The organism is Methylobacterium sp. UNCCL125, from assembly GCF_900116795.1.
GTDB classification, from domain to species: domain Bacteria; phylum Pseudomonadota; class Alphaproteobacteria; order Rhizobiales; family Beijerinckiaceae; genus Methylobacterium; species Methylobacterium fujisawaense.
In genome coordinates this window covers 57,672-169,044 of the sequence record NZ_FPBW01000002.1, presented here as the reverse complement: position 1 = coordinate 169,044, position 111,373 = coordinate 57,672, and the positions used below count along the sequence as shown (strand labels likewise).

Sequence of the window (111,373 nt, the reverse complement as noted above, 5' to 3'; positions counted from 1 at the left end):
CGCGCGGCCGAGACGGCACGCCGCGCCGCGGAGGACCGGGCCCGCCACGCTGAATCGCTGCTGCGGGCGGCACTCGAGCGGGCCGAGCAGGCCGAGGCGCAGGCCCGTGCGGCGGCCGAACGGGCCGAACGGGCCGAGGCCGAGCGGACGGAAGCGCGGGGGTGGCTGCGCCGGATGCACGAGTGCATGGTCAGCGAATTCGGCGCCCTGTCCGAGGCCGCGGATCAGCCGTGAGCCGGCGCGCAGCGGCCCCCCCGGCGTCCCCGGCGGGCTCGACAGGCGCGGGCCGGACGACGCGGTTGCCGGCAGGGCCGTGACACCGACCGCAGGCTGCGCCCAGCCCTAGGCACCATCCGGCCGTGAGACACGGCGATGTCCGGTTGCAGATCTCGGACGCAGGCGTCGGACAGGCGCGGCGACAGGCCGTCTCCGGCGCGATCCACGACGGGTGAGATCTCGGGGAGAGGCCGCCCCGCGACGGAGCGCGCGAACGTGGCCTGCCCGGCTTGGGGATCGCGTCGGCCTGGGGATCGCGTCGGCCTGGGGATCGCGCGGGTTGATGCAGTCGTGAGCCGGCCTCCGGTCCGTCGCTCCGCGGATCCGTCCTCGAACAGCCGTGCGACATCCCGATGCGGAGCGCCACGGCCGCAGATTCCGCCCGGACGGGGAGGCCCGACCGCGCAGTCGGTGACTGGAGCGGTGCAGCGCATGCAGATTTTGGCGCGGCCTCTTCAATATGACCGGCAACCTTAAGCTCACGAAAACAACTTTCGGACCAAAAGAGCCTGACCTCGTCGTCTCGACCTCGTCCGCCTGGCAGGATCGCCGTGACCCTCAGCCTCGTCCTCAGCACGTCCCTTCCGCTTCTCACCGGGGCGGTGCCCCTGTTGTGGGCCGGGTTCGTCGCCCCGGAGCGGGAGGAGCGTCCCGACGGGCCCGGCGCCCGCGACCTGCGCACGTGGTGAGCGGCGGGCGCCGGCCGAACACCGCCTGAGAGGCCCGCGGCCCCGTCCCGGATCGCTTCCGCGGGGGGCGTCCGGCGGGCTATGACGCGGCGGATGCCCTCGCGGCGAGGGCCGGTCACGGAGGCTCCCCATGGATCTCGGCTTGAGCGGGCGCCGGGCGCTCGTCTGCGCGGCGAGCAAGGGACTGGGCAGGGGCTGCGCCCTGGCGCTGGCCCGCGAGGGCGTCGCGGTGACGATCACGGCCCGCAACGCGGAGCTCCTGGAGCGGACCGCCGGGGAGATCCGCAGCGAGACCGGGGTCACCGTCACCGCCGTCGCGGGCGACATCGCCACCGAGGCCGGCCGGGCCGCGGCGCTCGCCGCCTGCCCCGAGCCCGACATCCTGATCAACAATGCCGGCGGGCCGCCCCCCGGCGACTTCCGCGACTGGGACCGCGACGCCTGGATCCGGGCGCTCGACGCCAACATGCTGGCGCCGATCGCCCTGATCCAGGCGACCGTCGACGGGATGATCGCCCGCAAGTTCGGCCGGATCGTCAACATCACATCCGGCGCCGTGAAGGCGCCGATCGAGCATCTCGGCCTGTCGAACGGCGCCCGATCGGGGCTGACGGGCTTCGTGGCCGGCCTCGCCCGGCAGACGGTGCGGCACGGGGTGACCATCAACAACCTGCTGCCCGGCCCCTTCGACACGGACCGGATCCGCAGCAACGCCGCAGCCGGCGCCGCCAAGGCGGGCACCACCGTGGAGGCGTTCCTGGAGGCGCGGGCGCGCGCCAACCCCGCCGGCCGGTTCGGGCACCCCGACGAGTTCGGCGCCGCCTGCGCGTTCCTGTGCAGCCGGCAGGCGGGGTTCATCACCGGCCAGAACCTGCTGATGGACGGCGGCGCCTATCCCGGCACGTTCTGACGGGCGGGGGCCCGACCGGGCCCTCCGCTTGCATCGACGGCCCGCAACATCGCGCGGTGAGGATCATGAGCGTACGCGAGACCGTCGAGGCGCGGCTGGCCCGCATCGGGGAGGGGGACGAGGCGGTCTTCACCCGGCTCTACGCCGCCGAGGCCCGCGCGGCGGCGGACGCCGCCGACGCCCGCCGCCGGGACGGGATCTCCCTCGGCCCCCTCGACGGCGCGATGGTCTCGATCAAGGACCTGTTCGACGTGGCGGGCGAGACGACGCGCGCCGGCTCGATCCTGCTGGCCGACGCGGCGCCGGCGCGGGCCGATGCCCCGGTGGTCGCCCGCCTGCGCCGGGCCGGCGCGGTGATCCTGGGCAAGACCAACATGTCCGAGTTCGCCTTCTCGGGGCTCGGGCTCAACCCGCATTACGGGACCCCCGGCAACGCCGCCGATCCGGCGCGCATCCCGGGGGGCTCGTCCTCGGGCGCCGGGGTCTCGGTGGGGCAGGGGACCAGCGACATCGCGATCGGGTCGGATACGGGGGGCTCCGTCCGGATCCCCGCCGCGCTGAACGGCGTCGTGGGCTTCAAGCCGACCGCCTGCCGCGTGCCGCTGGACGGGGCCTTCCCGCTCTCCTACGCCCTCGATTCGCTGGGTCCGCTCGCCCGGACGGTGGCGGAATGCGCGGCCGCCGACGCCGTGATGGCGGGCGCGGAGCCCGTGCCGCTGGAGGCGTTCCCCGTCGCGGGCCTGCGCGTCGGCGTGCCGCGGGGCCTGCTGTTCACCGAGACGGAGCCGCTCGTGGCCGAGGCCTTCGAGCGCGCGCTGGCCTGCCTGTCCCGGGCTGGCGCCCGAATCGTCGACCACCCGATCGACGATCTCCTCGCCGCGATGGACGCGGCCATGCCGGACGGCTCTATCGCGGCGATCGAGGCCGCGGCGATCCATGCCGACTGGCTGGACAGCGCGGCGTCCCGCTACGACCCGCGGGTCCACCGCCGCATCCTGGCCGGCCGGACCGCGACGGCGGCGCGCTACGTCCGGACGATGCGCCGGCGGGCCGAACTGATCACCACCTTCGACCGGGTTCTCGCCCCCCTCGACGTGCTGGCCCTCCCGGCGACCGCCACCACGGCGCCGCTCACCGCCCCGCTGGAGGCGGACGACGCGGCGTTCCTGAACGCCAATCGCCTGATGCTGCGCAACACGGCCTTCGGCAATTTCTTCGATCTGACCGGGCTGTCGCTGCCGATGCCGGATCTCGCCCGGCCGGCGGGGCTGATGCTGCTCGCCCGCCACGGGCAGGACCGCCGCCTCCTGGCCCTCGGCGCCGGCATCGAGGCGGCGCTGGCGGGGTAGGGCGCTCCGCGCCGCTCCCGTCATCGCGAGCGCAGCGAAGCGACCCAGGGCAGCGTGACCCCGGTGGACGTGGCGCGACCCTGGATTGCTTCGCTGCGCTCGCAAAGACGGCCACCGTCCATCGGGAGCGCCCCCGCATCCGGACACACTATCGCGGCCCCGCGCGCTGCGCCGCCGGGGGCATGGCCCAAACCTCACGCCGCCGGGGTGACGCGGGACGCCGCGAAGCCCGAACGCAACGTTGCTAAAGCCGGCTTCCCGGCGGCTGAACCGGACCGACGCCCCGAGGCGCGTCACGGTGCATCGCGGCGGGCGTGGGTAGGAGCGGGCCCCGAACACCTCGAGCCGCGGTGCCGGCCGGCCCGGTCCCGCGCATTGCCGGATGGCGTCCCATCGTGCACCCTGGCGGCGATCCCGGCCCGAACCGCGTCCTCCGGGGCTCGACCGCGCCGGGAGACCGGGACCGCCCGCGCCGGGGGTGATCCCGATCAGGCCGACCGGCAGGGAGCCGTCGCATGAGCGCAGCCACGCCGTCGATCGTCGCGGACCGGGACGCCGGGTCCGGCGGAGGGATTCAGGAGGCGGTCCGGGCGATGCGCGTCGATCTGGCGGCCGCCTACCGGCTGATCCATCGGCTGGGCCTCGACGACAGCATCTACACCCACATCTCGGCGCGGCTGCCGGGGGACGGGCACCGGTTCCTGATCAATCCCTACGGGATGCGCTTCGAGGAGGTAACGCCGGAGAACCTCGTCACCGTCGATATCGACGGTCACGTGCTCGCGGACCCGATGGGGCTCGGCATCAATCCGGCCGGGTTCACGATCCACAGCGCCATCCACGCCGCCCGCGCCGACGCGATCTGCGTGCTGCACACCCACACGGTGGCGGGGGTCGCGGTCTCCTGTCAGGAGGAGGGGCTGCTGCCCCTGAACCAGTGGTCGATGCAGTTCACGGGGCGCGTCGCCTACCACGCCTACGAGGGCATCGCCCTCGATCTCGACGAGCGGCAGCGGCTGGTGGCCGATCTCGGCGACAAGCCCGTGATGGTGCTGCGCAACCACGGCCTGCTGACCTGCGGGCGCACGGTCGGCGAGGCGTTCCGGCTGATGCACAACATGGAGCGCTCGTGCCGGGCGCAGTTAGCGATCCAGGCGGCCGGCGCGCCGGTGATCCGGCCCTCCGCCGCCATCGCAACCAAGACCGCCGGGCAATACGCCGCCGGCTACGACCGCGTCGTCGTCCAGGGAGCGCCCGACAACGAATGGGCGGCGTTCAAGCGGATGCTGGCGCGGACCGATCCCGATGTCTTCGCGGCAGGGTGAGGCGCGACGTCGATCGGGTGGGATCCGCGCCCCCGCTTCCGGGCGGGCGGTTTCACCCGTCTTCCGCCGGCCATCAAAGTCGTGAGCGACGAGTGCCTGTCCCCTCTCCCTCGTGAGGCGAAGCGCGCGGCGCCGGCCGTGTGACGTCGGTCGCCTCTGCGGGGGAGGGGGACGCGTCGTCCCTCGGCCCGCCCCTCACCCCTCCGTCCAGGCCCCGCTCGACCGGTAGGTCTGCTTCAGGAACGCGATGAAGGCCCGGGTCTTGGCGGGCACGAAGGCGCGGCTCGGATAGACCGCGAAGATGCCCGCCGAGGCCGCGGCCGTGTAGGCGGGCAGCACCACCTCCAAGAGCCCGCCGCGCAGCTCCGCGTGCACGTCCCAGGTGGAGCGGAGCGCGATTCCGAGGCCGCCGATCACCGCCTCGCGCACCACCTCGTTGGAATGGGTGCGCAGAGGGCCCGACGCGGTGACCGTGCAGGGTCCCTCCGGTCCGATGAGCCGCCAGGGGTTCTGGTTCTCGGTGGCGAGGCACACATGGCCGCGCAGATCGTCCAAGGTCTGCGGTCGCCCCGCCGCATCGAGGTAGCTCGGCCGCGCGCACAGAACCCGCCGCACCGGCGCGAGGCGCACCGCCGTCAGTCCGGAACTCTCCAGCGCGCCCACCCGGATGGCGAGGTCGTAGCCGCGCTCGATGATGGACTCGAAATCGTCGCTCAGCTCCAGGTTCAGCACGAGGTCGGGGTGGAGGGCGAAGAAGGCCCCCAGATGCGGGACGATGTGCAGGCGCCCGAAGGAACTCGGCGCCGTCACCCGGAGCGTTCCCCGCGCCCGCGTGGCGTTCTGCGAGACGAGGCTTTCGGCCTCCGCGATGGCGTCGACGATCGGGGCGATCCGCTCGAAGAACGCCGCGCCGATATCGGTCGGTGCCAGCCTCCGCGTGGTGCGGTGCAGCAGGCGCACGGCGAGCCGCTCCTCCAGCCGCTTCAGCCGCTTCGAGACCACCGCCACCGACAGGCCGAGTTCCGACCCGGCCCGGGTCAGGCTGCCGGTTCGCACCACCCGGGCGAAGATCTCCAGGTCGCTCTGGTCGTTCATTCTCAACGCTGCGGAAAAAATCAAATCCCTTTTGCCGCCTTTTCGGCGGGTGCCAAGCGGTCTATCGCTGTGAGATCAAAAAAATTTCACGGGCCGTTCGACTTTTTCTGACGCACGGCGCCCCATTTCTCAGAGGATCGCATGTCGAATCTCGTCGTCGCCGAGGATCTCCGCACCTTCCTGTCCGAGGAGGCGCTGCCTGGAACCGGCCTCTCGGCCGACCGGTTCTGGTCGGGCTTCGCGGCGATCGTCCGCGACCTCGCACCGCACAATCGGGCGCTGCTCGACCGGCGCGACGGCCTCCAGGCCGACATCGATTCCTGGCACCGCGACCATCGCGGCCTGCCGCACGATCCGGCCGCCTACGCGGCCTACCTCACGCAGATCGGCTACCTGCAGCCGGAGCCCGACGCTGTGCGGGTGACCACCGAGAACGTGGACGCGGAGATCGCGCAGATCGCCGGGCCCCAGCTCGTCGTGCCGATCTCGAACGCCCGCTACGCGCTCAACGCCGCCAATGCCCGCTGGGGCAGCCTCTACGACGCCCTCTACGGCACCGACGCGATCCCGCAGGACGGCGACCTCGCCCCAGGCACCGGGTTCAACCCGGCCCGGGGCGCCGCCGTGGTGGCCAAGACCAAGGCCCTCCTCGACGCGACCGCCCCGCTGAGCGTCGGCTCCTGGGCGGATGCGGTGGGCTTCTCGGTGACGGGCGGCCGCCTCGCCGTCGCTCTCGGCGCCGGACGGAGCGCCGGCCTGACCGGCACGGCGGACCTCGCGGGCTATACCGGCGCCCCCGAGGCGCCGACCGCGCTCCTGCTGCGCCACAACGGCCTGCACGTCGAGATCGTCATCGACCGGACGAGCCCGATCGGCCGCACCGACCCCGCCGGCATCGCCGACGTGGTGCTGGAATCCGCCCTCTCGACCATCATGGACATGGAGGATTCGGTCGCCGCCGTGGACGCGGCCGACAAGGTCGCGGTCTATCGCAGCTGGCTCGGCCTGATGCGCGGCGACCTCGCGGCCACCCTGTCCAAGGGCGGCCGCACCGTCGAGCGGCGGCTTGCCGCGGACCGCACCTACACGGCGCCCGACGGGGGAAGCCTGACCCTGCCGGGGCGGTCGCTGATGCTGGTCCGGCATGTCGGCCATCACATGTACACCGACGCCGTGACCCTCGACGGCGCCGAGATCCCCGAGACGCTCCTCGACGCGGCGGTGACCGCGCTGATCGCCCTGCACGACCTGAACGGGACCGGCTCCTTGCGCAACAGCCGGACGGGCTCGGTCTACATGGTCAAGCCGAAGCTGCACGGCCCCGACGAGGTCGCCTTCGCGGTGGAGCTGTTCGGGCGGGTCGAGGCCCTCGTCGGGCTCGCGCCGCGGACGCTCAAGATCGGCGTGATGGACGAGGAGCGGCGCACGACGCTCAATCTGAAGGCGGCGATCGCCGCCGCGGCGGACCGGCTGTTCTTCATCAACACCGGCTTCCTCGACCGGACCGGGGACGAGATCCACACCTCCCTGGAGGCCGGTCCGGTGGTCCGCAAGGACGCGATGAAGGCGACCGCCTGGATCAAGGCCTACGAGGACGGGAACGTCGATGCCGGCCTCGCCTGCGGCCTGCCGGGCCACGCGCAGATCGGCAAGGGCATGTGGGCCGCCCCCGACCAGATGGCGGCGATGCTGGAGGCGAAGGGCGCCCACCCGGAAGCCGGCGCCAACACCGCCTGGGTGCCGTCCCCGACGGCGGCCACGCTCCACGCGCTGCACTACCACCGGACGGATGTCCGCGCCCGCCAGGCGGATCTGGCCGGCCGGGCGCCCGCCACCCGGGACGCCATGCTGACCCTGCCCCTCGCCGAGGGCGCCTTTGCGCCGGAGGTGATCCGGGAGGAGCTCGACAACAACTGCCAGGGGATCCTGGGCTACGTGGTCCGCTGGATCGACCAGGGCGTCGGCTGCTCGAAGGTGCCGGACATCCACGAGGTCGGCCTGATGGAGGACCGCGCCACCCTGCGGATCTCCAGCCAGCACATCGCCAACTGGCTGCGCCACGGGATCGTGGACCGGGCGCAGGTCGACGCGGCGTTGCGGCGGATGGCGGCGGTGGTCGACCGCCAGAACGCGGGCGATCCGGCCTACCGGCCGATGGCTCCGGGCTTCGACGGCCCGGCCTTCCGGGCCGCGGAGGCCCTGGTGTTCGAGGGCGCGCGCCAGCCCAACGGCTACACCGAGTTCGTGCTGCACCGGTTCCGCCGGGAGGCGAAGCGCCGGCAGGCCGACGGTCGGGCGGCCTGAGGCCGTCTCGCGGCCTGCGATCCGCCCGAGCGCGACCCGATCCCGAGGCGCCGGAGCGCAGCGGGGGCCTCGCAGGAGGACTCGCAGGAGGCCTTCGGGGATCACCGCGTTTCCCCGCATCCGCCTTCGAGGCCGGGGAACGCGGGCGCCAGGATCAGGGGCCGGGTTCGACAAGCGATCGTCGCCCCGCGGCGCGCCCTCCCGCATTTCTGAGGGCCGGCGCCCGCCGGGGGGGGGCGCCGGCCGGCCAGGCCGGGTTCCCCGATCCGCGGGCCGGTCACCCGCGGCCGCTCAGCGGCGCTTGCGCGTCATCACGTAGACGAGGAGATTCGCCACCGCCCGGTAGAATTCCGCCGGGATTGCCTGATTGATCTCCACGTGGTCGTACATCGCCCGGGTCAGGGCCTTGTCGACGACCACCTCGATCCGGTTCCTCTCGGCGATCTCGCGGATGCGCAGGGCGATCAGGTCCGCCCCCTTGGCCAGCACCACCGGGGCGTCGCTCTCGCTCTGATCGTAGCGCAGCGCGATGGCGTAGTGCGTCGGGTTCGCCAGGATCATCGTGGCGCGGGGCACCGCCGCCATCATCTGCTTGCGCAGCCGGTCCTGCGCCAGCGAGCGCAGCCTGGCCTTCACAAGCGGGTCGCCCTCGAGCTGCTTGAACTCGTCCTTCAGCTCCTGTCGCGACATCCGCAGGTCACGCTGCCAGCGCAGGCGGGACCAGACCAGATCGCCCGCCACCAGCGCGATGGTCGCCACGCTGACGGCCGAGATCAGGCGGACCGACAGGGTCAGCAGGAACTCGGGCAGGCCGATCGGATCCACAAACATGGCGTCCACGATCTCGTACCGGTCTGCGCGCAGAACCATGAAGGACATGCCGCCGATCGCCAGAAACTTGAAGAGGCTCTTTCCGAACTCGACGAACCCCTGTGTACTGAAGATCCGCTTCCAGCCGCTCGCGGGCGAGATGCGAGACCATTGGGGCTGGATGCGATCAAACACGATGCGGGGCGCGTTCTGAAAGATCGAGGCGGCGATCCCGGCGACGAGCAGGATCACCAGAACCGGCAACAGGAACCGGCCCATTTCCAGGGCCAGGGCGTGAACGAGGCGCTTGGCGTCCGGGCTGGTCTCCACGCTGAAGTTGCGCGGCTGCTCGAGGAGCAGGGTGAGCCGCCGCACGAATGCAGCCCCCTGATCCCGCACCACGAACACGAGGAAGACCAGCAGGCCCATGATCGAGGCGAAGACCGGGGCCTCGCGCGAGAAGGGGGTATTGCCCTGCGCGACCGCGTCGCTGATCTTCTTCTCGCTGGCCGCCTCGGTTTTGCTCTCCTTGTCATCCGACATCGCGGCAGTCCCGCTCAGCGGATGTAGGTCTCATCCGAATCCGCCGAGCTGAGTTCGATCTCGCCTCGGGCGGCCATCTCGAGCGCCTGATCGGTGATCGCGCGGCGGGCCTCGTGCACATCCCGCTGCGAGGCGGGCTCGCCACCCTCGAGTTCGTGCTCCACCAGGCGCCGCGCGCGGGCCGTCAGGGCACTGAGCACGACGTTGCGCAGCTGTCCGCTCGTGCCCTTGAGCGCCAGGATGACCTTCTCGTGGGGGATCTGGTCGAACAGGGTCGTGCGGGCCCGCGGTGTCAGGTTGATGATGTCGTCGAAGGTGAAGAGCAGGCTCTTCAGGATCTCCGCCGATTTCGGGCGCGACTGCGTGAGGTTGTCCAGGACCTCCTCCATGCTCTGGCGCTCCATCTTGTTGATGATGTCGGCCATGCGCGAATGGGTATCCGCCGCGGCGTTGCGCGCCAGATTGATCATGAAGTCCTCGTGGATGGTCTGTTCGATCATCTTCATCGTGGTCTCGACGATCGGCTTGAACGTCAGCATGCGCCGCATGACCGCGTTGCGCATCGGCGCCGGGAGCTGGGCCATCACCTTGGCGGCACAGGCCGGCTTGACCTTCGACAGGATCAGGGCCGCGGTCTGCGGATGTTCCTTGATCAGGTAGGCGGCAAGAGCCGTCTCCGAGCCGTTCGAGATCCGGTCCCAGATCGACCGCTCCCCCCCGCCGAGCACATCGGCCATGATCTCGGCGATCTGCTCCGGAGGCAGGACCCCCTCCAGCAGCTTCTCCATCTCGCGGGCCGTCCCGATCAGGTTCGCCCCGTCGGCGAAGAAGGCCGCCAGCTGCTCGACGATCGTCTCGAGTTGCGGCTTGGGGACGGGTCCGAGCTGCGAGACGGCGCGCGTGATCTGCTTCAGTTCGGCCTGGTCGAAATACTTGACGAGCCGGCTGGCCGTCGTCTTCTTCATCGCGATGAGGACGGCCGCGACCTCCTCGGCAGGGGTCAGCACTCTTCGACCGACTTTGGTCATGGAACCTGCGGCCATGGCGCTGCTTCCTCTCAGCCGTTGGAATCGGCCGCTGCGGGACCGACGATTTCGGTGAGGGACACGCCGAAGCGGGAATTGTCATCCTCGACCACGACGACTTCGCCCCGGGCGATGACGCGGCCGTTCACGACGACGTCGACCGGTTCGCCCACGCGATGGTCCAGGGGAACGATCGCTCCTCGGCCCAGCTTCATCAGGTTGGCGACCGGCATCGTGGCCGATCCGAGGACCACCTGCATCAAGACCGGAATCCGGAGGATGGAATCGAGATTCCGGCCATGGCCCAAGCGCTCGTCCTGCGCCCGCTGGCCGTCGGCATGCGCCTCGATCTTGGCGAACAGGCTGTCGCTATGCCCACTCCCGGTCCCGGACTCGACATTCACGTGGTCTGCGGGGGATGACATCAAACGCTCCTCAAGGATGGGACGATTCGCGGCCGAGCCGCACCGGGACCGGCGGTCGCGGGGGAGGGTGGCCACGTCGGCTGAGCCGGCATCAGGCGCTCGTCAGGTTGCCGCCGACGGCAGGTTCAGGGCTCGCACTGCCGGGCTGTGCCGCGTTCGCCAGCCTGATCCGCTCCGCCTTCAGCTCGGCCAGGGCCACCTTGGCGCACTCGATCTCGCGGCTCAGATCTTCGAGGACGACACGCCCGTCCTGGGCGAAGGACTGGACGGCGTTGCTCGCGCCGACGAGGGCGGACGCGCTCCAATCGACCATGTCGCGGTACTGGGCATGATACCGGTCGAGCCGCTTCAGTCGCATGTACATCGGTACGAGGCAGGCGGTCGTCGCGACCAGGGCCGCGAACAGCAGGGCCTCAGCGAGAGAGAACATCATCGATAAATTCCTGATCCTGATCGATGAAGCGGTCCACGCGCAGGACGACGCCGCCCTCCTCCTGCCCGACATCGCACCAGAACAGATCGCGGTCGTTGCCGACCAGCTTGACACGGCTGCGCGGGGTCGCCCGCAGTTCTAGCACCTGTCCCACGCTGAGCTCGGCGATCTCGCCGAGCGTCAGCTGCTTCTCCTCCAGGATCGCCTTGAGGGTCACCGGCGTCTTCTGCACCTCGCCGGCGATCTGCTTCGTCCACCGGGAGTCCCGGGCGGAGGTCTCACCCACCAGGATCCGCGCCAGGCTCTGCCGCATCGGATTCAGGACGGATTGCGGGATGACGATGAACATCTCTCCGCCGCGATTGAGCGCCTGCAGGACGAACTTCGCCGCCACCGCTTGGTTGTTCCGGCGGCCGATGACGGCGAAATCCATTCGCAGCTCCGTCCGCTCGAGCTTGAACGGCGTGTCCGCCACCAGCGCGAATGCGGACTGCATCGCCTTGCCGATCTGCTCGAAGAGGCGCTGCGCGATCCGCATCTCGATATTCGAGAAGGATCGTTCCTCGTCGAGCGGCGGTTCGGAGCCGTCGGCACCGAGGAGCGCCTCCACCATCGTGAAGATGAAGTCGCGGTCGAAACCGACCAGGATGTGACTGTCCCATTCGGGCGCCTTGAAGATGCCGGCGACCGCGTTCGCCTCGTAGGGCTCCAGGATGTCTCCGAACCGCTGGCTCTCGACATTGCTCAGCGAGAAGTAGACCGGGGAGGCCGCGAGGTGGCGGAGCTGCTCCGCGCAGAACGTCGCGGCCCGGTCGAGGATCACGTGCAGCATCGGGAGGCGATCGAGGGAGAGCCCTGCGGCGTCCAGGAGCCGATCCCGGATGTCGTTGGCGACCGGTTGTTTGTCCATGATCAAGCCGCCTCACGCAGGGCGCTCTCGCTGCGCGGCGCGCCCGTGATCGTCGCGTTCTCCACCTCGTCGATCGTCGGCCGGTAGGCCGCCGTGATGGCCTTGCGGCCATGCTCAACGGCGATCTGCGGCAGCGCGCCGTTCATGAAGGCCAGCAGAGTCTGCTTGACGATGATGAAGACCCGGGCCTGTGCCTCGCGGGTCGTCTTCACCTTGTTGGCGAGCGGCGCCACGACGCTGTAGGAGACGAGAATGCCGGTGAAGGTGCCCACCAGAGCGGACCCGATCAGGCTTCCCAGCAGGGCGGGGGATTGGTCGAGCGCCCCCATCGCCTTCACGATACCGAGGATCGCCGCCACGATCCCCAGGGCTGGCAAGCCGTCGGCCATGTTCATCAGCGCGAAGTAGACCTTCAGCTTGTCGCCGCGGTGCGTCGCGATCTCCTCCTCCATCAGCGCCTCGATCTCGTAGGGCCGCGCATTGCCGACCAGAAGGAGACGGACATAGTCGCAGATGAACAGCGTCAGTTCCTGGTCGCGGGCCACGCGCGGATAGGCTTTGAAGATCTCGGACTCATCCGGTCTGTCCAAGTGACTTTCGACCTCGTTGCGCGGCTTTGACCGGAGTTCCCGTGTCAGCGCGAACAAAAGGCCGAGCAAGGAAAGGTAATCCTCCTGTCTCGGCTCCCGTGCGAACAGAGCATCCCGGACCGCACCGGCGGTGTCCATCACCACCCGCGCCGGGTTGGCGACGATGAACGCACCGATCGCGGCGCCCCCGACAATGATGAATTCGAAAGGCTGCCAGACCACCATGAGGTGGCCGCCCATGGCCCAGAAGCCGCCCGCGACACAGACCATCGCGGTCAGCAAGCCGATGATAACACCCACGTAGCGCCTCGACGTCGTATGGATCGCTACACCGGGCCGTAGACGGTCATGCTTGCGTCGGGCTGGAGCCTGCGTGGGGCGCCCGATGCCGTTGCCGGGGAGATTGCCCGTCCGAGACGGGCACTCGCCCTTGCCCTTGCGACGCCGACGATCCCGAAGCCGCAGCCCGTCGCGGCAGGGCGCCTATCTCAGAGGACACCGCAGCAAACCTCGAACGGGATCCCGGTCGAGATCGCTCGGTCGTCCCTCGGCAGAGGGACGGATGTCGGGTGCGGCACCGACAGAAGCCGGGCGCTGTCAATCACGGCCCATCAGAGGACAGCGAACGCCATAAGGTTATTCCGGATACGCGCCCCATCTCCGCTGCGCACGACGGCCTCGGCGGCGACCCAGGCAAGGTCCGGACAAGCTCCACCACCTAAAAAGAGTCTGGCCCCGGCCTGCGAGATTGGCAAACTCTCATCGATGTTGTGGCTGAATCATTGTCGCAATACGCCGAACTTCATACAAAACCTGGAGACGACGCATGTCTTCGACGGCCGCACAATATCAGATCATCTCGAGAGATATTTCCAAATCATTGAGCAACAAGGCCGCAGAAAGATCTGTGGCCCTCGAAACAAAATATTTTACTGACCACATCGGCAGCGTTAAATCCGTCGATGATTTCATCGGCAATGCGCGCTTGTTCGCGTTCGCGATGCGGGCTTTTGGCCTTGAAGACATGACCTACGCCAAGGGATTCATGAAGAAGGTTCTTCTGGGAGAGCCCGATGCGAACGGGCACGTTCTGGTCAACCGGCTTCAGGATTCCCGATACAGGGATTTTGCAAACGCCTTCAACTTCAGGTCTTACGGCGAGGATCCCAGTAAGCCGAAGACATTTGACAATCCCGAAATCGCGGCCATGATGGAGGCCATCGGATCAAACAAACCGATTGAACAGCGCCGCTCCCAATACGACAACCAGACAGAACGCGACGCACAATACATCCTGGACATTGCAGAGCACGTCAAATCCGCAAGCGACATCGCCGCGGATCGCAAACTGTCCTCCATTATCCGGACGGCGGTCGGGCTGCCGCCGGCCTCCGAGAAGGACGACATCGCAACACAGGCCTTACAGATCGAGAGCAAATTTGACGCTGCGACCTTCGGGAATCCGACGGCTTTGAACCAGCTCGTCGATCAGTTTGTCGAGGCCCGCAAGGACGGTCGCAGAGCGATCGTCGATTCTTATTTCCGGCCCGCGGGAGTCTATGCAGGATCCGACGCGGAAACGGAGAAATTGGTCACTTATTTCAAGGCTAAGGCGGGCACCCTTTACTCCGCTGCGGATATCGTTGCCGATGGCGTGCTCACAGACATTGTCTGGACCACCCTGGGCCTTCCCGCCACCACGGCATCGAAAGAATCCGACGCCCAGGCCGCTCTGATCGCGAAGAAACTCGACGTCCTGACACTGCGAGATCCCAGGACTCTCAGCCAGTTTCTTGATCGATTCAAGGATGCGCGCAACGCGGCTCGCACGGCGACGATCGACGCCTATGTCCAGCAGACCCTGGAGAGCGATGTCGGCGCAGAGGATCAGGGCACGCGGCTGGCCCTCTACTTCCGGCGCCAGGCCGGAAACGTCAAATCCGCGTATGGCATCCTGGCTGACAAGGCGCTGGCCGAAGTCGTTCGGACAGTGCTCGGCCTCTCTCCGGAGACAGCAAGGTCAAACCTTGATTCTCAGGCGGCGATGATCAACAGAAAAATCGATATATCGAGTTTCAAAGATCCGGAAAAACTCGACAAATTCATTAAGCGCTTCACGATCATGTGGGATCAGAAGAACGATACGGCGTCGACGCCGACGCTGTCGCTCTTCGGCGGGTCCGATTCGGGCTTCGACACCGGGCTCCTGCTCAAGCTGCAATCCATCCGGCTGGGGGGGCACTGACATGCAGGCGTCGCTTTACGTCACGCTGTCCGCCCAGATGGCGCTCGAACAGCGCCTGAACACCGTGGCGACCAACGTCGCCAATCTCGGGACCGCCGGCTACCGTGCGGAGGAGGTCAAGTTCGAGACGATCCTGTCCGAGGCGGGCGGGCGCGAGGTCGCGTTCACGACGCCGGGCGAGACCTTCCTGTCGCGCAAGGCCGGACCGCTCATCAAGACGGATTCGCCCCTCGACGTCGGCGTGCAGGGGGACGGCTGGCTGGCCGTGCGGGGTCCAGGAGGTCCGGTCTATACCCGCGACGGCCGGATGCAGGTCACGGCGGCCGGCGACCTGCAAGATCTGAGCGGGCGCCCGATCCTGGACCCCGGCGGTTCGCCCCTGACCGTCGATCCGGAAGGGCCCCCGATCACGATCGGACAGGACGCGATCATATCCCAGGGCACCAATCAGATCGGCGCACTCGGCGTGTTCCGTCTGGACCCGGCCGCGAAACTCACCCGTGTCGCCGGCGGTGCCGTCGCGTCGGACAGGCCGGGCCAGCCGATCCTGGACTTCAATCAGCGCGACGCGACCACGGTCCGGGTCCAGCAGGGATTTCAGGAGGGGGCCAACGTCAATCCGGTCATGGAGATGTCCCGGCTCATCGAGATCACGCGCACCTTCCAGAATGCGGCCGCCGCGGTGGCCGAAACCGAATCCTCGCTGCAGGACGCGATCCGCGGCCTCGGCCCCAGCGCGTAAGCGACCGCCATCGTGGACTCCACAAGGCTGCCGCGTGCTGAGATGAGCATGAACGCCCTCGACCGGCTCGCCCGCGCGCTGGAGGACCGGGACGATCATCCCCTCGTCAGAGTCGGGGGAGTCGTCCGGGAGATCGGGTTCGGCCATTGCCGCATCCGCATCAACACCCCCCTACTGAGGCTCGGCGATCGGATGCAGATCGAGACCGGCGGGCGGAATCTCGACGGCGAGGTCGTGCGGATCGACGAAGACGGGGCGATCCTCAAGCCGTTCGAGAGCCGGATCGGCGCCGGCCTCGGATCGCCCGCCTATCGCGTGCCGACCTCGGATCCCCGACCCTGCGAGGACTGGAAGGATCGCGTCATCAACGCCCTGGGGCAGCCCATCGACGGAAAGGGGCCGTTGGCCAAGGGCGCGCGGGCGATGCCGCTGGATGCCGATCCTCCGCCCGCGATGCTGCGGTCCCGGGTGAACCGGCCGCTTCCGACCGGCGTGCGGGCCATGGACCTGTTCACGCCGCTCTGCGCGGCGCAGCGCATCGGCATCTTCGCGGGCTCCGGGGTCGGGAAGACCACGCTGCTGTCCATGCTGGCCCGCTGCTCCGGATTCGACGCCGTGGTCGTCGCCCTGGTCGGCGAGCGCGGGCGCGAGGTTCGGGAGTTCCTCGAGGGCCCTGTACAGGACAGTCGGTCCCGGTCGGTGGTCGTGGTCGCCACGGGCGACGAGAGCCCGATGATGCGCCGGCAGGCGCCGAAGCTCGCGTTCGCCGTCGCCGAGTATTTTCGCGATCAGGGCCAATCGGTCCTGCTCATCCTCGATTCGGTCACGCGCTTTGCCCATGCCGCCCGGGAGGTGGCCCTCGCGGCCGGCGAACCGCCAGTGGCACGGGGCTATCCGCCGAGCGTGTTCGGCGATCTGCCGCGTCTGCTGGAACGGGCCGGGCCGGGGACCGAGGGCGGCGGCACGATCACCGGCATCTTCTCGGTCCTGATCGACGGAGACGACCACAACGACCCGGTGGCCGACAGCATCCGCGGCACCCTCGACGGCCATATCGTCCTCGACCGGGCGATCGCCGATCAGGGCCGCTATCCGGCGATCAACCTGCTCGGCTCGATCTCACGCCTGGCCGACGTCGTGTGGACCCCGCAGCAGCGCGAACTCGTCCGCATGCTCAAGAGCCTGGTCGCGCGTTTCGAGGATTCCCGGGACCTGCGCCAGATGGGGGGATACCAGGCCGGAGCGGATCCGGAACTCGACCAAGCCGTCGTCTTGGTCCCGAAGATCTATGCGGCCCTCCGGCAGGATCCCACCGAGCCGCGCAGCCTCGACGCCTTCCTGGACCTCGCGAACGCGTTGCGAACCTGATCAACGGAGGCACGGGGCGGACCCGGATCCGAGGGGGGAGGGTCGATCGCCCGTGCCGATGGCAGGGCGTCACGAGGAACCGCGTCGCTCGCCGGCGCGGGTTCAGAGAAGCCGCTCGGAAAGCTTCGCGCAAGCGATCTCTGATCAGAGTCGGCCGAACATGATCAAACAACGGGGACGTTCGTCATGGGACTTTATGGTGTGCTGAACAGCGGCGTCTCCGGAATGAACGCCCAAACCAATCGACTTGGAACGGTTGCTGACAATATCCAGAATCAGAATACAACCGGGTACAAGCGCGCATCAACCGAGTTCTCGTCGCTCCTGATCGACCCGAACCCGGGATCCTACGAGTCCGGATCGGTCGATACGATCGTGCGACACGCGATCACGAGCCCGGGCACGAGATCCGCGACGACGTCCGCCACCGACCTCGCCGTCAACGGCAACGGATTCTTCGTCGTCAAGGATCCCGGCGGCAGGACTTACCTGACCCGAGCCGGGAATTTCATCGAAGACGCGACAACCAAGGATCTCGTGAATGCAGCCGGCATGCACCTGATGGGCTACAGCCTGGCCTCGGGCGATCCGAAGGTCTCGCTGAACAGCTATGACGGGCTCGTGCCCGTCAACACGGCCAGCCTGTCCATGCAGGCCCGCCCCTCCACCATCGGAACGATCAGCGGCAACCTTCCTGCCGACGCGGCGATCGTCACGGGCGGGGCGAATTTCACGAAGGCGACCAGCATAACCACCTATGACAATCTCGGCCACGCCGTTGTCGTCGATCTGTACTTCTCGAAGACGGCATCCAACACGTGGCAGGTCTCGGCCTACGATTCCAGCAAACCCGCGAACTTTCCCGGATCACCGCTCGGCCAGACAAATCTGACTTTCGACAGCAATGGCAAAATTCAAGGCCTGCCGAAACTGAACTTTACCGTTCCAAAGGGCCAGCCCATGTCTATCGACATGGCCAACATGACGGCTCTGGCAGGCGAATACACGATCACGGGGGGCGCCAACGGAAGCGCCCCGATGAGCGTCGTGGGAACGGACATCGACAGAGACGGGACGGTGTACGCCGTCTATCAGGACGGCAAGAAGGCGGCGGCCTTCAAGGTCCCGCTCGCCACTGTCGAGAGCCCGGACAATCTGAGTCCGCAGGCCGGCAATGTCTTCGATACCACCCCCAGTTCGGGCACGCCCCAGATCGGCTTCGCCACCGTCGGCGGCCGCGGGCAGATCCTGAAGGGCATGCTCGAAGAATCGAACGTCGATCTCGGAACCGAGCTGGCAACGATGATCCAATCGCAGACCAGCTACGGCGCCAATTCCAAAGTGTTTCAGACCGGCGCCGAAATGCTCGAACTCCTCGTGAACCTGAAGCGCTGAGCTGGAATAGAGGACGTTCCACATGGGCCTTTCCGTTGCACTGAACGCCGCGCGCGGATCCCTGCTCGCCAACGCGACCCAGACCGACGTCGTGTCGCGGAACATCGCCGGGGCCGACGATCCGGCCTATTCGCGAAAGATCGCATCGCTCGTCACGACGGACGGGCCGGTCCGGGTCGTCATCAACCGCGCCAGCAACACGGCGTTGTTCGATCGGATGATGAGCAGCACGTCGGAACTCGCCGGCTATGAGGCGATCCTGACCGGGCTCACCACGCTGGAGGGTACGGTCGGCGATACGGACGCGCAGCGCTCCATCGCCGCAAAGGTCGGTATCCTGAACTCGGCACTGGGCGATGCCGCCAACCAGCCGAACGACGTGAATCTGGCGAAGGCCGCCGTTGCGGCCGCGCGGGACCTCGCGCGCGCGCTGAACCAAGCGAGCGACACGGTGCAGGCCGCCCGGCTGAGCGCCGACCAGGAGATCGCCGAGTCCGTCGCCACGATCAACGACCTGCTCGGAAAGTTCGACGCGGCCAATAAGGCCGTCGTCCTCGGGACGGCGCGCGGGGACGATATCAGCGATGCGCTCGACAACAGGGACAAGATCCTCACCCAGTTGTCCCAGGAGATCGGCATCAGCACGGTCGTCCGTGAGAACAACGACATGGCGATCTACGCCGATAACGGCTCGCCCCTGTTCGAAAGGCAGCCTCGGACGGTCACCTTCGAACCGACATCCGCCTTCGCGGCCGGGACGACCGGCAAGGCGGTGTTCATCGACGGGATGCGCGTGACCGGCAACGGCTCCCTGATGCCGCTGCAATCCGGCCGGATCGTGGGACAGATGACGATCCGCGACGAAGTCACGGTCACGTATCAGAAGCAGCTCGACGCCATCGCCGCCGGATTGATCAACGCCCTGTCGGAGACGGACAAGACGTCCGCGATCGGTGCGGCCCGGGCCGGCCTGTTCACCTATCCCGGCGGCCCGGCGCTTCCCGGGGCAGGCATTACGGGGCTCGCCCACACCATCCGCGTCAACGCCGCAGCCGATCCCGAGCAGGGCGGCAACCCGTTCACGCTGCGCGACGGCGGCATGAATGCGGGGGCGCAATATCTGTACAACGACACGCAGGCCGCCGCCTTCTCCGATCACTTGAACGCCTTGCGCGCCGCCCTCGGCGCGGAGCGGCCCTTTGCGGCGGCCTCGGAACTGCCGGCCTCGGCATCCCTGCAAACCGCCGCGGCGGCGTCGGCGAGCTGGCTCGAAGCCGCCCGCAAGGCTGCGTCCCTCCAGGTCGACAAAGAATCAGCGGTGCTGGACAGCGCATCGACCGCGCTCTCGAACACGACCGGCGTGAACCGCGACGAGGAAGTCGCCTCGATGCTGCAGCTCGAGAAATCCTACGCGGCGTCCGCCAAGCTTATCGCGACCGTCAATGCAATGATCCAGTCTCTCCTTGATGCCGTGAGGTAGCGTCATGAAAACGAGCTACATCTCTACCGCCACGCTCTGGAACTCGCCCCGCGCCGGCGCCGCCCGGCTGGAGGCGGAGATCGCGAAGGCGAATGCCGAAATGGTGCAGGGCGGCCGATACGCCGATGTCGGCCTTGAGCTCGGCCACAGGACCGGAACAGACATCAATCTGAGACAGGAGGTCGACGACCTCAAGGCGCAACAGAGCCGCAACAACATAACCGGGCTCCGGGTCAGCGGCACCTACGATGCGCTGACCCAGATCCGGACGGACAGCGAGTCCTTCCTCGCCCTCGTCACCCCTGGAAAGCTGTTCAGCAGCAACGGGGCCGAGACGGTGAAGGAGGCGTCATCGCGACTCTCGGCGCTGATCGCGCATCTGAACTCCGCCGTCGCGGGCCAATTCCTGTTCTCCGGAATCGATACCGACCGACGCCCGATCGCGGATACGCAATCCGTGCCGCCGGCGGCTGCCAAGCTAGCCTTCGCGCAGGCGTTCCAAGCCGCCTTCGGCTTCGCGCCCGGAACGCTGCCGGCCGCGACCAACATCACGGCGACACAGATGCAGGCCTTCCTCGACGGCCCCGCATCCGCGCTTTTCGCCGACCCTCAATGGGGTGCGACATGGTCCGGTGCGTCGAACGTCAACATCCGCAGTGAACTCGCTGGCGGCGAAACGGCGGAGACATCCGTCAATGCCAACGTTCAGGCCGTTCGACAGCTCGCAATGCTGTATACGGTCGGTTCCGAAATCGGGCTGACCAGCCTCGCCCCGTCGACGCAGTCGATCGTGTACGACAAGATGCGGGACTTGGCGAGCCATGCCGCGTTCAACCTGACGCAGATCCAAGCCAGCGTCGGCATCGTTCAATCCAGAATGAAAGCCGCCGACAACCTGCTCGATTCCAAGATAAAGTTCCTGACCCTCGGATACAGCAATCTCGAGAGCGTCGATCTCGCAGAACTCAGGACACGCCAGGAAAACCTGAAAGCCGACCTTCAGGTCTCGTACAGTCTGACGAGCGAGATGAGACGGATCAGTCTGATCGATTACGTCTGACAGTTTCGGATACGGTTTTGACCGCCGGGCGACACGCCAAGCGACGGCACATCACTGCGGCAACGCTTCAATTCGATAGGCAGATCGGCAATGTACGGCGCGTCCTACGCGGAAGCCTACACGGAAGTCTTGGACGATTCACCCACCCTCGCCCGGGAGCGGGAACGGGCGGCCTTCGATCGGGCCATCGCTCTGATGAAGGAGGCCGAGGCCGCCCCTGCATCGGCGGAACTGCGTCAGGAGGCCATCAGCTTCCTGCAGCGCCTCTGGAGCATGCTCATCGATGATCTCGCCAATCCCGAGAACGCGCTGCCGGCGCAATTACGGGCGGACCTGATCTCCATCGGATTGTGGAACTTGAGCCAGACCGACCAGATCCTCCGCGGCGATGCGACGGGGTTCGAGGCTCTCATCTACGTCAATACGCTGATCCGCGATGGTCTCCAATGAGCCGCTCGATCAATCTCAGCCTGCGAGGCCAGGAGCGCATCTTCATCAACGGGGCCGTTCTCAGAGTGGACCGCAAGGTCACGATCGAGCTGCTCAACGACGCGACCTTTCTTCTCGAAGCCCATGTGCTGCAGGTCGAGCAGGCGAAGACGCCGCTGCGCCAGCTCTACTTCATCGCCCAGGCCATGTTGATCGATCCCAGCAATGCCGGCCAAGTCCGACAGGCTTACGATAAAGTCGAGCAGACGATCCTGGCTCAGACTCCTGATCGCGCCGTCGTTGCGGCGCTCGCAGCGGCGCGCGACCTCCTCAACAGGGGTCGGCCGTTCGAGGTCCTGCGGATGCTGCGCGGAGTCTTCGAACCGGAAGACGCGCCATCTCGACCGAACTCGAACAGTCTCACTCATCAGGTCGCCTGACGAACCGTCAGGGAATAGGCGCCGAAACCAGACGGAGGTCGAGCCATGTCCATACCGGCAACCCAATCTACGAACCCGTCAACCGCGAATGTCGCGGCCCGAACGGCCCCGGCCGCGAAGCCGTCGACTCTGAACTACGACACCTTCCTCAGGCTCCTCATGGCGCAGATGAAGAACCAGGATCCCACGGCGCCGATGAAATCGACCGATTACATGGGCCAGCTCGCGACATTCTCGCAGGTTGAGCAGAGCGTGAACATGAATAGCAAGCTCGACGCCTTGCTCACCTCCTCGAGTCTGTCCCAGGCCAGCAATCTCATCGGGCACACCGTCACCTCTGCGGACGGATCGGTCACGGGAACAGTCACGTCCGCGCGGGTGACGAAGGACGGCCTGATCGTACATCTCGATAGCGGCCAGGATGTCCCCTACGAATCCGGACTGACCGTGTCCTAGAACCGTCCCCGGCCTGACGGCAGCCGGTCGGCGGCCGTAATGCCACGGCATGCGCGATCGTTCGACGAGCCGGCATCCGCGTCATCGCAACGTCCGCGGCGATCGCAGTCGACACGCCGGCCTGAACCGCCAGCCGCGGCCCAGCAGGGCGCGGCTTGGACGGGAATCGATGGGGCGCGCGGGCCGCTGCGATCCCGGCAGGCCTCCGATCCGACATCCGCAAGGGCTCGCGGAGGCGATGACGCCGGACCGTCGGCGCAGACCGCACTCACCCCATCAGACCGAGTCGAGCCCGTCTGCCGGCCAGACGGTTTCCGGTGAACGTCCTCCTCTCTCGAATGCCCCTGTGAGAATCCCCGTCCGGCCCCATGAACGAGATCGACGCCCTTGAACTCGTCCGCGCCGCCATCTGGACGATCATCGTCGCCTCGGGGCCGGCGGTCGGGGCCGCCATGGTGGTGGGGATCCTGATCGCCCTGTTCCAGGCGCTGACCCAGATTCAGGAGGTCACCCTCACCTTCGTCCCGAAGATCGTGGTCGTCCTGCTGGTGATGATCGTCAGCGGCTCCTTCGTGGGCGGCCAGATCTACGCCTTCACCGAGATGGTCTACGGCCGGATCGTGACGGGCTTCCGCGCGGTGTCGGAATGAGCGGCGTCGAAGGCGGAGGGGGGTCTGCGCGCGGCATGTCGGACGCGGCGGCGCGCAAGGCGCGCCGCCCGGGCATCGGAGCCGGGTGCGCGGACCGACGCCATGCAGGCGCAAGCTTGATGATCCAGAAGTCCCATCACGACACGAGGGGGTGAGAGCGTGGCATCGGCCGTACAAGCGCTCGCGCCGGACAGACGAATCCGGCGGGATGTCTGGTTCGCGATCGGCATCATCGCGATCCTCGCGATCCTGTTCCTACCCGTTCCGGCCGTGCTGATCGATATCGGGCTGGCGCTCTCCATCGCCATCTCGGTGCTGATCCTCATGGTCGCGCTCTGGATCCACAAACCGCTGGAATTCTCGTCCTTTCCCACGATCCTGCTGATCGCGACGCTGCTGCGTCTGGCCCTCGGGATCGCGACGACGCGGCTGATCCTGTCCAACGGGGATGCGGGCGTCGACGCGGCCGGCCACGTCATCCAGGGCTTCTCGCAGTTCGTGATGAGCGGCGACTTCGTGATCGGGCTCGTGGTGTTCGCCATTCTGATCACGGTCAACTTCCTCGTGATCACCAAGGGCGCCACACGCATCGCGGAGGTCGGCGCACGCTTCACCCTGGACGCGATCCCCGGCAAGCAGATGGCGATCGACGCCGATCTCTCAGCCGGCCTCATCGACGACAAGGAGGCGCAGCGGCGTCGGCGCGAGCTGGAGGAGGAGAGCGCGTTCTTCGGATCCATGGACGGCGCCTCGAAGTTCGTGCGCGGCGAAGCCATCGCCAGCCTGATCGTCATCGCGGTCAACATCTTCGGCGGCATCATCATCGGCGTCACCCGTCACAGCCTGCCGCTGGGCAAGGCCGCCGACGTCTTCACCAAGCTCTCGGTCGGTGACGGACTCGTCTCGCAGATTCCGGCCCTCATCGTGTCCCTGGCCGCGGGCCTTCTCGTGTCCAAGGGGGGGACGCGCGGAACCGCCGAGCAGGCCGTCCTCGGCCAGCTCGGCGCCTATCCGCGGGCGCTGTTCGTCGCCTCGGGTCTGATGCTGGTCTTCGCGATCCTGCCCGGGATGCCGTTCCTGCCCTTCGCCGTCCTGAGCGTCTTGATGGGCACCATCGCCTATCTGATCCCGCGCCGCCTCGCGGAGGCGCAATCGAAGGTCGATGCCGCGGTGAAGGCCAAGGAGCAGCAGCGTCTCCTGGAGCACCAGGAGAGCGAGGCCGTGAAGGACTCGCTGAAAACCGCCGAGATCGAGTTGCGGCTGGGCAAGCACCTCGCGGTGCAGATGCAGGGCGCGCAGAACGAACTGGCCCACCGGGTCGGCCGGATGCGCCGGAAGTTCGCGCAGCAATACGGATTCGTGGTTCCGGACATCAAGCTGGTCGAATCCCTGACGGTCCCGAGCAAGAGCTATGAGATCGCGATCCACGGAACCGTCATCGCCGCCCAGCAGATGCGCCCCGGCGAGACCATGATCGTCGTAGGTGACGGTCCGCTGCCCAGCATCGCCGGCGAGGAGGTGCGCGAGCCGGCCTTCGGCATGCGGGCCGTCTGGGTTCCGGATGCCTACGCCCAGGAGGCCCGGCGCGAGGGCTTCAGTCCGATCGACTGGCACTCCGTGATGCTGACCCATGTCAGCGAGGTGATCCGCAACAACCTGCCCCAGCTCCTTTCCTACAAAGACTTGAGGATGCTGATCGAGCGGCTCGATTCGGAATACAAGCGGCTGGTCGACGACATCTGTCCGTCGCAAATATCGTACTCAGGCCTGCAGGCCGTGCTCAAGCTGCTCCTCGCCGAGCGGGTCTCGATCCGGAACCTGCACCTGATCATCGAGGCCATCGCCGAGATCGTCCCCCATGCCCGCCGGGCGGAGCAGATCGCCGAGCATGTCCGGCTGCGGATCGCGCAGCAGATCTGCGGCGATCTTGCCGAGAACGGCGCCCTCAACGTCCTGCGACTCGGCAGCCGCTGGGATCTCACCTTCCATCAAGGCCTCAAGCGCGACGCCAAGGGCGATGTGGTCGAGGTCGATCTCGATCCGCGGCTGATCGAGCAATTCGGCGTCGAGGCCTCCGAGGCCATCCGCGCCCATTTGAAGACGTCGCACAAATTCGCCCTGGTCACGGCGCCGGAGGTGCGCAGCTACGTGCGGATGATCATCGAGCGCCTGTTTCCGACGGTCCCCGTGCTGTCGCATGTCGAGATCGCCCGCGGCGTTGAGATCAAGTCCCTCGGCACGATCTCCTGACCCCCGATGATCCCGGATACGATCCTCGGCGTCTTCGTGATCTTCTGCCGTGTCGGCGGGTGCCTGCTGGTGGCGCCGGGCCTGTCCAGTGCGCGGGTGGCCCCGCACATCCGCCTGTTCATCGCCCTGACCGTGACCTTGGCGGTGGCCCCCATGCTTCTGCCGAAACTCGGTTTGGGCCTGAGGGGTGCAGGGCCGGCCGACATTCTCTGGTGGGTCGGATGCGAGACGCTCACCGGGCTCGCCATCGGCTTCTTCGGCCGATCCTTCTATTTCGCGCTCGAAACCATGGGCAGCGCCCTGGCGACGATGATCGGTCTGGGAGGCATCCCGGGGAATCCCGTCGCCGAACACGAGGCGGCCTCCCTCGCCGGCTCGCTGATCATGATGGCGGCGACGGTGCTGGTGTTCAGCATGGACCTGCACTGGGAACTGTTCCGCGGATTGGTCGCCTCCTACGACCGCATCCCGGCCGGGAACCCGTTCGGCGCGCGGCCCATGCTGGCCGGCTACGTCGACCGGATCACGGCGGCCTTCGTCATGGCCGTTCGTGTGACGAGCCCGTTCATCATTTACTCCCTGCTGGTCAATCTCGCCCTGGGGCTCGCCAACAAGCTCACACCACAGATTCCGGTGTTCTTCATCGCGACACCGTTCATCCTGTTCGGCGGCCTCCTGCTGCTGATGGTCCTGTCCACGGATCTGCTCGGGCAGTTCGCCCTCGAGTACGGGCATTGGCTGAAGAGAGGCTGACATGCGGACACGCCTGAGCCGGGCGATGCGGCTGCTGCGCCTGCAGGACCGCATGCACCAGCTCGCCGAGCGGGACCTTGCCGCCCTGGACCGCCGGGTTCAGGCGGCCGACATGGCCCAGGCGGATCTGATTCGCGCCCTCAACGAAGCGTCTGCGTTTCACGAGCCGCTGCGCGCCACGGCGGTCGGGCGGCTGAGGCGCCTGGCGGTTGAGGCCCAGGAGCTGCGCGCGGAACGCGACATCTCTGCACTGAGGCTGATGGAACGCTCCACGCAGCACAAGCGGACCGAGCTGTGGGTCGGACGCCTGGAGACCGCCCAGCGCCAGCACGCGGAGAAGCGGGATTGGGCGGAGCGGCTCGACCATCTCGGCCTCACCAAGGAGGCAAGCCTCCGGTCAGCCAAGCCGGTTAACCTGCAGGACGAGCCAAGGTCTCCCGTGGGCCCGGCGGATGTGTCCGGCCTTGACGGCTGGGCTCGTCGCGATCGCAACAATCCGGATACGAGTACGCCGTGAGCGTCCAGCCTCCCTCCGATATCGTCCTCGACGTTGCGCGCGCGGCGGATCCCGCCCGCTATCAGGCCGCGGTCACCAAGCTCACCCAAGGCGCGCCCGGAACCTTCGCGGACGCCCTGGGAACGGCCTCGGGCAACCGGACCGGGTTCGCCGTAGCGCCGCAGCCGAGCGCCGATTCCGTGCTGACGCGGTTCCGCACGGCCGCAACCCTGCCGTCGCCCCGGACGAAGGGAACCCCCGCCCAGCAATTCGAGGCCTTCGTCCTTCAGACCTTCGTCGAATCGATGCTCCCGCAGGGCGCATCGGCGGTCTACGGCAAGGGCAATGCCGGGGCGATCTGGAAGTCGATGCTGGCCGAGCAGCTCGGCGCCCAGCTGGCCAAGGCCGGCGGCATCGGCATCGCCCGGATGATCGAGGCGTCACACCCGGACACCAGAGCCCCGGCCCCCGCGTCCCGGATCCCGGCGGTCTGACGCAACCCCGCTCCGCCCCACCGACACCCCGGACACGGATCATGCTGCTATCATCCCTGGCCCGCCTCGAAGCGACCATCGACGCCGAGACCACCTCTCTGACGGTGCACGACCTGCGGGATCAGGACGATTTCAACCGTCGCAAGAGTCAGAGCCTCGTAGAACTGGCTCGTCTCGGACGGACGATCAGCGCGGACCGGCTGAGCCCGCCCGAGATCGAGGGGCTGGAGCGGGTCCGCGCCAAGCTGCGACGCAACCACGAACTCCTGGGCATCCACTTGCGTGCCATGCAGGAGGTCTCGGATCTCGTCTCCACCATGATCCAGAGCGCGGAATCCGACGGCACCTACTCGGCCGTCCTGCGCTACCAGGAGTGACCGCGTGACTCGCATCGTCATCACCGGATTGTGGATCTGCGCCATCACGGTGCTGTCCAGCTACGCGGTGATCTCCTGGATGCCGGCTTTGCCGAAACCCAAAGCCGAGGAGTATCTGGAGGGGCTGACCTATCAGAAGCTGCGCCCCCTCAACATTCCGATCATCGCGGATGGGAACGTCCAGGGCTACATCCTGGCCACGATCATCTTCACGGCCGACTCGCACCTGATCAAGGGCCTGGGCGTGACCCCGGAGCCGTTCGTGATGGACGAGTCGTTCCGCCAGATCTACAGCGACGGCGACCTCGATTTCCGCAATCTCAAGAAGTACGACATCAACAGGCGCCTGGACGAGATCAAACGACGTGTCAACGAGCGTCTTGGCTCCGAGATCGTCAAGGATGTGATGGTTGAGAACTTCAACTTCATCACCAAGAAGGACATCCGGAGCTGAGGCCCGGCGTCACGGGATTCAGCCGCAAGCCGCGGCGAGGCGGCGGAAGCCGGTGAGGCGGCCGGCGGTTTTCTCGCAGCGTGGGGCCTCCGCCCGTACCGGCATGAAGCGCGCCGGAGCCGCTCGACCCCGCTGCGGCCATGGGCGTTTCACGCGGGGCAGAGGGCGGGCTGTTCGCCGCGCCCGTCTTCGGGCTCGCCGGCCGGGCCGCCGTCCTCCTGATCGGCTTGCGGAGGCCCGGTCCGAAGAACCGCGGCCGCCACCGCACGCCCGGGACTCGATCGATCGAGGGGAGCGCGCGCGGCAGCGCACGACCCTGTCCTGGCGCGATGCGGCGGGCGACGGCACGGCCGCGCGCCTCGGCAGCCGCCTGCATCCGGCTCTTGCGAGCCTACGACGGATCCCGAAGGTCCGTTCGACGCCTCCGTCCCGGGCCGAGGGGGCGCTTCGTCGGGATGCCGCGGGCATCGGCGTCGGGGAGCCGGCCGAACCCACCTGTCAGGACGCCTCGGGCGACCGCAGGGACCCGGGGACGGACCCGGCCCTGCCGGCGCACGATCCTCATTCCGTGAGGCGACGCCGGAGCCCCGCCGCCTCGACGGCGCGCATCAGCCGCGCGATGCCGGCCGAGGCGCCGGCGATGAGAAGGCCGCCGGCCACGCATCGCACGCCCGATAGCGTGTAGCGGAGGCAGGGACCGGGCCGGGCCCGGTGATGCGCGCGCGGATGCGGAACCGGCGCCGGCGGTTCCGCCCATGGGCGATGCACCCCGATATCGTCGATCCGGCCGGCGAGGCCGTGGGGTACGATGTGCAGCCGTCGCTCGCCCCGAAGGCCGAAGATCCGATGCGATGGATCCAGGGCGACCACCACGCTGGGGTCGAAGTGCAGGAACCCTTCGACCGAGAGGGGACGGTCGCCCGTCAGGAACCGGTCGAAGACGGCCATCCCGGCGAGGTCGTTCAGCAGCACGAAGGCCCGGACATGGCGGTAGTCCGGCCCGTGGACGCTCGTCTCGATGAGATGCACGGCGGCCTCGCCGAGGGTGAGGGTCGCCCGGGCCGTTCCGACGCCCGCACCCGGCTCGCGGCCCTCCGGGATGGCGATGTTGTGGGCGCGCGCCGCCGCCGGATGCAGGCCGCGCGGACCGAAGGGCTCGGCCTGCGAGCCGCCCCGTTCCGTGATCCACCGCAGACCGCCCGTGGCGAACGTGAAGGAGGTGCAGTCCCGGTGATCCTGCGGGTGGATCTGCTCGGAGAAATCCGCCGTGAAGGCGGACCAGCCTGCGGCGGCGTCCGTCCGGCGCAGGAGAATGGTTCCGGACGGAATCGGGGCGCCGGGGAGGGGCCATCCGCCGCTCGTCGGCCCCACCGCCGGACCGGTCATCCAGGGGTGACGATGGGCGGCCGCAACGCGCCCCATCCAGCGATACCGGTCCGTATGCCCAGGCGCATCGTCGAAAGGCGGCAGGGCGCCGTCCGGCTCGAGCAGCGCGATCAGCCCGCCCCAGGCCCTCGCGAGGCGGAGGTCGAGGATATCCGCCAGGGGGGCCAGATCCGGCCGGCCCTTCAGGACCGGCATCAGGACCAGGGCGAGCGTGAGGATCTCGAGTCTGCGGTGGTAGGATGGCTCCGTGACCGCCCCCTCTGGATCGATCATCGCCTCGAAGCCGCTGCGCAGGGCGATCATCGCGAGGTCAGTCCAGTGCCGCGCCATCGGAAAGGCCGGCAGGGTGACGCCGGCCGCCATCAGGGACGCCGCCACCTGCGCCTCCAGCAACGACCCCGCCACCGTGTGCTGGGCCAAGATCTCCGCCAGGGCCGCGGCATGCCGGACGATCTCGGCACCCAGACGCTCGACGGCAGAACGGTCCGCCGCATCGCCATCCCGCATCGCAGCGCCCAGCAGGCACAGCATCGCCTCCAGGCGCATCGCCATGCAGGCGGGATGCAGGCTCAGCGTGTCGGCCGGCCGGCCCCAGGGATTCGCGCGGGACCAGGCCAGGGCGACAGCGACCGCCCGGTCCCGAACCGCGCGCTCAGGATTTCCAGCGGCCGCACAGGTCCAGGAGAGGGACTGGAACGCAAGGCGCCACGCATGCGACCGGAACGGATCGCTCCCCCAGTCCGGCACCTCCGGGAGCGCCCAGGCCGGGCAAGACGCGAGACTGACGGAACCGTCAGCCCAGGCCGCGGCGTCCGGCCCGTCCCGCAGGAGCGCGACGCTGCGCAACGGCGACGGCGCTTCCTCCAGAAGGGCGGGGTCGAGATAGGGCAGGATCGACCCCGCGGCGGCGCCCTGGGTTGGCCGCGGGGCGCCGAGGCGGCCGAGCAGATGCGCCAGGACGGCTTCGGCGTCCGGGCCGGCTTCCTCCGCAAGATTGGCCAAGCGCAACTCGTCGTCCAGGAACACGTCCGGTGCGGCGGCCAGTGCAAGGCGCGCATCCGGATCCCAGGTGGCGAAGCCGATCTCCACCGTCGCCGCCTGGGGGGGCGGCGAGACCTTCAGGGTGAAGCGGTAGGCCTCCCGGTGGACCGGGATGTCGAGGAAGGCGGGGATCGACAGGGTGGCCAGGGTACCGGGGTAGGGCGGCGGGATCGGGTTGCCCCGCGCGTCGCGGAAGGACACCTGAGCCAGGGCACCGTCCGACTGGCCCTGCGCGATGACCTGCCCCTTGAACACGAGGGCACGCCCGGGAACCAGCCCGTGCCGCAACCAGGCGGGCCGGGGACCGAGGACGATCCGGCTGTCCTGGCCGAACCAGCCCCGCGCCGATTCGGGGCCCCCGTCCTCAGGGTGGGCCGCGTCCGGAACGGCCTGCCGGATCTCCGGCTGCACGATCCGGAACGGGTGCGTGTTGCGCCAGCTCCTGATGGTCACGCCGACTTGGGAGGCGGGCGCCGGGAGATAGAAGCGGCAGCGGATGGGAGCGCCGATCGACCCCGCGCCGCCCTCCGACATCGGTCCGGCGATCCAGTCTCCGTGCGCGTCGATCGAGGTCCGCGCCAATCCCGGGATGCGGCCGAAATCGATCTCGGACTGATCCTGCGCGCGGAATGCGACACCGATCGCCGCGAAGTCCCGGACGCCCGGACATCCCTCGGCAGCAGCGCAGATCATGTATGCGTTGAACTCATACCAGCGGTCGCCGATCAAACGCTCGAACGCGAAGACGACCCGCGACCAGCGATTCCTGTTGCCAACCGCATGGCTCGCATCGGGCGCCTGTGCAGCGCCCGCGTCCGGTCGCGCCGAGTCGGGCGTGAAGGTGTGTCGTTCGGACATCGGCTCAGGCAGATCTCGCAGGATCGAAGCGTCGCTGGGCGCGTGCGATCATCTTGGCGGATCCCGCAATATGGGACGCACCATTCCGCAAACGCCATAAAATTCGATAAACTTTGCGATGATTCCTTTATTCTTGGATATCGCGCCTCAATTTTCGCTACAATTCTCTACGAATTTTCTTTGATAGAATCTCATAACAAGATGTTGACGCTGTCTCACGTTTGATCCATTGAGAAAATCAGGGAATCAAAGACGAAGAAAAGACAATTTTTGATCTTTCACGCAAGAATGTCGACGGAGACTTATGGCAATGTACGTCATTGTCGATGAGCGGCCGATGGTTACCGATGGTTACGTGGCCAACTTCAATCGCGAGGGCGTGACATCGGTTGGATTAGTGGCCGATGATTTTGAAGGCTGGATTCAGTCCGCCCCCGAGACGGATCTGGACGCCGTCCAGGGCTTCCTCCTGGGCAATTGTGAGCAGCGGCCCGATCTGCCGGAGATGATTCAGAAGCGGTCCCGCGCACCCATCATCGCGATGATCGAGACCCGCTGCCTGACCGAGACGCTGGATCTGTTCAGGGCCGGCATCGACGACGTCGTCCGCAAACCGGTCCATGTCCGCGAGATCCTCGCCCGGACCGAGGCCGTATGGCGGCGCTCGCAGCGCGAGAGGGCCAGCGACAGCGTCGTGGCGGACCGGACCGCGCGGCTGAGGGTGTACTTCGACGGCCGCGACCCCGACGTCGATGGGGAAAAAATGCCCCTGCCGCGCCGCGAACGCCAGATCCTCGAATTTCTGGTCCGCAATCGCGGGCGCCGGATGACCAAGGAGCAGGTGTTCAATGCGGTCTACGGCGCCTTCACGAGCGACGTGGACGAAAGCGTGATCGAGGGTCACATCAGTAAACTTCGCAAGAAACTTCGGCAAAAGCTGAGTTTCGATCCTATCGAAGTTCGGCGTTATCTCGGGTACGCCTTTGTAAATTGACCTCTCTATCCGAGTTCTGCGGGAATCCGCTCATCACAAGGGCCGGTCTCCTGGCCGGCCCGTCGCGGACAGGCGGCCGGACGTCCATCGTCCGGTGGCCCGCATGTCCGGCATGAGAAGCAGCGCGGAGATGATCCGGCCGCAGCCTGGGCGTGCCGGACGCCGGCTCCGCGCCTCCCAGACCGCACGGGGATCAACCCGCGGAACGGCCGGACCGGACACGCGCCCCCCCGAGAGCGCGGCGGGAGGCCGCCACAAGCTTCGGACAAGACAGATCGAGGAAAGATCCGCCTGCAGAACAATGTTTCGCCGTACAACGAACGTTGCGGCCCAGGATACGCCCTTCGCCAGCGGGATTTTCCCGCCTCCTGACTTATCCCGTCAGAAAGCCGACAGGTCATGAACCCGATCTTTCTGTTCAACATCGCATCCCGTCAGCTGCAACATCTTGCGGCACGCCAAGCCGTGATCGCTGGCAATATCGCGAATGCCAACACGCCTGGCTATCGCGCCCGGGACCTGACCCCGTTCCGGGACCTGATGGACAAGACGGCTCTGACGATGGCGGCGACCCATACGGGCCACCTTGAGGTCAACGGTGCCGGCACGCGACCGGCGCGCGCGACGTCATCGGCCGGCTGGGACGTCGTCCATTCCGGCAACTCGGTCAGCATCGAGGAACAGATGATGAAGTCCGGCGAAGTCAGCCGCGACCAAGCCCTCAACAGCGGCGTGGTGAAGGCGTTCAACCGGATGCTGGCCCTGAGCGTGAAGGCCGGCCAATGATCGATCCGCTCGCCGCCTCATCGCGGATCGCCGGCTCCGGCATGGAAGCGCAGTCCGAGCGCATGCGCGTCATCTCGGAGAACATCGCGAACGCGCAATCCACGGGCCTCACCGCGGGAGCCGATCCCTATACGCGCAAGACGATCACGTTCCGGACGGCCCTCGACCGGGCCTCTGGGACGGCGGCCGTCGCGGTCCGACAGGTCGGGCAGGACACGGCGCCGTTCCGGGTCGAGTACGATCCCGGGAACCCGGCGGCAGACGCGAACGGGAACGTCAAGCTGCCGAACGTGAACATGCTGATTGAGATGGCCGACATGGGGGAGGCCAACCGCTCCTACGAGGCCAACCTTCAGATGATCAAGCAGACCCGCTCGATGATCGCCAGCATCATCGAACTCCTGAGGCCGTGATGATCCAGTCCCTCGCCGCCTTCACAAGCGTCACCGACACGAACGCCGTCTTCGGCGCGGCCGACCTCGGCCTCACGACGCCCGGGATCCGGCAGGCGGCCCCTGCGGGACCCGCATCGAATTTCGGCGACCTCCTGACCCAGATCGCGGGTCAGATGCGCGACACGGTGAAGACCGGCGAGGCGGCCGCCATCTCCGGGATTCAGGGCAAGACATCCACCCAGGCCGTGGTGGAGGCGGTGATGTCCGCCGAGCAGACCCTCCAGACGGCGGTCGCCATCCGGGACAAGGTCGTCGCCGCCTACCTGGAAATCGTCCGCATGGCGATCTGACGCGTCCGCCCGCCACGACGGCGCCGCCCCGGGGCGGCGCTCGGCCCCTACCCGAACACCGTCACCCATTCCTCCCGCGCAAGGATCCGGTCATGAGAGCGCTCGCCATCGCGGCCACGGGCATGAATGCCCAGCAATTGAACGTGGAAGTCATCGCCAACAACATCGCGAACCTGAACACGACAGCGTTCAAGGCGGCCCGCGCGGAATTCAAGGACCTCATCTATCAGGCCGAACGGCCGGCGGGCGTCCCGATCCAGGCCGGCGAGTCGGCGATCCCCGAAGGCGCCATGCTCGGCCTCGGCGTGCGCAACACCGCGATCCGGAACCTGCACCGGCAGGGCCCGCTCAACAACACGACCAATCCCCTCGATCTCGCGCTCAACGGCCGGGGCTGGTTCCAGGTGACGATGCCCAACGGCGAGATCAACTACACCCGCGCCGGCTCCTTCAACAAGAACGCCGACGGGCGCCTGGTCACCGCGGAGGGCTACAGCGTCGATCCGGCGATCATCATCCCGCAGAACGCCGTCGACGTGGTGATCAACGAGACCGGCCAAGTGATGGTCAAGGTCGACGGACAGCAATTGCCGCAGACGATCGGCCAGCTCCAGATCGCCAACTTCACCAACGATGCCGGGCTCGAGCCCCTGGGCAACGGCCTGTACCGCGAGACCGCTGCCTCGGGACTTCCGGTCACCGGATTCGCCGGCGATCCCGGCTTCGGCAAGATCCACCAGGGCTATCTGGAGACCTCCAACGTCGACCCGGTCCGGGAGATCACCAGTCTGATCTCGGCGCAGCGGGCCTTCGAGATGAACTCGAAGGTGATCCAGGCCGCGGACGAGATGGCCGGCACGATCTCGAAGGGCATCCGCTAAAACCATGGCCCATGCAGCTCGCCCCGTCGGGATCGTGGCACGGATAGCGCTGGGCGCGGCCTGCACGCTCGGCCTCGCGTCCGTGCCGGCCGTCGCCGCGGAACAGGTCCTGCCGGTGCCGGTCGCCACGATCTACGCGGGCGACGTGATCAAGCCGACGATGCTGCGCGAGCAGGCCTATCCGGAAAGCTACCGGCCGCGTCTGCCGGTCGTCGACTCGGTGGCGCATGCGGTCGGACGGATCGCCCGGCGGACCCTCCTGCCCGGCGAGACGATCCCGTCGACCGCCCTCGAAGAGGCAAAGCTCGTGACCCGGGGCACCCCGACCGTGATCGTCTTCGAGGAGCACGGGGTGGTGATCACCACCGTCGGCCAGGCCCTGGCGAACGCCGCCGTGAACGAGGCGGTCAGCGTGCGGAACTTGGCGACGGGACGGGTCGTCCAGGGCATCGTCCAGCCCGATGGCCACGTCCGGACGGGGCAGCCGTGATGCGCCGGCTGCTGTCCCTTCTCCTGACCGCCCTCGCTCTCTGGCCGGCGCCTGCAGCGGCGACGCGGATCAAGGACATCGCGTCGCTCCAGGGCGTGCGCGACAATCAGATCGTCGGCTACGGGCTCGTCACCGGCCTGCAGAGCACCGGCGATACCCTGCGCAACGCGCAGTTCACGGAACAATCCCTGCAATCGATGCTCGATCGCCTGGGCATCAACGTGCGCGACCAGCGGCTGCGAACCCGCAACGTCGCGGCGGTCATGGTCACCGCCAACCTTCCGGCCTACGTGGAGCCGGGCTCGCGCGTCGACGTCTCCGTGAACTCCATGGGCGACGCCACCTCCCTGCGCGGCGGCACCCTGCTGATGACACCGCTCTCGGGCGGAGACGGGCAAGTCTATGCGGTCGCCCAGGGCGCCCTCGTCGTCTCCGGGTTCAGCGCCACCGGGCAGGCGGAGTCCCTGGTCTCCGGGGTGGCGACGGCCGCCCGGATCCCCAACGGCGCGCTGGTGGAGCGCGCCGTCGCCGGCACGTTCAACGAGTTGCCGGGCATGGCGCTCGAACTGAAGAACCCGGATTTCCGCACGGCCGTCCTGATCTCCGACGCCATCAACGCCTACACGCTCCAGAAGTACGGGAAGCGTGCTGCGAGCCCGCGCGACTACCGAACCGTCGTCCTGTCCCGGCCCGGCCATGTGGGTCGGACCCGATTCATGGCCGAGATCGGCGAATTGCAGGTCCAGCCGGATATTCCCGCGAAGGTGGTGATCGACCAGCGGACCGGCACCGTCGTGATCGGCCGGAACGTCCAGGTCTCCACCGTGGCGGTGACGCACGGCGACCTCACCGTGCGCATCACCGAGACCCCGCAGGTGTCCCAGCCCGCTCCGTTCTCCGACGGGCAGACGACCGTCGTGCCGCGGACCGACATCGAGGCGGGCGAGCGGATGGCACGCCTCGCGATCGTCTCGGGGCCCGACCTGCAGACCCTGATCCGGGGCCTGAACAATGTCGGGATGAAGCCGACGGACGTGATCGCCATCCTCCAGGCCGTGAAGACGGCGGGGGCCCTTCAGGCGGAGCTGGTGATCCAATGACCGGTCCAATCCGCATGCGCCGCATCGGCCTGGACTCCGTACGGAGCTGGCGCGGCCTTTTCCTGACCTCAGCCGTCGCGCTGTCGGCAACGCAGGCGGCCGCCCAGCAGAAGCCGGGCGAGCCGGGCAAGACTGAGGAGTCCCGTCCCGCGCAGTACTGCGCCGGCATCGCGAACGCCGCCGCCGATGCCCGCTTCGCTTGGCAGAAGGAGGCGCTCACCGCGCTGTCCAAGGATATCGAGAACCGGATCAGCCAGCTCGAGGCCAAGCGTGCCGAGTACGAGGAATGGCTGAAGCGCCGGCAAGCCTTCCTCGCCAAGGCGGACGAGAGCGTCACGGCGATCTACGCCCGGATGCGGCCCGAGGCAGCGGCACAGCAGCTGACTGCCATGGACAGCGAGGCGGCAGCCGCGATCCTGACTCGGCTCGACGCGCGCATCGCCAGCGCGATCCTGAACGAGATGGAACCGGGTCGGGCCGCGCGCCTGGCCAACGTCATCATGAACACCCCGCCGAAGAAGCCGACGCCCCAGAGGCCCGGCGAGGCCGTCAAGGCGCAGCCCCAGCCGCGTATGGACGAGGGGGACCGCCATCCGCAGGACAGCGAGACATCAGGATGAAGCGCTTGGCCGCCATCGCGGCGCTCACGGCCCTCGGGGCTTGCGCGACGCCCATCCAAGAGATCGGCCGCGCGCCGGCCCTGAGCCCGGTGGGCCTCGGCATCGATCCGAACCACGACAGCGTGCCGCCGCTCTACGTGGCGACGCAGGGTCAGGGGTACCATTCGACCTGGGCTCAGCAGAGCGCGGACCTGTTTCAGGATCCGCGCGCCAAGAATGTCGGCGACGTGCTGACCGTTCTCATCGCGATGAACGACAAGGCCCAGTTCGACAATGCCACCGACCGGTCGCGCGATTCGCGCGCCAAGTCGAGCCTGGATCTCCAGTTCGACCTGTTCGGTCTCACGCCGGAGTCGAAGAACCATTACGAGGTCAATGGCAATTCCTCGACGAAGGGGCAGGGCACCATCGACCGCAAAGAGCAGCTCCGGCTCTCCGTGGCGGCCGTCGTCACGCATCTGTTTCCCAACGGCAACCTGCTGATCAGCGGCTCGCAGGAAGTGCGGGTCAATTACGAGGTCCGTGTCCTGAACATCGCCGGCATTGTCCGTCCGCGCGACATCTCGCGCCGGAACACGATCGACTACGACAAGATCGCGGAGGCGCGCGTCTCCTACGGCGGTCGGGGGCGCCTGATGGAGGTGCAGCAGCCCGCCGTCGTCCAGCAGGTCTACGACCTGGCCACGCCGTTCTGAACCCGAGGCTGGCGAGATCCATGGCTTCCGATTCCGCATCCCGCCGCTCCAAGCTCCGCTGGCTGCTCCTCCTCGCGATGCTCACGGTCCTGGCGGTCGGGGTCGGGGGAGCGAGCGGCCTCTACATGGCCACACGGATCGAGAAGGCCGTCGACGAGCGGAAGAAGGCTGAGGAGGAGCGCGTCCAGCGGGTGGCCCCCTACGATGCGAACGCGACTGTCGCGAGTCTCGGCACCGTGGTGACGAACCTCGCCGGCCCCGGCGATGTCTGGGTCCGTCTGGAATCGTCCATCGTCGTCAAGGGTGGGGCCCTCGGCAACCCCAAGGCGATCGCCGCGGAGATCCGCCAGGACATCGTCGGCTACCTGCGCACCCTGACCGTCGCGCAGATCGAGGGACCGAGCGGCCTGAGCCACTTGCGCGAGGATCTGACCGAACGCGTCCAGATCCGAAGCAATGGCCAAGTCCAAGACTTCTTCATCGAAACACTCGTCGTCCAGTAGGGCGCTCCGTCGGCCACCTCTTCGACCCCGGCCGACAATCATCAGGATCAGTCACACCATGCTGCGTCGCGTCTGGATCGCGAGCTCGCTCCTCCTTGTCGCCACGGCGGCGCACGCGCAGAATTTCAGCCTCGACCAGGTTCTGCCCCCAGGAAACGGCTCGATCAGCGGGCGGATGATCCAGCTCATCGCGCTGATGACCGTCCTGTCGATCGCGCCGGGTCTCCTTGTCATGGTGACGAGCTTCACCCGATTCGTCGTCGCACTCTCGTTCCTCCGCTCGGGGCTGGGCCTCCAGAGCGCCCCGGCGAATCTCGTGCTGATCAGCCTGTCGCTGTTCATGACCTTCTATGTCATGGGGCCGACCTTCGATCGTGCCTGGCAGGACGGCGTCCGCCCGCTCACCGAGAACAGGATCAGCGAGGAGGAAGCCTTCGCCAAGGTGACCGCGCCGTTCCGGGACTTCATGCTGGCCCATGTCCGACCGAAGGATCTCGACACCTTCGCGGAGATGGCCGCGGCCAATGCGTCCAAGGCGCCGGATGGCGGCAGATCCGACCTGAGGATCCTGATCCCGGCCTTCATGATCTCCGAGCTGCGGCGCGGTTTCGAGATCGGCTTCCTGATCGCGCTTCCCTTCCTCGTCATCGACATGGTCATCGCGGTGCTGGTCATGTCCATGGGTATGATGATGCTGCCGCCGACGGTGATTTCGCTGCCTTTCAAGATCCTGTTCTTCGTACTGATCGACGGATGGAACATGCTGATCAGCGGTCTTGTGAAATCGTACTTCTAATCAGACCCGAAACAATTCTAAGGTCGAGTCGTCATAAATTTTTCCACGACGGATCGATTTTGACGTTGACTTGAGAAGACAGCCAGTCCATCACATCCAGGCTGCAAATGGATCGGTCGGACGCAAAGTTTACGATCCGCTCTGTACAGCATTGATAGCAGGTTGAGATCTGGACCGGATGGTCGATCTCAAAGGCATGAAGCCGCCCTGCTATGCCGGCGAGAATCCGGCATGTCCCAGAAACAACGTCTTCCAAGGGACATCGTTATGTCGAGCCTGTTTACGAACAACGCCGCGATGACGGCGCAGCTGACGCTGAAGCTCATCGGCCAGAACCTGGACAAGACCAACGACGTCATCTCGACGGGCCTGAAGATCGCTGGCGCCTCGGACAACGCCGCCTACTGGGCGATCGCCACGCAGATCCGCCAGGACAACGCCTCGCTCGGCGCCGTGAAGGACTCGATCGGCCAGGGCCTGGGCGTCGTCAACATCACGTACCAGGCCCTCAACACGATGGTCGACGAGCTCAAGGAGGTCAAAAGGAAGCTGACCACGGCGTCGGGCGTCGGCGTCGACCGCATGCTGATCCAGGACGATCTCAACGCGACCCTCTCCCGCTTCCGCGCCTATGCTGCGGATGCGTCGCAGGCCGGCGAAGCCTGGCTGTCGGTCGACTCGAGCCAGCCCACCTACTCGCCGATCCGGAAGGTCGTCTCGGGCTTCACCCGGGTGCTGGGCCAGCCGATCCTGACGACGACCGACATCGACACGAACAGGCTCAAGCTGTACGATAAGAGCACGGCCAACGGGACCGCCGGCACGAGCGCCTCGACCACGCCGCTGGCGGCCTGGACGACGGCGCAAGCCACGTACGACGCCGCCTACGCGGCCTACACCAGCAGCGGCAAGACCACCGCGGACGTGACCGCCTACACGACCGCGAAGGGCGCTTACGATACCGCCAAGGCGAAATTCGAGGGCGATCGGACGACGGAGAACGGAAAAGCCAAGGTGGGCAAGGATGGCACCGGCGGCATCCTCAACAAGGAATACTCCGTGCTCGGCGCGGACAACAACGGCTTCCTCAAGGCCTACAACCTGAAATTCGACACGATGGACATCTCGACGGTCCTTCCGAACGACCTGTCGAAGATCAACGCCTACATCTCGATGGTCGACCGGATCTCCTCCGCGATGACCGAAGTGGCGGCCAACCTCGGTGCGCTCAAGTCGCAGATGCAGTCGTTCCAGAACTACACGGAAGTGCTGTCCAAGGCCAACGACACCTCCATCGGCATCCTGGTGGACGGCAACATGGAAGAAGAGTCGACGAAGCTGAAGGCCCTTCAGGTCCAGCAGCAGCTCGGTATCCAGTCGCTCACGATCGCCAACCAGAACACGCAGCAGATCCTCAGCCTGTTCCGGAACTGATCCGGCCCACCTGATCAATATCACGACCAGATCGCCGATCTGATTCAGGCCGCGCATCTTCGGATGCGCGGCTTTTTCTTTTGCCAAAGCCGCGCGTTACGCCACCTTCGCGCAAGGTTGATCCGCCATGCGGAGGCAGAGCCACTGTGGTGGATACCGAGTCCTGCCGATGCCCGGTCGCGAACACATTGAGAAGCTGTGGAACAATATCCTGGAGCTCGGGCCCCGGCGCTTGATCGCCCTCGGACTGGTGGGACTGACCGTGTTCCTCGCCATAGGCCTGGGGGCCTATTACCTGAGCCGCCCGCTCCGGGAGACCCTCTATTCCGGCTTGAGCCGTGACGACGTGAGTCGCATGGGCGTGGCGCTCAAGGACGCCGGGATTCCCTTCGACGTCAGTGCGGACGGCACATCGGTTCTGGTCAGCTACGGGCAGACCGCGCAGGCCCGCATGCTCCTGGCCGAGAAGGGCCTGCCCCAGAGCGGCAAGGCCGGCTACGAACTGTTCAACGACCTGGGCTCGCTGGGCCTGACCTCGTTCATGCAGGACATCACCCGGGTCCGGGCCCTGGAGGGCGAGATCGCCCGCACCATCCAGACGCTCAAGGGCGTCAAGGCAGCCCGGGTCCATATCGTGATGCCCGATCCCGGCTCGTTCCGCCGCGAGCAGCAGCCCGCCTCGGCCTCAGTGGTCGTGCGCACCGAGCCCGCCAACGATGCCTCGACCGCCCCGGCGATCCGGCAGCTCGTCGCCGCCGCCATTCCCGGCATGAAGCCCGAAAAGGTGACCGTGCTGAATACCGATGGGACGGTCCTGCTCGCCGGCGACGATGCCACCACGGCGCCGGCCGGCCGCCTGACGAGCCTCGAGCAAACCGTCACCCGGGAGATCCAGGACAACGTCCGCCGCACGCTTACCCCTTATCTGGGGCCAAACAATTTCGAAATCAGCGTTGTTGCCCGGCTCAACACGGACAAGACCAAAACGGACGAGACAATCTTCAATCCTGACCAGAAGGTCGAGCGCTCGCTGCGGACAATCAAGGAATCGGAGAGTTCGCAGAACCGCGCCCCCCAGAAGCCGACCACCGCTCAGCAGAACCTGCCCGATCAGCGCGTCCGTTCCGAGGGGACCGATGCGTCGAGCTCCGAAAGCCAGCGCCGCGAGGAATTGTCCAACTTCGAGATCTCCTCGAAGACGGTCCAGACCGTCAGCGACGGCTATTCCGTGAAGAACCTGTCCGTCGCCGTTCTGGTGAACCGGTCCCGCCTCGAGGCGCTCGCGGGCAGCGTCAAAGACGGGGCCAAGGTCGATCTGGAGCCGCAGATTTCAGAGATCGAGCAACTGGTCGCGTCAGCGGCCGGCTTCAACAAGGGCCGGGGCGACCAGATCAAGGTGGCGGCCGTCAGTTTCATCGACGAAGGTCAGCCTCTCGCCCCCACGCCGGCCCTGGGTGTCGGCGACGTCCTGATGCGGCAGTCCGGAACCCTGATCAACGCGGCCACGATCCTGATTGTCGGATGCCTGCTCATCTGGTTCGGCTTGCGTCCAGCGGTCAATGCCATCCTCGCCCGCCCCTCGGAGGTCGGAACCGAACTCACCGTCGCCCCAATGGACCTCGCGGCGGCGCTCGGCGTGCCGCAAGCGGAGCAGGTCGGGGCATCCTCGGATCCCAGCCTGATCGAGGATTTGAATGAGCACGTCGCGCGCTCGCCGATCCGCAAGCTCGAGCAGCTGGTGGAACTCGACGAGGAGCAGGTCGCCAACATCCTGAAACAATGGCTCACGCGCGACGAGGCCGCGTAATGGTGGATGCACCTCCGATCTGGACCGTATTTTCGGATGCGGGTCAGCGATCGTCCCCCACCCTTGCGGCCCTGATCGCCAAACGGGATCCGGCCGACGCGACCGCCCCCCCGCAGGACGCCGATGCCATCGCGGCTGAGGCGCGCGCGGAAGGCCGCCGAGAGGGCGAGGCGCTGGCCGCTCGGGCGGCTGAGGCCGCCGCGGCGGCGGAACGCGCCGCGGCGGCTACCACCCTGGCGGAGACACGGCAGCGCTGGGTCGAAACGGAAGCCGCTGTCCTGGCGAAGGGCTTCGCCGAGCAGGTTCAGATGCTGGAAGCCCGTCTGGCCGGGAGCCTGACGCGGGTCCTCCAGCCCTTCTTGGCGGAAGCCCTGCAGCAGGAGGCGATCCGTGAGTTGCAGGCGACCGTGTCGACTCTAGTGGCAGACAGTCAGACGGGCACGCTCACCCTGAGCGGCCCGCCGGATCTCGTGGAGGCGCTGGCCCAGCGCCTGAATCTGCCGCCTGGCCGACTCGCCTTGTCGCCGGACAGCAGACCTGACCTGCGCATTCAGACGAACTGGACGGTCATTGAGACCCGGCTCCAGGCATGGGGTGACCGTATCGCCGCCCTCATCGAGGACCGCTGAGCATGGCCAACGATCACCCCGAGATCATTATCGTCCGCCGGCCCCCGCAGGACGACAACGAACATCATGGCGGCGTCTGGAAGATCGCATTTGCCGACTTTATGACGACGCTGATGGCGCTGTTCTTGGTCTTGTGGCTGACCAGGGTCACGAGCGATGAGACCAAGACCAGCATAGCGAATTACTTCAATCCGATCAGCCTTTCCCAGCCTCTCCCGCTTCGGAAGGGGCTCAGCGATCCTCAGCCGGGTTCGACGGATTCGAAGGAGGGAAACAAGGCGAGCGACACGGCGGCCGCCGCCGGCACGCGGGACAGATCCGGCACCCTGCCGCCCGGATCGGCGGGGCGGGAGCGGGAACTGTTCCAGGATCCCTATTCCGTCCTGGCGCACCTCGCGACCGAGTCCGATCCGGACAAGCCCCAGAGCACCACGATCGGCGATCTCGGCGAAGCGGGTCGGCGGGGGGGCGACGTGGCCCGGGATCCGTTCGATCCGCTGTACTGGCAGGTGACCACCCTGTCGCCGGCGAAGACCGACCGGCCCGCCCCAACCGGGATCACACCCCCGCCGGCCCAGGCCAGGCCCGATGCGCGCGGAGCCGGAGACGCGGGCAGCATGGAGGCTGAACCGCCGGTGTCCGATCGCCAAGATCGCCAAGCGGCGGAGGCGAAGGCCCCCGAGGCCAAGGCAGCAGGACAGACGGCCACAGGACACACGGCGACGGCAAACAAGGTGGCGGAGATCAGGGACACCGGCGCCAAGGCGGCGGAGGCTCCCATCGCGGGGTCGGCCCCGATCCCGGCGGCGACCGCTGCGGCCCAGGCCGCGCTGCAAGCGGAGATCGCCAAGATCTTCCCGCCCTCCGCGCCCGGTCCCCGCATCGAGGTTCAGGGGACGTCGGAGGGGCTCTTGATCAACGTGACGGACGACCTGAATTTCAGCATGTTCGCGGTGGGCTCGGCCGAGCCCCGTCCCGAGATGGTGCGGGCCATGGAGCGCCTCGCGAAGGCGCTGGCCTCGCGCCCGGGCCGGCTCATCATCCGCGGCCATACCGACAGTCGGCCGTTCCGCTCGGACGTCTACGACAATTGGCGGCTCTCGACGGCGCGCGCCCACATGGCGTCCTACATGCTCATCCGAGCGGGCATCGAGGAGGCGCGGATCTGGCGCGTTGAGGGGGCGGCCGACCGGATGCCGCGCAACGCGCCAGATCCCAAGGCGCCGGAGAACCGGCGGATCGAGATCCTTCTCCAAGGAATTCCGGGATGAGGCGGATCCTGCTGGGTGCCCTCGGTGCGCTCGTCACAGGGCTCGTGGATCCAGCCGTCGCGGAACCGGCGCCCACGGCGGTTCCGCAGGCGGACCGTCCCGCGCTTCCGGAGTCCGTGCCGGCACCGGCGGCCCTGGACTCCCAGGGCTTGAGGGCCGGTCCCGTTGCCGCGGTGCGGACACTGCAATTGCTGCAGGACCGGGTCGCGTCCGGCTCGGTCGCCGCCCATGAGGGTCAGCCGCGGCTGATCGCCCGGATCAACGCGGATCTTCTCGCTGCGGCACCGGAAGTCTGGGCCGACGGGCATCATGTCAGAGCCGCCATCGTCTTCTCCCTGAGCGGCGGGGGGCCGGCGATCCTGCGTCGCCTGACTGCGCTGGACGGGCTGGGCGACCGGGAGGCGACGCTGGCCCGCGGCGCTCTAGCCTTTATCGAGGGGCGGGATGCGGACGCGAACCGCCTCCTCAGGGATTTCGACACGGCGGGTCTGCCGCCGACGCTCGCCGGTGCGGTCGGCCTCGCGCAGGCCTCGCTCATCGTGACCGAGAATCCGGTCCGGGCGATCGCCCTGCTCGATCGCGTGCGGCTGCTGCTGCCGGGGACCCTCAGCGAGGAAGGAGCCCTGCGCCGCGAGGTCTTCGCCCTCGGGCAGATCGGCGATCTGCACAGGTTCGAAGCCCTGGCGATTCAGTATCTGCGCCGCTTTCCGCATTCGGTCTACGCTGGCAATTTCAGGCAGCGCCTCGCCTACCAGTTGACTCAGTTCGATGTCGGCCGGGACGAGGCGCGCTTCGGGGCCCTCAACAGGATCGTCAACGAACTGGCTGCCGGGAGCCGGCGCGATCTGTACCTGCTGATCGCCCGTACGGCGATCCAGGAGGGCAAGACGGCCTCGGCGCGCCTGGCCGCCGACAAGGCCCTGGCGCTCTGCGGGCCCGAGAGTCCGGAGGCGGCCCAGGGACGCCTTTACCGGGCGGCGGCCGAGATCGTGGACCTGGCGACCTTCGAGCCCGGGCTGCGGACCTTGCAGGCCCTCGACCGATCCAAGCTTCCCGCCCGCGACATCCCCCTCCTCAAGACGGCGCTTGCGACGGCCGAGGAGATCGGGCGCGGTCTCGTCGGCACGCGCGTGGGGCCGGTTTCCGACACGGCGCCATCGCGACAGGCGCAGGCCGCGGCGGATTCCACCGATGGCGCGGCCAGACTGATTCCCAAGGCCCAAGCCACGATCGACCAGATCGATCTGCTCCTCCAGAAGGCAACTCCGTGACCCTGATCGCCGCCACGGTTCAGAGACCCGCGCCGAAGTCCGATCGCGAGATGGCGCGGTCCCATCCGGAGACCGACCTCCGGACCCCGCCGGACAGGGGCCGGCCCGGCGCCTTCGGGGATGTCCTGCGCGAGATCGCGGAGCCCCCCTCCACGCCCTCGTCCGACGAGGACCGGGATGATGCCGCGGAGCCGCGGGGACCTGTCGCGAAGGGCCGCCCCGACGAGGCGAGCGTGACACCCGCGCTGTCCCCCGCCGATCCGGCAAGCGCCGCCGCGACGGTGCTGGCCAACGTCCTGAACACCGCCCATCCGGCGGCCGCCTCCGACGCCCCCGCGACCGGCGGCTCTCCGGGGCCGCGCACGACAGCCCCCGACGCCGCAGCCCGTTCTGCACCCGCGCTGGTGCGCGGAGCAGGATCCGCGCAGGGGCTGCTCGCCGGATCAGGACCCAAGCCGGACGTCACGGTGCTCGACCGCGCGGTCCATTTCAAACCCGTGCTACCCCCGGCAGCGCTACCCGAGTCCGGGGCCGCCGAAGCTGCGCCAGCGGCCTCCGGGGCACCAACCGTGGCTGGACAGAACCCCGCCCGGACGGGACTGAGCGACGTCATCGCCACCGCGGCGCGGACGCTTCAGGCCGCGACCGGTCTCGCGCCCCAGGGTCCGGCAGACACGGCGATGCCCGCCGAAGCTGCGCCGGCGGCCTCCGGGGCTCCCTTTGTGGCCGGACAGAACCTCGCCCGGCCGGGACTGGGCGACATCATCGCCACCACGGCGCGGACGCTTCGGGCCGCGACCGGTCTCGCGCCCCAGGATCCCGCAGACACGGCGGTGCGCGCGGCCATCGCCCCGCCCGGCACGTCCGACCTGAGCGTGCCTGCGGATAGCCATGCGGTCCCCGGAATCGCCCGTACGATCCTCGCGGCCGCAGGCCATCAGAGCCGGGCCGGCAGTTCCGTCCCGGCCCCCAGGGACAGCGTCGGGACAGAGACGGGCCTGCCCGCCATCACCCTGCCGATGATCGCCGCTGCCATCGAGGATGAGATCGCGCGTGCGGTGCCGGCCCGTCCGGATGCGGTCGGCAATCACGCCGACCCGGCGACCGGGACCGCGCCCGACGGACCGCTGCGGGTGCTCAGGATCCAGCTGAGGCCGGAAGAGCTGGGAACCGTCACCGTGGAGCTGCGACTGGCGAATGGCCAGCTCGAGACGCACCTGCGCGCCTCGCGGCCGGAAACCGCCGCGCTCCTGCAGCGGGATGCGGCCATCCTCACGGACCTCCTCAAGCAGGCGCACCACCAAGCCGATGTCACCGTCGCTCAAGCGCGACCGGCCGATGCGGGAGGCTTTGCCGAAGGTGCTCCGTCGCAGGGTCAGTCCTCCTTCGCAAACGGGGGGGCTCGACCGGGTCACCGGGAGGATGGGCAACGACAGGCGGCGCATCGTTCGGCCACCGGCCGGCGCGACGGAGAGCGGATCGATGAGACGATACGTCCTCGCGACGGCGGCATTTATCTGTAGCGCGGTTCCGGCCGCCGCAAACGTGTGTGAGGCCGAGATGGGCCGCGCCTCGGCCCGTTACGGCGTGCCTCTCGGCGTCCTCTACGCCGTCGGCCTCACGGAGACGGGCAAACGCGGCTCGCTCCAGCCCTATGCCATGAACATCGAAGGAACGGCCTATTTCGCGACCGGGCCCCAGGACGTGCTCGCCCACTTCACCGAGGCGCGCCGCCGGGGCGCGCGCCTGATCGATCTCGGCTGCATGCAGATCAATCACCATTATCACGGCGGCAAGTTCGGCTCGGTCGAGGCCATGATCGACCCGCACGCGAACGTGGACTACGCGACGCAATTCCTCCGGGACCTGAAGAAGCGGGAAGGCAGCTGGACGATGGCCGTGGCGCGCTATCATGCCGGCCCGCACAACAACGCGGCGCAGAAGATCTATATCTGCCGGGTCGTGGCGAACATGGTGGTGACGGGTTTCGGCCAGTGGACGCCCGCCGCCACGCGCTTCTGCCAGTGAGAGCCGGAAGGCAGTCCGGAAGCGTCCATGGAACCAAGGGAAGAACCGGGGTCTTTCGCCAGAGGCCACCCGACACCTGACGATCACCGGGCAGGACGGCGGTCATCGTCCGTTCACCGGCCTGGAGGAGCCGCATGACCGACGCCCCAGAGCCGCCGGAAGCACCATCCGGGAAGATGGCCCTGCTGGTGGCCCTCACTCTCGCGGCCGTCGCCGCCGCCGCCTATGTCCTGATCCGTATGGATTAGTCCGGCCGTCGCCGCGCCGACGGACGATCCCGCTCCGTCGCTACAGGATTCGACAGCTCCCGTAGCTGACCTTGATCGCATTGCGCTCCTCGGGATTGAGCTGCGCCTCGACGAAGTTCAGCTTGTTCAGGTCGATCAGCAGGAAATAGACGCCGTTCTGGCATTTGATCGCGTTGCGCGGCGTGCGCTCATTCAGACGCGGCGAGGCGGTCTGACACTCGTAATAGTCGGAGCGTCCTGCCGAGATCACGGTCAGCAGGCCGCCGCTGGTGACCAGCGAGAACGTCCGGGCCTTCTGGGGCTGCGGCTTCGCCCCCTCCGGCGTGGCGGCATCGAGACCGACGGACGCCTCCTCCGTACACGTCATCGGACGGCGCAGCTGGGAGGCGGACGGCGTGATGCTCAGCAGGAGAAGCGCACCGGCGAGCGCTACCCGTTTCGCGATCATCGGCGAGGGATCCGTGATTCGTGGGTAGTTTCTACCCACAAGCTAGGCCTTTACCCGTCGGTGTAAATGCCGCCTGCTCGGGCGGAGAGGCCGATCAACAGATTTGCCCGCTCGTTCCATTTCACGGCGCGCGTGATTACGGGTCAAGCCGGTCTCGCCGAGGACGGCCACCCGGCTTCCGCGGCCGGCGAAACGGGTTCTACGCCTCCGGGACATCTGGATTGTCGTTGGCGGCCGCTTCGGCATCGCGCCGCGCCGCGATCTCCGTGCCGATTTCCATCAGCAGCAGCCGGGACAGGAGCTGCATCGTCGACGTGCCGTGTAGGGCCAGGAGTTGATGGGCCGCGATGGCCGTCTCCACCATGCGGTCAAAACCGTCTTCGTCGGACATGGCGGGGCGGTAACCTGGTTGAATGCCGAGCATACAACTTAAAGGTATGGATCGAGTTCGATCGCCCGCGCAGAAACAGGAGGCCCCATGATCCCGCCCGGCCAAGCCGACGTTCTGCTGAGGAGATTGGCCGAGGCACTCGAAAGTCCGGTCGAGATCTTCTTCCAGGAATCCGGCTCCGAAGCCGGAGGCGCGTCCGGATCGGACTGCGACCCGATGCCGACCCTGGAGCTGCTCCGCCTGTGGCATGCCTTGCGGGAGCCGCGGAGCCGGCAACGGGTCCTGGCGGCCGCTCGTCAGGAGGCCCGGAACCTGCGCGCGACCGGCGCGACGGACGCGGCGGCCGGCTGATCGAAGCCCGGCCGCGCAGCCGCCTTCAGAGGCTGCGGCGGCCGGGTCGCGCGTGCGCTGTCAATGGCTCGCGGACGGGGGCGCGGGTACGGCCGCGAAGGTCAGGACCGTCGCGGGGAGGGCGGGCGCCGCCGGTGCGGCCGGCTTGTCCTGCGGATCCGGCTTGTCCTGCTTTGCCATGCGCTTGTCGCGCTTCTCGTAGAAGGCATTGCCCCCGGCGACGGCCACGTAGTGCATGTTGGTGTAGGGGAACCGGTGGCCGGCGGTGTGGAAATACATCGCCTTCCCGACCTTCGGGTGGCGCTCGCCGGCCAGGACGGCATCGGCGGCATCGGCAACCTTCAGCAGGTCCTTCTCCTGCATCGGCTTGGTGAGCACGCCCGGCGCGAACTGTCCCGGCTGGCCGACAACCGCGCAGATGCCCCCCGGGAAGACCGCATTCTCGAGCCGGTTCATGACCACCGTCCCGACGGCGACCAGCCCGTCGCTGTCGCTCCGGTTCGATTCGAAATACATGGCGCGGCCGAGACAATCGCGCTCGGCATCGCTGACGACCATCGGCGGCTTGCGGTCGGGGATCGACCCTGTCGTGAGAACCGGCGAAGCGGTGTTGCAGGCCCCCAGGCCCCCGGCTACCGCCAGGACAATCAGTGCAGGACCGACCTTCGTCCTCTCGCTACCCTGCATGCATGTGCGCTCCGTGCTCCCCCCAGCCTGCCGCGTCGGGCGGTGTTCCGCTCCGACCGGGCGAAGGCCAAGCTTGACGGCACGTTCGCGGCGAGGATGTGGCGAGGGCGTTCCCGCCTCGGGGCCGGCCCTGAACCCGGGCCTCAGTGCTGGCCCTGGCCGGCGGCCAGGATGGTCACGCCCACGGCGATCACCGCGATGCCCGCCAGCATCGTCGGGTTGATCGCCTCGCCGTACAGCCACGCGCCGCCGAGCGCCGCGCCGATCATGCCGATCCCCGACCAGATCGCGTAGACGACGCCGATCGGCAGCAGGTCCATGCTGGTCGACATCAGCCACAGGGCGGTCCCGTATCCGAGGGCCACGATCACCGTCGGTCCCGGACGCGTGAAGCCTTCGGCGGCCTTCAGCGCCAGGGTGGCGGTGACCTCAGCGCCGATGGCGAGCCCGAGGATCAGGAACGGATTCATGGCACGGCGAACTTTCGGGCTGCACGGGCTGCGTGAATCGGGCGGTCGAGGCGTGTAGAACCTGTTTGGAATCGGACGCCCGAGCAGACGGAGGAGCGCAGGGCCGGCCCAAGTCTGCTTCGAATCGGCCGCAGGACATCGGCGGCCGCCGCCCGACACAAGGCCACAGATCCATGAACATTTCCGAACCAGCGTCCCGGACCTTCGCGGGCGCTGAGCCAGGCGCACCGCGCCCGGTTCTGCGGCCGGGCGTGGGCCGATTGGGGCTTTCGTTAAGCCCTCCTGCGCATGGTGGCTGCGCGCCGGCCCACCGCCGCGATGGCGGCCGCGCGACAGCGACGATCCAGAGCGACACAGACCCAGCATGACCGCGTCCTTGGCGATCCCGGACTCTCCGGCCCGCACGCGCCGGGGCCGCCGCTGGGGCGTGATCGCGGCGGCGGGCGGCGCCGCCGTTCTGGGTTGCGCCTGGACCGCCGCCGCGCTGATCAACGTCCCCGACCCCGTCACCCTGACGGCCCTCGCGGTCATCGAGCCGTCGTCGGTGGGCACGTGGTTCCCGAGCCGGATCGTCCAGGCCCCCGCGCGGGCGAGCGATCTGCCGGCCCGGCCGCGCCCGATCCTCGACCGCGTCCCCTGGAAGGGGAAGACCGTCCCGCTGATGGATGTGCTGGCGGCGACCCACACCAACGCCTTCCTGGTGGTGCAGGACGGGGTGCTGATCCACGAATGGCAGCGCGCGGGAACCGGACCGGAGACGCTGTTTCCCTCGTGGTCGGTGGCGAAGTCCATCGTCTCGCTGCTGGTCGGCGCCGCGGTGGCGCGGGGTCAGCTCGCCGAGACCGACCGGGTCTCCGCCCTCCTGCCCGAATTGAAGAACGGCGCGGTGTTCGGTCAGATCACCGTGCGCAACCTCCTCGACATGGCGAGCGGGATCGCGGTGCCGGAGAACTACGATCCCCGGCATCCCCTGACCGGTACCGCGGGGATGTACCTGACGCGCGACATCACGGCCTTCGTGCGCGACAACGCGCATCTGGCGTTCAAGCCCGGAAGCAAGGGCCGCTACCGCAGCATCGACACAGAGCTGCTCGGCCTGATCCTCGCCCGGGTCGAGGGCAAGCCCCTGGCCGACATCCTCTCGGAGCGGATCTGGAAGCCGATGGGCGCCCAGGCCGACGCCACCTGGAACCTCGACCGGCCCGGCGGCGTCGAGAAGGCGTTCTGCTGCATCAACGCGACGGCCCGCGACTTCGCCCGCCTCGGCCTGCTGGTGGCCGACCAGGGCCGGCTGAACGCCAACCGCATCGTCCCGGCCCGCTGGATCGAGCGGATCATGACGCCGGCCCGGCGCGACGTCGACGGCTGGCAGTACTCGGCCCAGTGGTGGCACGCCCCGGGGGGCGAGGACGACGACATCTCGGCGATCGGCGTCTACGGCCAGTACATCTACGTGAACCGCGAGACCGGCACGGTGATCGTCAAGCTCAGCGATCACGGCGCCGAGCAGGACGAGATCGACACGCTCGCGGTGATGCAGACCATCGCGGCCGATCTCGCCGCCGGTCGCCCCCCCGCTTCACGCAAGGAACCCTGAGCGGGGCGCCGCGGCCAAGGCTTAGACCGAGAAGGCTTCCACCGAGAAGGCTTCGGCCAACAAGGCTCCGGTCGAGGCCCGGTCAGGCCTCGGTCGGTCCGCCCCCCCGCACGGAGGATTGCTGGGTGAGCGGGCTCAGCGGCGTCAGACCCCGTGCCCGCCAGTTGCGCAGGAGCCGCCATCCGACCCGCCGCCACGCGATCGACGGGACCGGCGAGGCCGGATCGACGAGGGCGCTGAGAGCCCGCGTGTAGTCGAGCACGAGGCCCGGGGTCCAGGTCATCGACCGCGCCCCGTTGCGCAGGAAGGCCGCCGCCCAGAATTCCGGCGTGGTCAGCGCCGCGGCGAGCTGCCGCCAGGGATGACCGCCGCGGCTGAACGCGCCCTCGACCGCGATGTCCAAGGCCTGGGCCACCGTGGTGGAGCAGTTGCGACTGATGAAATTGTAGGTGGTGTCGGCGCTGTAGTACGCCCAGAACGCCCGCAACCGGGCGGCGTCGATGCCGTTGAGCGTCACCGCCACCGTCGCCGGGCACCAATCCGCCACCTCCGCCTCGTGGGAGGGCAGAAAGCGTCCGGGCACGTCGTTCTCGGGGCCGGCCCGCAGGCTCGATCGCAGGTTGGCAGGCGAACGGTCGATCTCCACCGCGGGATAGTGGCTGATGTAGAGGTCGTCGCCCTGCTGCAGGGCGGCGTGGCCGGTGGAGAACCGCCCCGCCTTGTCGACGGAGGCGACGTAGCGCCGGATCAGCCGCTGGCCGGCGGGGGTCGTCGCCTGCCCGGTGGGGGTCCAGACATAGACCGTCAGGCTGCCGGGCTCGGCGTTGCCGACGGAGGCGGCCGGCTCGGCTGTGCCCAGGCGCCGGGTGCGCAGCCCGGCCAGCGCGAGGTTGGCCCCGTTCAGGATCAGGAACATCCCGATGCAGTAGCCCACCGTGCCGGCATACCAGGTCGGCCAGGGCTGGAGATGGAACAGGCCGAAGGCGATGCTGAGGCCGCCCAGGGCCACCGACATCCGCCAGCCGGAAAACTTCAGCAGGCTCGCGATCGTGATCCGGACCACGCCGTCCACCGTGAAGGCGATGCCGAAGATCATGGCGAGCAGGAAGGTGCTGTGCCGGGTGGCCATCATGATCAGCACCGCCATCACCGACAGCAGCACGCCCTTGAACAGGCGCAGCCGGCGGGCGGCGCCGAGCGCGGACAGGCCGGCGGCGAGGGAACTCACGCCCTCCGCCAGCAGGATCAGGCCGAACCACCGGTCCGGAACGTGGAGCGCCCCGTCCAGGGAATCGATCGCCACGAGGATGCCGAGCGACGACCACAGCAGGCCCGTGGCGACGATCAGGTGCCAGTGGCGGCGGACCGCGGCCCGCCCGACGAGGAGCATCCAGAGGGGCGCCATCCGGCCGCCGGCGGCGTCCGCGCCGCCCGGTCCGGGCGCGTCGAGCGCCGAGAGCGCACGCGGGATGGAGGTCGAACACGGTCCGGACATAGGGGTCGCCCTCGAAAGCGCGCGTCAACGAGCCTCTCGCACAGATCCCGCCATGCCGTCACGGCCGGAGCGAGGCTCCCGACACGCACGAGGTCTGAGGAGCGCGCGAGGCGCACGATCGAGACGACGATCCACAACTTGCCTGAGGACTTTGTTAATCGCGGCCTCGCACGGGCTCCCGCGCGGGTCGCGGATGGCCGGGACGACGACCGTGCCGCCGCCTCGCCCGCGCCTCCCGCGGCCCGGCGGCATCCCGGATTGTCCCACGTCTCCGCGACTGATTCGGCCGCTGACAGCCTGTCATCGCGCGACCATTCGCAGTCATCGGCCGCAGGCCGCCGCAGCAAACGCCGCCACTGCGCAATATTTGCGAAGCCTCCCGAGATGGCAACCTCATGTTGCCTCGCAAGAACAGAATGTGTTCAAAGCACATCTTAAGATAAACCGTAGACAAATCGCACAGTTTTTGTATTGTTACGCGCCAATCTTGGCAGACTCGAAGCAATTCGGCGCATGATCGGGCGGTAAATCACGATCAAGAGTTCGGATTTGTCGGTGCGCTGATGCTCAAGCTTCGTTTCTACGCACTGGGGGATACATGAATACGATCGAATTGAACGAAAAGGCCTCAGATCTGAACACAGATCTGATCAAGTGCACGGCTTCACTGGTTGCGGCTTACGTGTCCCGGAACGCGGTGGGGGTGGGGGACCTGCCGGTTCTGATCGATCAGGTGCATACGGCCATAACGGTCCTGCAGGGGAGCGCCTCGGGATCCGGTGCGGGCTGGACCGGCCCGACCGCCGCACAGATCGAATCCTCGATCCAGCAGGATGGCCTGATCAGCTTCATCGACGGCCGGTCCTACAAGACCCTGAAGCGCCACCTGACCGCGCACGGCCTGACGCCCGAGCGCTACCGGGCCAAGTACGGCCTGCCGGCCGACTACCCGATGGTCGCCCCGGGTTACGCCGCCAAGCGCTCGGAGATCGCCAAGGCGATCCAGCTGGGCCACAAGGCGGCCTGAGCGAAACCCGGTCCGCACCGCCCCTCGACGCCCCATCCGGGCGCCGAGACGGGTGCCGAGACGGGCGGGCGCGGATCCGGGCTGCGGGCCGGCGCGGCAGGATTGCCCCGTGGGGGCCCGCCGCGCGCGGGCGCGGCTCAGACCCGGGCGACGGCCAGGGTCCCGTCATCGATGGGAACGAAGCGGACGCCCGCCCGGCGCAACGCATCGACCGCGTGCAGGCGGGACCGGCTCCCCCGATGCTCGCTGTCCTCCTCCAGGCGCCGCACCGTGGAATGCGACAGGCCGCTCGCCTGGGCGAGATCCATCATCGACCAGTCGAGCAGGGCCCGGGCGGCGCGCAGATGGTGCCCGGTGACGGAGTGCTCCAGGCCCTCGTGCGCGCCGACCGGCACGGGGGCATGGCTGCGGACAGGGTACTTGAGGCCGCCACGCCCGAGATAGGTCCCGTCCAGGTCCCAGATCGGCATCGTGAGAATCCGGAAATGCCAGAGCTCGCCGTTTGCGAGACGCTCGTGGGCCGTACCCTGGAAGAACGCCCGCCGCTCGATCCGCTCCGCGGCCGCCGCCTGGAAGGCGCTCCGCTCCTCCGGAACGATCAGGAGATACGGATCGGCGCAGATCTCCTCGAGGGGGAGGCCGTGGACCTGGGCGACCGCGAACGGGATTTCGCGGATGCGATCGAGGCCCATCGAGAAGGTCGTGATGTGCTCCGTGAGATAGAGCGCGCCCTGGCGCCGCCGCTCCTCCTGCCGCAGGCGCGCCAGCTGCTCCCGGTCGCTCACGTCGAGCGCCGTGCCGTTGAGGGCGACGGGGCGCCCCTCCGTCGAGAACCGGATCTCCATCGTCAGCGACAGGGTGCGAACCGTGCCGTTCGGCCGGATCACCCGCACGATGACCTCGCGCGGGACATGCCCCTGCCGGATATCGGTCAGCGCCGGCATCAGGTGCCGATCCTCCGGGTGGATCAGGCTGAGCAGCAGGTCATAGCGCGCCTTCGCGGCATTCGGCACCAGACCGAGCAACCGGTAGAATCCCGGAGACCAGATCTGCTCCCCACCCGCGAAGACCCAGCTCCACGCACCGCTCATCCCACGACTTTCCGTGAGAGTCAGGAACTCTCCCGAAGAAAATGTCAGAGCGCTTAAAGCAGTATGGAACATCTCAGCACCGCGCGGACCATATCATCGTTCCACACATCCGAACAAGGAATTTTTATTGCAATTAATTCATAATTAAGCTCTATTTTCAAGCAATAATGTAAAATGTTTTGCGAGATTTATTTTACAATACAGCATTCCTATCCAATCCGATCCAGATCATCGTGATACAGCCCATGACCTGCGGGCTTGCGCCTGCCAATCTCCGCAACACGGACATCCCGCCTGCGGAACCCTCATCCGCCCCCGCGGCGCGCCGCCTGAACCGCATCGCGACCGGCTCTCGATCAGCGCACCCGCAAAAGTTGGCACCGTGTCTCGCTCACGCATGTTTCAAAACAATGATCATCCGCGATAACATTGGATCTATTCCGGACAAGAGGCTTGACAACGCCATATTTCCCCGAGCTATTCATTGAATATTGGATAAATCGCGATCCATATTCATAAAGAAGATATTTTAATACGCCGGGCCACAAGACGATTTCATAAATATTACGGAGCAAATATTTATTCTCGTCACCTCGCGCCGGCGGCCATGGTCGCGTGTTCAATCGGTCGCAGGTCCGCACGGAGGGGCGCGGATCCGGGATCCGGTGCGGCCGCGCCGGCGGACGGTTGACAGGTCGGGCCGAACAATGCGGGGAGGTGGGCCGCACACCGGGAGGAACCGCATGAGGGTCGCCTGCATCGGCGAGTGCATGGTCGAGCTGTCCGAACGCCCGGACGGGACCCTCGTCCAGGGTTTCGGCGGCGACACGCTGAACACCGCGCTCTATCTCGCGCGTCTCGGCGTCAGGGTCGATTACGTGACGGCGCTGGGTGACGATGCCTGGAGCGACGCGATGGCGGCAGCCTGGGGCCGCGAGGGCATCGGCCTCGACCGGGTCCGGCGGCTGCCGGGCCGGATGCCGGGGCTCTACATCATCCGCACGGATGCCGCGGGCGAGCGCAGCTTCCACTACTGGCGTGATCGCGCCGCGGCCCGGGACCTCTTCACCGAGCCCGGCGCCGCCGAGACCGAGGCGGCACTGGCCGGCTACGACCTCGTCTACCTGTCCGGCATCAGCCTCTCGCTCTACGGCGAGACCGGGCGCGCCACCCTGTTCGGGACGCTGGCGCGCCTGCGGGACCGAGGCGGTCGGGTGGCCTTCGACACCAATTACCGGCCCCGCGGCTGGCCCGACCACGACGAGGCCCGGGCGGCCTTCCGCGCGGCCCTGGCGCTGGCCGACCTGATCTTCGCCTCGGCGGAGGATCTGGACTGGCTCTTCGGCGCGGCGGGGGCGGACGAGGTGCTGCGCCATCGCGGTCGGGCCGAGATCGTGCTCAAGGCCTCCAGCGGATCCGGGCCCGTCGCCCGGGTGCTGCACGGGACGGCCGACACCGCCGTGCCGGCCGGGCCGGCGGTGCGGGTCGTCGACACCACGGCCGCGGGCGACAGTTTCGCGGCCGGCTATCTCGCCGCGCGCATCGCCGGGCTGGCACCGGAGGCCGCCGCCGGCGAGGCCCATCGCCTCGCCGGGGTGGTGATCGGGCATCGCGGCGCCGTGATTCCCCGGGACGCGATGCCGGCACCCGCCGTCCGGCAGCCCGCTCCGGACGCCTGAGGGTCGCCGGGACCGGGGGCCGCCCTTGAGGCGGACAGGCGCAACCGCTACCTCTGCTCCCGGGGGACGATCCCCGCAGCTTCATCGCCGCGCGTGGTGCGGCCGAGAGGGCACCCGTGGCGCCGAGTCCCCCGCCGATTCCCCCGCCGATCCAGATTCCCGAGCCCGACGCCGCCGCGGGCGGCGGCGCCCCGAAGACGCGGGTCAGCGCGCGCGGCCGGCTGCGCACCTACTTCCTCACCGGGATCATCGTCGCCGGCCCCCTCGCCATCACCGCCTACATCACGTGGTGGTTCATCGCGCTGATCGATTCGTTCGTGAAGCCGCTGGTGCCGGCGAGCTACCTGCCGGACCATTACCTGCCGTTCTCGATCCCGGGCCTCGGCCTCGTGATCGCGTTCCTGGCGGTCACGCTGCTCGGCTTCCTCACGGCCAACCTCGTCGGCCGTTCGGTGATCGAGTTCGGCGAGGTCCTGCTGGCGCGGACGCCGGTGATCTCCGGCCTCTACAAGGGCCTGCGGCAGATCTTCGAGACCCTGTTCTCGGCCAACGGCACGTCGTTCCGCACGGTGGGGCTGGTGGAGTTCCCCGTGAAGGGCACATGGTCCGTGGTCTTCCTGTCGGCTCCCGCCGGCCACGAGGTCGAGGGCGCGCTGCGCGCCCGGGGCGCCCCCGCCGACGAACTCGTCGGCGTCTTCCTGCCCTGCGCCCCCAATCCGACCACGGGCTTCTTCTTCTACCTGCCCCGCGCCGAGGTGGTGGAACTCGCCATCAGCGTCGACGACGCCGCCAAGCTGGTGATGTCGGCCGGGGTGATCCAGCCCGAGGATCCGCAGGGGCGCCTCAACGCCATGGCGGCGACCCTGCGGACGGCCCAGCAGGCCGGCGGAACGGTGTCGCGTCGGGAGCCGCAGGACGCGTGAGGCCGCGCTTCCGGGCCAGGCTCGCTTCGGGCGCGGCGCCCGCCCGGCTCCGAGACCGACCCGTCACCGCGCGCGCAACACGGCGACCCGGTCGCGGCCGCCCGCGCGGCGTGACGCGCCGCCGGATTGCGTCGTCTCCCTCGCAAAGCCCCTGAAGGCGGGGCCGATGCCGCCTGCAGGGCGGACGAAAAAGGCCGGCCCGCACAGGTGCGGACCGGCCTGGAATGCCTTGGAAATCCCGTCCGTTCCGCGGCGGCTCAGCGCTGCAGCGAAGCCGTCTGCGGAGCGATGGTCGGCGGGGTCGCCTGCGCGACCGTCACGGCGCTGCGGGGGGGCGTCGGCCCCCAGCCGGCGGCGCATTGGAGCGTGAGGGCGAGACCCAGCGCGATGCACAGCCCGTTGGCGGCCAGCCAGAAGGGGCGGGCGGCCCGCCGCACGGCGGCCTGCAACTCGTCCGCGGTCTTGCCGGCCGCCTCGGCGGCGCGATCCGAGATCGGCAGCAGCCAGGGCTCGGTCGGCAGGGCTTGGATACCGGCCATCTCGTGGGAGCCCGGCAGGTTTTGGAACAGTCCGTTCGACATGTCCGTCCTCCAGATTCGTCCGTGATGTCCCGGCTTACCGGGCCATTCGTTCATCTCCAGTTAAGGGAAGAATATGGCTGATGCAAGATCGCGCGGCCTGTCCGGAGCCTGCCGGGCCGCCGCCAAGACGCGGCCAAGCTTCCGTCTAATCCCAACAAGTTCTTGATAAGATTGGCCTTTCCCGAGAGCCTGTGACATTGCGGCATCGGCCTCCCGGCTTGGCCGAGCGAGGGCGATTCCCGCCCCCACCGTTCAGGAACACCGGACGTTCCTGAACGAAACCGTTCATCCGGCGCCGATCAAGCGGATCGCAGCCTCGCGCTCGAACAGGTAGAGCAGCACCCGCAGCGCCTGCCCGCGGGGGCTCTTCAGTCCGGGGTCGCGCTCGACGATCATGCGGGCATCGTCGCGGGCGGCTTCCAGCAGGGCGGCATCGCTCTCCAGGCGGGCGAGCCGGAACGCGGCCATGCCGGATTGCCGGGTGCCCAGCACTTCCCCCTCGCCGCGGAGCTTCAGGTCGGCCTCGGCGATGCGGAACCCGTCCTCGGTCGCGCGCATCATCTCGAGCCGCGCCCGCGACACCTGCCCGAGCGGGCCCCGGTAGAGCAGCAGGCAGGACGAGGCCTTCGAGCCGCGCCCGACCCGGCCGCGGAGCTGGTGCAGCTGCGCCAGCCCGAACCGCTCCGCGTGCTCGATCACCATGATGGTCGCCTCGGGCACGTCGACGCCCACCTCCACCACGGTGGTCGAGACGAGGAGCTTGGTCTCTCCGGCGGCGAACCGGGCCATGGCGGCATCCTTCTCGGGGCCGGGCATCTTGCCGTGGATCAGCCCGACCGCATCGCCGAAATGCTGCCGCAGGTCGTCGAAGCGCTCGGCCGCGGCGGCAAGGTCGACGAATTCCGATTCCTCCACCAGCGGGCAGATCCAGTAGACCCGCTCGCCGCCCGCGATGGCCCGGGCGAGGCCGGCCACCACCTCGTCGATCCGCTCGGTGGGCAGGGTGATCGTGCGGATCGGCTGGCGGCCGGCGGGCTTCTCGTCGAGGATCGAGACGTCCATGTCGCCGAAGAAGGTCAGCGCCAGGGTGCGGGGGATCGGCGTCGCGGTCATGACCAGGAAGTCCACCGCCTCGCCCTTGGCGCCCAGCGCGAGGCGCTGATGGACGCCGAACCGGTGCTGCTCGTCCACCACCGCGAGACCGAGATCGCGGAAGGTGACCGCCTCCTGGAACAGGGCATGGGTGCCGACCAGGATGTCGATCTCGCCCGCGGCGAGGGCGGCGAGCGTGCTCTTTCGCTCCGCGGCCCGGTCGCGGCCGGTCATCAGGCGCAGGCGCAGACCGCCGGCCAGGGGCTTGAGCCGCTCGAAATGCTGCCGGGCGAGGATCTCGGTGGGGGCCATCAGGGCGGCCTGACGGCCGGCCTCCACCGCCGAGGCCATAGCCAGCAGCGCCACCGCGGTCTTGCCGGAGCCGACATCGCCCTGGAGCAGGCGCAGCATCCGGCGGGGCGCGGCGAGATCGGCGCGGATCTCCGCCACCGCGCGCGCCTGGGCGCCGGTCAGCGCGAAGGGGAGGGCGGCCTCGATGCGGGCGCTCAGGGCGCCGTCGCCGGCATTGACCCGGCCGGCCTTGCGTCGCTGGCGGGCGCGCAGGAGGGCCAAGGCCAGTTGCGAGGCGAGCAGCTCGTCGTAGGCCAGCCGCTTCCGGGACGGCGTCGCGGGCGGCGGCTGGAGCGGATCCTCGGCCTTCGGGGGCGCCTCCTCGGGGCGGTGCTCGAGGCGGAGCGCATCCGCGAAGGCGGGCAGGCGGTTCTTCTCCAGCCAGGCCGGGTCCTGCCATTCCGGCAGGACCGGCAGCCGGTCGAGGGCCGCCACCGCGAGCTTGTTGATCGCCCGCGAGGTCAGCCCCTCCGTGGCGCCGTAGACCGGCTCGACGGCGGGCAGCTCGGCCAGTCCCGCCTCGTCCACGATCCGGGACGGGTGGACCATCTGGCGGGTGCCGTCCCAGAGGTCGATCCGGCCGGTGATGTAGCGGTGCGCCCCGAGCGGCAGCATCTTCTCCACCCGGGCGCGGGGCATGCCGAAGAAGACCAGGGAGATGTCGCCGGTGGCATCCTCCACCAGAACCCGGTGCGGGCGCCGGCCCGAACCGATCTGGGCCGGCCGATGCGCCACCACGGTGACGCCGATCGTCACCGGCTCGCCGACGGGCGCGTCGCTGATCGAGCCCATGAGCTTCCGCGCCACGCCGCCCTGGGGCAGGTGGAACAGCAGGTCCACGACCCGGGCCTCGCGCTCGGGGGTGCCGAGCAGCTTCTCGATGAGGGGCGCCATCTTCGGGCCGATGCCCGGCAGGGCGCGGGCCGGCGCGAACAGGGCGTCGAGAATGCTCGGGCGCAGGGCGGGTGCGTCGGCCGATGCGGCGGGACGCGCACGGGCGACCTCGCCCTCGGACGACTCGGCCGCGTCGGGGTCCTTCAAGGCCGGGTCCTGAGTCGCGCGTGCATCTGTCATGGCGGTTCGGCGGACATGGTGCCGGAGGCGCCTTATCATCCGGTGCATCCCGGCGCGCCAGTGCGGCCGATAAAGACCGAGCCCAGAGACCGATCCCATGGCCAGCGACTTCCTGCCGGGCTTCGACCGGCACCGGATCGAGACCGCACCGGGCGTGACGATCCATGCCCGCTCGGCCGGCTCGGGCCCGCCGGTGCTGCTGCTGCACGGCCATCCGCAGACCCTCTCCACGTGGCTCCACGTCGCCCCGCAACTCGCGGAGCGCCACAGCGTGGTGGCGATGGACCTGCGCGGCTACGGGGATTCGTCGAAGCCCCCGGGCGGGGACCGGCATACCAATTACGCCAAGCGCGCCATGGCGGCCGACGCGGTCGCGGTGATGCGGGCGCTCGGCCACGACCGCTTCGCCGTGGTCGGGCACGACCGGGGCGGGCGCGTCGGACACCGCCTCGCCCTGGACCATCCCGCCGCGGTCGAGCGGATCGCCCTGTTCGACATCGCGCCGACCGCGACCATGTACGCGCGCACCGACAAGGATTTCGCCACCCGGTACTTCTGGTGGTTCTTCTTCATCCAGCCCCATCCCCTGCCGGAGACGCTGATCGGGGCCGATCCGGAATACTTCCTCCGCCACCACGTCGAGGGCCAGTCCAAGACGCCCGGCTCCACCCCGCCGGACCTCTTCGCCGAGTATCTGCGCTGCTACGCCGACCCCGCCTGCCGCCACGCGATCTGCGAGGATTACCGGGCGGCGGCCGGGATCGACCTGGAGCACGACGCCGCCGATGCGGAGGCGCGCGTCGCGGCGCCCCTGTTGGCGCTCTGGGGCGCGAAGGGCGTCGTCGGCCAGACCTACGACGTGCTGGCGACCTGGCGCGAGAAGGCCACCACCGTCTCGGGCCGGGCGCTGGATTGCGGCCACACCCTCCAGGAGGAGCGGCCGGACGCGGTCGTCTCGGAGCTGACGGCGTTCCTGGGCTGACGGCGATCAGCCGCCCGGAGCAGATCGACCGCGAGGTGGGCCGACAGGGTCTCGCCCCGGTCGAGACCGCCGGGCTCGGCTGCCGCCCAGGCCTCCGTCGCGGCCAGGGCCCGGACCTCGGCCATCGCGGAGAGGGCGGTCCGGGCCCGGCGCACCTGCGCCACCGCGATGCCGTATCCCGCCACCGCGTAGCCCCCTGCGACGAGGGGCAGGGACATCGGCCCGGTGCCGCAGCAGGCGTGGCGGCGCGCCTCCGGGATCCGGCGCGTGGCGCCGCAGCGCGGCGCCACGCTGGCGAAGCGGGAGGTCGGATCGAATCGCGACGGCATGCGGATCTCCGGGCGTGCGGCGCTGTGGCCTGCGCGGATCGGGCTTGGCAGAGAGAGCGGAATGCTCAGATACGGGCAAGGGCCGCGCCGACGGGAGACCGTGGCGGCGGCCATCTCCCGGACGGGGGGCGCGGAGCCCGGCCGACCCAGGAACGAGTGGAGCGCGTGCGGGGCAACATGTCCGAAGGAGCCAAGGTCGAAGCGGGCCAGGTCGGAGGCGCCGCGACGCCGTTCGAGGTCGCCGTGGTCGGGGCCGGGGCCGCGGGTCTCGCCGCGGCGCTGGCGGTCGCCCGGGAGGGGATCCCCACGGCGCTGGTCGGCCGCCACGCCCCCGTGGCGGACGGGCGGACCGTCGCGCTCCTCGATGGGTCCGTGCGCTTCCTGGAGGCGCTCGGCGCCTGGGAGGCGGTGGCGCCGCACGCGAGTCCCCTCTGCGAACTCCAGATCGTCGACGACACCGGCAGCCTGTTCCGGCCGCCGCCGGCACGCTTCCGCGCCGCCGAGATCGGCCTCGACGCCTTCGGCTGGAACGTCGAGAGCGCCCGGCTGGTCGAGAGCCTGCGCGCCCGCGCCCGGGCGCAGGACAACCTCACCCTGGTCGAGGCGGACGCCACCGGCGCCGTGCCCGGCGAAGCGACGGCACGCATCGCCCTGGCCGATGGCGCCGCGGTCGAGGCCCGGCTGGTGGTGGCCGCCGACGGCGCGCGCTCGCCGCTGCGGACCGCCAGCGGCGTCCGCGTGCGCGACTGGACCTACCCACAGAGCGCGATCACCACGATCCTGGCCCATGCGCGCCCGCACCGGGACGTCTCCACCGAGTTCCACACCCGGTCCGGTCCCTTCACCCTGGTGCCGCTGCCGGGCGGTCACCGGTCCAGTCTGGTCTGGGTAACCGGGGAGGGCGCGGCCCGGCGTCTCGCAGCCCTCGACGACGCCGCTCTGGGCCAAGCCGTGGAGCGGCAGGCCCGGGCGATGCTCGGCGCCATGCGGGTCGACGGCCCCCGCGGCCTCGTGCCCATGCGCGGCCTCGCGGTGACCCGGCCGGTGGCGAATCGGCTGGTTCTGATCGGGGAGGCGGCCCACGTCTTCCCACCCATCGGCGCCCAGGGGCTCAATCTCGGCCTGCGCGACGCAGCGACCCTGCGCGATACCCTGCTGGTCGCCGCCCGGGACCGCCGCGATCCCGGCAGCCGCCCGGTGCTCGACACCTATGCGCGGGCGCGCCGGGTCGACACGGCGGCGCGCACCGCCGCGGTGGATCTCCTCAACCGCAGCCTGCTCACCGGCCTGCTGCCGGTGGACGCGCTCCGCGGGCTCGGCCTGCTGGCGATGACGCAGCTCGGACCGCTGCGCCGGCTCGTGATGCGGGAGGGCGTGCTGCCCCGGCTCGGCGCCCCGGAGCTGATGCGGGCGGCCCGCTGAACCGCGGGCGCCGCGACAGCCGGCGTCGTCGCGCGCGCCGCAATCCCGGGGCATTTCGGCGCCCGACGGCGCACGCGGCCCTGAGATCGCTGCGCCTGCACGCGCACGGACGAGACGGTTCAGGGACGCCCGTCAAGGCGGTACGGGGACCTTCAGGCTTCAGAGATCCGGCTGGGCGGCCACGTAGGCGCCGAGGCGGGTCGCGAGGTCCACCGGGCCGCCCGCCCGGGCCCCGCCCGGATCATTGATGAGGATCACCGGGATGCCGCGGTCGCGGAGATGGCCGCGGAGGCGGGCGGCGCGGCGGGCATAGGCGGGATCGCGGCGGGTGGGCGCCTGGAGCAGCACCGCGGCCGGCCGGGCGATCACGGCCAGCACGTCGTCCGCCGCCTCCATCGAGGCGGTCACGCTCGCATAGCCGAGGCTGGCCAGCTCGCCCGAGAGGGACCGGTCCACGGCGCGTACGCCGTCGTCGACCACGAGCACTTGTTGCAGCGCACCCATAAGCTTGAGCGGTACTCCATCCCGGACGACTTGGAAAGATAGCCGTCACGACAATCCGATGCAGAACCCGCCAACAGGCGGTTCGGATCCCGTGGGTCCGTGTGCAGATGCGAGATTATCTGCGCCGCCTGAGCGCCGGATGAACCGGCGCGGCGCCGCCGTTCAGGTCGCCGCGACCGCCGCGACCGCCACGGCCGTCCCGCCCGACAGGAGCAGGCGGTAGCCCGAATCCCGCCACGCGCGCGGATCCGTCTCCGGGTTTCCGCTTCGGGGAAGCGCCTGTGCGGCGCAGGCCGGCCCACGACAGCCGAGGTCGCCCGCGGGCCCGTGGCCGACGTCCAGGAGGGTGCGCGGCAGGAGCGCGTCCTCCGGATGGGCCAGGGTCGCGGCGAGGTCCTCCAGGCCGGGGCGCGTGAGCACCAGCGCCTCGCCCAGGACCAGCGAATCGAGGCGCTGCGGGCCCGCGAGCCCGGCGCTCCGCCGGGTCAGCCGCGCGGGCGCGCGATGGACCACGTCGAGGACGCGGACGGTCCAGGGCAGCGGCAGAGCGGCAATGGCCGATTCGACCAGGGCCGGGACCACGAGCCGGGTGGGCACCGGCCGCAGGAGGGCGGCGCGGAACCCGGCCTCGTCGAAGGGCAGCACGGTCTCCAGGCCGGCGCCCGCCGCTAGGGCGGCGCCGAGGCCGGTCACGAGGCCGCGCAGGTCGTGGCCGGGCAGGAGCGTCAGGATCCGCTCGTCCGCGGACAGGGGCAGCGCGTCGAGATGGGCGGCGATCGCCGCCGCGAGCGCCGCGGCGCTGCGGTAGACGGGCCGGCCGGGATCGCCGCCCGCGAAGGTGACGAGGCCGCGGCTCGGCGCCGGTTCGACCACGCCCCGCTCCAGGGCCATCGCGTCGAGGCTGATCACGCCGTCCGGCACGCTCGGACCGAAGGCCGCGAGGTAGCGCAGGCCGAAATGGCGCATGGCCGCGCGGGTGAGGTCCTCCGCGGGCCGACGCGCGCCGCGGCGGCCCTCCGTCAGAACGGCCACGAGGCCGGCGGACTCGATCCCGGCGGAGAGCTCGGCGCAATCCCAGACGGCCGGCATCGCGCAGGGGAGGTGGCCCGCCGCCTCGACGGCGAGATGGGCGAGGGTCGATTCGGCGCCCCCCGAGAACCACAGGCCGATCCGGCTGCCGGCGGGAAGCCGCCACGCGCCGATCCCGCGGGCGAGCCGCCCGACGATCTCGGCGGCGGCCGCGTAGGTCCAGGTGATGGCCGGGCGCCCGCACCAAGCGACGCGGTCACCCGAATCACGCAGGACCGTGCGCTGGGGGCCCGTCAGAGCCGCCGCGAAGAGGCGGGCCGCGAGACCCTCGGACAGGCCGCCGAAGAAGCTTTCGGACAGGCCTTCGGGCGCGTCCTCGGATCGCGCGGACGCGTCCAGTGCGGCGTCGGCCGCCCACTCCGCCACCGCCAACGCGCTCACACCCGCCGCCCCCGCCGATCCTGCAGAACTCCTATCATCTCGGCCCGGCAGGGTTAACCGACCGCTAAGGGGGCCGCCGCCGGAGGGCGGCCGCCGGCGGCCGACGGCGTGCCCCGATCACGCGCTCGTGCCTCGCGCCCGCGCAACGTCGTGCTTGCGGCCGGGCGTATGGGGGCCTATCGGGGGCCGGGCGCGGCCAGGACGGTTCCGACAGCCTCCCCGGCCGCGGTGTCATGCCTTCGCCTCATTCAAGGGGAAAGGCAGGCCGCCCGGTCGCCGGGGTGAGGGATGCGCGCAGACGGGCGCCCGTCCCGCCCGATGGCCGGACCGATTCATCCGGAGTTCCGGGCGGCACGCCAACGCGGCGGGCATCCGGACGGTCCGGCGGACCTGCCGCCAGGCCGGCTCCGCATCCTGCCAGCCACACCACGTCTCTTCCAAGGGGTCAGAGCCGATGTCCTTCACCCGCACCGCGACGCTCGCGCGCGCCGCTCTTTTCGGCCTCGCGGGCCTCGGTCTCGCGGCCGCGCCGGCCCTGGCGCAGCCGAAGAAGCCCGCCGCTCCCGCGCCGGCCGCGCCGGCGCCGACCGCCCCGGGCACCCCGGCGGCCAACACCCCGGCCGCCCAGACCGGCCCGCAGATCGTCGCCGTGAAGTCCGAGCCGAGCCAGGCCGACTGGACCAAGGTCTGCGGCAAGGATCAGGGCTCGGGCACCGACATCTGCTACACGACCCGCGACTTCGTGTCCGACCAGGGCCAGCCCGTGCTGGCAGTGGCGGTCTACGAGATGAAGAACGCCGCCCAGAAGCAGGAGGTGCGCGTGGTGCGCTACCTGCTGCCGCTCGGCCTGCTGCTGCAGCCGGGCATCCGCTTCAGCGTCGACGGCCAGGCGGCGACCGCCGGTCGCTTCGCGGTCTGCTTCCCGAACGGCTGCTTCGCCGAGGCCGGCGGCGTCGATGCCGGCGTGATCGCCGCGATGAAGAAGGGCACGACCCTCAACGTCTCGGTCCAGAACCAGACCCAGCGCGAGGTCACCTTCGCGGTGCCGCTGACCGGCTTCGGCAAGGCCTTCGACGGCCCGGCCATCGACCCGAAGGTCCTCGAGGAGCAGCAGAAGAAGCTCCAGGCCGAGCTGGAGAAGCGCTCCGAGGACATGCGCAAGAAGCTGGAGCAGCAGCAGGGCTCCGCTCCGGCCGCCGGTGCCGCGGCGCCGGCCCCCGCCGCCAAGTAAGGGCTTCTCGTCCGCGGTCCTCCGGGACCGCGAGCGCCATCGATCCGCCGCGCGGCGGGTCCGTATCGGGGGCCGGACCGCGAGGTCCGGCCCTTCGCGTTTGAGGCGCCCGGCGCCGGGATCTACCGGGTCCCCGCCGGGCCCGAACCCGGCTGGACGATCAGCACGCGCAGATCCTGGTCGGGAACGTAGTCCCGGGCCTCCCAGCGGAACGTGGTCGGCCCGGTCTTCCGGATGCCCGTGCGGCAGAAGCTCACCACCGCCTCCGGGCTGCCCTTGTCGACCGTGAGGGTGAAGCGCCCGATCGGCGCGGCCCAGTTGCGCGCCGTGGTGACAATGTAGGGCACCACAGTGGCGCGCAGGTAGCCGCTGGGATCCGCCGCCTTCGCCTGCAGGCGCCGGATCGCCGTGAGCCCGGCCTCGTCCAGGCAGTAGGTCGCCCGGTAGCCCTCGCGGGAGGCGTCCTTGAGGTCGAGGAAATGGAAGCCGTTCACCGGCGCGTAGCTGTGCGCGATGCGGATATCCTGCCCGGGCGGGAAGGTCTGGAGCCAGTGGAACTTCGCCTCGCTGCGCCACAGGCCCTCGGTCATGCGATCGGTCATCCCCTCGGATTCGGGGAACAGGCCGGCCTTGACCAGTTCGGCCCACGCGGCGGTGCCGATCCGCTTCTCGGCCGCCTTGATCGCGTCGAAGCGCAGCGGGTTCAGGGGCAGGTCGTGGCGGCGGAGGAGGTCCGTCACCTCGCGCTCGCCCACGAAGGCCCGCTCCTCCAGCTCCGGTGCGAGCGGCTTTCCGTCCACCGTCACGGTGAAGCCGACGAAGTTCGGGCTTTCGGGCTGCGGCAGCGCGAGGGCCGAGAAGCTGAGTTCGCGCCCGTCGATGGGCGGCAGCGGGAAGGCGATCCGCACCGTGCGGGGCTCCTGCCCCTGATTGCGGAACAGGTAGGAGACGCCGATCCGGTCGCTGGCGATCGACAGGTCCTCGCTCGCCAGCGCGATTCCGGGCTCGCGCCTCAGGACCAGCCCGCCGGCATCGAGTTCGGCGGCGCTATCGTTGGCGCGGGCCTGGATCGAGAGAAGGCCGGCGGCCAGAAGCGCGGCGGCGACAGGTCGGATCATGGTGTCGGGCCCGTGCGACGGCACGGGCCGTCACGGAAGGCTATCGCGGCGGCGTTGCCAGGATCTTGACGAGTCCCGGCCCGCTCAGTTCGTGGGGCGGTCCCGCATCCGGTATGCGCCGGCGGCGTCGCGCTCGAACATCTCGGCGATGCCGGCATGGCGCAGGGCTTCGCCCGACGTGTCGGGCAGGAGGTTCTGTTCCGACACGTAGGCCACGTACTCGGTCTCGGCGTTCTCGGCGAGCAGGTGGTAGAACGGCTGGTCCTTGCGCGGCCGGACCTCCTCGGGGATCGCCAGCCACCATTCCTCGGTGTTGTCGAACACCGGGTCGACGTCGAACACGACGCCGCGGAACGGGTAGATCCGGTGGCGCACCACGGCGCCGATCGCGAATTTCGCGGTTCTCAGTGTTACGTCCGTCATGGTTCAGTCCGTCCAGAACGGACAGATAGGTCCGTTGACGGGGCCTGTCACCGGGTCGGTGCCGCCGACCGGTAACGGCGCGCACCGGCCTGCGCGTCATCGGGTGACGGACGCCGGTTCGGGAGGCCGGATGCCGCGTTCGGCCGCGATCGCCCGGGCGGTGGCCTCGCGCCGAGCGGTGAGGTCGGCGGCGGCGGCCCGCGCCCGCGCCACGATGGCCGGCGGGGCCGTCCGGGGCGTGCCGCTGTCGAAGGGCGGCTCGGGGGCGTATTGCATGCCGAGCTGGATCGCCTGCGCGGCCTCGTCGCCGCGCAGCGCGGCGGCGAGCCGCAGCGCCCCGTCGATGCCCGCGGTGACCCCGGCCGCGAACACCCAGGTGCGGCCGTCCGCGTCGCGGTCGATCACGACGCGCTCATCCACCGGCTCGGCCCCGAAGAACGGGAGCAGGTGGACGGCGTTCCAGTAGGTCGTGGCCCGCCGCCCCACCAGCAGACCGGCCGCACCGAGGAGGAGCGCGCCGGTGCAGACCGAGAGGACGTGGCCGGCCCCGGCCGCCTGGTCGCGGATCCAGCCGAGCACGGCCGCGTCCCGCATCAGGGCCTCCTGGCCCTGGCCGCCCGGAACGTGCAGCACGTCGAGCCGCGGGGCCTCCGCCAGGGTGGCATCCGGCAGGATCCGGAGGCCGCGGACGTCGCGGACGGGGTCCAGGCTCGGCGCGTAGACCCGGTAGGTGCTGTTGGGCACCCGGGACAGGACCTCGAACGGGCCGGTGAGGTCGATCTGGTCCAGCCCCTCGAACAGGAGCGAGCCGATCTGCAGATGGGTGTCGGGCGGGATCATGCCGGGCCTCCGTGGTGGACAGGGACACCCTACCGCGTCAGGATCTGGCCGAAATGCCAAAGAGCCCTCGTTTCTCGCCAGATCAACCGCGACCGGTCGAGGTGCTGGCCTTCCCGTCGGTGCAGCTCCTCGACGTGGCCGGGCCGCTCCAGGTCTTCGCCACCGCCAACGAGCACGGCGGCGCCGGGACCCCATACGCGCCGCGGGTGATCGCGGCCGGCGACCCGGGGCTCACCGCCTCGGCGGGCCTGCGGCTGGTGGCCGACCCGCTGCCGGATCTCGCGGCGCCGGTGGACACGCTGGTGATCGCGGGCGGCCCCGGCGTCGTCGCGGCCTGCGACGACGCCGCCCTGGTGGCCTGGGTGCGGGCCCGGGCGGGCCGGGCCCGCCGGGTCGCCTCGGTCTGCACCGGCGCGTTCCTGCTCGGAGCGGCGGGGCTCCTCGACGGGCGGCGGGCCGTGACCCATTGGAAGCATTGCGGCGCGCTCGCCGCGCGCTACCGGCGCGCCCGGATCGAGCCCGACCCGATCTTCGTGCGCGACGGCCCGGTCTGGTCCTCGGCGGGGGTCACGGCGGGCATCGACCTGGCCCTGGCGCTGGTCGAGGAGGATCTCGGCCGCGCGACCGCCCTGGCGGTGGCGCGCCACCTCGTGATGTTCCTCAAGCGCCCCGGCGGGCAGGCGCAGTTCAGCGCGGCGCTGGCCCTGCAGGCGGGCGAGGAGCGGTTCGGGCGGCTCCACGCCTTCATGGCGGACAACCTGTCCGGCGACCTGTCGCTGCCGGCGCTGGCCGCGGCGGCCGGGATGAGCGCGCGCAGCCTGAGCCGGCACTATCTGGAGGCGACCGGCCTCACCCCCGCCAAGGCCGTGGAGCGCCTGCGGGTGGAGGCGGCCCGGCGGGCGCTCGCCGAGACGGCGCAGCCGGTGAAGCGAATCGCCCGGACCTGCGGCTTCGGCTCCGAGGAGACGCTGCGGCGCAGCTTCCTGCGGCACGTCGCGGCGACGCCGCAGGCGTATCGGGCGCGGTTCGGCGGATGAGGGGGGACTAGACCGTGTCGCGGCGCTCGAGGGCCGCCAGGATCGTCTCGCGCACGCCGTCGCGATGGTCGTGGATGTCCGCGTTCGGGATGCGGAGCAGGGCGAAGCCGAAAGATTCGAGGATTTCGGTCCGCATGGCGTCTCGGACGAGCTCGGCATCGGTGGAATGCGTTGCCCCGTCCACCTCGACGATGAGTTTAGCCTCTATGCAGGCAAAATCGACGATGTATGGGTCGATCGGGTGCTGGCGGCGGAATTTCCAGCCGTTCATGGCGCGGTTTCGCAGAACGCGCCAGAGCTTAGCCTCGGCGGATGTCTGAGTGCGGCGCAGGCTTCGGGCTCGCGGGGTCGACTTGATCACTGGACTGGCCCGAAAGGGTGATTGCGAGTCCAGGCGAGGTTACTGGCACATCGCTTGTGCGGGGCCACCTCCAGCTTGAGTTCCTTGCCACCGGCTCAGAACAGAGCGCGGGTCCCCTCTCCCGTTCGGGAGAGGGACAGGGTGAGGGGTGCGACCTATCCGGAAAAACCTGATCCCTCACCCCAACCCTCTCCCGCACGGGAGAGGGGGCACGTCGTGGCTTGCGGACACCGATCTGTAATCAACAGGGGGGCGCACTCGGCAGCCGCTCACCCCAGCTTGTAGACCGCCGCCAGCTCCGGATCCTTCGCGGCCACCAGCTTGGCGAGATCCACGATGACCTTGGCCTGCTTCCAGGTGGCGTCGTCCTGCATCTTGCCGTCGAGCATCACGGCGCCGGTGCCGTCCGGCATGGCCTCGACGATCCGGGCCGCGAAGGCCACCTCGGCCGGGTCCGGCGCGAAGACCCGCTTGGCGATCGCCACCTGGCTCGGATGCAGCGTCCAGGCGCCCGCGCAGCCCATCAGGAAGGCGTTGCGGAACTGCGCCTCGCAGGCCGCGCCGTCGGAGAAGTCGCCGAACGGGCCGTAGAACGCCTTGATGCCGTTGGCCATGCAGGCATCGACCATCTTGGCGATGGTGTAGTGCCAGAGGTCCTGCTGGGCGCTGGCCCGGGGCGCGTCGCCCGCCGGGTCCGCGATCACCCGGTAATCCGGGTGGCCGCCGCCGACCCGGGTGGTCTTCATGCCGCGGGACGCCGCGAGATCCGCCGGCCCGAGGCTCATCCCGTGCATCCGCGGCGAGGCGGACGCGATAGCGTCGACGTTGGCGACGCCCTCGGCGGTCTCCAGGATCGCGTGGACCAGGATCGGCTTCGTCACGCCGTGGCGCGCCTCGAGCTGGGCGAGGAGCTGGTCGATGTAGTGGATGTCCCACGGCCCCTCGACCTTGGGCACCATCACGACGTCGAGCTTGTCGCCGACCTCGGCCACGATCGTGAACAGGTCGTCGAGAATCCAGGGCGAGTTGAGGGCGTTGATCCGGGTCCAGAGGCCGGTGCCGGTGGCGGCGAAGTCGGTGGCCTGGGCCATCGCCACGAAGCCCTTGCGGGCCGCCTCCTTCTGGTCGGCCGGGACCGCGTCCTCCAGGTTGCCCAGCACCACGTCGACCGTGCCGGCGAGATCCGGCACCCGGGCGCGGACCTTGTCGTTGTGGGGCGGCACGAAGTGGATCATCCGCTCCAGCCGCACGGGCAGCTCGCGGAACGGGGCCGGCGCGCCGGTGGCGAGGGGCTGGAAGAAGCGGCGGGGCAGTTTCATCGGGTGCCTCTTGTCAGGGCTGGCGTCTGAGCCCCGTTAAGGCAGCTGGGGCGGGCGCGTAAAGCCGCGCCGCGCCGAAGTGGTCTCGAACTTTCGGCTCAGACGGTCGTCAACCCTGTCGCGCTTCAGCCCCGGCTGCCGCGGCGCCCGGCCAAGCCGATCCGGTTGAGGATGCCGCCGGCCTCGCTGCCGGCCACCACCACGAGGCGCCGGACCTCGCCCCGCAGGAAGGCCTGCAGGAAGCGGTTGTAGTCGCGGAAGGAGACGCAGCCGTTCGAGGCGCCGGGCTGCCGCAGCATGTAGGTGTGGGCGAGCAGGCCGTCGCGGCCGTGGATCGCGGCGCTGCCGCCCACCGGGTTGAGGCGGATCGCCCGGACCCCGTGGAACAGGCGCTCGCGCTCGGTCAGCGTGTAGGTGCCGGGCGGCGTCGAGCCGCGCATGCGCAGGTGGACGTAGCGCGGGTTGTCCATGGCCTCGCCGAGGCCGGAATGGGCCTCCAGCACCTCGCCGGAGGGCAGCGTCACCGTGCGCGCGGTGATGTCGTAGACGGCCGTGCCGGCCACCGAATCGGGCTCCGGGCTGATCCGGGTGCGCGGCGCCTCCTGCGGCAGGGCGTCCGGGCTGGCATAGGCGAGCGCCTGACGGGGCTCCTGGCGGCTGTCTTGTGACGGCGCCGCGTTACCGACCCCGAACAGCTTCTCGAAGAAGGACGGCTCCTCGGCCATCGCGGCGCGGAACACGTCGCGGGTCCGGGGCAGGGCGCGGGTCGCCACCCGCGTGGCCGGGACCGCGGGCGCACGCCGCAGCTCGGGCGGACGCGACACCGGCAGCGGCACGAGGACGGAGGCGGGCGCGAGGGCGGCGGGCGTGGGCTCGGCCGCGGCGATCCGGACCGGGGCGGCCGGCGCCTCCGCGGTCGTCTCGCCCATCTTGGCCTGGGCCATCCGGCTCTGGGCCATCCGGATCTGGGCCTGCTCGGCCGTCTGCGCGGCCTTGGACTGCTCGGCCCGGGCAACCTGCCGGGCGATCTCGCGGACCGCCGGGGACGGCTCGGCACGGGCGATCTGGAAGGTGGCGGTCGGCGGGGCCTCGCCGAAGGCCGTCGCGGAACCGGAGCCCAGCGCCGGGCTCGGATCGAGCATCCAGGCGATGCTCGGCTTCGGCGCGGCGTTTCGAGCGGCGTGCCGGATCGGGGCGGCGACCGGCGGGAGCCCGGACATCGCCCCGGTCGCGGCGACGGTCTGCTGGTCGATCCGGGCCGGCCCCTGCGGCTGGCTAAACACGGCCCAGCCGGCCAGGGTTATGCCCGTCAGGGAGATGAGCGCCGTCAGCCGGGCGCGGCGGCGCGCGCGCCGCATGGCGCTCGGGTAGGGCGCCCGGGTGCGGATGACGGGATCGTAGACGGTCTCGACGTAGGTGATGCGCGGCGGCGCCCGGCGCAGGGGCGCCGCGCTCGGATACGCGATCTGGAACGCGGCTTGGGACAACGCAGCCTGGGCCATTCGGGGAACTCGCGTACGCGCTTCCCCGTGGGCAGCCGCCGCCGTTCGCCCGCGAAAGCTTGTTTCCGCGCACGTGGCCTGGGTCGCCCGTCTGGGGAGGACATCAACCGTCCACCCCATTAAGCCGTGCTGTGGTTAATCCCCGCTAAAGAGACAGTTTCCGCGCGCGTTCCCGTGTTGGGACACAGCCTCAGATCGCCTGTCCGGGCGTGTCCATGGGCCCGTGGCGGCGCGCGACCAGCAGGCAGAGCAGGGCCACCGGCACGCCGATCAGGGACGTGCCGACGAAGAACCACGTGAACCCGGTCCGCTCGATCACGAAGCCCGAGAACCCGGCGAGCAGGCTGCCCGGCAGGGCGCAGAGCGAGGTGAGCAGGGCGTACTGGCTCGCCGCGTGCGCGGTCGCCGAGAGCCGCGACATGTAGGTGATCAGCACGATCGACGCGAAGGCGTAGGCGAAGCCGTCGATCCCCACGGTCAGCGCGAAGGTCCAGAACGCCGCCCCGCCATGGCCGCCGTGCCAGGCGAGATAGGCCAGCGCGAGGTGCGAGGCCGAGGCCGTCACGGTGCCGATCAGCAGGCTCGCCATCATGCCGATCCGCGGGATGATGGCGCTCGCCAGGAAGGTGCCGCCGAGCGCGATCCAGAAGCCGAACAGCTTCGTCACGGTGGCGATGTCGGTGTTGGAGTAGCCGAGCGTCTTGAACAGGGGGATCGCCATGGCGTTCGAGACGTAGCCGGGCATCCGGAAGCCCGCGACCAGCGCCAGCACCGGCACGGCCAGCGGCCCGAGCCGGGCGAGGAGGTCGCGGATCGGCGCCCACACGGTCTCGACGAATCCGCCGGTGGCGGGCGTCTCGGGGGCGGGGGGCTCGGGGGCGAGCAGGGCCGCGATCGTGCCGGGGGCCATCAGGGCCGCCATGCACAGGTAGGCGGCGCGCCAGCCATAGGCGTCGGACAGGTAGAGGGCGCCGGCGCCCGCCGCGAGGTTGCCGATCCGGTAGCCGATCTCCGACCACGACGACATCAGCGCCTGCCGCTCCGGGGGCGCGGCGGTGATGCGCCAGCCGTCGATCACCACGTCCTGGGTGGCGCCGGCCACGCCGAGCGCCAGGGAGAACGCCACCGTCCAGGCGAGCCAGTGGGCCGGATCGCCGAAGGCGACGCCGGCCAGCGCCAGGGCCACCAGGATCTGCGTGGCGACGATCCAGCCCCGGCGCCGCCCGAGCCAGCGGCCGATGAGCGGCGCGTCGTGGCGGTCGAGGAAGGGGGCCCAGAGGAACTTGAGCTTGTAGGCGATGGTCAGCTCGCTCATCAGCCCGATCGTGGCGAGCGGCACCTGCGCCTGGACGAGCCACGCCGACTGGGTCGCGTAGACGAGCAGGAACGGGATGCCCTGCGCGAAGCCGAGCCCGAGCACCGCGGCGACGCGCCGGTCGGTGAACAGGGGCGTGAGGAAGGCGTTTTTCTCGGATCTTGCCGGATCGGACGGGGCGCTGGCTGCGGCCGGGTTTGCCATCCACGCGTCTCCTGGGATTCGCGACGGAGAGAGCAGAGATGGGCGGGCGGTGCAACACACACGGCTTTCCAACCTGCCCCCTCATCCTGAGGTGCCGAGGCCCGCTGACGCGGGCACCTCAGGATGAGGGAGTCTATCGGGCGGATCGTTACGCCGCCTTCTTCCCCCGCTCGGCGATCTTCACGAGGCTGCGCAGCACCTCGGTGGCGGTCTTGAGCCGGGCCGGGACCGTATTCAGCTCGCGCACGAACACGACGCTCATGTCGGGCCGCACCTTCGCGAAGGAGGCCTGCTCGGCCACGTAGGCGACGAGCCCCTGCGGGTTGGCGTAGGAGCGGTCGCGGAAATGGACCACCACGCCCTTCGGCCCGGCCTCGACCTTCTCGACATTCGCCTTGAGGCAGAGGATCTTGATCGTGCCGATCTTGAGGAGTTGCTCCACCTCCGGCGGCAGCGGCCCGAACCGGTCGATGAGTTCGGCGCCGAAGCTATCCATCTCGGCATCGTCCTGGAGGGTGGCGAGGCGCCGGTAGAGCGCGAGCCGCGCGCCGAGATCCTCCACATAGGTCTCCGGGATGGTCACCGGGGCGCCCAGCGCGATGGTCGGCGACCACGCCTCCTCGGGCACGTCCTCGATGCCGGCCTTGAGCGCCGTCACCGCGTCCTCCAGCATCTGCTGGTAGAGTTCGTAGCCGACCTCCTTGATGTGGCCGGACTGCGCGTCGCCGAGCAGGTTGCCGGCGCCGCGGATGTCGAGATCGTGGCTCGCGAGCTGGAAGCCCGCGCCCAGGGTGTCGAGGCTCTGGAGCACCTTGAGGCGCTGCTCGGCCTGGGCGGTGAGCTGGCGGTTCGCCGGGGTCGTGAACAGCGCGTAGGCCCGGGCCTTCGAGCGCCCGACCCGGCCGCGCAGCTGGTAGAGCTGGGCCAGCCCGAACATGTCGGCCCGGTGGACGATCAGCGTGTTGGCGGTGGGGATGTCGAGGCCCGATTCTACGATCGTGGTCGAGAGCAGCACGTCGAACTTGCCCTCGTAGAAGGCCGTCATCACGTCCTCGAGCTGGCCGGCCGCCATCTGGCCGTGGGCCACCGCGACCTTGATCTCGGGCATCTCGGCGTCGAGGAATTTCTTGACCTCCGCCAGATCCTCGATCCTGGGAACCACGTAGAAGGACTGGCCGCCGCGGTAGCGTTCGCGCAGCAGGGCCTCCCGGATGGTCAGCGGGTCGAAGGGTGTCACGAAGGTGCGCACCACCAGCCGGTCCACCGGCGGCGTCGCGATGATCGAGAGCTCGCGCACCCCCGTCATGGCGAGCTGGAGCGTGCGCGGGATCGGCGTCGCCGACAGCGTCAGCACGTGGACGTCGGCCTGGAGCGCCTTCAGCCGCTCCTTGTGGGCGACGCCGAAATGCTGCTCCTCGTCCACGATGATCAGGCCGAGATCCTTGAAGGCGATGTTCTTGGCCAAGAGGGCGTGGGTGCCGACCACGATGTCGACCGTGCCGGCGATGAGCCCCGCCCGCGTCTGCTTCGTCTCCCCGGCGGAGGCGAAGCGGGAGAGCTGCGCCACCTGGACCGGCAATCCTTTGAAGCGCTCCGCGAAGGTCCGGTAGTGCTGGCGGGCCAGCAGCGTCGTGGGGACGATCACCGCCACCTGCTTGCCGGAGATCGCCGCCGCGAAGGCGGCGCGCAAAGCCACCTCGGTCTTGCCGAAGCCGACATCGCCGCAGACCAGCCGGTCCATCGGCCGGCCGGCATTGAGGTCGTCCAGCACCGCGTCGATCGCGTTGGCCTGATCCTCGGTCTCCTCGAACGGGAAGCGGGCGGCGAATTCCCCGTAGAGCCCCTCCGGCGCCTTGAGGGCCGGCGCCTTCCGGACGAAGCGCTGGGCCGCGACCTTGATCAGCTCGCCCGCCATCTCGAGGATGCGGCGCTTCATCTTGGCCTTGCGGGCCTGCCACGCGCCGCCGCCGAGCCGGTCGAGGGCGACCTCGGCATCCTCCGAGCCGTAGCGGGTCAGGAGCTCGATATTCTCCACCGGCAGGAGCAGCAGGCCGCCGGTGTATTGCAGCTCCAGGCAATCGTGCGGGGCGCCGGCGGCGTGGATCGTCTTGAGGCCGACGAACCGGCCGATGCCGTGGTCGGCATGGACCACGATGTCGCCGGGCTGGAGCGCCTGCACCTCCAGGATCACGTCCTGGGGCCGCTTGGCCTTGCGCTTCTGGCGGACCAGCCGGTCACCCAGGATGTCGCCCTCGGAGACGACGGCTAGCTCGCCCGCGATGAAGCCCGCCTCCAGGCCCCAGACGGCGACCGCCGCGTCGGTGCCGCGCTTGAGCGCGTAGACGTCGGTGAGCCGGGTGATCGCCACCGGCTTCTTGAGGCCGTGGTCGGTGAGCACGCCGCAGAGCCGGTCGCGGGATCCGTCGGACCAGGCGCCCAGGATCACGTGATGACCGGATCCCTGGAGGTCGCGGATATGCGCCACCGCGGCGTCGAACACGCTGGCATTCTCGTCGGCCCGCTCGGGGGCGAAGCTCCGCCCGGCCTTGGCGCCGCAATCGATCACGGCGCGCTCCGCGGATTCGGGCTGCGCGAAGGGCGTCAGCCGCGCCACCGTGGCGGTGGCGATCCGCTCCTTCAGCTCGTTCGGCGTCAGGTAGAGGGCCCGGGGCGGCAGCGGCTTGTAGGGAGCGACGCCGGCCTGCGGCGTCTTCATCGCGCCCTCGCGGGCCTGGTAATAATCCTGGACGAGGCTGATCCGCTCGGCGGCGGCGTCCTCGACCTGCGGGTCGAAGACCAGCGGCACGCCGCCGAGATAGTCGAACAGCGTGTCGAGGTGGTCGTAGAACAGCGGCATCCAGTGCTCGAGGCCGGCGTAGCGGCGCCCCTCGCTCACGGTCTCGTAGAGCCGGTCGTCCCGGGTCGCCGCGCCGAAGCTCTGGATGTAGCCCTGGCGGAAGCGCCGGATCGTCTCGGTGGTGAGCTGGACCTCGCTCATCGGCATCAGGTCCAGCGAGCGGAGCTGCCCGGTGGTGCGCTGCGTCTCCGGATCGAAGGCGCGGATCGATTCCAGCGTGTCGCCGAAGAAGTCGAGGCGGATCGGCGCGGCTAAGCCCGGCGGCGACAGGTCGAGGATGCCGCCGCGCACCGCATACTCGCCGGTGTCGCGCACGGTGCCGGTGCGCAGGAAGCCGTTGGCCTCGACCCAGGCGACCACGTCGTCCATGGACACGACGTTGCCGATCGCCGCCGAGAACGCCTCCTTGGCGATGTGGGTGCGGGGCGGAACCCGCTGCACCAGGGCGTTGACCGTGGTGCAGAGGATCCGCGGGCGGTCCTCGGCGGAGCGGGTGCGGGCGAGGCGGGCGAGCGCCGTCATCCGGGCGGCGGCCGTGGCCGTGGTCGGCGAGACCCGGTCGTAGGGCTGGCAGTCCCAGGCCGGCAGGCTCATCACGTCCATCTCGGGCGCGACGAAGCCGAGCGCCGCCTGGAACGAGGCCGAGCGTCCGGAATCCCGCGCCACGTGGACCAGCACGGCCGGCGCGTCGACGGTGGGCGCCAGGGCGCGGGCGAGGTCGGCGAGCGCCAGCGCGTCGAAGCCCTCCGGGGCGTTCGCCAGGACCGGGCTGTCGCCGCGCTTCAGGGCGTCGATCGCCCGGGCGAGCGCCGAGGATTTCGGCAGGGCGAAGCGCGCGACCTGCGGCTTGGCGGCGGGGGCGGGGGGCTTCGGCTGAGGCTTGGCCATCGGGTCTTTCGCGGGAAATCCCGCCGGGCGCGTCAGGGGTAGGGGTCGGGTGGCGTTAGCCGATCGGGCCGCCGCGATAAAGCATGGCGGCGGCGGCCGGGCGGCGGGACAGAGCCTATATGGACGCTCCGTCGCGGCAGGGAACGGCCCTGCGCCGATGGGCGGCCGATCGTCGGTGAGCCGGGCTCAGGATGGCGCGCGGGTCCCCTCTCCAGCATGGGAGAGGAGACCCGCGCCGCGTCGGGGCCGGGGATACCCCGGCGCACGCCCCTCAGGCGTCCGGCCCGACGATCTCCGCCAGCGCCGCCTCGACCCGGCCGCGGAAGAAATCCGCGTTGGGCATGTGCTCGGTCATCGCCCCGGCGCGCACCGTCGCCTGCCGCAGGATCTCGGCGCGGAGCGCCGGATCGGAGCGCTCCATCATCTCCAGCATGATCCGCACCACCAGCTCTGTGGCGATCGACCGGGCCGGGTGATCGTAGTTGGGCTTGGGTTCGTCCATCGCGGGCACTCTCGACCGGTCGCTCTCAGGAATGGATCGGCGCGTCGTGCCGGTGGAACGCCCGCACCCGCCGCCAGACCGACGTGTCGTAGTTCGACGGCGTCTCGACCTCGCCGGTGAGCCACTTGAACAGGTCGCGGTCCGGCACCTCGATCAGCGCCTCGAACTGGTCGAGCTCCGCCTCCGACAGGTCGCCGATCTCGGCATCGGCGAAGCGGCCCATGATCAGGTCCATCTCGCGGATGCCCCGGTGCCAGGCGCGGTAGAGGAGGCGGCGGCGGCGCGGATCGAGGTCGGCGCTCGTGCGGGTGGTGCCGGACATGGATCTCGGACCTCGGCTGAGGAAGGGCAGGAGCAGGGACGAGGGCTAGATAGGCGCCCGGGACCGGCGGATCCAGAACGGCGGCGCCCCTGGGCGGGTTACAACCGGCGCACGGGCGGCGTACGGGGGCCCAAAAACGAATTGCCTCCGGCGGGCGCTCCGTTATCTCGGGCTGCAACGCCCCGGACGGGGCGGCGAGCGGGAGCAGGACGATGCCGAAGGCGATCCGGGTCTACGAGTACGGCGGCCCCGAGGTGATGCGCTTCGAGGACGTGCCCCTGGCCGAGCCCGGCCCCGGGCAGATCCGCGTCAAGCAGGCCGCCATCGGCGTCAACTTCATCGACATCTACTTCCGCACCGGCGCCTACAAGTCCCCGCACATGCCCTACACCCCCGGCAAGGAGGGCGCCGGCACCGTCACGGCGGTGGGCGAGGGGGTCTCGCAGTTCAAGCCCGGCGACCGGGTCGCCTACGGCTCGGTGGCGGACGGCTGCTACGCCGAGGAGCCGGTGATCCCGGCCTCCGCGGCCGTGCCGATCCCCGAGGGGGTCGACGAGAAGACCGCCGCCGCCATGATGCTCAAGGGCCTGACCGTCGAGTACCTGCTGCACCGGACCTACGCGGTGAAGCCCGGCGACACGATCCTGTGGCAGGCGGCCGCCGGCGGCGTCGGCCTGATCGCCTGCCAGTGGGCCAAGCACCTCGGCGCCACCGTGATCGGCACCGCCGGCAGCCCCGAGAAGGCGGAACTCGCCAAGCAGAACGGCTGCGACCACGTCATCCTCTACCGCGAGGAGGATGTCGCCAAGCGCGTGCGCGAGATCACCGGCGGCAAGGGCGTGCCGGTGGTCTATGACGGCGTCGGGCAGGCGACCCTGATGGGCTCGCTGGACAGCCTCGCGCCGCTCGGCCTCCTGGCGAGCTTCGGCTCGGCCTCGGGGGCGATCACCGGGCTCGACCTCGGCCTGCTGGCCCCGCGCGGCTCGCTCTACGTGACCCGCCCGACGCTGGCGACCTTCACGTCGGACCGCGCCACCCTGGAGGAGGCGGCCGCCCGCCTGTTCAAGGTGGTGCGCGACGGCGCGGTGAAGATCGCGGTGAACGCCACCTACCCGCTGGCCGAGGCGCAGCAGGTCCACCGCGACCTCGCGGGCCGGGAGACCACCGGCTCGATCGTGATGCTGCCCTGAGGCCCGCGACCGTGACGCCCGGCAACGCCGACCTGCTCCTCGTCGTCGACGTGCAGGTCGATTTCCTGCCGGGCGGGGCGCTCCCCGTCCCGGGGGGCGACGCGGTGGTCGGACCGATCAACGCGCTCCAGCACCGCTTCCGGCATGTGGTGCTGATGCAGGACTGGCACCCGGCGGATCACGTCTCCTTCGCCGAGACCCATCCCGGTCGGGCGCCGTTCGAGACCATCGTGCTGCCCTACGGGCCGCAGGTGCTGTGGCCCCGGCACTGCGTCCAGGGCAGCCGCGGGGCCGCCTTCGCGCCGGGGCTCGCCACCGACCGGGCGAGCCTGGTGGTGCGCAAGGGGCTGGATCCCCGGGTCGACAGCTACTCGGCCTTCCTGGAAGCCGACCGGGCCACGCGCACGGGCCTCGCGGGGGCGCTCAGGGAGCGCGGCATCACCCGCGTCGCCGTGTGCGGCCTCGCCACCGATTTCTGCGTCGCCTGGAGCGCGCTCGACGCCCGCGACGCCGGCTTCGAGGTCCTCGTGGTGGAGGATGCGGTGCGCGGGATCGACGTGGACGGGTCGCTGGCGCAGGCCTGGGCGCGGATGGAGGCGGCGGGCGTCCGCCGGATCGCGGCGGCGCAGATCGGCTGAGCGCCCCCGGGGCGCGGGAGGCGAACCGCCGCATGCCGCGCGGGAGACCGCCCCCGCCCCGACGCGTTGGCCCGACATCGGCATCCGGCAGGATGCCAGTCAGGAGCCAGCATGTCAGGCAAGCACCCGAAGACCGACACGCCGACGGACGCCGACCTCAAGGGCAATCCCGGGATCGGCACGTCGAAGGGGATGAGCGGCGCCGACCCCGCGGATCTGCAGGCGGATTCGACCTTCGAGGGCGACGTCGACAACGAGACGAAGCGCGACGGCGGCGTCGACCCGGACCACCGGCCGCGCAAGAACGCCTGACCGAGCCGGCGTGACGGCACGCCCGGGCCGGCCCGGCCCGGGCGATCCCGGTCAGCGGGCGCGGGCCGGCGGCTTCGGCCGCTGGGGCGCCGGGCCGGTCGCGAACCCGGCGGATGGGCCGCTCGCCGGGACGTAGAGCTGGGCGGGGCTCGCGGTGTAGCCCAGGAGCTGCGCCGCGTTGGCGGCCCCGAAGGCGGCGGTGCCGTCGGCGCGGGCGGCGTGCACCGGGACGGTCAGCAGGAGCGCGGCGGACAGGGCCAGGACGGCGGGCTTCGACATGGGACGGACCGTTCGGTGCGCGCGGTCCCGGGGAATGCCGGTCCGCGCCGGATGGATCCCATGTCGGGGCGGCCGCGCGGGCCCGGCGTGCGCGACCGCACGACGATCCCGCGTCGCATCAGCGCGGGCCGCGCGACGGGGCCCCGCGACGGGGCGCCCCGTCAGAGCGCCAGCCCGAGCTGGAGCGGCGCCTCGGGCGCGTCCTGCGCGAAGCCCGACAGCGACACCCCGATCAGCCGCGCGCTGCGCCGCAGGGGGAACAGGCCGGCGAGCAGGTCGAGGCCGATCCGCTCCAGCGCCGCCCGGTCGGCGACGGGGACGGACAGCGACTTCGCCCGGGTGACCTGGGCGAAATCCGAGAACTTCAGTTTCAGGGTCACGGTCCGGGCGCGCATCCCCTTGGCCTCGGCCCCCGCCCAGACCTTGTCGAACAGCGGCGCCAGCCGGGCGGCCAGGACCTCGAAGGCCGCCGTATCCTCCGAGAAGGTGGTCTCCGCCCCGATCGACTTGCGCACCCGGTGGGCGCGGACCGGCCGCTCGTCGATCCCCCGGGCGACCGCGTGGTAGTAGGCGCCCGCGGAGCCGAAGGTCTCGCGCAGGCGCTCCGGCGTCCAGGCGCGGAGATCCGCCCCGGTCTCGATCCCGAGCCGCTTCATCTTCGCCTCGGTGACCGGACCGACGCCGTGGAACCGGCCGATCGGCAGTTCGGCCACGAAGTCCGGCCCCATGGCGGGGGTGATGACGAACAGGGCGTTCGGCTTCCTGTGGTCGGACGCCACCTTGGCGAGGAACTTGTTGTACGAGACCCCGGCCGAGGCCACGAGCCCGGTGCGCTCCAGGATCTCGGCCCGGATCGCCTTCGCCACGGCCGTCGCCGTCGGCAGGCCCAGGAGGTTCTCGGTGACATCGAGATAGGCCTCGTCGAGGGCCACCGGCTCGATGAGCGGCGTGTGCCGGGCGAAGACCGCGCGGATCTCCTCCGAGACCGCCCGGTAGACCTCGAAGCGCGGCTTCACGAACAGCAGGTCCGGGCAGAGCCGCCGGGCCGTGGCCGACGGCATGGCCGAGCGCACGCCGAACTTGCGCGCCTCGTAGCTCGCCGCCGCCACGACGCCCCGCTCCCGCGAGCCGCCCACCGCCAGGGGCTTGCCGCGCAGGGACGGGTCGTCGCGCTGCTCCACGGAGGCGTAGAACGCGTCCATGTCGATGTGGATGATCTTGCGGAGCGCGACCTCCGGATCCATCGCCGCCTCGGAGATCCGCGGTGAGTTCCTGCTCTGTTCCAAAGACCGCGGTGGGCCGGCGGGGTCAAGCCGCGTCGGAGAGGGCTTCAACAGGAGTCCGGCCCGCGCCCGTCATCGCGAGCGCAGCGAAGACGGGAATAGCCTTACGCCACGCTGCCGTAGAGGTCGTAGGCCTCGGCCCGGTCGATCTTCACGGTGACGATGTCGCCGACCCGCACCGGGCGCCGGAAGGCGGCGTGGACGGTGCCGTCGATCTCCGGCGCGTCGGCCTTGGACCGGCCCCGGGCGACCCCGCCCTCGACGGCATCGACGATGATCGGCAGCCGCTTGCCGACCTTGGCGCGCTGCAGCCGCAGCGCGATGCCGTTCTGCGTCTCCATGAACCGGCGCTTGCGCTCGGCCTTCACCGCCGGCGGCACGAGGTCGCCGAGCGCGTTGGCGGTGGCGCCCGCCACCGGCTCGTACTCGAAGCAGCCGACCCGATCGAGCTTGGCCTCCTGCAGCCAGGCCAGCAGCTCCTCGAACTCGGCCTCGGTCTCGCCGGGGAAGCCGACGATGAAGGTCGAGCGGATCGCGAGGTCCGGGCAGGTCTGCCGCCAGCTCCGGATCCGGTCGAGCTGGCGCTCCTGGTTGCCGGGCCGGCGCATGCGCTTGAGCACCGAGGGGCTCGCGTGCTGGAGCGGCATGTCGAGGTAGGGGAGCACCTTGCCCTCGGCCATCAGCGGGATGACCTCGTCCACGTGCGGGTAGGGGTAGACGTAGTGGAGCCGCACCCAGGCCCCGAGCTCGCCGAGCTCCTTGGTCAGGTCGTAGAACTTGGCCCGGACCTGCCGGTCGCGCCACGGGCTCTCGGCGTAGCGGATGTCGACGCCGTAGGCGCTGGTGTCCTGCGAGACGACGAGCAGCTCCTTCACGCCGGCCTTCACCAGCTTCTCGGCCTCGCGCAGCACGTCGGCGGCGGGGCGGCTGACGAGGTTCCCGCGCAGGGACGGGATGATGCAGAAGCTGCAGCGGTTGCTGCACCCCTCCGAGATCTTCAGGTAGGCGTAGTGGCGCGGGGTGAGCTTGATCCCCTGCGGCGGCACGAGGTCGAGGAACGGGTCGTGGGCCGGCGGCACCGCCTCGTGGACGGCGGCCACCACCGACTCGTAGGCCTGGGGCCCGGTCACCGCCAGGAGATCCGGATACTTCTCGCGGATCTCCTCCGGCTGCGCGCCCATGCAGCCGGTGACGATCACCCGGCCGTTCTCCGCCATGGCCTCGCCGATGGCCGAGAGCGACTCCGCCTTGGCCGAATCGAGGAAGCCGCAGGTGTTGACGATCACCACGTCGGCGCCGTCGTGCCGGCGGGCCAGCTCGTAGCCCTCGGCGCGCAGGTGGGTGAGGATCCGCTCGGAATCGACCAGCGCCTTCGGGCAGCCCAGCGACACGAACGAGATCTTGGGGGCCGTGATTTTGGATTCGGCTCCGGAAGCGGGGCCGCGGGGAGCAGGCGTGGCGGTCATGGCATTCGGGTCGGACAGGCCCGGCGCGGGCAACCGAGGATCGGTCGCCCGAAGCGCGAGGACGGGAATTCGGGATCGCGGTTCCTATACAAGCTCCCGCGCCGCCGCGCGAGACCGGCCGCCGCAGGGGTGACCGGACCGGCGCGCGCCGCTGACGCAGAACCGGAAACTTGGCCGTTTGACCAGGACTTTGCGCGCCTGCCCTGACATCCCACATGAAGCCGCGGGGACGCGGTCTGCGTCGGAAGCACGCCCTGTCTGCCCCCCGGGGCGGTCCCTGCGTGCAACTGCCGCTTCCCCCGCGGCATCGCCTGTGCGACGGCAGCGTGACAGGATCTGCCCCGCCCTCGCCCAGGACAACAGCCCGAACCCGGTCATGTGGACCCGAGAGATCCCCTTCATCGATCCCGTCGCGGCGGCGGCCCGGCTGCGCGCCCTGCCCGGGCTCGCCTTCCTCGACAGTGCCATGCGGCACGACTCCCTGGGTCGCCATTCGATCGTGGCCGCCGAGCCGTTCGCACGCTTCCGCTACCGCGACGGGCGGGCGACCCTCGACGGAAATCCGGTGCCGGGCGGTCCCTTCGCGGCTCTGCGGGCGTGCCTCGCGCCGTACCGGATCGAACCGGACGCCGAAGAACCCTTCCCCGGCGGGGCGATCGGCTATCTGGCCTATGACCTCGGGGCATCGCTGGAACGGGTGGCGCCGCCGGCCCGGCGGGCGGGGCTCACCGACGACATCGCCCTGAACTTCTACGACACGGCCCTGGTGATCGATCACGCCGCGGGCACCTGCCGGCTCGTCGCCACGGGGTTCCCGGAGACCGCACCGGCCCAGCGGCAGGCCCGCGCGGAGGCGCGGCTCGCCCGATTCGCCGACCGGCTCGGCGGCGCGGAGATCCCGAGCGCGGCCGCCGCCGGAGCGCCGGAGCCGCTCACATGGCGCTCGAACTTCGACCGACAAACCTATGAAGAGGCTGTCGAAAAGGTCCGCGCCTACATCCGGGCGGGCGACATCTACCAAGCCAACATCGCCCAGCGTTTCACCGCCGATCTCCCGGCCGGCTTCGATCCGTTCGCCCTCTACCGGCGGCTGCGCGCCACCAACCCGGCGACCTTCGGCGCCTATCTGGAGCTGGAGGGCCTGACCGTCGCCTCGTCCTCGCCCGAGCGGTTCATCCGCCTCGACGGCCGTCACGTGGAGACCCGGCCGATCAAGGGCACCGCCCGCCGCGCGGATAACCCCTCGGACGACCCGGCGGCCGACCGGGCGGCGGCCGAGGCGCTCCAGGCCAGCGTGAAGGAGCGGGCCGAGAACGTCATGATCGTCGACCTGCTGCGCAACGATCTGTCCCGGGTCTGCGCGCCGGGCAGCGTCGCCGTGCCGACGCTCTGCGGCCTGGAGACCTACGCCAACGTCCACCATCTGGTGTCGGTGGTGACCGGAGAGCTCCGCGACGGGCTCGACGCCCTCGACCTCCTGGAAGGGACCTTCCCGGGGGGCTCGATCACCGGCGCCCCGAAGATCCGCGCCATGGACATCATCACCGAGATCGAGGGCGACGCCCGGGAACTCTATTGCGGCGCCATCGGCCGGATCGGCTTCGACGGGGCGCTCGATACCGCGATCGCGATCCGCACGGTGTTCATGGACGACCGACAGGCGGTCCTGCAGGCCGGGGGCGGGGTGACCCTGCTGTCGGAGCCCGGCCCGGAATACGACGAGACACTCGCCAAGGCCGCCCGCGTCTTCGAGGCCTTCGCATGATCCTCGTCCTCGACAACTACGATTCCTTCGTCTTCAACGTCGTCCGCTACCTGGAGGAGCTGGGCGAGGAGGTCCGGGTCGTGCGCAACGACGCCCTGGACGTCGCCGGCATCCGGGCGCTGGCCCCCGAGGCCCTGGTGGTCTCGCCCGGCCCCTGCACCCCGGCGGAGGCCGGCATCTCCCTGCCGGCGATCCGGGAGCTGTCGGGGGCGGTGCCGATCCTCGGCGTCTGCCTCGGCCACCAGGCGATCGGCGCGGCCTTCGGCGGCACGGTGGCGCGGGCGCAGCGGCCCCTGCACGGGCAGATGACGCCGATCGCCCATACGGGCGAGCGGCTGTTTTCCGGGCTGCCGGCGCCGATGCCGGTGGGGCGCTACCACTCGCTCGTGGTGACCCCCGGCCCCGAGATGGAGAAGCACCTCTCCGTCGACGCGGTCTCGCAGGAGGGGGAGGTGATGGCCCTGTCGCACCGGACCCACCCGACCTACGGCATCCAGTTCCACCCGGAATCGGTCCTGACCGAGGGCGGCCACGCCCTGTTCGCCAATTTTCTGGGGCTGGCCCGGGCCTGGCGGGAGGGACAGCGCGATGCTGTGGCGTGACGGCGCCCTCGTCGCGGAGACGACCGCGCCGCTGGACCTCACCGACCGCGGCCTGACGCTGGGCGACGGCCTGTTCGACACGGCGCTGGCGCTGGGCGGCCGGGTCGCCTTCGCGGAGGCCCACATCGCCCGGCTCGTGACCTCCGCGGACGCGCTGGGGATCCCCGCCGCGCCGGACCGGATCCGGGAGGCCATGCGGGCGCTGGCCGGCGCGGGGGGCGGGACCGGGGAGCGGCTCGCGATCCGCACCACCCTCACCCGCGGCTCCGGCCCGCGCGGCCTGAAGCCGCCGAAGGATCCGAGCCCGACCCTGTTCGCCACCGCGGCGCCGAGCGCCCGCAGCGCGGCCTTCGCGCCCCTGCGCCTGTGGCCGACTTCGATCGCCCGCAACGACACGTCCCCGGCCGCCCGGCTGAAGACCTTGGGCTACGGCGACGCGGTGCTGGCCGCCCGCGACGCCGCCGCGGCGGGGTTCGACGAGGCGCTGTTCTGCAACACCCGGGGACGCGTCGCCTGCGCGGGCACCGGCAACCTGTTCGGCCTGTTCGGGGAGATCCTGGTGACGCCGCCGCTGACCGACGGCGTCCTCGCCGGGATCGTGCGGGCGGAGATCCTGGCGCTCGCCGCCGGATGCGGGCTCCGGGCGGAGGAGCGGTCGCTGAGCCTGCCCGACCTGATGGGCGCCGAGGCCGTGTTCCTGACCAATTCCCTGCGGCTCCTCGCCCCCGTGACGGCGGTGGGCGAGGCGGCCTTCGCCAGCCTCGGGCACCCGGCGGTCCTCCGCCTCAGGGCGGCGCTCCGCGAGTCGGTGGCCCGCGCCTGCGGGGTGACGGAGGAGTCCGTCGCGTGACCGGGCAAGCGGTCGAGACGGGCCGCCGCCGGCTCCGCTACGGGCTCGCGGCCCTCTACGCCTTCATCGGGGTGGTGCATCTCGTGGCGACCGACGCGATGCTGCCGCTGATGCCCGACTGGGTGCCGCAGCCGCGGCTCGTCATCCTGGCGACCGGCCTGTGCGAGATCGCCGGCGCCGTCGGCCTGCTGACGGGCCGGTTCCGCCGGGCGGCCGCGCTCGGCCTCGCCCTCTACGCGGTCTGCGTCTACCCGGCGAACCTCAAGCACGCCTTCGACCACGTCGCCATCGCCGGCATCCCGGATTCCTGGTGGTACCACGGCCCGCGCCTGGCGTTTCAGCCGGTCTTCGTCTGGGCGGCGCTCTGGGCCGGCGGGCTGATCGACTGGCCGTTCGGCGGGGACCGCGGATCTGCCGGCGCCGCGCCCCGGACCGCCCGCGCTCCGCAGCGCCCGCCGACGCCACCGGGACGGGACGCGCAGGCCCCCATCCGGGATCCCTGATCACAGGATCCCCGGATCCCCGGATCCCGGCAGGCCCTGATCACAGGATCCCGGGCGATGGACCGGCCGCCAGGCGGCCCGGAAGACCGCCCCCCGGCCCCGAACGGCGGACGACAGGCCGACGCGTCGCGACCCGGGCCCGCCCGTCTCTGCCCGACGCGGTGTGGGGCGCCTTCGAAACCCCGAAAGGTTCCTCCACAGGCCGAAGATATCGCCCGGATACAGCCGGCCGGACCGGGGTTCACCGAGGAGGCCGCCGACACCGACGGTGGCCCTTCAACGGAGACAGACCGCCATGGCCAAGCAGAAGACGCTGCAGGACGCCTTCTATGAGACCCTGAAGGACGTCTACTATGCCGAAAAGCAGTCGGTGAAGGCGCTCAAGAAGTCCGCCAAGGCGGCGGAGCACGACGCGTTGCGCCAAGCCTTCGAGACCCATGCGGAGGAGAGCGCCCAGCAGGTGGAGCGCCTGACGCAGGTCTTCGAGATCATCGGCAAGCCGGCCCGGGCCAAGACCTGCGAGGCGATGCAGGGGATCGTCTCCGAGATGGAGGAGGACCTCGACGACTTCGCGGGCAGCCCGGCCGCCGACGCGGTTCTGGCCGCCTGCGCCCAGGCGGTGGAGCATTACGAGATCGCCCGCTACGGCACCCTGAAGACCTGGGCCGAGCAGCTCGGCTACGCGGATGCCGCCAAGCTCCTGGACGAGACCCTGCAGGAAGAGAAGACCACCGACGCGCTGCTCTCCCGGATCGCCGGGACGATCAACGCGGCGGCCGATGCCGGGGAGGGCGAGGCGGAACCGGCGAAGGGCAAGGGCAAGAAGGGCGCCTGATCGCCCACGGGGCCCGGCGCCCCTCGCGGGTGCCGGACAGCGGGGCCGCCCTCCGGCCGGGCCCGGCTCAGTTCGCCTTCTCGATGGCGCTGAGCGGCGTCCAGTAGCAGCGGTCCTGCGCGTCCTTCAGGGCGAGGCAGCCGTAGCTCATCGTCCGGGACTCGAGCCGGACTTCCTCGCCGGGCTTGAAGGACCGGCACTCGCCGCTGGCGAGGCTGCCCTTCAGCAACTGCCCGAACCCGGATTCGTCGCCCGCCATGACCAGCTTGAACAGGCGGTCGGTGACCTCCTGGCTGTGGCAGCCGAACCGATCCTGGACGACCGTCTCGGCCGCGGCGGGCCGGGACAGGGCGGCGGTGACGGCGAGGGCGGCGAGGACGGGCAGGGCGAAGCGCATGCGCGGAACATATCCGCGGACCGCCCCGTGTCGAGCCCTCGGCGCGCCGGGGAGCCGCGGAGGATCGCCGCGGGTAACCCCGGCGCGGATCGCGGAGCGGTCGATCAGGAACGTGGCACCGCTCGGCCTCGGAACCTGGACGGGGGAGGTTCCTTCAATCCGAGCCGGCGCGTCCGGAGCGGGAATCCCGGCGTCGGCGGTCCGCCGACGCGCGCCCGGAAGCCCCTTGTCGAGAGCGCGGGTGCCTCGCGGGATCAAGCCGCCCCCGGCTGCCGCGAAGGCCGCCGTCGCCGGCGTGCCGGGCGGCGAGGACGGGCAGTGCCGATTTGCCCTACGCGGCGACGGGCCTGACCACGACGTCCTCGGCATAGACGAGGGTTGCCATGACGCCGGACCGGATCCGATCGAACACCGCGTCGAGATCCCCGACGCTCTGCATCAGCACGGCGCACGAGAGGGCGACGATCTGCGGGGTGCGATCCGTCCCTTCGGCGAGGAAGTCGCGGATCGCATCGACGAGGGACGCGGTGGCGTCCGCCTCCGCGGAGGCGCCGAGGACATGCAGGCAATCCTGCCGCAGGGACACGAGATTGCCGTCAACGACCGAGACCCATTGCCGGTCGTGATCGTAGATGAGCCAGCGCACCGATCCCGCCGCCACGGGAGCCAGTCCCGCGAGATAGCGCTGAGCGGCTGCATCATCGAACATGGCGCGGGTTTAACGCCCGGCGGCCGGAACGCCAACGCGTCGGATCACCGTTGCGGAGCCCGGCGGATCCGCCGCGACGAGCCCGCAGATCGGGCCGCGGGCGTTCGAGCGGCGCGGCCTGACAGCGCCGCTCGAACGCGGACAGACGAAGGTCCCAGTCGCGGATCTCGCGAGGCGGTCGCCCGATTCGGATCCGGGCCACGCGCCGCTACGGCCCACCCCCCGCCTCGTCGCGCTTGGCCGCCTGCCACGCCGCCTCCATGGCGGCGAGGTCGGAGCGGCCGAGGGCGCCCCCGGAGGCCGCGAGGTGCCGCGCCATGGCGGCGAAGCGGCGCTCGAACTTGGCGGTCCCGTCGCGCAGGGCGGTCTCCGGGTCGATCCCGGCATGCCGGGCGAGGTTGGCCACCGAGAACAGGAGATCGCCGATCTCCTCGGACAGGGCCTGCGGGTCGCCCGCCGCCAGGGCCTCGGCGACCTCGTCGGTCTCCTCGCGGACCTTGTCGACGACCTGGGCGGCCTCGTCCCAGTCGAAGCCGTAGGCGGCCGCCCGCCGGGAGATCTTCTCCGCCCGGGCGAGGGCCGGCAGCGCCCGAGCGACGCCGCCGAGCGGGTCCGGCGCCGGATCCGGCGCGGCGCCTGTGTCCTGCAGCGCCTCTTGCCGCGCCTCTTGCCGCTCTTTCTGGCGGGCCGCCCGTTCCTGCGCCTTGATCGCCGCCCACTGGGCCTCGACCTGGGCCGGATCCCGCAGGGGCGAGCCGGCGGGCAGGGGCGTGCCGTCCGGGGTGAAGACGTGGGGGTGGCGCCGGACCAGCTTGTCGCCGATGGCGCGGGCCACGTCGTCGAAAGCGAAGGCGCCCTGCTCCTCGGCCATGCGGGCGTGGAACACCACTTGAAGCAGCAGGTCGCCGAGTTCGTCCCGCAGGTCGCGCAGATCCCCCCGCGCCACCGCGTCGGCGACCTCGTAGGCCTCCTCGATCGTGTAGGGCACGATGGTGGCGAAGCTCTGCGCCACGTCCCAGGGGCAGCCGGCGACGGGATCGCGCAGGGTCGCCATCAGGCGCAGGAGCCGGCTCAGAGGCGCCTCCTCCGCAGCACCCGCCGCCTTCGCCCCGCCCGGCCCAGGCCGGCCCGCATCGCGTGTCTCGCTCATGCGGATGGCGTTAGAGCATGGCGCGGCGCAGGGAAATCCGCCCGCCGGCGTGCCCCTCGGGATCGCGATGCAGGTCCGGCCGCGCCAGCGGGCCATCGACGCGCGGGCCCCGGGGGCATCCGACTCCGGCGGCCGTCAGCGCGTCGCCCGGACGCAGAGCGGCTCCCGGGGCAGCGCCAGGGTGAACGACCAGAGGATCCGGCCGGCCGAATCCGTCAGCACCGCGCCCCGGTCAGGAGCATGGGGCTGGCGGTCCGGCCCAGCTCCCGGGCGCCACGGATCGCCGCCTCCACGCCGTTCGCCTCCAGATGGTCGCTGGCGAAGGCGAGGCCCCAGCGGCCGTCCGCATGCTCGAGGGTGTGTCGGAGGCAGAAGGCCGGCATCGCTTGGGCCGCCGCGAGGCGAATCACCGGCCGCCCGGGGCGCGGGCACGAGCCAAGCGCCGACGTGAGCGGTGCCGCCGGTCGGCGCGACTGATCCAGATCAAGCGGAAGCGCATGCGCCGCCGTCCGGCCCGCGCGCCGTGTCGCAGGGTGTCGCAGGCCGCCCGCGCCGGGCCCGCCGCCCGCTGCGGGAGGTCCGCGCGAGGCCGTGCCGGGTCTTGTTCCAGCGCAGCGGGGCGCGGACCAGCTCGATCAGCGCCAGCCACGCGGCCAGGCTGACCAGCAGGAAGTAGACCGGCATCCACGGGACCGACTGGGCGAGGTCCCCCCAGCCGCGCCGGGCGCAGCCGGCGAGGGCGGGCAGGACCAGGGCGGCGAGCCCCGTCCCGAACAGGGTGATGGCGAGCCCGGTGGGCAGGTTGTCCAGGAAGGCGGGCGCGGCCGGGATCTCCAGGACCAGGAAGGACCACGCCGCCGCGACGAGGCAGACCGGGTAGGCGAGCGCCGAGGCCACCGTCCCCGGGACCAGCGCGACGGCGCAGAGCGTCTCCAGGCCGCCGAGGCTGCGTGCGGTGTCGAGGGGGCGCCGCCCGTGGGTGAGGCTGGTCTGGACCAGACCTTTGAGCCAGCGGGTGCGCTGGCCGAGCCAGGGTCCGAGACGGGCGGGGGCCTCCTCGAAGGTGGGGCTGGGCAGGTCGCCGACGGTGTAGCCCGCGAGCGCCAGCCGCAGCCCGAGATCCGCATCCTCGGTGACGTTGTGGGCATCCCAGCCGTGCAGCGCCCGCACCACCGCGGTGCGCAGGTGCATCGAGGTGCCGCCGAGGGGGACCGGCAGGCCGCAGCGGGCGAAGGCCGGGTTCAGCACGTCGAACAGGCCAGCATATTCGAGGGCGAAGACGCGGGCGAGATACGAATCGCCGGCATTGTCGATCACGAGCCGCCCCTGGAGGCAGGCGGTGCGCGCGGGCAGGCGCGCGAACAGGGCGGCCGCCAGCCGCAGCTGTCCGGGATCGGGCACGTCCTCGGCGTCGTAGACCGTGAGCAGGGCGCCGCGGGCCAAAGGCAGCGCGGCGTTGAGCGCCCGGGGCTTGGTGCGCGGGCCGCCCGGGGGCACCGTGATCACCTCGAACCGGGCCGGCAGGGTGTCCCGGGGAAGGGCGGAAGCGGTCTCCGCGTCGTCCGCCTCGAGCAGCAGCTTGATGTCGAGCTTGGCGGCCGGATAATCGAGGGCGGAGAGCGCCTTGAGCAGGTCCGGCACCACCGCCGCCTCGCGGTGGAGGGGGACGAGGACCGTGTAGACCGGCAGGTCGGCCTCGGCGAGGGGCGCCACCGCCTCCGGCTCCACCGGGGCCGCGATGGCGAGGGCCGCGATCCGGAGGGCCGCCATGGCCAGGAACAGGATCTGCCCGGCGATCACCACCGCGCGCGCCAGCGGGGGCGGCAGCGCCGCGCACAGGCAGAGCGCGGCGGTGACCGCGAGGGCGAGGACCAGCAGCCAGCGGAGGGCGGGCTCGGGGGCCGTCGCCCGCTCGGGGGCGCGCCGCCGCAGGTCGTGCGCCGCATGATCCGCCACCTGCTCGGGGATGGCCGCGAACACGGCCTCGCGCAGGCGCGTGGGGCTGGTGATCGCCGGCATGGCGGCGCGGCACGGAGCGCGGCCCGGGGCGTCGAGGAGGTCCGCGATCGCCCGCCCCCGGGGCGCCAGCACCCAGGGCGACACCGATCCCGGCGCCAGCGGCGCGAGACCGGCCACCAGGCTGTCGGGGAAGCGCAGGCCCAGGCCGAACGGGATCGGGCCGTCGAGGTAGGGGGCGCCAAGCGCCCGGGCCAGGGCTTCGTAATAGGCCGATTCGGCGATCAAACCGGCATTCAGCAGGGCGGTCGCCGCGTCGGTCCCGGCCGCGGCCGCCGCGGCGGCCGCCCGGACCAGCAGCCGGCCGTCGACGCCCTCGGCCAGCAGGAAGGCGATCTCCGACGGCAGGGCCGCCGGCCCCGCGGGCGGGCGCTGGACCGACACGCCGCGCTCCCCCGGTGGCCCCAGGACGTGGTAGAGGAGGGGGGTGAGCCAGTCCCCGCCCCCACGCTCCGAGAGGAGCACCACCCCCTCCCGATCGTCAAGAGGCGATAGGACACGCATCCCATCCCGGCGCATGGCGGCCGTGCTCGCCGCCGCGCTCCTCGCGGCCCCGGCCGCGCCCGCCGGTGCTGCAGCCGGTGCCACCGCCGAGGCCACAGGTGTCACCGCCACCCCCGCCGTCACGGTGCCGGATTTCTGGAACCCGCGCAGCCGGGGCGAGCGGATCGAGGCGCCCCAGACCGGGCGGGCGGTCCGCTTCCTCACGGACGACGAGTTCCCGCCGCTGCACTTCGCCGGCCCCGACGGCAACCCGACGGGCTTCGTGGTCGAGCTCGCCCGCGCCGTCTGCGAGAAGCTGACGATCACCTGCACGGTGCAGGCGCGCCGCTTCGACACCCTGCTCGATGCCCTCGACAGCCGGCAGGGCGACGTGGTCGCGGCCGCCATTCCCCTGACGGCGACGCTGCGGCAGAAATTCCTGGCGACGCGGCCGTATTTCCGCTGGCCGGCGCGGTTCGCCGCCCGGACCGACAAGGGCCTGCCCGTCCCCTCGGCGGTGGCGCTCGCCGGCCGCAGCGTCGGGGTCATCGCCGGCAGCGCCCATGCGGCCTACCTGAAGGCGTTCTTCCCGAAGGCCGTGGCCAAGGACTTCACCGACCTGGCGGCGGCCGAGGGCGCACTCAAGCGCGGCGAGATCGACTACCTGTTCGCCGACGGCCTGAACCTCGCCCTCTATGTCGGCGGCCAGGACGCGGAGACGTGCTGCGCGCTCATCGGCGGCGACTATCTGGAGAACCGCTATTTCGGGGAGGGGATCGGCCTGATCACCCGCCCGGAGGACGCCGCCCTCTCCCGGGCCCTGGACGACGCGCTCCAGCGGGTCTGGGACGACGGCAAGTACACCGAATTGTACCTGCGGTTCTTCCCGGTAAGCCCGTTCTGACGGACTTCCTTCCTGGGCGATGATGCCGCCGTCGACCGGCTCATGCCGGACGGGGCGGCGGAGCCGGGCACCGCAGTCTCAGGCCACGAGCTCAGGCCACGAGCGCGGGCGCGCGATGGAACCCCGCATTGCACCGTCAGGCGTTCCGCTCCGATGCGAACCGCTCTAGGGTGCGCGCTCCCAATTCGCGTTCATCCCCGAAGACATGCAAGCCGCCTCCCCAGCCCTGACCCTCGACCCCGACATCATCGAGGCCGCCGCCAACGCCGCCGCCTGGCCCTTCGAGGAGGCGCGCAAGCTCGTGGCGCGGCTGGAGAAATCCGGCAAGACGGAGGTGCTGTTCGAGACCGGCTACGGCCCCTCGGGCCTGCCGCATATCGGCACCTTCGGGGAGGTCGCCCGCACCTCCATGGTGCGCCACGCCTTCCGGGTGCTCACCCGCGACGCGGTGCCGACCCGGCTGATCGCCTTCTCGGACGACATGGACGGGCTGCGCAAGGTTCCGGACAACGTGCCGAACCGCGAGATGCTGGCCGGCCATCTCAACCAGCCGCTCACCCGCGTGCCGGACCCGTTCGGCACCCATGACAGCTTCGGGGCGCACAACAACGCCGAGCTGCGCCGCTTCCTCGACGCCTTCGGGTTCGCCTACGAGTTCCGATCGGCGACCGAATGCTACCGCTCGGGCGTGTTCGACGCGACGCTGCTGCGGGTGCTGGAGCGCTACGACGCCGTCATGGAGATCATGCTGCCGTCCCTGCGGGCCGAGCGCTCGGCGAGCTACTCCCCGTTCCTGCCGCTCCACCCGGTCACCGGCCACGTGATGCAGGTGCCGATCGACGCGGTGAACGCCGGCAGCGGCACCATCGCGTGGCGCGATCCCGCCACGGGCGAGCGCTACGAGACCCCGGTGACCGGCGGCCACGCCAAGCTGCAATGGAAGCCCGACTGGGCGATGCGCTGGGTGGCGCTGGGCGTCGATTACGAGATGGCCGGCAAGGACCTGATCGATTCGGTCAAGCTCTCCGCCAAGATCGCCCGGGCGCTCGGCGGCGAGCCGCCGGAGGGCTTCAACTACGAGCTGTTCCTCGACGAGAAGGGCCAGAAGATCTCGAAGTCGAAGGGCAACGGCCTGACCATCGACGAGTGGCTCAAGTACGGCACGCCGGAATCGCTCGCCCTGTTCATGTACAACAAGCCGCGCGAGGCCAAGCGTCTGTTCTTCGACGTGATTCCCCGGCACGTCGACGAGTATATCGGCTTCCTCGACCGCTATGCCGGCCAGGACGCGAAGCTCCGCCTCGGCAACCCGGTCTGGCACCTGCACGCCGGCACCCCGCCGGAGCCCGAGACGGTCGAGGGCGCGAGCCTGACCTTCGCGATGCTGCTCAACCTCGCCGCGGTGGCCAACACCGAGGATCCGGCGGTGCTGTGGGGCTTCATCCGCCGCTACGCGCCGCAGACCGGGCCGGAGACCCATCCGGGCCTCGACCGGCTGGTCAAGCACGCGCTGAAATACTTCTCGGACTTCGTGCGGCCGGCCAAGACCTACCGGGCGCCGACCCCGGAGGAGCGGGCGGCCCTGGAGGATCTGTCGGAGACCCTCAGGGACCATGCCGGCTCCACCGATCCGGAGGCCCTGCAGGCGGTGGTCTACGAGGTGGGGCGGCGCCACTTCCCCGACACGTCCGGCAAGGCCAAGAGCCCGGACGGGCGGCCCGGCGTGTCGCAGGCGTGGTTCACGAGCCTCTACAACGTGCTGTTCGGCGAGGCGCGCGGACCCCGCTTCGGCTCCTTCGTGGCCCTCTACGGCGTGGCGGAGACCCGGAGCCTGATCGAGGCGGCCCTCTCGGGCGCGCTGGTGGCCGAGCACGAAGCCTTCGTGGCCGGCACGGCCAAGGTCGCGTGAGCAAGGACCGCAGGAGGGCGTGATGGTCGTCGACAGCCTCGCCGCCCTGGAGGCGATCTACACCGCCCCCCCGGCGGCCGCCTCCACCGCCAAGGTGGCGGATTCGGTCACGCCGGACTACGCGGCGCTGATCGAAGCCTCGCCCTTCGCGGTGCTGGCGACGAGCGGCCCGGAAGGGCTCGATTGCAGCCCCCGCGGGGACCAGCCGGGCTTCGTGCGGGTCGCCGATCCGCGCACGCTGATCCTGCCCGACCGGCGCGGCAACAACCGGATCGACTCGCTCCGCAACATCGTGCGCGATCCGCGGGTGGCGCTGCTGTTCCTGATCCCGGGCTCGGGCACGACGCTCCGGGTGAACGGGCGGGCGGTGATCTCGGCCGATCCGGATCTCCTCGCCACGTTCCGGGTCGACGGCCACGCGCCGCGCACCGCAATCGTGATCACGGTCGCGGAGATCTACTTCCAGTGCGCCCGGGCGATCATCCGGGCCAAGCTGTGGGATCCGGATGCCCGCGTCGATCCGGCGAGCCTGCCGACGCCCGGGTCGATCCTCGCGGCGCTCACCGCAGGCGCAGTCGGCGGCCAGCGCTACGACGCGGAATGGCCGGAGCGGGCGGCCAAGACGATGTGGTGAGGGACGAGTCTGGGCGCCGGCCTGTCCGACCCGCTGCCTCATCCTGAGGGGGGGGTGGACGTTTCGGGCACCAGCCGGCGGGCCGCTCCGGGATCCCTCACCCCACCAGAGCGAGATCCTGCGTCTCGGTATCGGGGATGACGTCGACCTCGACCTTGAGGCGCTGCTTGCCCGAGCCGCTGACGATGCCGTCCACGGGGGCCACGTCGCCGTAGTCGCGGCCGCGGGCCACCACGATGTGGTCGTCCTGCACCGGCACGCCGTTGGTCGGGTCGAGGCCGAGCCAGCCGTCCCCGCACCAGACCGCCACCCAGGCATGGCTCGCATCCGCCCCGCGCAGGCGCGGGCGGCCCGGCGGCGGCACGGTGCGCAGGTAGCCGCTGATATAGGCCGCCGGCAGGCCCATGCCGCGCAGCGCCGCGATCATCACGTGGGCGAAATCCTGGCAGACCCCGGCCCGGAGCGCGAAGGATTCGGCGAGCGGCGTGGAGACGGTGGTCGCCTTGGCATCGAAGCGGAAGTCCCGGCCGATCCGCAGCATCAGGTCGTGGGCCGCCCCGTAGGCGCTGCGGCCGGCGGAGAAGCTCGGCCGGGCATAGTCGGTGATCGCGGGCAGCAGCGGCACCCGGCCGCTCGGGAACAGGAAATGCACCGGCGCCCGGCCGGCGAGGTCGCGCCCGGCCACCACGGCGTCGCGGACCCGCTCCCAGGCCATGCCGGATTCCGGCGGCGGCGGGGCCGGGCGCTCGACCCGCACGGTGGAGAGCGCCTCGACGCTGAAGGTGGTGTGCGGCGCCTCCAGGGTGATCGCCACGGCCTCGATCCCGAAATAGTCGCGCCGCATCACCGCGCGGGCCGGGCTCGGGTCGATCGTGACGGCGCTCGCCAGCACGCTCTGGCCCTCGCCCTCCTGCGGCTTGAGCCGCAGGGTGCAGCGGGCGAAGTGCACCGGCCGCCCGTAGCGGTAGGTGGTGCGGTGGCGCAGCGTGTAGATCACGCCAGCCCCGTCAGCTTCTCGGGGCGCAGCGCGTTCGGCCCGGTGGGGAAGTAGCGGGCCGCGATGCCGTCGGCCAGCCGCTCCAGGTCGGTCGCGAGCGCGGTGAGGCGCACGGCGTCGAAATCCGCGGCCTCGCCGCTGCGCAGCTCCGCCAGGATCCGGGTGGCGAGGCGGCAATGGGGCTCGGGGATGCCGTCCGCGGCCAGCGCCGGCAGGTCGGCGAGGTGCCGGGTGATCGCCTCGGCCTGGAAGGCGATCGAGCGCGGGTTGTAGGGGTCGAGCAGCACCATGTCGCGGACCGGATCGAGGGCCGCCCCCTGCAGGTAGCGCCGCCCGTAGCTGATCTGCGAATCGCACAGCGACAGCATCACCCCGAGGCAGCCGGGCGTCGCCTCGTCGTTGGCGAAGGCCAGCGCGAAGGCGCCGGTGTTGATCGCCCGCTCGATGCGCCGGCCGAGCTCGATGAAGTGCCAGCCCTCGGCGCGGCTCATGTTCTCGTGGGTGAGGCCGGCGAGCGCCGCGAGCTGGCTCAGGGCCCGCTCGGCGCGGCCGGCGAGCTGCGACTCGGTGAAGGCTCGCTCGGTGTTGAGGGACAGGAACTCGTTCAGGTCGGCCAGCACCCGCCACGCCTCGCCGGACAGGCGGGCGCGGAGCGCGGCGGCGTTGCGGCGGGCCGCGAGGATGTGGGACCGCGCCGAGCCCGGCCGATCGCGCCCGGCGAGCGCCTCCAGGGCGAGGCGGGCGGTGGGCAGGTCGGCCGCGCCGATGGCGCCCCATTCGTGCAGGAGGGCCCGGAGCGCCAGGGCCGCGGGCGTGTCAAGGGCGCCCGAGATGTCGGTCCCGACGGCGTCGCCGACGCTGCGCAGATGGGCGAGCACCAGCCGGATCACCGCCTCGCCGCGCTCCAGGTAGCGTCCGAGCCAGAACAGGCCGTCGGCGGCCCGGGCGGGGAGATGGCCCCCGACCCGCCGCACCCGCGGGGCCGCCTGCGTGCCGATCAGGGGCGCGGCGACCGGCTTCTCGGACAGCACCCAGACGTCGGCGGAGCGGATGCCGAGCCGCAGCTCGATCGGGTCGACGTCCTCGCGCTCGGAAACCCGGCAGAAGCCGCCGGGCATGACCTGCCAGCCGAGCGGCGTCCGCGTGGCGAAGACGCGGACCACGAAGGGGCGGGGGACCAGGACGAGGCCGTCCGGCCCGCGCTCCCAGCCCGGCATGGTCGAGAGCGGCGCGGCCTCCTGGGCGACGTAGTCGAAGGGCCGGTCGCGCAGGGCGGCGACGACCCGCTCCCGCTCGGCCGCCAGGACCGGGCCCGCGAGGATCGCGTCGCGCCCCGCCCCGCGCTGGGGCGTGGCGGCCGGGCGCAGGGTCAGGCTGTCGAGGTTGGCCTGGGCGTGCGCCAAGCCCTCCAGGTCGCCGCACCACCACGTGCGCGGATGGCCGAGCCGCAGGGGCTCGCCGAGAACGCGCCGGGCGATGCCGTCGAGATAGGGGGCGAGCGCGGCCGACTCGACGAGGCCCGAGCCCGGCATGTTGGTCATCACCAGGGAGCCGTTGCGCAGGGCCTCGAGGATCCCGGGCACGCCGAGCCGCGAAGCCGGATTCAGCTCCAGGGGATCGAGGAAGTCGGAGTCGATCCGCCGCCACAGGGCGTCGGCCCGCTTCAGGCCCGAGACGGTGCGCACGTGCAGGCGGCCGTCCCGCATGACGAGGTCGTCGCCCTCCACCAGCATCAGGCCGAGATAGCGGGCCAGCGCCGCCTGCTCGACATAGGTGCTGCTGTAGGGGCCGGAGGTCAGCAGGCAGATCCGCGGGTCGACGCGCTCGGCTCCCAGCGCCAAGCCATCGCGAAAGGCCTGGAAGAAGGCCGGCAGGCGCTCGACGTGGAGGTCCTGGAAGAAGTCCGGGAAGGTCCGGGCCAGGACCATCCGGTTCTCCAGCGCCCAGCCGAGGCCCGAGGGGGCCTGCGTCCGGTCGGCCAGCACCTGCCACCGCCCGTCCGGGCCCCGGCCGAGATCAGCGGCGTAGAGCTTGAGGTAATGGCCGCCGGGGGGCGTGACGCCGTGGAGCGGGTGCAGGAACTCCGGCGTGCCGGCCACGATCGCGGCGGGCAGCAATCCCTCGGCGACCAGCCTACCATCCCCGTAGACGTCGGCGAGGATCGCCTCCATCAGCTCCGCGCGCTGGACGATCCCGGCGCTGAGGGCCGCCCACTCGGACCCCTCGATCACCAGGGGCAGGCAGCCCAGCGGCCAGGGATGCTCCCGCTGGTCGCCGGCGATGCGGAACGAGATGCCCGCGTCCCGGATGTGCCGCTCCGCCGCGACGAAGCGGGCCATGATCTCCGGCTCGGTGAGGCCGCCGAGACGGTCGAGCAGGCGCGGCCACGCCCCGCGCGGAGCGCCGTCCGGGCCCAGGAACTCGTCCGGCCGGCCGGAGGCGGGGCGGTAGCCCGCGCTCCAGCGGGCGACGCGCTCCCGCGGGCCCTCCGGCCGCTCGGCCCGACCGCGGCTGCCCGCGAGCGCCGCCTCCATCACGGCCCCCCGGTCACTGCGGCTTGCGGATCCACACAGCGTGGACGGCGACGCGGCCGCAGAAGGGAGCGCGGGTCCCCTCTCCCATGCGGGAGAGGGACAGGGTGAGGGGTCGGGTCTGCCCGAAAGGGGCGCGTCCTGCCGGCGCGTCGACCCTGAAGCCTCTCGTCCCTCACCCCAACCCTCTCCCGCACGGGAGAGGGGGCGCGTCGCGCTCTGTCGTCCGCGTCCGTGTCCGACCCAGATGTGTGGACATCGCGGATCATTGCGGGGCCGGCATCCGCAGGTCGAGGGTGAGGGGGAACTCGGCGCTCGATTCCGGCCGGGGCATGTCGATCCGGCCGGGGGTATGGCCGTGCGGCTGGAACCGGGCGAGGCGGCGCCCCTCCGCCTCGTAGGCGTTCACCGGATGGGTCTCGTAGTTGCGGCCGCCCGGATGGGCGACGTGGTAGCGGCAGCCGCCGAGCGAGCGCCCGTTCCAGGCATCGAGGATGTCGAAGGTGAGCGGCGAGTGGGCCGGGATCGTCGGATGCAGCGAGGAGGCCGGCTGCCACGCCTTGAAGCGCAGGCCCGCCACGGCCTCGCCGCCGCGGCCGGTGCCGGTCATGGGCAGCCGGCGGCCGTTGCAGGCGATGACGTGCCGCTCGGGCACGAAGCCCTCGACCTTGACCTGCAGCCGCTCGACCGAGCTGTCGACGAAGCGCACGGTGCCCCCGCTGGTCCCTTCCTCGCCCATCACGTGCCAGGGCTCCAGCGCCTGGCGCAGCTCCATCCGGACCCCGCCCTGCTCGACCGTGCCGAAGACCGGGAACCGGAACAGGGCCTGCGCCTCGAAGGCGACCGGATCGAAAGCGTACCCCGCCGCCCGGAGATCCTCCAGCACCGAGAGGAAGTCGGACCAGAGGAAATGCGGCAGCATGAACCGATCGTGGAGGTTCGTGCCCCAGCGGACACAGCCGCCGGTCTGCGGCTCCCGCCACAGCCAGGCCACGAGGGCGCGGAGCAGGAGCTGCTGCGCGAGGCTCATCCGGGCGTCCGGCGGCATCTCGAAGGCCCGGAACTCCAGCAGGCCGAGGCGCCCGGTGGGCCCGTCCGGCGAGTAGAGCTTGTCGATGCAGATCTCGGCCCGGTGGGTGTTGCCGGTGACGTCCACGAGGATGTTGCGGAACACCCGGTCGACGAGCCAGCGCGGGATGTTGGGCGCGTCGGGGGCGGGGATCTGGGCGAGCGCGATCTCCAGTTCGTAGAGCCCGTCGTGGCGCGCCTCGTCCATGCGGGGGGCCTGGCTCGTCGGGCCGATGTAGAGGCCCGAGAACAGGTACGAGAGCGCCGGGTGGCGCTGCCAGTAGAGCACGAGGCTCTTGAGCAGGTCGGGCCGGCGCAGGAACGGCGAATCGTCCGGCGTGACGCCGCCCATGACCACGTGGTTGCCGCCGCCGGTGCCGGTGTGGCGCCCGTCGGTCATGAATTTTTCCGCGCCGAGCCGGGTTTGCCTCGCCTCGGCGTACAAGTCGGTGGTGATGGCGACCGCCTCCCGCCAGGAGGCGGCCGGGTGGACGTTCACCTCGATCACGCCCGGATCGGGGGTGACCTTGATCACGCCGATCCGCGGGTCGTAGGGCGGCTCGTAGCCTTCCAGCTGGATCGGCAGGTTCAGCTCGGCGGCGGCCGCCTCCAGGTGGCCGGCGAGTTCGAGATACTCGTCGGCGCGCTGCACCGGCGGCATGAACACCCGCACCACCCCGTCGCGGGGCTCGATCGAGAGCGCCGTGCGCACCGCGACGCCGGTGATCCCTGAACCGTTGACGGTGGTCGCGCCGGGACGCCCGTCGGTGAGGGGCGGGCGCGACTCCAGGGGGTCCTGCGGCTGGTAGTAGGGATAGTGCTCCGGCGGCACGTAGGGCAGGGACGACAGGGGCAGGCGGAAGCCCACCGGCGAGTCGCCCGGCACCAGGAAGGCGGCGCCGCGCCGGAAGTCCCAGGCTTCCGAGATCCAGACCCGGTCGGCATCGCCGTCCCTGCCGGTGGGCAGGCTCGCCAGCGGCAGGACGTAGCCCGCGGCCTCAGCCAAGCCCCGCTCGTAGACCCGCTTGATCCGGGCGTCGAACTCCACGGAGCCGGACCGGGCCGCGGCGGGCGTGACGTTGACCGGCAGTTCGGCGGCCTTCTTCTCCCAGACCTCGCTGTCCTCGAAGGCCGGGATGACGTAGTCGGCGAGGCCGAGGCGGCGGGCCAGCGCGTCGGCGAGGGCCTTGGCCTGCGCGATCGTGGCTTCGCCCGCCTGCCCTGCGGCCGCCTCGGGGGCGATCAGGTCCGGATTCCGCCAGATCGGCTGGCCGTCCTTGCGCCAGTACAGGGCGAAGGCCCAGCGGGGCAGGCTCTCGCCGGGATACCACTTGCCCTGGCCGTAATGCAGCAGCCCCCCCGGGCCGAACCGGTCGCGCAGGCGCCGGATCAGCGTGTCGGCGAGCCCCCGCTTGGTCGGGCCGACCGCGGCGATGTTCCATTCGGGCGATTCGAAATCGTCCACCGAGACGAAGGTCGGCTCGCCGCCCATGGTCAGGCGCACGTCCTGCGCGGCGAGGTCGGCATCGATCCGCTCGCCGAGCGCGTCCATGGACGCCCAGACCGCGTCCGAGAACGGCTTGGTGATCCGCGGCGTCTCGGCGACGCGGGTGATGCTCATTGCGAAGCCGAACTCGGTCTTGGCCGGCTCGACCGCCCCCGAGATCGGCGCGGCCGAGCGGTAATGCGGCGTCGCCGCGAGCGGGATATGGCCCTCGCCGGTGAGCAGACCCGAGGTCGCGTCCATGCCGATCCAGCCGGCGCCCGGCAGGTAGACCTCGGCCCAGGCATGCAGGTCGGTGAAGTCCGACGCGGTGCCGGTGGGGCCGTCGACCGCGACGGTGTCGGGCACGAGCTGGATCAGGTAGCCGGAGACGAACCGGGCGGCGAACCCGATCCGGCGCAGCACCTGCACGAGCAGCCACGCCGAATCCCGGCAGGAGCCGCTCTTGAGGCGCAGGGTCTCGGCGGGCGTCTGGACGCCGGGCTCCATGCGCACGCCGTAGGCGGTCTCCCGGGCGATCTGGGCGTTGAGCGCCACCAGGAACTGCACGGTGCTGGGTTCCGCGGGGAGCCGGGCGAGCAGCGCCGCCATCTCGGGGCCATCCGCATCCACCGGCGCGCGGTAGGGGGCCAGCTCCTCGGCGAGGTCCGGGTCGTACGCGAAAGGGTGGGTCTGGGCGTAATCCTCGACGAAGAAGTCGAACGGGTTGATCACCGCCAGGTCGGCGGTGAGGTCGACCTCGATCTTCAGCTCGTCGGTCTTCTCCGGGAAGACGAGGCGGGCGAGCCAGTTGCCGCTCGGATCCTGCTGCCAGTTCAGGAAGTGGTTGGCGGGCGTCACCGTGAGCGCGTAGGCCGGAACCTTGGTGCGCGCGTGCGGGGCCGGGCGCAGGCGGATCACCTGGGGGCCCAGGCTGATCGGCCGGTCGTAGCGGTAATGCGTGACGTGGTGCAGGGCGGCTTTGATCGACACGATGGCTCCGTCTGAAGGATCGAATCCGGCCTCGGCGCCGGTTCCGGACGTCACGGCGGGTCGACCATCGCCCCCCACCGCGCGGTTATGCGACACGAACCGAGACACAAGCAATTTCCGTGCGGCGGCGCCCAGGCCTCCGAACCTCTGGCCGGAACTTTGCCGCCTGGCCCCGCTTTGACCGGCAGGTGGGCCGGGTGCCGGCCCGGGACCGCGCGATGAAGATCTTCCAGTGCCAGGCCTGCGACCAGCCGGTCACCTTCGAGGCGACCGCCTGCGAGAGCTGTGCGCGGCAGCTGGGCTATACGTGCGTGGTCCACGAGGTCTCGGCCCTGGAGCCGCAGGGGGCCTCGGCGCACCCGCTGATGGGCGGCGCGCAGGTCTTCCACGCCTACGCGGATCCCGGACGGCGCTACCGCCTGTGCAACAACGCCGTTTCGGAGGCCTGCAACTGGCTGGTGCCGGAGGACAGCCCCGACATCTACTGCACCGCCTGCCGCCACAACCGCGTTGTGCCGGACCTGTCGCAGACCTGGAACCTCACCCGCTGGCGCCAGATCGAGGCCGCCAAGCGCAGGCTGTTCTATTCGCTGCTGCGCCTGGACCTGCCGCTCGCCACCCGCGCCCAGTACACGGACGGGCTGGCCTTCGACTTCCTGGCCGATCCGTCCGAGAGCTTCTCCGGCGGAATGCCGGTGCTGACGGGGCACATCAACGGCCTGATCACCATGAACATCGCCGAGGCCGACGATGTCGAGCGGGAGCGCCGCCGGATCCTGTTCGGCGAGCATTACCGCACCCTGCTCGGCCATTTCCGGCACGAGATCGGGCATTACTTCTGGTACCTGCTGGTGATGAACAGCCCCACCATGGGGGCCTTCCGGGCGCTGTTCGGCGACGAGCGCCTGAACTACGTCCAGGCGCTGCAGAACCATTACGCGCGGGGCGCGCCCGCCGACTGGGACGAGGCCTACGTGTCGGCCTACGCCACGGCGCATCCCTGGGAGGACTTCGCCGAGACCTTCGCGCATTACCTGCACATCGTCGACACGGTGGAGACCGCCTCGACCTTCGAGCTGCACGTGCGCCCGCGCCTGCGCCACGGGCAGGCGGCACCGACCGTGATCGACTTCGACCCCTACAACACCCAGGATCTCGACCGGCTGATTGCGGCGTGGCTGCCGCTGACCTACGCGATCAATTCGCTCTCCCACAGCATGGGCCAGCCGGCGCTCTACCCGTTCAAGCTGACGCCGACGGTGATCGCCAAGCTCGCCTTCGTGCACGAGCGGATCTACGCCTCCCGCACCGGCATCCTGCCGGATGCCGGCGAGGCGGGCGCCGAGATGCTCCGGGCGGTGATCCTGGGCCTGCGCCAGAAGGTGCCTGCGCCGACGGTGTGAGGGCAGGGCGGACGGACGGGCGCCTCACGCCCCCCCGTGACGTTCCGCGAAGGCGCGGAACGCCGCCAGGGTCTCGGCGCTGACATGGTGCTCGATCCCCTCCGCGTCCCGCCGGGCGGTCTCGGGGCTCACCCCCAGCGCGCACAGGAAGCGTTCGACGATCCGGTGGCGCTCCCGCGCCTGGGCGGCGAGCCGGCGGCCGGCCTCGGTCAGGAACACGCCGCGATAGGGCCGCTGCTGGACGAACCCGTCCTCGCACAGACGCTTGAGCATCTTGGCGACGGTGGGCTGCGCCACGCCGAGGCGGGCCGCGATGTCCACTTGGCGCGCCTCGCCGCCGTCGCCGATCAGGTCGTCGATCAGCTCGACGTAATCCTCGACCAGCTCGGACCGCCGCGCCTCGCGGGCCTGCCGGAAGCTCTCCACGTGCCGCTCGGGATCGACCAGCGCGGTCTCGGGCGAGCCCGGCTCGGACGGTTCCTGCATCGGCTCTCCCTCTCGGCACGCACACGCCGCCCCGCCCCTGTCTAGCAAAAACCGGCGGCCGGAGGGGAGTCCCACGCGGCACGCGGAAAACCCCTTGAATCCCGCGGCCGCAGCCCTGAATATAGCCCGAGCTATATCTTTGAGGAGAGGGTGAGCATGGTGGCGCCGAACGCCGGGACGGCCCCCGGGGGCGCCCCGCCCGGGGCGATGAGCCGGCGGACGGAGAGCGCCATCCGCGACGTCCTCGAAGGGCGGGCGGGTGGACGGGGCCGGTTCCTGCTGTTCGCGGGTCCGGCCGTGACGGCGTCGATCGCCTACATGGACCCCGGCAACTTCGCCACCAACATCCAGGCCGGCGCCCGCTACGGCTACGGGCTGCTCTGGGTGGTGCTGCTCGCCAACTTCACGGCGATGCTGTTCCAGGCCCTGTCGGCCAAGCTCGGCATCGTGACCGGCAAGAACCTCGCCGAGCATTGCCGGGACGCGACGTCGCGGCCGGTGCGCCTCACCCTGTGGGGCATCAGCGAGGTCGCCGCGATGGCCACCGACCTCGCGGAGTTCCTCGGCGGCGCCATCGGCCTGTCGCTGCTCACCGGCATGCCGCTGATGGCCGGGATGGCGATCACCGCGATCGTCACCTACGCGATCCTGCTCCTGGAGCACGAGGGCTTCCGGCCCCTGGAGATCGCCATCGGGGCGATGGTCGGCACGATCGGCCTCTGCTACGCGATCGAGCTGCTGATCGCCCCGGTGGCCTGGGGCGAGGCCGCGAAGGGCCTCGTCACCCCGCGGATCCCGGACGCGGAGGCGCTCACCATCGCGGTGGGGATCATCGGCGCCACCGTGATGCCGCACGCCCTGTTCCTGCATTCCGGCCTGACCCAGGGGCGCGGCAGCCCGCGGAACGAGGCCGACCGGCGCCTTCTGGTGCGCTACTCCAACCGCGAGGTGGTGGTGGCGCTTCTGCTCGCGGGCCTCGTCAACATGGCGATGGTGATCATGGCGGCGGCGGCCTTCCATGCCGGCCACAGCGGGGTCGCCGAGATCGGCGAGGCCTACCGGACCCTGACGCCGCTGCTCGGCCCCGCGGCCGGGGCGGCCTTCCTGGTGTCGCTGCTCGCCTCCGGGATCTCCTCCTCGGTGGTGGGGACGCTCGCCGGCCAGCTGGTCATGCAGGGCTTCACCGGCTGGCGCATCCCGCTCCTCGTGCGCCGGCTCGTGACCATGCTGCCCGCCTTCGTGGTGGTGGCGATCGGCGTCGATCCGACCCGGGCACTGGTCCTGTCCCAGGTGGTGCTGTCGCTGGCCCTGCCGGTGCCGATGGTGGCGCTGGTGGTGTTCACCCGCCGCCGGAGCGTGATGGGTCCCTTCGCCAACGGGCCGCTCACCCAGGCGGCGGCCGTCGCGGGGGCGGCCGTGGTGCTCGCCCTCAACATGGTCCTGCTGGCGGCGGCCTTCGGGATACCGGTGCCGGGGCTGGGGTAAGCCCGCGAGGCGGCCGGTCGATGTGATCGGCCGGCCCGGTTTTGCTCCTAGAACAGCGCGACGAGGGCGACGCCGGCGATCATCAGCACGCCGCCGAGGATGCGCCAGAGACTGGCGGGGTGGCGCTCGAAGCCGACCCACCCGAAATTGTCCAGCATGATCGATGTGGCGACCCCGGCCGTGACGAGGAGGCCCAGGAACGGGGCGGCCCCGATCTGACGGGCCACGACGAACTGCGCCAGAATGATGCCTCCGCCCAGGACCCCGCCGAACCACGCCCACCAGGGCATCCCGAGGGCTTGCGCGGCCGTCGGCCAAGCGAGCCTCCCGGAGATGAGCCCCACCGCGAGGATGCAACTCGCGGTCCCGGCGGCGACCACGAGGCCGGCGACCAGCGATTCGGCCAGCCCCTTCGACAGCGTCCCGTTCTGTCCGGCCTGGACGGCGTTGGCCACGCCGGCCAGCAGCGCGAAACCGTAGAGGTACCACATGGCTGAGATCCCGCCCGGTCAAACCGATCCCTAGGGCAGCCCGGGCCGGACGTCCGTGTTCCTCGGCAGCCTCTGTGTCCGAACGCCGCGACGGCCCTCAGGCCGCGCCCCTCGGAGGCCGGCGGAGGGGCGGCCCCTCACGTCGCCCGCACCACCACCTCCACGAGGTTGGTCCCTCCCGACCGGATCCCGGCCTCGATCGCCGGGGCGATGTCGGCGGCCCGGGTCACGCGCTGCGCGGGGACCCCCATCGAGGCGGCCAGGGCCGGAAAATCGATGCGCGGGTCGGTGAGGTCCATGGCGATGAAGCGGTTGGCCCGCACCGAGGCGTAGTGCGCCTGGCCCTTCATGAAGGTCTTGAGGATGTTGTACTCGGCGTTGTTGATCACCACGAAGGTGACCGGAAGTTTTTCGTGCGCGGCGGTCCAGAGGGCCTGGGGCGAGTACATCGCGGCCCCGTCACCCACGACGCAGACCACGGGCGCCCGGTCGAGCCCCAAGGAAAACCCCACCGCGGCCGGCATGCCCCAGCCGAGGACGCCGCCGCGCATCGCCGCGTATTGATGGGCCGACGGGCTGTCGAGGAAGGTGCGCAGGTGGGTCAGCGTCGCGGGCGCCTCGTCCACGATGGTGGTCTCGGCCCCGACCGCGCGGGCCACCTCCCGGGCGGCGACCAGCGGCGCGATCACCGGATCCTCGAAGGCCGCATCCGCCGCGGCGGCGAGCGTCGCCCGCCGCTCGGCCCGGGCGGTCACCGCCTGGGCGCGCAGCTGCGCGAAGGCCTCGGCCCGGTCGGCGAGGCGGGGGCTTAGCAGCGGCAGCAAGGCGTCCAGTGAGGCGCGGATGTCGCCCACGGTCGAGAGGCTCGTGGCATAGGTGCGCCCGAGGTCGCGCACGTCGGCCGAGAGCTGGAAGACCTGCACCCCCGGCGGCACCGCCGAGACCTCCGAGTAGAGCACGGTGATCAGCGACTTGCCGCCCAGCGCGAACACCGCGTCGTAGCGCCCGAGGATGGCGGCGATGGCGTCGGCCCGGGTCGGCAGGTTCCCGGCCCAGAGCGGGTGCGCGGTGGGAAAGGGGATGTGGGCCGGCCAGGACGAGCCGTAGACCGGCGCCGCCAGCAGGTCGGCGAGCGCGACCATCTGGGCCGAGGCGTCCGAGGCGTCGATCTCGTCGCCGGCGATCAGGGCGAGGCGGCCGGGCGCGATGGCGGCGAGCTTGTCCGCCAGCCGGTCGAGGGAACCCGCCACCGCCCGCTGGTCGATGGTCGAGGTCTCGCCCGCCGGTACGGCGCTCATCGCCTCCATCACGTCCATGGGCAGGGACAGGAAGACCGGGCCGGACGGGGCGGCGGCGGCATCGTGGAAGGCCCGGCGCAGCAGGATCGGGATCTGGTCCGGGCTCGTCACCTCCCGGGCCCACTTCATCACCGGGTCGGCGATGGCCACGAGGTCGCCCATCAGCAGCGGGTCGGTCAGCGCGTGGCGGAGATCCTGCTGCCCGGCGGTGACCACCAGCGGCGTGCCGGAGACCTGGGAATTCACGAGCCCGCCCATGGCGTGGCCGAGGCCGCCCGCCGTGTGCAGGTTGAGGAAGGCGGGCCGCCGGGCGCCCTGCGCGTAGCCGTCCGCCATCGCCACCGCGGTCGCCTCCTGCAGGGCGAGGATGTAGGCGATGTCCGGCGCCTCGGTGAGCGCGTCGATGAGCGGCAATTCGGTGGTGCCGGGATTGCCGAAGATGTAGCGCACCCCCTCCGAGCGCAGCACCTCCACCAGGAGGTCGGCGCCCCGGCGCCGGCCGGCGGTCTCCACGGTCTCGATCGACATGCCCTGTCCTCTCCGGCGGAATCAGCGGGAGGCTAAACCATGGGCGGGCCGGGGCAATGCCGCGGCTCCGCCCGCATTCCGAGAGCCGACCGAGAGCCGAACCGTCACGCCGAGCGTGAAGAGGGGGCCGGAAGAGGGGGCCGGCGCCCGATGCGGCCCCCTTGCGGACGGCGTGCGGCGGGCCGCAACCGATCGGCAGCCTTTCTGGCGTAACCTGCCGTGGCCGGGATGCTCCCGCCCCCTCAGGCGCAGGCCTGAAGGTCCATGCCACCGACCAGGACGACACCCATGCGGATCGCGGCTCCCCTTGCGCTCCTGGCCACGCTGGGCCTCCCCGCCATCGCGCAGGCGCAAGGCTTGGAGCGCGGCGCCCAGGAGGGCGCCTCGCGCGGCGAGGAGATGGCGGGCCCCCTCGGGGCGATCGTCGGCGGCGCGATCGGTGCCGCCGTAGGCACGGCCAACGGCATCCTCGGCGTCGACCGGCGGGAGCGCTTCCGCATCTACGCCCTCGGCGAGCGCCGCCCGTCCGTCGCCCTCGCGGGCCCCGTTCGGGTCGGAACCGTGCTACCGGAGGAGGGCGTCGTGTATTACGATGTCCCGCGCGAGTTCGCTTTGCCGGAGTACAGCTACACGATCGTCAACGGCCATCCGGTGCTCGTCGAGCCACGCACGCGCCGCATCGTGGAGGTGATCGACTGACGGTTCCCTCCCGGTGGGCGCGGCTGACGCGGCTGAGGGATTCGGCGAGATGGCGCGGGCGATCCGCTGCGGAGGACACAGGTGGCCCAGACCGCGATCCTGTCGGCGCCCCCGGTGACGGGATGAGCGCGCGCAACACCGCAGAGGCCGATCGGAGACACTGGTTCTACGACAACCGGCTCCTGGTCTGCGCGTTCTGTCTGCTCGCGTTCGTGGTCATCTTCTGGCAGGTGAGCCGGTTCGAAGGCTTCCAGCCCATCTTCACCTGCGCCCGGGATCAGGACGTCGATCGCGGGCTGCTCTCCGCCGGGATGCGGGCGTGCATGAGCGACGCGACCTCGCAGGCCGCCCAGGCCCGCTGCATGCACGTCGTCTACGTGCTGGCCTGCACGGAGGAGCGCTGGCGCTGACGCCGCCGCGTCAGGGCGCGCCAAACGCTCCCCCAGGCCGAGCGCCAGGGACGCCGCGGGCCCGGGGGCAACGGCGAGACGGATCGCCGTGCGGGCGACGCGGTTGCGCAGGCGCCGGTCTCCACCGCGAGGCCGCGAGCGTCGCAGGCCGGCACCTGGACGCGGGCAGGCGGTCTCGACGGCGTCGCCGATCATCACCGGCCCGTCGCGCCTCAGGACCGGACGGAACGGCGGCCCCATCGGAAACCCTATGCGGATCGAGCCCGCGGACGACGCGCATCATGTCCGCGACCATCGCGGTGTTCCGCGCTCTCCCCGCCTCGGGCCCGGGGCGGGG

The 111,373-nt window shown here is 70.4% G+C and carries 106 protein-coding genes (1 of these 106 running past the window's edge); 64 read left to right on the top strand and 42 right to left on the bottom strand.

The window, feature by feature from the left end; translation table 11 throughout:
- From BM396_RS00735 to BM396_RS00720, 5 genes are all read left to right on the top strand, one after another.
- Nucleotides 1-234: the 3' end of a hypothetical protein gene (locus BM396_RS00735; protein ID WP_043379571.1), read on the top strand. 261 nt of this gene lie to the left of the window's left edge; the window shows 234 of its 495 coding nt (coding positions 262-495); its start codon lies off the left edge, out of view; its stop codon occupies nucleotides 232-234.
- 593 nt (nucleotides 235-827) lie between these two features.
- The gene (locus BM396_RS32535) at nucleotides 828-965 is read left to right on the top strand and encodes a hypothetical protein (protein ID WP_170867452.1); all 138 of its coding nucleotides are present in this window, start codon (nucleotides 828-830) and stop codon (nucleotides 963-965) included.
- A 130-nt stretch (nucleotides 966-1,095) separates the two neighbouring features.
- A complete protein-coding gene (locus BM396_RS00730; RefSeq protein WP_043379573.1) occupies nucleotides 1,096-1,875 on the top strand; it encodes an SDR family oxidoreductase in 780 nt (259 codons plus the stop codon).
- Nucleotides 1,876-1,940: 65 nt separating this feature from the next.
- Complete coding sequence (locus tag BM396_RS00725; protein WP_043379576.1) at nucleotides 1,941-3,224, top strand: amidase; 1,284 nt, start codon at nucleotides 1,941-1,943, stop codon at nucleotides 3,222-3,224.
- 515 nt (nucleotides 3,225-3,739) lie between these two features.
- Nucleotides 3,740-4,549, top strand: coding sequence for a class II aldolase/adducin family protein (locus BM396_RS00720; RefSeq protein ID WP_075380084.1), 810 nt, complete (start codon nucleotides 3,740-3,742; stop codon nucleotides 4,547-4,549).
- Between the two features lie 195 nt (nucleotides 4,550-4,744).
- On the opposite strand, the gene BM396_RS00715 is transcribed toward BM396_RS00720, so the two are convergent.
- Nucleotides 4,745-5,644 carry a LysR family transcriptional regulator gene (locus BM396_RS00715; RefSeq protein ID WP_043379578.1) on the bottom strand — a complete coding sequence of 300 codons (900 nt, stop codon included), beginning with the start codon at nucleotides 5,642-5,644 and terminating at the stop codon, nucleotides 4,745-4,747.
- 141 nt (nucleotides 5,645-5,785) lie between these two features.
- Between BM396_RS00715 and BM396_RS00710 the strand changes: the two genes are divergently transcribed.
- Entirely contained in the window at nucleotides 5,786-7,948 is a 2,163-nt protein-coding gene (locus BM396_RS00710) for a malate synthase G (RefSeq protein ID WP_043379580.1), read from the top strand.
- 291 nt (nucleotides 7,949-8,239) lie between these two features.
- On the opposite strand, the gene flhB is transcribed toward BM396_RS00710, so the two are convergent.
- From flhB to motA, 6 genes are all read right to left on the bottom strand, one after another.
- Entirely contained in the window at nucleotides 8,240-9,301 is a 1,062-nt protein-coding gene (flhB, locus tag BM396_RS00705; RefSeq protein ID WP_043379583.1) for a flagellar biosynthesis protein FlhB, read from the bottom strand.
- A gap of 14 nt (nucleotides 9,302-9,315) precedes the next feature.
- Nucleotides 9,316-10,344: a flagellar motor switch protein FliG gene (locus BM396_RS00700; RefSeq protein WP_043348557.1), complete on the bottom strand. Its 1,029-nt coding sequence runs from the start codon at nucleotides 10,342-10,344 to the stop codon at nucleotides 9,316-9,318.
- Nucleotides 10,345-10,358: 14 nt separating this feature from the next.
- Nucleotides 10,359-10,751 (bottom strand): flagellar motor switch protein FliN, encoded by a 393-nt coding sequence (gene fliN, locus BM396_RS00695; RefSeq protein WP_043348558.1) that lies wholly within the window; start codon nucleotides 10,749-10,751, stop codon nucleotides 10,359-10,361.
- A gap of 91 nt (nucleotides 10,752-10,842) precedes the next feature.
- Nucleotides 10,843-11,184: a hypothetical protein gene (locus BM396_RS00690; RefSeq protein WP_244538780.1), complete on the bottom strand. Its 342-nt coding sequence runs from the start codon at nucleotides 11,182-11,184 to the stop codon at nucleotides 10,843-10,845.
- The gene (locus BM396_RS00685; protein ID WP_043348563.1) at nucleotides 11,165-12,094 is read right to left on the bottom strand and encodes a flagellar motor switch protein FliM; all 930 of its coding nucleotides are present in this window, start codon (nucleotides 12,092-12,094) and stop codon (nucleotides 11,165-11,167) included. Before BM396_RS00685 ends, BM396_RS00690 begins: the two co-directional genes overlap by 20 nt.
- Nucleotides 12,095-12,096: 2 nt before the next feature.
- Nucleotides 12,097-12,984, bottom strand: a complete 888-nt coding sequence (motA, locus tag BM396_RS00680) for a flagellar motor stator protein MotA (RefSeq protein WP_043379585.1) — start codon at nucleotides 12,982-12,984, stop codon at nucleotides 12,097-12,099.
- A 526-nt stretch (nucleotides 12,985-13,510) separates the two neighbouring features.
- Here motA and BM396_RS00675 point away from each other — a divergent pair.
- The 16 genes from BM396_RS00675 (at nucleotide 13,511) to BM396_RS00600 (ending at nucleotide 27,773) form a co-directional block, all read left to right on the top strand.
- The gene (locus BM396_RS00675) at nucleotides 13,511-14,929 is read left to right on the top strand and encodes a DUF1217 domain-containing protein (RefSeq protein ID WP_043379588.1); all 1,419 of its coding nucleotides are present in this window, start codon (nucleotides 13,511-13,513) and stop codon (nucleotides 14,927-14,929) included.
- A gap of 1 nt (nucleotide 14,930) precedes the next feature.
- A complete protein-coding gene (gene flgF, locus BM396_RS00670; protein WP_043379590.1) occupies nucleotides 14,931-15,671 on the top strand; it encodes a flagellar basal-body rod protein FlgF in 741 nt (246 codons plus the stop codon).
- 42 nt (nucleotides 15,672-15,713) lie between these two features.
- A complete protein-coding gene (fliI, locus tag BM396_RS00665; RefSeq protein ID WP_081948567.1) occupies nucleotides 15,714-17,039 on the top strand; it encodes a flagellar protein export ATPase FliI in 1,326 nt (441 codons plus the stop codon).
- Between the two features lie 186 nt (nucleotides 17,040-17,225).
- The gene (locus BM396_RS00660) at nucleotides 17,226-18,434 is read left to right on the top strand and encodes a flagellar hook protein FlgE (RefSeq protein WP_043379594.1); all 1,209 of its coding nucleotides are present in this window, start codon (nucleotides 17,226-17,228) and stop codon (nucleotides 18,432-18,434) included.
- A 22-nt stretch (nucleotides 18,435-18,456) separates the two neighbouring features.
- The gene (gene flgK / locus BM396_RS00655) at nucleotides 18,457-19,914 is read left to right on the top strand and encodes a flagellar hook-associated protein FlgK (protein ID WP_043379596.1); all 1,458 of its coding nucleotides are present in this window, start codon (nucleotides 18,457-18,459) and stop codon (nucleotides 19,912-19,914) included.
- A 4-nt stretch (nucleotides 19,915-19,918) separates the two neighbouring features.
- On the top strand, nucleotides 19,919-20,974 hold the full coding sequence (locus tag BM396_RS00650) for a flagellar hook-associated family protein (protein WP_043379598.1): 1,056 nt from the start codon (nucleotides 19,919-19,921) through the stop codon (nucleotides 20,972-20,974).
- 90 nt (nucleotides 20,975-21,064) lie between these two features.
- On the top strand, nucleotides 21,065-21,424 hold the full coding sequence (flaF, locus tag BM396_RS00645; protein ID WP_043348583.1) for a flagellar biosynthesis regulator FlaF: 360 nt from the start codon (nucleotides 21,065-21,067) through the stop codon (nucleotides 21,422-21,424).
- Nucleotides 21,421-21,843, top strand: coding sequence for a flagellar biosynthesis repressor FlbT (gene flbT / locus BM396_RS00640; RefSeq protein ID WP_043348585.1), 423 nt, complete (start codon nucleotides 21,421-21,423; stop codon nucleotides 21,841-21,843). The genes flaF and flbT overlap by 4 nt, the downstream gene beginning before the upstream one ends.
- Nucleotides 21,844-21,888: 45 nt before the next feature.
- Entirely contained in the window at nucleotides 21,889-22,299 is a 411-nt protein-coding gene (gene flgD / locus BM396_RS00635) for a flagellar hook assembly protein FlgD (protein WP_043379601.1), read from the top strand.
- 368 nt (nucleotides 22,300-22,667) lie between these two features.
- Nucleotides 22,668-22,949 (top strand): flagellar biosynthesis protein FliQ, encoded by a 282-nt coding sequence (gene fliQ / locus BM396_RS00630; protein ID WP_043348590.1) that lies wholly within the window; start codon nucleotides 22,668-22,670, stop codon nucleotides 22,947-22,949.
- Between the two features lie 159 nt (nucleotides 22,950-23,108).
- On the top strand, nucleotides 23,109-25,199 hold the full coding sequence (gene flhA, locus BM396_RS00625) for a flagellar biosynthesis protein FlhA (protein WP_043379603.1): 2,091 nt from the start codon (nucleotides 23,109-23,111) through the stop codon (nucleotides 25,197-25,199).
- A 6-nt stretch (nucleotides 25,200-25,205) separates the two neighbouring features.
- Nucleotides 25,206-25,952 carry a flagellar biosynthesis protein FliR gene (gene fliR / locus BM396_RS00620; RefSeq protein WP_043379606.1) on the top strand — a complete coding sequence of 249 codons (747 nt, stop codon included), beginning with the start codon at nucleotides 25,206-25,208 and terminating at the stop codon, nucleotides 25,950-25,952.
- Between the two features lie 25 nt (nucleotides 25,953-25,977).
- Entirely contained in the window at nucleotides 25,978-26,469 is a 492-nt protein-coding gene (locus tag BM396_RS00615; protein ID WP_139239438.1) for a hypothetical protein, read from the top strand.
- On the top strand, nucleotides 26,466-26,942 hold the full coding sequence (locus BM396_RS00610; RefSeq protein ID WP_043357241.1) for a rod-binding protein: 477 nt from the start codon (nucleotides 26,466-26,468) through the stop codon (nucleotides 26,940-26,942). The genes BM396_RS00615 and BM396_RS00610 overlap by 4 nt, the downstream gene beginning before the upstream one ends.
- A gap of 41 nt (nucleotides 26,943-26,983) precedes the next feature.
- Entirely contained in the window at nucleotides 26,984-27,319 is a 336-nt protein-coding gene (locus BM396_RS00605; protein WP_043357243.1) for a hypothetical protein, read from the top strand.
- Nucleotides 27,320-27,323: 4 nt separating this feature from the next.
- Nucleotides 27,324-27,773 (top strand): hypothetical protein, encoded by a 450-nt coding sequence (locus tag BM396_RS00600; RefSeq protein ID WP_043357244.1) that lies wholly within the window; start codon nucleotides 27,324-27,326, stop codon nucleotides 27,771-27,773.
- Nucleotides 27,774-28,334: 561 nt separating this feature from the next.
- Here BM396_RS00600 and BM396_RS00595 read toward each other — a convergent pair.
- Nucleotides 28,335-31,058 carry a hypothetical protein gene (locus BM396_RS00595; protein ID WP_051975943.1) on the bottom strand — a complete coding sequence of 908 codons (2,724 nt, stop codon included), beginning with the start codon at nucleotides 31,056-31,058 and terminating at the stop codon, nucleotides 28,335-28,337.
- A 310-nt stretch (nucleotides 31,059-31,368) separates the two neighbouring features.
- On the opposite strand from BM396_RS00595, the gene BM396_RS00590 reads away from it, so the two are divergent.
- The 18 genes from BM396_RS00590 (at nucleotide 31,369) to BM396_RS00505 (ending at nucleotide 47,108) form a co-directional block, all read left to right on the top strand.
- Nucleotides 31,369-32,052 (top strand): response regulator transcription factor, encoded by a 684-nt coding sequence (locus BM396_RS00590; protein ID WP_043357246.1) that lies wholly within the window; start codon nucleotides 31,369-31,371, stop codon nucleotides 32,050-32,052.
- 399 nt (nucleotides 32,053-32,451) lie between these two features.
- Nucleotides 32,452-32,838, top strand: coding sequence for a flagellar basal body rod protein FlgB (gene flgB, locus BM396_RS00585; RefSeq protein ID WP_043379611.1), 387 nt, complete (start codon nucleotides 32,452-32,454; stop codon nucleotides 32,836-32,838).
- Nucleotides 32,835-33,251, top strand: a complete 417-nt coding sequence (gene flgC / locus BM396_RS00580; RefSeq protein WP_043379613.1) for a flagellar basal body rod protein FlgC — start codon at nucleotides 32,835-32,837, stop codon at nucleotides 33,249-33,251. The genes flgB and flgC overlap by 4 nt, the downstream gene beginning before the upstream one ends.
- Entirely contained in the window at nucleotides 33,251-33,583 is a 333-nt protein-coding gene (locus tag BM396_RS00575; RefSeq protein ID WP_043379615.1) for a flagellar hook-basal body complex protein FliE, read from the top strand. The genes flgC and BM396_RS00575 overlap by 1 nt, the downstream gene beginning before the upstream one ends.
- A gap of 92 nt (nucleotides 33,584-33,675) precedes the next feature.
- Nucleotides 33,676-34,464 (top strand): flagellar basal-body rod protein FlgG, encoded by a 789-nt coding sequence (flgG, locus tag BM396_RS00570; RefSeq protein ID WP_043357253.1) that lies wholly within the window; start codon nucleotides 33,676-33,678, stop codon nucleotides 34,462-34,464.
- Between the two features lie 4 nt (nucleotides 34,465-34,468).
- Nucleotides 34,469-34,954, top strand: coding sequence for a flagellar basal body P-ring formation chaperone FlgA (flgA, locus tag BM396_RS00565; protein WP_043379616.1), 486 nt, complete (start codon nucleotides 34,469-34,471; stop codon nucleotides 34,952-34,954).
- Nucleotides 34,954-36,054: a flagellar basal body P-ring protein FlgI gene (gene flgI / locus BM396_RS00560; protein ID WP_043357256.1), complete on the top strand. Its 1,101-nt coding sequence runs from the start codon at nucleotides 34,954-34,956 to the stop codon at nucleotides 36,052-36,054. Before flgA ends, flgI begins: the two co-directional genes overlap by 1 nt.
- A 14-nt stretch (nucleotides 36,055-36,068) precedes the next feature.
- Complete coding sequence (locus BM396_RS00555) at nucleotides 36,069-36,674, top strand: MotE family protein (RefSeq protein ID WP_051975944.1); 606 nt, start codon at nucleotides 36,069-36,071, stop codon at nucleotides 36,672-36,674.
- Nucleotides 36,671-37,369, top strand: a complete 699-nt coding sequence (flgH, locus tag BM396_RS00550; RefSeq protein WP_043357258.1) for a flagellar basal body L-ring protein FlgH — start codon at nucleotides 36,671-36,673, stop codon at nucleotides 37,367-37,369. The genes BM396_RS00555 and flgH overlap by 4 nt, the downstream gene beginning before the upstream one ends.
- Nucleotides 37,370-37,389: 20 nt before the next feature.
- Nucleotides 37,390-37,872 (top strand): flagellar basal body-associated FliL family protein, encoded by a 483-nt coding sequence (locus tag BM396_RS00545; RefSeq protein ID WP_043357260.1) that lies wholly within the window; start codon nucleotides 37,390-37,392, stop codon nucleotides 37,870-37,872.
- A 58-nt stretch (nucleotides 37,873-37,930) separates the two neighbouring features.
- Nucleotides 37,931-38,668, top strand: coding sequence for a flagellar type III secretion system pore protein FliP (gene fliP / locus BM396_RS00540; protein WP_043357262.1), 738 nt, complete (start codon nucleotides 37,931-37,933; stop codon nucleotides 38,666-38,668).
- A 267-nt stretch (nucleotides 38,669-38,935) separates the two neighbouring features.
- Nucleotides 38,936-40,102, top strand: a complete 1,167-nt coding sequence (locus BM396_RS00535) for a flagellin N-terminal helical domain-containing protein (RefSeq protein ID WP_043357264.1) — start codon at nucleotides 38,936-38,938, stop codon at nucleotides 40,100-40,102.
- Between the two features lie 169 nt (nucleotides 40,103-40,271).
- The gene (gene fliF, locus BM396_RS00530) at nucleotides 40,272-41,909 is read left to right on the top strand and encodes a flagellar basal-body MS-ring/collar protein FliF (RefSeq protein WP_043379619.1); all 1,638 of its coding nucleotides are present in this window, start codon (nucleotides 40,272-40,274) and stop codon (nucleotides 41,907-41,909) included.
- The gene (locus BM396_RS00525) at nucleotides 41,882-42,538 is read left to right on the top strand and encodes a hypothetical protein (protein WP_139239437.1); all 657 of its coding nucleotides are present in this window, start codon (nucleotides 41,882-41,884) and stop codon (nucleotides 42,536-42,538) included. The genes fliF and BM396_RS00525 overlap by 28 nt, the downstream gene beginning before the upstream one ends.
- A gap of 2 nt (nucleotides 42,539-42,540) precedes the next feature.
- Nucleotides 42,541-43,809, top strand: a complete 1,269-nt coding sequence (locus tag BM396_RS00520; protein WP_043379625.1) for a MotB family protein — start codon at nucleotides 42,541-42,543, stop codon at nucleotides 43,807-43,809.
- Nucleotides 43,806-45,080: a chemotaxis protein gene (locus BM396_RS00515; RefSeq protein WP_051975945.1), complete on the top strand. Its 1,275-nt coding sequence runs from the start codon at nucleotides 43,806-43,808 to the stop codon at nucleotides 45,078-45,080. Before BM396_RS00520 ends, BM396_RS00515 begins: the two co-directional genes overlap by 4 nt.
- On the top strand, nucleotides 45,077-46,603 hold the full coding sequence (locus tag BM396_RS00510) for a flagellar hook-length control protein FliK (protein ID WP_043379627.1): 1,527 nt from the start codon (nucleotides 45,077-45,079) through the stop codon (nucleotides 46,601-46,603). The genes BM396_RS00515 and BM396_RS00510 overlap by 4 nt, the downstream gene beginning before the upstream one ends.
- Nucleotides 46,563-47,108, top strand: a complete 546-nt coding sequence (locus BM396_RS00505; protein ID WP_075380073.1) for a transglycosylase SLT domain-containing protein — start codon at nucleotides 46,563-46,565, stop codon at nucleotides 47,106-47,108. Before BM396_RS00510 ends, BM396_RS00505 begins: the two co-directional genes overlap by 41 nt.
- Before the next feature lie 288 nt (nucleotides 47,109-47,396).
- Here the strand turns inward: BM396_RS00505 and BM396_RS00500 are convergent, their stop codons facing one another.
- Complete coding sequence (locus BM396_RS00500) at nucleotides 47,397-47,804, bottom strand: hypothetical protein (RefSeq protein ID WP_043357279.1); 408 nt, start codon at nucleotides 47,802-47,804, stop codon at nucleotides 47,397-47,399.
- A 199-nt stretch (nucleotides 47,805-48,003) separates the two neighbouring features.
- Nucleotides 48,004-48,195 carry a hypothetical protein gene (locus tag BM396_RS00495; RefSeq protein WP_043357287.1) on the bottom strand — a complete coding sequence of 64 codons (192 nt, stop codon included), beginning with the start codon at nucleotides 48,193-48,195 and terminating at the stop codon, nucleotides 48,004-48,006.
- A gap of 87 nt (nucleotides 48,196-48,282) precedes the next feature.
- Here BM396_RS00495 and BM396_RS00490 point away from each other — a divergent pair, with 87 nt between their 5' ends.
- The gene (locus BM396_RS00490) at nucleotides 48,283-48,546 is read left to right on the top strand and encodes a hypothetical protein (RefSeq protein ID WP_043379630.1); all 264 of its coding nucleotides are present in this window, start codon (nucleotides 48,283-48,285) and stop codon (nucleotides 48,544-48,546) included.
- 60 nt (nucleotides 48,547-48,606) lie between these two features.
- Here BM396_RS00490 and BM396_RS00485 read toward each other — a convergent pair whose 3' ends face one another.
- The gene (locus BM396_RS00485; protein WP_051045108.1) at nucleotides 48,607-49,233 is read right to left on the bottom strand and encodes a cell wall hydrolase; all 627 of its coding nucleotides are present in this window, start codon (nucleotides 49,231-49,233) and stop codon (nucleotides 48,607-48,609) included.
- A 143-nt stretch (nucleotides 49,234-49,376) separates the two neighbouring features.
- Nucleotides 49,377-49,703: a DMT family transporter gene (locus tag BM396_RS00480; protein ID WP_043357283.1), complete on the bottom strand. Its 327-nt coding sequence runs from the start codon at nucleotides 49,701-49,703 to the stop codon at nucleotides 49,377-49,379.
- A 364-nt stretch (nucleotides 49,704-50,067) separates the two neighbouring features.
- Between BM396_RS00480 and BM396_RS00475 the strand changes: the two genes are divergently transcribed.
- A complete protein-coding gene (locus tag BM396_RS00475; RefSeq protein ID WP_043379632.1) occupies nucleotides 50,068-51,300 on the top strand; it encodes a serine hydrolase domain-containing protein in 1,233 nt (410 codons plus the stop codon).
- Between the two features lie 82 nt (nucleotides 51,301-51,382).
- Here the strand turns inward: BM396_RS00475 and BM396_RS00470 are convergent, their stop codons facing one another.
- Nucleotides 51,383-52,795 (bottom strand): DUF4105 domain-containing protein, encoded by a 1,413-nt coding sequence (locus BM396_RS00470; protein ID WP_043357293.1) that lies wholly within the window; start codon nucleotides 52,793-52,795, stop codon nucleotides 51,383-51,385.
- A gap of 598 nt (nucleotides 52,796-53,393) precedes the next feature.
- Here BM396_RS00470 and BM396_RS00465 point away from each other — a divergent pair.
- On the top strand, nucleotides 53,394-53,822 hold the full coding sequence (locus BM396_RS00465) for a Ros/MucR family transcriptional regulator (RefSeq protein WP_043357295.1): 429 nt from the start codon (nucleotides 53,394-53,396) through the stop codon (nucleotides 53,820-53,822).
- Between the two features lie 137 nt (nucleotides 53,823-53,959).
- On the opposite strand, the gene BM396_RS00460 is transcribed toward BM396_RS00465, so the two are convergent.
- Nucleotides 53,960-54,913, bottom strand: coding sequence for a PAS domain-containing protein (locus BM396_RS00460; RefSeq protein ID WP_236961451.1), 954 nt, complete (start codon nucleotides 54,911-54,913; stop codon nucleotides 53,960-53,962).
- A 743-nt stretch (nucleotides 54,914-55,656) separates the two neighbouring features.
- Here BM396_RS00460 and BM396_RS00455 point away from each other — a divergent pair.
- Nucleotides 55,657-56,592, top strand: coding sequence for a sugar kinase (locus BM396_RS00455; protein ID WP_043379637.1), 936 nt, complete (start codon nucleotides 55,657-55,659; stop codon nucleotides 56,590-56,592).
- 137 nt (nucleotides 56,593-56,729) lie between these two features.
- Nucleotides 56,730-57,515, top strand: coding sequence for a DUF502 domain-containing protein (locus BM396_RS00450; RefSeq protein ID WP_085987715.1), 786 nt, complete (start codon nucleotides 56,730-56,732; stop codon nucleotides 57,513-57,515).
- 257 nt (nucleotides 57,516-57,772) lie between these two features.
- On the opposite strand, the gene BM396_RS00445 is transcribed toward BM396_RS00450, so the two are convergent.
- Nucleotides 57,773-58,096 (bottom strand): hypothetical protein, encoded by a 324-nt coding sequence (locus tag BM396_RS00445; protein WP_043357302.1) that lies wholly within the window; start codon nucleotides 58,094-58,096, stop codon nucleotides 57,773-57,775.
- Between the two features lie 285 nt (nucleotides 58,097-58,381).
- Complete coding sequence (gene recG, locus BM396_RS00440) at nucleotides 58,382-60,613, bottom strand: ATP-dependent DNA helicase RecG (RefSeq protein ID WP_170867451.1); 2,232 nt, start codon at nucleotides 60,611-60,613, stop codon at nucleotides 58,382-58,384.
- 97 nt (nucleotides 60,614-60,710) lie between these two features.
- Here recG and BM396_RS00435 point away from each other — a divergent pair, with 97 nt between their 5' ends.
- Both BM396_RS00435 and BM396_RS00430 read left to right on the top strand, forming a co-directional pair.
- Complete coding sequence (locus BM396_RS00435) at nucleotides 60,711-61,595, top strand: alpha/beta fold hydrolase (RefSeq protein WP_043379639.1); 885 nt, start codon at nucleotides 60,711-60,713, stop codon at nucleotides 61,593-61,595.
- A gap of 506 nt (nucleotides 61,596-62,101) precedes the next feature.
- Nucleotides 62,102-63,346 carry a UbiH/UbiF family hydroxylase gene (locus BM396_RS00430; RefSeq protein WP_043379820.1) on the top strand — a complete coding sequence of 415 codons (1,245 nt, stop codon included), beginning with the start codon at nucleotides 62,102-62,104 and terminating at the stop codon, nucleotides 63,344-63,346.
- A 159-nt stretch (nucleotides 63,347-63,505) separates the two neighbouring features.
- Here BM396_RS00430 and BM396_RS00425 read toward each other — a convergent pair whose 3' ends face one another.
- A complete protein-coding gene (locus tag BM396_RS00425; RefSeq protein ID WP_043357312.1) occupies nucleotides 63,506-63,850 on the bottom strand; it encodes a hypothetical protein in 345 nt (114 codons plus the stop codon).
- 162 nt (nucleotides 63,851-64,012) lie between these two features.
- On the bottom strand, nucleotides 64,013-65,320 hold the full coding sequence (locus tag BM396_RS00420) for a class I adenylate-forming enzyme family protein (protein WP_244538779.1): 1,308 nt from the start codon (nucleotides 65,318-65,320) through the stop codon (nucleotides 64,013-64,015).
- Between the two features lie 454 nt (nucleotides 65,321-65,774).
- On the opposite strand from BM396_RS00420, the gene BM396_RS00415 reads away from it, so the two are divergent.
- Nucleotides 65,775-66,551 carry an invasion associated locus B family protein gene (locus tag BM396_RS00415; protein ID WP_043379642.1) on the top strand — a complete coding sequence of 259 codons (777 nt, stop codon included), beginning with the start codon at nucleotides 65,775-65,777 and terminating at the stop codon, nucleotides 66,549-66,551.
- 122 nt (nucleotides 66,552-66,673) lie between these two features.
- Here BM396_RS00415 and BM396_RS00410 read toward each other — a convergent pair whose 3' ends face one another.
- The 3 genes from BM396_RS00410 to BM396_RS00400 form a co-directional block, all read right to left on the bottom strand.
- Complete coding sequence (locus BM396_RS00410; RefSeq protein ID WP_043379645.1) at nucleotides 66,674-67,669, bottom strand: DUF4424 domain-containing protein; 996 nt, start codon at nucleotides 67,667-67,669, stop codon at nucleotides 66,674-66,676.
- Between the two features lie 84 nt (nucleotides 67,670-67,753).
- On the bottom strand, nucleotides 67,754-68,092 hold the full coding sequence (gene hspQ / locus BM396_RS00405) for a heat shock protein HspQ (RefSeq protein ID WP_043357318.1): 339 nt from the start codon (nucleotides 68,090-68,092) through the stop codon (nucleotides 67,754-67,756).
- Nucleotides 68,093-68,188: 96 nt separating this feature from the next.
- Nucleotides 68,189-68,932, bottom strand: a complete 744-nt coding sequence (locus BM396_RS00400) for a DJ-1/PfpI family protein (RefSeq protein ID WP_043357320.1) — start codon at nucleotides 68,930-68,932, stop codon at nucleotides 68,189-68,191.
- 53 nt (nucleotides 68,933-68,985) lie between these two features.
- Here BM396_RS00400 and BM396_RS00395 point away from each other — a divergent pair, with 53 nt between their 5' ends.
- Nucleotides 68,986-69,969, top strand: coding sequence for a GlxA family transcriptional regulator (locus BM396_RS00395; protein WP_043379649.1), 984 nt, complete (start codon nucleotides 68,986-68,988; stop codon nucleotides 69,967-69,969).
- A gap of 7 nt (nucleotides 69,970-69,976) precedes the next feature.
- Here BM396_RS00395 and BM396_RS00390 read toward each other — a convergent pair whose 3' ends face one another.
- From BM396_RS00390 to BM396_RS00355, 7 genes are all read right to left on the bottom strand, one after another.
- On the bottom strand, nucleotides 69,977-70,330 hold the full coding sequence (locus BM396_RS00390) for an endonuclease domain-containing protein (protein ID WP_043379652.1): 354 nt from the start codon (nucleotides 70,328-70,330) through the stop codon (nucleotides 69,977-69,979).
- 269 nt (nucleotides 70,331-70,599) lie between these two features.
- The gene (locus BM396_RS00380) at nucleotides 70,600-71,649 is read right to left on the bottom strand and encodes an HpcH/HpaI aldolase/citrate lyase family protein (protein ID WP_043379655.1); all 1,050 of its coding nucleotides are present in this window, start codon (nucleotides 71,647-71,649) and stop codon (nucleotides 70,600-70,602) included.
- Between the two features lie 125 nt (nucleotides 71,650-71,774).
- Nucleotides 71,775-73,151, bottom strand: coding sequence for a tlde1 domain-containing protein (locus tag BM396_RS00375; RefSeq protein ID WP_051975946.1), 1,377 nt, complete (start codon nucleotides 73,149-73,151; stop codon nucleotides 71,775-71,777).
- A 190-nt stretch (nucleotides 73,152-73,341) separates the two neighbouring features.
- Nucleotides 73,342-74,670 carry an AmpG family muropeptide MFS transporter gene (locus BM396_RS00370; RefSeq protein WP_043379658.1) on the bottom strand — a complete coding sequence of 443 codons (1,329 nt, stop codon included), beginning with the start codon at nucleotides 74,668-74,670 and terminating at the stop codon, nucleotides 73,342-73,344.
- Nucleotides 74,671-74,818: 148 nt separating this feature from the next.
- Complete coding sequence (mfd, locus tag BM396_RS00365) at nucleotides 74,819-78,415, bottom strand: transcription-repair coupling factor (RefSeq protein ID WP_043379661.1); 3,597 nt, start codon at nucleotides 78,413-78,415, stop codon at nucleotides 74,819-74,821.
- A gap of 271 nt (nucleotides 78,416-78,686) precedes the next feature.
- Nucleotides 78,687-78,917 (bottom strand): hypothetical protein, encoded by a 231-nt coding sequence (locus BM396_RS00360; RefSeq protein ID WP_043351867.1) that lies wholly within the window; start codon nucleotides 78,915-78,917, stop codon nucleotides 78,687-78,689.
- 25 nt (nucleotides 78,918-78,942) lie between these two features.
- Nucleotides 78,943-79,239 (bottom strand): FAD assembly factor SdhE, encoded by a 297-nt coding sequence (locus BM396_RS00355; RefSeq protein WP_043351869.1) that lies wholly within the window; start codon nucleotides 79,237-79,239, stop codon nucleotides 78,943-78,945.
- 212 nt (nucleotides 79,240-79,451) lie between these two features.
- Here BM396_RS00355 and BM396_RS00350 point away from each other — a divergent pair, with 212 nt between their 5' ends.
- From BM396_RS00350 to BM396_RS00340, 3 genes are all read left to right on the top strand, one after another.
- The gene (locus BM396_RS00350; protein WP_043379664.1) at nucleotides 79,452-80,429 is read left to right on the top strand and encodes a quinone oxidoreductase family protein; all 978 of its coding nucleotides are present in this window, start codon (nucleotides 79,452-79,454) and stop codon (nucleotides 80,427-80,429) included.
- A gap of 11 nt (nucleotides 80,430-80,440) precedes the next feature.
- Nucleotides 80,441-81,067 (top strand): bifunctional nicotinamidase/pyrazinamidase, encoded by a 627-nt coding sequence (gene pncA, locus BM396_RS00345; protein ID WP_043379667.1) that lies wholly within the window; start codon nucleotides 80,441-80,443, stop codon nucleotides 81,065-81,067.
- Between the two features lie 111 nt (nucleotides 81,068-81,178).
- Entirely contained in the window at nucleotides 81,179-81,379 is a 201-nt protein-coding gene (locus BM396_RS00340) for a hypothetical protein (protein WP_043350668.1), read from the top strand.
- 51 nt (nucleotides 81,380-81,430) lie between these two features.
- Here the strand turns inward: BM396_RS00340 and BM396_RS00335 are convergent, their stop codons facing one another.
- From BM396_RS00335 to rimO, 3 genes are all read right to left on the bottom strand, one after another.
- Complete coding sequence (locus BM396_RS00335; RefSeq protein ID WP_043379670.1) at nucleotides 81,431-81,658, bottom strand: hypothetical protein; 228 nt, start codon at nucleotides 81,656-81,658, stop codon at nucleotides 81,431-81,433.
- A 161-nt stretch (nucleotides 81,659-81,819) separates the two neighbouring features.
- Entirely contained in the window at nucleotides 81,820-82,902 is a 1,083-nt protein-coding gene (gene dinB / locus BM396_RS00330) for a DNA polymerase IV (protein WP_043379674.1), read from the bottom strand.
- A 143-nt stretch (nucleotides 82,903-83,045) separates the two neighbouring features.
- A complete protein-coding gene (gene rimO / locus BM396_RS00325; protein ID WP_043379826.1) occupies nucleotides 83,046-84,407 on the bottom strand; it encodes a 30S ribosomal protein S12 methylthiotransferase RimO in 1,362 nt (453 codons plus the stop codon).
- Between the two features lie 376 nt (nucleotides 84,408-84,783).
- On the opposite strand from rimO, the gene pabB reads away from it, so the two are divergent.
- From pabB to BM396_RS00300, 5 genes are all read left to right on the top strand, one after another.
- Nucleotides 84,784-86,172 carry an aminodeoxychorismate synthase component I gene (gene pabB, locus BM396_RS00320; RefSeq protein WP_043379677.1) on the top strand — a complete coding sequence of 463 codons (1,389 nt, stop codon included), beginning with the start codon at nucleotides 84,784-84,786 and terminating at the stop codon, nucleotides 86,170-86,172.
- Nucleotides 86,169-86,774 carry an anthranilate synthase component II gene (locus BM396_RS00315; RefSeq protein ID WP_043379680.1) on the top strand — a complete coding sequence of 202 codons (606 nt, stop codon included), beginning with the start codon at nucleotides 86,169-86,171 and terminating at the stop codon, nucleotides 86,772-86,774. Before pabB ends, BM396_RS00315 begins: the two co-directional genes overlap by 4 nt.
- Nucleotides 86,761-87,624 carry an aminotransferase class IV gene (locus BM396_RS00310; RefSeq protein WP_043379682.1) on the top strand — a complete coding sequence of 288 codons (864 nt, stop codon included), beginning with the start codon at nucleotides 86,761-86,763 and terminating at the stop codon, nucleotides 87,622-87,624. Before BM396_RS00315 ends, BM396_RS00310 begins: the two co-directional genes overlap by 14 nt.
- Nucleotides 87,621-88,127 (top strand): DoxX family protein, encoded by a 507-nt coding sequence (locus BM396_RS00305; RefSeq protein WP_043379683.1) that lies wholly within the window; start codon nucleotides 87,621-87,623, stop codon nucleotides 88,125-88,127. Before BM396_RS00310 ends, BM396_RS00305 begins: the two co-directional genes overlap by 4 nt.
- A gap of 295 nt (nucleotides 88,128-88,422) precedes the next feature.
- Complete coding sequence (locus tag BM396_RS00300) at nucleotides 88,423-88,962, top strand: YciE/YciF ferroxidase family protein (RefSeq protein WP_043379685.1); 540 nt, start codon at nucleotides 88,423-88,425, stop codon at nucleotides 88,960-88,962.
- 67 nt (nucleotides 88,963-89,029) lie between these two features.
- On the opposite strand, the gene BM396_RS00295 is transcribed toward BM396_RS00300, so the two are convergent.
- The 5 genes from BM396_RS00295 to BM396_RS00275 form a co-directional block, all read right to left on the bottom strand.
- On the bottom strand, nucleotides 89,030-89,359 hold the full coding sequence (locus BM396_RS00295) for a hypothetical protein (RefSeq protein ID WP_043379687.1): 330 nt from the start codon (nucleotides 89,357-89,359) through the stop codon (nucleotides 89,030-89,032).
- Nucleotides 89,360-89,690: 331 nt separating this feature from the next.
- Nucleotides 89,691-90,068, bottom strand: a complete 378-nt coding sequence (locus BM396_RS00290; RefSeq protein ID WP_043379694.1) for a hypothetical protein — start codon at nucleotides 90,066-90,068, stop codon at nucleotides 89,691-89,693.
- A gap of 208 nt (nucleotides 90,069-90,276) precedes the next feature.
- The gene (mazG, locus tag BM396_RS00285; protein ID WP_075380061.1) at nucleotides 90,277-91,218 is read right to left on the bottom strand and encodes a nucleoside triphosphate pyrophosphohydrolase; all 942 of its coding nucleotides are present in this window, start codon (nucleotides 91,216-91,218) and stop codon (nucleotides 90,277-90,279) included.
- Between the two features lie 215 nt (nucleotides 91,219-91,433).
- Nucleotides 91,434-91,601 (bottom strand): hypothetical protein, encoded by a 168-nt coding sequence (locus tag BM396_RS00280; RefSeq protein ID WP_244538778.1) that lies wholly within the window; start codon nucleotides 91,599-91,601, stop codon nucleotides 91,434-91,436.
- 100 nt (nucleotides 91,602-91,701) lie between these two features.
- Complete coding sequence (locus tag BM396_RS00275) at nucleotides 91,702-93,702, bottom strand: glycosyltransferase family 2 protein (protein WP_244538777.1); 2,001 nt, start codon at nucleotides 93,700-93,702, stop codon at nucleotides 91,702-91,704.
- 49 nt (nucleotides 93,703-93,751) lie between these two features.
- Between BM396_RS00275 and BM396_RS00270 the strand changes: the two genes are divergently transcribed.
- From BM396_RS00270 to BM396_RS00260, 3 genes are all read left to right on the top strand, one after another.
- Nucleotides 93,752-94,621: a transporter substrate-binding domain-containing protein gene (locus BM396_RS00270; protein ID WP_051975947.1), complete on the top strand. Its 870-nt coding sequence runs from the start codon at nucleotides 93,752-93,754 to the stop codon at nucleotides 94,619-94,621.
- A 205-nt stretch (nucleotides 94,622-94,826) separates the two neighbouring features.
- A complete protein-coding gene (locus tag BM396_RS00265) occupies nucleotides 94,827-96,530 on the top strand; it encodes a lysine--tRNA ligase (RefSeq protein WP_043379696.1) in 1,704 nt (567 codons plus the stop codon).
- Between the two features lie 22 nt (nucleotides 96,531-96,552).
- On the top strand, nucleotides 96,553-97,164 hold the full coding sequence (locus tag BM396_RS00260) for a pyridoxamine 5'-phosphate oxidase family protein (RefSeq protein ID WP_043379707.1): 612 nt from the start codon (nucleotides 96,553-96,555) through the stop codon (nucleotides 97,162-97,164).
- A 97-nt stretch (nucleotides 97,165-97,261) separates the two neighbouring features.
- Here BM396_RS00260 and BM396_RS00255 read toward each other — a convergent pair whose 3' ends face one another.
- The 3 genes from BM396_RS00255 to BM396_RS00245 form a co-directional block, all read right to left on the bottom strand.
- Nucleotides 97,262-98,161, bottom strand: coding sequence for a transglutaminase family protein (locus BM396_RS00255; RefSeq protein ID WP_043357963.1), 900 nt, complete (start codon nucleotides 98,159-98,161; stop codon nucleotides 97,262-97,264).
- The gene (locus BM396_RS00250) at nucleotides 98,158-100,695 is read right to left on the bottom strand and encodes a circularly permuted type 2 ATP-grasp protein (protein ID WP_043379710.1); all 2,538 of its coding nucleotides are present in this window, start codon (nucleotides 100,693-100,695) and stop codon (nucleotides 98,158-98,160) included. Before BM396_RS00250 ends, BM396_RS00255 begins: the two co-directional genes overlap by 4 nt.
- A gap of 262 nt (nucleotides 100,696-100,957) precedes the next feature.
- The gene (locus tag BM396_RS00245; RefSeq protein WP_043379835.1) at nucleotides 100,958-104,236 is read right to left on the bottom strand and encodes a transglutaminase family protein; all 3,279 of its coding nucleotides are present in this window, start codon (nucleotides 104,234-104,236) and stop codon (nucleotides 100,958-100,960) included.
- A gap of 218 nt (nucleotides 104,237-104,454) precedes the next feature.
- Between BM396_RS00245 and BM396_RS00240 the strand changes: the two genes are divergently transcribed.
- On the top strand, nucleotides 104,455-105,639 hold the full coding sequence (locus BM396_RS00240; RefSeq protein ID WP_043379837.1) for a zinc-binding metallopeptidase family protein: 1,185 nt from the start codon (nucleotides 104,455-104,457) through the stop codon (nucleotides 105,637-105,639).
- 24 nt (nucleotides 105,640-105,663) lie between these two features.
- Here the strand turns inward: BM396_RS00240 and mntR are convergent, their stop codons facing one another.
- Nucleotides 105,664-106,125, bottom strand: coding sequence for a manganese-binding transcriptional regulator MntR (mntR, locus tag BM396_RS00235; protein WP_020093314.1), 462 nt, complete (start codon nucleotides 106,123-106,125; stop codon nucleotides 105,664-105,666).
- A gap of 156 nt (nucleotides 106,126-106,281) precedes the next feature.
- Here mntR and BM396_RS00230 point away from each other — a divergent pair, with 156 nt between their 5' ends.
- Nucleotides 106,282-107,610 (top strand): Nramp family divalent metal transporter, encoded by a 1,329-nt coding sequence (locus tag BM396_RS00230; protein WP_043357949.1) that lies wholly within the window; start codon nucleotides 106,282-106,284, stop codon nucleotides 107,608-107,610.
- Nucleotides 107,611-107,657: 47 nt separating this feature from the next.
- Here BM396_RS00230 and BM396_RS00225 read toward each other — a convergent pair whose 3' ends face one another.
- Nucleotides 107,658-108,101, bottom strand: coding sequence for a DMT family transporter (locus BM396_RS00225; RefSeq protein WP_043379712.1), 444 nt, complete (start codon nucleotides 108,099-108,101; stop codon nucleotides 107,658-107,660).
- Nucleotides 108,102-108,238: 137 nt separating this feature from the next.
- A complete protein-coding gene (locus BM396_RS00220) occupies nucleotides 108,239-109,927 on the bottom strand; it encodes a thiamine pyrophosphate-binding protein (RefSeq protein ID WP_043379714.1) in 1,689 nt (562 codons plus the stop codon).
- A 288-nt stretch (nucleotides 109,928-110,215) separates the two neighbouring features.
- Between BM396_RS00220 and BM396_RS00215 the strand changes: the two genes are divergently transcribed.
- Nucleotides 110,216-110,626: a DUF1236 domain-containing protein gene (locus BM396_RS00215; protein ID WP_043356963.1), complete on the top strand. Its 411-nt coding sequence runs from the start codon at nucleotides 110,216-110,218 to the stop codon at nucleotides 110,624-110,626.
- A gap of 122 nt (nucleotides 110,627-110,748) precedes the next feature.
- Entirely contained in the window at nucleotides 110,749-111,036 is a 288-nt protein-coding gene (locus BM396_RS00210) for a hypothetical protein (protein WP_043356965.1), read from the top strand.
- The last annotated feature ends 337 nt before the right edge of the window (nucleotides 111,037-111,373 follow it).

What these genes read in the sequence shown, in the direction of transcription:
- dinB (WP_043379674.1), bottom strand. Translation starts at nt 82,902, where the DNA reads ATGGATCCGGAGGTCGCGCTCCGCAAGATCATCCACATCGACATGGAC.
- BM396_RS00240 (WP_043379837.1), top strand. Translation starts at nt 104,455, where the DNA reads ATGAAGATCTTCCAGTGCCAGGCCTGCGACCAGCCGGTCACCTTCGAG.
- BM396_RS00555 (WP_051975944.1), top strand. Translation starts at nt 36,069, where the DNA reads ATGCGCCGCATCGGCCTGGACTCCGTACGGAGCTGGCGCGGCCTTTTC.
- BM396_RS00715 (WP_043379578.1), bottom strand. Translation starts at nt 5,644, where the DNA reads ATGAACGACCAGAGCGACCTGGAGATCTTCGCCCGGGTGGTGCGAACC.
- BM396_RS00545 (WP_043357260.1), top strand. Translation starts at nt 37,390, where the DNA reads ATGGCTTCCGATTCCGCATCCCGCCGCTCCAAGCTCCGCTGGCTGCTC.
- BM396_RS00270 (WP_051975947.1), top strand. Translation starts at nt 93,752, where the DNA reads ATGGCGGCCGTGCTCGCCGCCGCGCTCCTCGCGGCCCCGGCCGCGCCC.
- BM396_RS00720 (WP_075380084.1), top strand. Translation starts at nt 3,740, where the DNA reads ATGAGCGCAGCCACGCCGTCGATCGTCGCGGACCGGGACGCCGGGTCC.
- BM396_RS00260 (WP_043379707.1), top strand. Translation starts at nt 96,553, where the DNA reads ATGGTCGTCGACAGCCTCGCCGCCCTGGAGGCGATCTACACCGCCCCC.
- BM396_RS00335 (WP_043379670.1), bottom strand. Translation starts at nt 81,658, where the DNA reads ATGTCGAAGCCCGCCGTCCTGGCCCTGTCCGCCGCGCTCCTGCTGACC.
- BM396_RS00395 (WP_043379649.1), top strand. Translation starts at nt 68,986, where the DNA reads ATGCCAAAGAGCCCTCGTTTCTCGCCAGATCAACCGCGACCGGTCGAG.
- BM396_RS00415 (WP_043379642.1), top strand. Translation starts at nt 65,775, where the DNA reads ATGTCCTTCACCCGCACCGCGACGCTCGCGCGCGCCGCTCTTTTCGGC.
- BM396_RS00500 (WP_043357279.1), bottom strand. Translation starts at nt 47,804, where the DNA reads ATGATCGCGAAACGGGTAGCGCTCGCCGGTGCGCTTCTCCTGCTGAGC.
- flgH (WP_043357258.1), top strand. Translation starts at nt 36,671, where the DNA reads ATGAAGCGCTTGGCCGCCATCGCGGCGCTCACGGCCCTCGGGGCTTGC.
- BM396_RS00650 (WP_043379598.1), top strand. Translation starts at nt 19,919, where the DNA reads ATGAAAACGAGCTACATCTCTACCGCCACGCTCTGGAACTCGCCCCGC.
- fliF (WP_043379619.1), top strand. Translation starts at nt 40,272, where the DNA reads ATGCCCGGTCGCGAACACATTGAGAAGCTGTGGAACAATATCCTGGAG.
- BM396_RS00340 (WP_043350668.1), top strand. Translation starts at nt 81,179, where the DNA reads ATGTCAGGCAAGCACCCGAAGACCGACACGCCGACGGACGCCGACCTC.
- BM396_RS00360 (WP_043351867.1), bottom strand. Translation starts at nt 78,917, where the DNA reads ATGGACGAACCCAAGCCCAACTACGATCACCCGGCCCGGTCGATCGCC.
- BM396_RS00675 (WP_043379588.1), top strand. Translation starts at nt 13,511, where the DNA reads ATGTCTTCGACGGCCGCACAATATCAGATCATCTCGAGAGATATTTCC.
- BM396_RS00375 (WP_051975946.1), bottom strand. Translation starts at nt 73,151, where the DNA reads ATGGCCCAGGCTGCGTTGTCCCAAGCCGCGTTCCAGATCGCGTATCCG.
- BM396_RS00475 (WP_043379632.1), top strand. Translation starts at nt 50,068, where the DNA reads ATGACCGCGTCCTTGGCGATCCCGGACTCTCCGGCCCGCACGCGCCGG.
- flgI (WP_043357256.1), top strand. Translation starts at nt 34,954, where the DNA reads ATGCGCCGGCTGCTGTCCCTTCTCCTGACCGCCCTCGCTCTCTGGCCG.
- mntR (WP_020093314.1), bottom strand. Translation starts at nt 106,125, where the DNA reads ATGCAGGAACCGTCCGAGCCGGGCTCGCCCGAGACCGCGCTGGTCGAT.
- BM396_RS00520 (WP_043379625.1), top strand. Translation starts at nt 42,541, where the DNA reads ATGGCCAACGATCACCCCGAGATCATTATCGTCCGCCGGCCCCCGCAG.
- BM396_RS00505 (WP_075380073.1), top strand. Translation starts at nt 46,563, where the DNA reads ATGAGACGATACGTCCTCGCGACGGCGGCATTTATCTGTAGCGCGGTT.
- flgD (WP_043379601.1), top strand. Translation starts at nt 21,889, where the DNA reads ATGTCCATACCGGCAACCCAATCTACGAACCCGTCAACCGCGAATGTC.
- hspQ (WP_043357318.1), bottom strand. Translation starts at nt 68,092, where the DNA reads ATGACGGACGTAACACTGAGAACCGCGAAATTCGCGATCGGCGCCGTG.
- BM396_RS00725 (WP_043379576.1), top strand. Translation starts at nt 1,941, where the DNA reads ATGAGCGTACGCGAGACCGTCGAGGCGCGGCTGGCCCGCATCGGGGAG.
- BM396_RS00460 (WP_236961451.1), bottom strand. Translation starts at nt 54,913, where the DNA reads ATGAGCGGTGCGTGGAGCTGGGTCTTCGCGGGTGGGGAGCAGATCTGG.
- BM396_RS00525 (WP_139239437.1), top strand. Translation starts at nt 41,882, where the DNA reads ATGGCTCACGCGCGACGAGGCCGCGTAATGGTGGATGCACCTCCGATC.
- BM396_RS00615 (WP_139239438.1), top strand. Translation starts at nt 25,978, where the DNA reads ATGCGGCTGCTGCGCCTGCAGGACCGCATGCACCAGCTCGCCGAGCGG.
- fliN (WP_043348558.1), bottom strand. Translation starts at nt 10,751, where the DNA reads ATGTCATCCCCCGCAGACCACGTGAATGTCGAGTCCGGGACCGGGAGT.
- fliI (WP_081948567.1), top strand. Translation starts at nt 15,714, where the DNA reads ATGAGCATGAACGCCCTCGACCGGCTCGCCCGCGCGCTGGAGGACCGG.
- BM396_RS00660 (WP_043379594.1), top strand. Translation starts at nt 17,226, where the DNA reads ATGGGACTTTATGGTGTGCTGAACAGCGGCGTCTCCGGAATGAACGCC.
- pabB (WP_043379677.1), top strand. Translation starts at nt 84,784, where the DNA reads ATGTGGACCCGAGAGATCCCCTTCATCGATCCCGTCGCGGCGGCGGCC.
- BM396_RS00380 (WP_043379655.1), bottom strand. Translation starts at nt 71,649, where the DNA reads ATGAAACTGCCCCGCCGCTTCTTCCAGCCCCTCGCCACCGGCGCGCCG.
- flgG (WP_043357253.1), top strand. Translation starts at nt 33,676, where the DNA reads ATGAGAGCGCTCGCCATCGCGGCCACGGGCATGAATGCCCAGCAATTG.
- BM396_RS00490 (WP_043379630.1), top strand. Translation starts at nt 48,283, where the DNA reads ATGATCCCGCCCGGCCAAGCCGACGTTCTGCTGAGGAGATTGGCCGAG.
- BM396_RS00495 (WP_043357287.1), bottom strand. Translation starts at nt 48,195, where the DNA reads ATGTCCGACGAAGACGGTTTTGACCGCATGGTGGAGACGGCCATCGCG.
- BM396_RS00400 (WP_043357320.1), bottom strand. Translation starts at nt 68,932, where the DNA reads ATGATCCCGCCCGACACCCATCTGCAGATCGGCTCGCTCCTGTTCGAG.
- BM396_RS00690 (WP_244538780.1), bottom strand. Translation starts at nt 11,184, where the DNA reads ATGATGTTCTCTCTCGCTGAGGCCCTGCTGTTCGCGGCCCTGGTCGCG.
- fliR (WP_043379606.1), top strand. Translation starts at nt 25,206, where the DNA reads ATGATCCCGGATACGATCCTCGGCGTCTTCGTGATCTTCTGCCGTGTC.
- BM396_RS00315 (WP_043379680.1), top strand. Translation starts at nt 86,169, where the DNA reads ATGATCCTCGTCCTCGACAACTACGATTCCTTCGTCTTCAACGTCGTC.
- BM396_RS00445 (WP_043357302.1), bottom strand. Translation starts at nt 58,096, where the DNA reads ATGTCGAACGGACTGTTCCAAAACCTGCCGGGCTCCCACGAGATGGCC.
- BM396_RS00220 (WP_043379714.1), bottom strand. Translation starts at nt 109,927, where the DNA reads ATGTCGATCGAGACCGTGGAGACCGCCGGCCGGCGCCGGGGCGCCGAC.
- BM396_RS00480 (WP_043357283.1), bottom strand. Translation starts at nt 49,703, where the DNA reads ATGAATCCGTTCCTGATCCTCGGGCTCGCCATCGGCGCTGAGGTCACC.
- BM396_RS00470 (WP_043357293.1), bottom strand. Translation starts at nt 52,795, where the DNA reads ATGTCCGGACCGTGTTCGACCTCCATCCCGCGTGCGCTCTCGGCGCTC.
- flgB (WP_043379611.1), top strand. Translation starts at nt 32,452, where the DNA reads ATGAACCCGATCTTTCTGTTCAACATCGCATCCCGTCAGCTGCAACAT.
- fliQ (WP_043348590.1), top strand. Translation starts at nt 22,668, where the DNA reads ATGAACGAGATCGACGCCCTTGAACTCGTCCGCGCCGCCATCTGGACG.
- flaF (WP_043348583.1), top strand. Translation starts at nt 21,065, where the DNA reads ATGTACGGCGCGTCCTACGCGGAAGCCTACACGGAAGTCTTGGACGAT.
- BM396_RS00410 (WP_043379645.1), bottom strand. Translation starts at nt 67,669, where the DNA reads ATGATCCGACCTGTCGCCGCCGCGCTTCTGGCCGCCGGCCTTCTCTCG.
- BM396_RS00350 (WP_043379664.1), top strand. Translation starts at nt 79,452, where the DNA reads ATGCCGAAGGCGATCCGGGTCTACGAGTACGGCGGCCCCGAGGTGATG.
- BM396_RS00300 (WP_043379685.1), top strand. Translation starts at nt 88,423, where the DNA reads ATGGCCAAGCAGAAGACGCTGCAGGACGCCTTCTATGAGACCCTGAAG.
- BM396_RS00355 (WP_043351869.1), bottom strand. Translation starts at nt 79,239, where the DNA reads ATGTCCGGCACCACCCGCACGAGCGCCGACCTCGATCCGCGCCGCCGC.
- BM396_RS00280 (WP_244538778.1), bottom strand. Translation starts at nt 91,601, where the DNA reads ATGCCGGCCTTCTGCCTCCGACACACCCTCGAGCATGCGGACGGCCGC.
- BM396_RS00515 (WP_051975945.1), top strand. Translation starts at nt 43,806, where the DNA reads ATGAGGCGGATCCTGCTGGGTGCCCTCGGTGCGCTCGTCACAGGGCTC.
- BM396_RS00455 (WP_043379637.1), top strand. Translation starts at nt 55,657, where the DNA reads ATGAGGGTCGCCTGCATCGGCGAGTGCATGGTCGAGCTGTCCGAACGC.
- rimO (WP_043379826.1), bottom strand. Translation starts at nt 84,407, where the DNA reads ATGACCGCCACGCCTGCTCCCCGCGGCCCCGCTTCCGGAGCCGAATCC.
- BM396_RS00590 (WP_043357246.1), top strand. Translation starts at nt 31,369, where the DNA reads ATGTACGTCATTGTCGATGAGCGGCCGATGGTTACCGATGGTTACGTG.
- flgF (WP_043379590.1), top strand. Translation starts at nt 14,931, where the DNA reads ATGCAGGCGTCGCTTTACGTCACGCTGTCCGCCCAGATGGCGCTCGAA.
- BM396_RS00230 (WP_043357949.1), top strand. Translation starts at nt 106,282, where the DNA reads ATGGTGGCGCCGAACGCCGGGACGGCCCCCGGGGGCGCCCCGCCCGGG.
- flgK (WP_043379596.1), top strand. Translation starts at nt 18,457, where the DNA reads ATGGGCCTTTCCGTTGCACTGAACGCCGCGCGCGGATCCCTGCTCGCC.
- BM396_RS00700 (WP_043348557.1), bottom strand. Translation starts at nt 10,344, where the DNA reads ATGGCCGCAGGTTCCATGACCAAAGTCGGTCGAAGAGTGCTGACCCCT.
- mazG (WP_075380061.1), bottom strand. Translation starts at nt 91,218, where the DNA reads ATGAGCGAGACACGCGATGCGGGCCGGCCTGGGCCGGGCGGGGCGAAG.
- BM396_RS00265 (WP_043379696.1), top strand. Translation starts at nt 94,827, where the DNA reads ATGCAAGCCGCCTCCCCAGCCCTGACCCTCGACCCCGACATCATCGAG.
- BM396_RS00435 (WP_043379639.1), top strand. Translation starts at nt 60,711, where the DNA reads ATGGCCAGCGACTTCCTGCCGGGCTTCGACCGGCACCGGATCGAGACC.
- BM396_RS00485 (WP_051045108.1), bottom strand. Translation starts at nt 49,233, where the DNA reads ATGCAGGGTAGCGAGAGGACGAAGGTCGGTCCTGCACTGATTGTCCTG.
- BM396_RS00605 (WP_043357243.1), top strand. Translation starts at nt 26,984, where the DNA reads ATGCTGCTATCATCCCTGGCCCGCCTCGAAGCGACCATCGACGCCGAG.
- BM396_RS00575 (WP_043379615.1), top strand. Translation starts at nt 33,251, where the DNA reads ATGATCCAGTCCCTCGCCGCCTTCACAAGCGTCACCGACACGAACGCC.
- fliP (WP_043357262.1), top strand. Translation starts at nt 37,931, where the DNA reads ATGCTGCGTCGCGTCTGGATCGCGAGCTCGCTCCTCCTTGTCGCCACG.
- BM396_RS00370 (WP_043379658.1), bottom strand. Translation starts at nt 74,670, where the DNA reads ATGGCAAACCCGGCCGCAGCCAGCGCCCCGTCCGATCCGGCAAGATCC.
- flbT (WP_043348585.1), top strand. Translation starts at nt 21,421, where the DNA reads ATGAGCCGCTCGATCAATCTCAGCCTGCGAGGCCAGGAGCGCATCTTC.
- BM396_RS00250 (WP_043379710.1), bottom strand. Translation starts at nt 100,695, where the DNA reads ATGGAGGCGGCGCTCGCGGGCAGCCGCGGTCGGGCCGAGCGGCCGGAG.
- mfd (WP_043379661.1), bottom strand. Translation starts at nt 78,415, where the DNA reads ATGGCCAAGCCTCAGCCGAAGCCCCCCGCCCCCGCCGCCAAGCCGCAG.
- BM396_RS00225 (WP_043379712.1), bottom strand. Translation starts at nt 108,101, where the DNA reads ATGTGGTACCTCTACGGTTTCGCGCTGCTGGCCGGCGTGGCCAACGCC.
- BM396_RS00425 (WP_043357312.1), bottom strand. Translation starts at nt 63,850, where the DNA reads ATGGGTGCGCTGCAACAAGTGCTCGTGGTCGACGACGGCGTACGCGCC.
- BM396_RS00295 (WP_043379687.1), bottom strand. Translation starts at nt 89,359, where the DNA reads ATGCGCTTCGCCCTGCCCGTCCTCGCCGCCCTCGCCGTCACCGCCGCC.
- flgC (WP_043379613.1), top strand. Translation starts at nt 32,835, where the DNA reads ATGATCGATCCGCTCGCCGCCTCATCGCGGATCGCCGGCTCCGGCATG.
- BM396_RS00290 (WP_043379694.1), bottom strand. Translation starts at nt 90,068, where the DNA reads ATGTTCGATGATGCAGCCGCTCAGCGCTATCTCGCGGGACTGGCTCCC.
- flhB (WP_043379583.1), bottom strand. Translation starts at nt 9,301, where the DNA reads ATGTCGGATGACAAGGAGAGCAAAACCGAGGCGGCCAGCGAGAAGAAG.
- BM396_RS00730 (WP_043379573.1), top strand. Translation starts at nt 1,096, where the DNA reads ATGGATCTCGGCTTGAGCGGGCGCCGGGCGCTCGTCTGCGCGGCGAGC.
- BM396_RS00430 (WP_043379820.1), top strand. Translation starts at nt 62,102, where the DNA reads ATGTCCGAAGGAGCCAAGGTCGAAGCGGGCCAGGTCGGAGGCGCCGCG.
- BM396_RS00685 (WP_043348563.1), bottom strand. Translation starts at nt 12,094, where the DNA reads ATGGACAAACAACCGGTCGCCAACGACATCCGGGATCGGCTCCTGGAC.
- BM396_RS00215 (WP_043356963.1), top strand. Translation starts at nt 110,216, where the DNA reads ATGCGGATCGCGGCTCCCCTTGCGCTCCTGGCCACGCTGGGCCTCCCC.
- BM396_RS00465 (WP_043357295.1), top strand. Translation starts at nt 53,394, where the DNA reads ATGAATACGATCGAATTGAACGAAAAGGCCTCAGATCTGAACACAGAT.
- BM396_RS00710 (WP_043379580.1), top strand. Translation starts at nt 5,786, where the DNA reads ATGTCGAATCTCGTCGTCGCCGAGGATCTCCGCACCTTCCTGTCCGAG.
- BM396_RS00595 (WP_051975943.1), bottom strand. Translation starts at nt 31,058, where the DNA reads ATGTCCGAACGACACACCTTCACGCCCGACTCGGCGCGACCGGACGCG.
- BM396_RS00535 (WP_043357264.1), top strand. Translation starts at nt 38,936, where the DNA reads ATGTCGAGCCTGTTTACGAACAACGCCGCGATGACGGCGCAGCTGACG.
- flgA (WP_043379616.1), top strand. Translation starts at nt 34,469, where the DNA reads ATGGCCCATGCAGCTCGCCCCGTCGGGATCGTGGCACGGATAGCGCTG.
- BM396_RS00310 (WP_043379682.1), top strand. Translation starts at nt 86,761, where the DNA reads ATGCTGTGGCGTGACGGCGCCCTCGTCGCGGAGACGACCGCGCCGCTG.
- recG (WP_170867451.1), bottom strand. Translation starts at nt 60,613, where the DNA reads ATGACAGATGCACGCGCGACTCAGGACCCGGCCTTGAAGGACCCCGAC.
- BM396_RS00210 (WP_043356965.1), top strand. Translation starts at nt 110,749, where the DNA reads ATGAGCGCGCGCAACACCGCAGAGGCCGATCGGAGACACTGGTTCTAC.